The sequence below is a fragment of the Sphingomonas sp. BK069 genome (assembly GCF_014193405.1).
Classification (GTDB): Bacteria; Pseudomonadota; Alphaproteobacteria; order Sphingomonadales; family Sphingomonadaceae; genus Sphingomonas.
In genome coordinates this window covers 226974-336580 of record NZ_JACHZH010000001.1, presented here as the reverse complement: position 1 = coordinate 336580, position 109607 = coordinate 226974, and the positions used below count along the sequence as shown (strand labels likewise).

118 protein-coding genes, 3 tRNA genes, 1 pseudogene and 1 riboswitch (2 of these 123 cut by a window edge) are annotated in these 109607 nt (G+C 69.2%); of the genes and pseudogenes, 64 read left to right on the top strand and 58 right to left on the bottom strand.

Features of this window, described 5'->3' with window-relative positions; genetic code table 11:
- Positions 1 to 555 carry the 5' portion of a 4-hydroxy-tetrahydrodipicolinate synthase gene (dapA, locus tag FHY02_RS01660; protein ID WP_183919877.1) on the bottom strand. 327 nt of this gene lie to the left of the window's left edge, so only the first 555 of its 882 coding nucleotides appear in the window; its start codon is at positions 553 to 555; its stop codon lies off the left edge, out of view.
- A gap of 236 nt (positions 556 to 791) precedes the next feature.
- On the opposite strand from dapA, the gene FHY02_RS01655 reads away from it, so the two are divergent.
- Positions 792 to 2636, top strand: a complete 1845-nt coding sequence (locus tag FHY02_RS01655; protein WP_183921375.1) for a lytic transglycosylase domain-containing protein — start codon at positions 792 to 794, stop codon at positions 2634 to 2636.
- 46 nt (positions 2637 to 2682) lie between these two features.
- Here FHY02_RS01655 and FHY02_RS01650 read toward each other — a convergent pair whose 3' ends face one another.
- From FHY02_RS01650 to ettA, 5 genes are all read right to left on the bottom strand, one after another.
- On the bottom strand, positions 2683 to 4308 hold the full coding sequence (locus tag FHY02_RS01650; protein WP_183921374.1) for a M28 family peptidase: 1626 nt from the start codon (positions 4306 to 4308) through the stop codon (positions 2683 to 2685).
- 19 nt (positions 4309 to 4327) lie between these two features.
- On the bottom strand, positions 4328 to 5107 hold the full coding sequence (locus FHY02_RS01645) for an NYN domain-containing protein (RefSeq protein WP_183919875.1): 780 nt from the start codon (positions 5105 to 5107) through the stop codon (positions 4328 to 4330).
- A 165-nt stretch (positions 5108 to 5272) separates the two neighbouring features.
- Positions 5273 to 5506 carry a hypothetical protein gene (locus FHY02_RS01640; RefSeq protein ID WP_183919873.1) on the bottom strand — a complete coding sequence of 78 codons (234 nt, stop codon included), beginning with the start codon at positions 5504 to 5506 and terminating at the stop codon, positions 5273 to 5275.
- Between the two features lie 50 nt (positions 5507 to 5556).
- A complete protein-coding gene (greB, locus tag FHY02_RS01635; protein ID WP_183919871.1) occupies positions 5557 to 6039 on the bottom strand; it encodes a transcription elongation factor GreB in 483 nt (160 codons plus the stop codon).
- A gap of 106 nt (positions 6040 to 6145) precedes the next feature.
- Positions 6146 to 7825, bottom strand: a complete 1680-nt coding sequence (ettA, locus tag FHY02_RS01630; RefSeq protein WP_183919869.1) for an energy-dependent translational throttle protein EttA — start codon at positions 7823 to 7825, stop codon at positions 6146 to 6148.
- A gap of 106 nt (positions 7826 to 7931) precedes the next feature.
- On the opposite strand from ettA, the gene FHY02_RS01625 reads away from it, so the two are divergent.
- From FHY02_RS01625 to FHY02_RS01610, 4 genes are all read left to right on the top strand, one after another.
- A complete protein-coding gene (locus tag FHY02_RS01625; protein WP_183919867.1) occupies positions 7932 to 9356 on the top strand; it encodes a M20/M25/M40 family metallo-hydrolase in 1425 nt (474 codons plus the stop codon).
- Positions 9357 to 9509: 153 nt separating this feature from the next.
- Complete coding sequence (locus FHY02_RS01620; protein ID WP_183919865.1) at positions 9510 to 9773, top strand: hypothetical protein; 264 nt, start codon at positions 9510 to 9512, stop codon at positions 9771 to 9773.
- 23 nt (positions 9774 to 9796) lie between these two features.
- Complete coding sequence (locus FHY02_RS01615) at positions 9797 to 10060, top strand: hypothetical protein (RefSeq protein WP_183919863.1); 264 nt, start codon at positions 9797 to 9799, stop codon at positions 10058 to 10060.
- A gap of 112 nt (positions 10061 to 10172) precedes the next feature.
- Positions 10173 to 10249 (top strand) — tRNA-Pro (locus FHY02_RS01610).
- Positions 10250 to 10436: 187 nt separating this feature from the next.
- On the opposite strand, the gene FHY02_RS01605 is transcribed toward FHY02_RS01610, so the two are convergent.
- The 3 genes from FHY02_RS01605 to FHY02_RS01595 are packed head-to-tail and all read right to left on the bottom strand — an operon-like array spanning position 10437 to position 11769.
- Positions 10437 to 10760, bottom strand: a complete 324-nt coding sequence (locus tag FHY02_RS01605) for a hypothetical protein (protein WP_311731720.1) — start codon at positions 10758 to 10760, stop codon at positions 10437 to 10439.
- A 29-nt stretch (positions 10761 to 10789) separates the two neighbouring features.
- Positions 10790 to 10996, bottom strand: coding sequence for a helix-hairpin-helix domain-containing protein (locus FHY02_RS01600; protein ID WP_183919861.1), 207 nt, complete (start codon positions 10994 to 10996; stop codon positions 10790 to 10792).
- A gap of 56 nt (positions 10997 to 11052) precedes the next feature.
- Entirely contained in the window at positions 11053 to 11769 is a 717-nt protein-coding gene (locus tag FHY02_RS01595) for a Crp/Fnr family transcriptional regulator (protein ID WP_183919859.1), read from the bottom strand.
- Positions 11770 to 11951: 182 nt separating this feature from the next.
- Here FHY02_RS01595 and FHY02_RS01590 point away from each other — a divergent pair, with 182 nt between their 5' ends.
- Complete coding sequence (locus tag FHY02_RS01590) at positions 11952 to 12614, top strand: SOS response-associated peptidase (protein ID WP_260172552.1); 663 nt, start codon at positions 11952 to 11954, stop codon at positions 12612 to 12614.
- Positions 12615 to 12645: 31 nt separating this feature from the next.
- Here the strand turns inward: FHY02_RS01590 and FHY02_RS01585 are convergent, their stop codons facing one another.
- The 3 genes from FHY02_RS01585 to FHY02_RS01575 form a co-directional block, all read right to left on the bottom strand.
- Positions 12646 to 14025 (bottom strand): L-serine ammonia-lyase, encoded by a 1380-nt coding sequence (locus FHY02_RS01585; protein WP_183921370.1) that lies wholly within the window; start codon positions 14023 to 14025, stop codon positions 12646 to 12648.
- Positions 14026 to 14146: 121 nt separating this feature from the next.
- Positions 14147 to 14233, bottom strand: a riboswitch (glycine riboswitch).
- 65 nt (positions 14234 to 14298) lie between these two features.
- Positions 14299 to 15315, bottom strand: a complete 1017-nt coding sequence (locus FHY02_RS01580) for an LLM class flavin-dependent oxidoreductase (protein ID WP_183919857.1) — start codon at positions 15313 to 15315, stop codon at positions 14299 to 14301.
- Between the two features lie 90 nt (positions 15316 to 15405).
- A complete protein-coding gene (locus FHY02_RS01575; RefSeq protein ID WP_183919855.1) occupies positions 15406 to 16008 on the bottom strand; it encodes a biliverdin-producing heme oxygenase in 603 nt (200 codons plus the stop codon).
- A gap of 84 nt (positions 16009 to 16092) precedes the next feature.
- On the opposite strand from FHY02_RS01575, the gene FHY02_RS01570 reads away from it, so the two are divergent.
- On the top strand, positions 16093 to 17346 hold the full coding sequence (locus FHY02_RS01570) for an NAD(P)/FAD-dependent oxidoreductase (RefSeq protein WP_183919852.1): 1254 nt from the start codon (positions 16093 to 16095) through the stop codon (positions 17344 to 17346).
- A 166-nt stretch (positions 17347 to 17512) separates the two neighbouring features.
- Here FHY02_RS01570 and FHY02_RS01565 read toward each other — a convergent pair whose 3' ends face one another.
- Positions 17513 to 17863 (bottom strand): tetratricopeptide repeat protein, encoded by a 351-nt coding sequence (locus tag FHY02_RS01565; RefSeq protein WP_183919850.1) that lies wholly within the window; start codon positions 17861 to 17863, stop codon positions 17513 to 17515.
- A gap of 406 nt (positions 17864 to 18269) precedes the next feature.
- Between FHY02_RS01565 and FHY02_RS01560 the strand changes: the two genes are divergently transcribed.
- The 4 genes and pseudogenes from FHY02_RS01560 to FHY02_RS01545 all read left to right on the top strand — a co-directional run bounded on the left by FHY02_RS01560 (position 18270) and on the right by FHY02_RS01545 (position 20047).
- Positions 18270 to 18962, top strand: coding sequence for a hypothetical protein (locus FHY02_RS01560; protein ID WP_183919848.1), 693 nt, complete (start codon positions 18270 to 18272; stop codon positions 18960 to 18962).
- Positions 18955 to 19014, top strand: a pseudogene (locus tag FHY02_RS23405) (hypothetical protein); the annotation flags it as partial. The gene FHY02_RS01560 and the pseudogene FHY02_RS23405, both read left to right, overlap by 8 nt.
- A 350-nt stretch (positions 19015 to 19364) precedes the next feature.
- Complete coding sequence (locus tag FHY02_RS01550; protein WP_260172551.1) at positions 19365 to 19766, top strand: methyl-accepting chemotaxis protein; 402 nt, start codon at positions 19365 to 19367, stop codon at positions 19764 to 19766.
- Between the two features lie 17 nt (positions 19767 to 19783).
- Complete coding sequence (locus tag FHY02_RS01545) at positions 19784 to 20047, top strand: hypothetical protein (RefSeq protein ID WP_183919842.1); 264 nt, start codon at positions 19784 to 19786, stop codon at positions 20045 to 20047.
- Positions 20048 to 20153: 106 nt separating this feature from the next.
- Here the strand turns inward: FHY02_RS01545 and FHY02_RS01540 are convergent, their stop codons facing one another.
- The 4 genes from FHY02_RS01540 to FHY02_RS01525 form a co-directional block, all read right to left on the bottom strand.
- Entirely contained in the window at positions 20154 to 20582 is a 429-nt protein-coding gene (locus FHY02_RS01540) for a biopolymer transporter ExbD (RefSeq protein ID WP_183919840.1), read from the bottom strand.
- A gap of 24 nt (positions 20583 to 20606) precedes the next feature.
- Entirely contained in the window at positions 20607 to 21083 is a 477-nt protein-coding gene (locus FHY02_RS01535; RefSeq protein WP_183919838.1) for a biopolymer transporter ExbD, read from the bottom strand.
- A gap of 116 nt (positions 21084 to 21199) precedes the next feature.
- Complete coding sequence (locus FHY02_RS01530; RefSeq protein ID WP_183919836.1) at positions 21200 to 21991, bottom strand: MotA/TolQ/ExbB proton channel family protein; 792 nt, start codon at positions 21989 to 21991, stop codon at positions 21200 to 21202.
- A 64-nt stretch (positions 21992 to 22055) separates the two neighbouring features.
- Positions 22056 to 22724, bottom strand: a complete 669-nt coding sequence (locus tag FHY02_RS01525; RefSeq protein ID WP_183919834.1) for an energy transducer TonB — start codon at positions 22722 to 22724, stop codon at positions 22056 to 22058.
- A 224-nt stretch (positions 22725 to 22948) separates the two neighbouring features.
- Between FHY02_RS01525 and FHY02_RS01520 the strand changes: the two genes are divergently transcribed.
- Positions 22949 to 23854 carry a hypothetical protein gene (locus tag FHY02_RS01520; protein ID WP_183919832.1) on the top strand — a complete coding sequence of 302 codons (906 nt, stop codon included), beginning with the start codon at positions 22949 to 22951 and terminating at the stop codon, positions 23852 to 23854.
- On the opposite strand, the gene FHY02_RS01515 is transcribed toward FHY02_RS01520, so the two are convergent.
- Positions 23829 to 24203, bottom strand: a complete 375-nt coding sequence (locus FHY02_RS01515; RefSeq protein WP_183919830.1) for a dihydroneopterin aldolase — start codon at positions 24201 to 24203, stop codon at positions 23829 to 23831. The two genes, FHY02_RS01520 and FHY02_RS01515, sit on opposite strands and share 26 nt — an antisense overlap.
- Before the next feature lie 197 nt (positions 24204 to 24400).
- Between FHY02_RS01515 and FHY02_RS01510 the strand changes: the two genes are divergently transcribed.
- Genes FHY02_RS01510 through FHY02_RS01495 form a run of 4 tightly spaced genes read left to right on the top strand, consistent with a single transcriptional unit; the run spans position 24401 to position 27277 of the window.
- On the top strand, positions 24401 to 24907 hold the full coding sequence (locus FHY02_RS01510) for a GNAT family N-acetyltransferase (RefSeq protein ID WP_183919828.1): 507 nt from the start codon (positions 24401 to 24403) through the stop codon (positions 24905 to 24907).
- A gap of 38 nt (positions 24908 to 24945) precedes the next feature.
- Complete coding sequence (locus FHY02_RS01505; RefSeq protein WP_183919826.1) at positions 24946 to 25509, top strand: DUF1285 domain-containing protein; 564 nt, start codon at positions 24946 to 24948, stop codon at positions 25507 to 25509.
- Positions 25506 to 26093 (top strand): CoA pyrophosphatase, encoded by a 588-nt coding sequence (locus FHY02_RS01500; protein ID WP_183919824.1) that lies wholly within the window; start codon positions 25506 to 25508, stop codon positions 26091 to 26093. Before FHY02_RS01505 ends, FHY02_RS01500 begins: the two co-directional genes overlap by 4 nt.
- A complete protein-coding gene (locus tag FHY02_RS01495; protein WP_183919822.1) occupies positions 26081 to 27277 on the top strand; it encodes a CCA tRNA nucleotidyltransferase in 1197 nt (398 codons plus the stop codon). The genes FHY02_RS01500 and FHY02_RS01495 overlap by 13 nt, the downstream gene beginning before the upstream one ends.
- On the opposite strand, the gene FHY02_RS01490 is transcribed toward FHY02_RS01495, so the two are convergent.
- The 3 genes from FHY02_RS01490 to gcvA all read right to left on the bottom strand — a co-directional run bounded on the left by FHY02_RS01490 (position 27247) and on the right by gcvA (position 32301).
- The gene (locus tag FHY02_RS01490) at positions 27247 to 28944 is read right to left on the bottom strand and encodes a bifunctional diguanylate cyclase/phosphodiesterase (RefSeq protein WP_183919820.1); all 1698 of its coding nucleotides are present in this window, start codon (positions 28942 to 28944) and stop codon (positions 27247 to 27249) included. The two genes, FHY02_RS01495 and FHY02_RS01490, sit on opposite strands and share 31 nt — an antisense overlap.
- Positions 28945 to 29075: 131 nt before the next feature.
- Positions 29076 to 31337, bottom strand: coding sequence for a DNA topoisomerase IV subunit A (gene parC / locus FHY02_RS01485; protein WP_183919818.1), 2262 nt, complete (start codon positions 31335 to 31337; stop codon positions 29076 to 29078).
- Between the two features lie 64 nt (positions 31338 to 31401).
- Positions 31402 to 32301: a transcriptional regulator GcvA gene (gene gcvA / locus FHY02_RS01480; RefSeq protein WP_183919817.1), complete on the bottom strand. Its 900-nt coding sequence runs from the start codon at positions 32299 to 32301 to the stop codon at positions 31402 to 31404.
- Positions 32302 to 32401: 100 nt separating this feature from the next.
- Between gcvA and FHY02_RS01475 the strand changes: the two genes are divergently transcribed.
- From FHY02_RS01475 to purQ, 6 genes are all read left to right on the top strand, one after another.
- On the top strand, positions 32402 to 32560 hold the full coding sequence (locus FHY02_RS01475) for a hypothetical protein (protein WP_183919815.1): 159 nt from the start codon (positions 32402 to 32404) through the stop codon (positions 32558 to 32560).
- A gap of 132 nt (positions 32561 to 32692) precedes the next feature.
- Positions 32693 to 33895, top strand: a complete 1203-nt coding sequence (locus tag FHY02_RS01470) for an OpgC family protein (protein ID WP_183919813.1) — start codon at positions 32693 to 32695, stop codon at positions 33893 to 33895.
- Positions 33892 to 34794, top strand: coding sequence for an alpha/beta hydrolase (locus FHY02_RS01465; protein WP_311731710.1), 903 nt, complete (start codon positions 33892 to 33894; stop codon positions 34792 to 34794). The genes FHY02_RS01470 and FHY02_RS01465 overlap by 4 nt, the downstream gene beginning before the upstream one ends.
- Before the next feature lie 101 nt (positions 34795 to 34895).
- Positions 34896 to 35675 carry a phosphoribosylaminoimidazolesuccinocarboxamide synthase gene (purC, locus tag FHY02_RS01460; RefSeq protein WP_132907417.1) on the top strand — a complete coding sequence of 260 codons (780 nt, stop codon included), beginning with the start codon at positions 34896 to 34898 and terminating at the stop codon, positions 35673 to 35675.
- 61 nt (positions 35676 to 35736) lie between these two features.
- Complete coding sequence (purS, locus tag FHY02_RS01455) at positions 35737 to 35967, top strand: phosphoribosylformylglycinamidine synthase subunit PurS (protein WP_183919811.1); 231 nt, start codon at positions 35737 to 35739, stop codon at positions 35965 to 35967.
- Positions 35964 to 36632, top strand: coding sequence for a phosphoribosylformylglycinamidine synthase subunit PurQ (gene purQ, locus FHY02_RS01450; protein WP_183919809.1), 669 nt, complete (start codon positions 35964 to 35966; stop codon positions 36630 to 36632). Before purS ends, purQ begins: the two co-directional genes overlap by 4 nt.
- 30 nt (positions 36633 to 36662) lie before the next feature.
- Here the strand turns inward: purQ and FHY02_RS01445 are convergent, their stop codons facing one another.
- Positions 36663 to 37409, bottom strand: coding sequence for a queuosine precursor transporter (locus tag FHY02_RS01445; RefSeq protein ID WP_183921368.1), 747 nt, complete (start codon positions 37407 to 37409; stop codon positions 36663 to 36665).
- Between the two features lie 58 nt (positions 37410 to 37467).
- Here FHY02_RS01445 and FHY02_RS01440 point away from each other — a divergent pair.
- From FHY02_RS01440 to FHY02_RS01425, 4 genes are all read left to right on the top strand, one after another.
- Positions 37468 to 37544 (top strand) — tRNA-Arg (locus FHY02_RS01440).
- Positions 37545 to 37872: 328 nt separating this feature from the next.
- Positions 37873 to 39303, top strand: a complete 1431-nt coding sequence (locus tag FHY02_RS01435) for a methyl-accepting chemotaxis protein (RefSeq protein WP_183919807.1) — start codon at positions 37873 to 37875, stop codon at positions 39301 to 39303.
- Positions 39304 to 39386: 83 nt separating this feature from the next.
- The gene (locus FHY02_RS01430; RefSeq protein WP_183919804.1) at positions 39387 to 40835 is read left to right on the top strand and encodes a globin-coupled sensor protein; all 1449 of its coding nucleotides are present in this window, start codon (positions 39387 to 39389) and stop codon (positions 40833 to 40835) included.
- A 176-nt stretch (positions 40836 to 41011) separates the two neighbouring features.
- Positions 41012 to 41170 carry a hypothetical protein gene (locus FHY02_RS01425; protein WP_183919803.1) on the top strand — a complete coding sequence of 53 codons (159 nt, stop codon included), beginning with the start codon at positions 41012 to 41014 and terminating at the stop codon, positions 41168 to 41170.
- A 371-nt stretch (positions 41171 to 41541) separates the two neighbouring features.
- Here the strand turns inward: FHY02_RS01425 and FHY02_RS01420 are convergent, their stop codons facing one another.
- From FHY02_RS01420 to FHY02_RS01410, 3 genes are all read right to left on the bottom strand, one after another.
- Positions 41542 to 43380, bottom strand: coding sequence for a methyl-accepting chemotaxis protein (locus FHY02_RS01420; RefSeq protein ID WP_183919801.1), 1839 nt, complete (start codon positions 43378 to 43380; stop codon positions 41542 to 41544).
- Positions 43381 to 43499: 119 nt separating this feature from the next.
- A complete protein-coding gene (locus FHY02_RS01415) occupies positions 43500 to 45947 on the bottom strand; it encodes a TonB-dependent receptor (protein ID WP_183919799.1) in 2448 nt (815 codons plus the stop codon).
- A gap of 233 nt (positions 45948 to 46180) precedes the next feature.
- Positions 46181 to 47188 carry a DUF2332 domain-containing protein gene (locus FHY02_RS01410; protein WP_221198455.1) on the bottom strand — a complete coding sequence of 336 codons (1008 nt, stop codon included), beginning with the start codon at positions 47186 to 47188 and terminating at the stop codon, positions 46181 to 46183.
- 374 nt (positions 47189 to 47562) lie between these two features.
- Between FHY02_RS01410 and FHY02_RS01405 the strand changes: the two genes are divergently transcribed.
- Genes FHY02_RS01405 through FHY02_RS01365 form a run of 9 tightly spaced genes read left to right on the top strand, consistent with a single transcriptional unit; the run spans position 47563 to position 54718 of the window.
- A complete protein-coding gene (locus FHY02_RS01405; RefSeq protein ID WP_183919795.1) occupies positions 47563 to 47823 on the top strand; it encodes an STAS domain-containing protein in 261 nt (86 codons plus the stop codon).
- A gap of 33 nt (positions 47824 to 47856) precedes the next feature.
- Positions 47857 to 50064, top strand: coding sequence for a chemotaxis protein CheA (locus FHY02_RS01400; RefSeq protein ID WP_183919793.1), 2208 nt, complete (start codon positions 47857 to 47859; stop codon positions 50062 to 50064).
- Entirely contained in the window at positions 50061 to 50930 is an 870-nt protein-coding gene (locus FHY02_RS01395) for a protein-glutamate O-methyltransferase CheR (protein WP_183919791.1), read from the top strand. Before FHY02_RS01400 ends, FHY02_RS01395 begins: the two co-directional genes overlap by 4 nt.
- Positions 50927 to 51946 (top strand): chemotaxis response regulator protein-glutamate methylesterase, encoded by a 1020-nt coding sequence (locus tag FHY02_RS01390; RefSeq protein ID WP_183919789.1) that lies wholly within the window; start codon positions 50927 to 50929, stop codon positions 51944 to 51946. The genes FHY02_RS01395 and FHY02_RS01390 overlap by 4 nt, the downstream gene beginning before the upstream one ends.
- Positions 51943 to 52497: a chemotaxis protein CheD gene (locus FHY02_RS01385; protein ID WP_183919787.1), complete on the top strand. Its 555-nt coding sequence runs from the start codon at positions 51943 to 51945 to the stop codon at positions 52495 to 52497. Before FHY02_RS01390 ends, FHY02_RS01385 begins: the two co-directional genes overlap by 4 nt.
- A 29-nt stretch (positions 52498 to 52526) precedes the next feature.
- Positions 52527 to 52901 (top strand): response regulator, encoded by a 375-nt coding sequence (locus FHY02_RS01380; protein WP_183919785.1) that lies wholly within the window; start codon positions 52527 to 52529, stop codon positions 52899 to 52901.
- Positions 52902 to 52932: 31 nt separating this feature from the next.
- Positions 52933 to 53373 (top strand): chemotaxis protein CheW, encoded by a 441-nt coding sequence (locus tag FHY02_RS01375; RefSeq protein WP_132907593.1) that lies wholly within the window; start codon positions 52933 to 52935, stop codon positions 53371 to 53373.
- A 47-nt stretch (positions 53374 to 53420) separates the two neighbouring features.
- Positions 53421 to 54422 (top strand): chemotaxis protein CheB, encoded by a 1002-nt coding sequence (locus tag FHY02_RS01370; protein ID WP_183919783.1) that lies wholly within the window; start codon positions 53421 to 53423, stop codon positions 54420 to 54422.
- Positions 54419 to 54718 carry a hypothetical protein gene (locus FHY02_RS01365; protein ID WP_183919781.1) on the top strand — a complete coding sequence of 100 codons (300 nt, stop codon included), beginning with the start codon at positions 54419 to 54421 and terminating at the stop codon, positions 54716 to 54718. Before FHY02_RS01370 ends, FHY02_RS01365 begins: the two co-directional genes overlap by 4 nt.
- A 21-nt stretch (positions 54719 to 54739) precedes the next feature.
- Here the strand turns inward: FHY02_RS01365 and FHY02_RS01360 are convergent, their stop codons facing one another.
- From FHY02_RS01360 to modA, 3 genes are read right to left on the bottom strand one after another with little or no spacing between them, the layout of a single operon-like run.
- Complete coding sequence (locus FHY02_RS01360; RefSeq protein ID WP_183919778.1) at positions 54740 to 55345, bottom strand: ATP-binding cassette domain-containing protein; 606 nt, start codon at positions 55343 to 55345, stop codon at positions 54740 to 54742.
- On the bottom strand, positions 55335 to 56018 hold the full coding sequence (modB, locus tag FHY02_RS01355; protein WP_183919776.1) for a molybdate ABC transporter permease subunit: 684 nt from the start codon (positions 56016 to 56018) through the stop codon (positions 55335 to 55337). Before modB ends, FHY02_RS01360 begins: the two co-directional genes overlap by 11 nt.
- Complete coding sequence (gene modA / locus FHY02_RS01350; protein ID WP_183919775.1) at positions 56015 to 56770, bottom strand: molybdate ABC transporter substrate-binding protein; 756 nt, start codon at positions 56768 to 56770, stop codon at positions 56015 to 56017. The genes modB and modA overlap by 4 nt, the downstream gene beginning before the upstream one ends.
- 117 nt (positions 56771 to 56887) lie before the next feature.
- On the opposite strand from modA, the gene FHY02_RS01345 reads away from it, so the two are divergent.
- Entirely contained in the window at positions 56888 to 57136 is a 249-nt protein-coding gene (locus tag FHY02_RS01345) for a KTSC domain-containing protein (RefSeq protein ID WP_183919774.1), read from the top strand.
- A 3-nt stretch (positions 57137 to 57139) separates the two neighbouring features.
- Here FHY02_RS01345 and lepA read toward each other — a convergent pair whose 3' ends face one another.
- The 3 genes from lepA to pnuC form a co-directional block, all read right to left on the bottom strand.
- Positions 57140 to 58951, bottom strand: a complete 1812-nt coding sequence (gene lepA / locus FHY02_RS01340) for a translation elongation factor 4 (protein ID WP_183919773.1) — start codon at positions 58949 to 58951, stop codon at positions 57140 to 57142.
- Between the two features lie 63 nt (positions 58952 to 59014).
- Positions 59015 to 59533 (bottom strand): AAA family ATPase, encoded by a 519-nt coding sequence (locus FHY02_RS01335; RefSeq protein WP_183919772.1) that lies wholly within the window; start codon positions 59531 to 59533, stop codon positions 59015 to 59017.
- Positions 59530 to 60165 (bottom strand): nicotinamide riboside transporter PnuC, encoded by a 636-nt coding sequence (gene pnuC / locus FHY02_RS01330; protein ID WP_183919771.1) that lies wholly within the window; start codon positions 60163 to 60165, stop codon positions 59530 to 59532. Before pnuC ends, FHY02_RS01335 begins: the two co-directional genes overlap by 4 nt.
- Before the next feature lie 102 nt (positions 60166 to 60267).
- Between pnuC and FHY02_RS01325 the strand changes: the two genes are divergently transcribed.
- The 4 genes from FHY02_RS01325 (at position 60268) to FHY02_RS01310 (ending at position 62274) form a co-directional block, all read left to right on the top strand.
- Positions 60268 to 60344, top strand: a tRNA-Pro gene (locus tag FHY02_RS01325).
- 118 nt (positions 60345 to 60462) lie between these two features.
- Positions 60463 to 60600: a hypothetical protein gene (locus FHY02_RS01320; protein ID WP_183919769.1), complete on the top strand. Its 138-nt coding sequence runs from the start codon at positions 60463 to 60465 to the stop codon at positions 60598 to 60600.
- Between the two features lie 114 nt (positions 60601 to 60714).
- A complete protein-coding gene (locus tag FHY02_RS01315; RefSeq protein WP_183919767.1) occupies positions 60715 to 60852 on the top strand; it encodes a hypothetical protein in 138 nt (45 codons plus the stop codon).
- 300 nt (positions 60853 to 61152) lie between these two features.
- Positions 61153 to 62274: an NADH:flavin oxidoreductase/NADH oxidase gene (locus tag FHY02_RS01310; protein WP_183919765.1), complete on the top strand. Its 1122-nt coding sequence runs from the start codon at positions 61153 to 61155 to the stop codon at positions 62272 to 62274.
- Between the two features lie 30 nt (positions 62275 to 62304).
- On the opposite strand, the gene FHY02_RS01305 is transcribed toward FHY02_RS01310, so the two are convergent.
- Both FHY02_RS01305 and FHY02_RS01300 read right to left on the bottom strand, forming a co-directional pair.
- A complete protein-coding gene (locus FHY02_RS01305; protein ID WP_260172548.1) occupies positions 62305 to 63306 on the bottom strand; it encodes a Gfo/Idh/MocA family protein in 1002 nt (333 codons plus the stop codon).
- Positions 63299 to 64258: a zinc-binding dehydrogenase gene (locus tag FHY02_RS01300; protein ID WP_221198453.1), complete on the bottom strand. Its 960-nt coding sequence runs from the start codon at positions 64256 to 64258 to the stop codon at positions 63299 to 63301. Before FHY02_RS01300 ends, FHY02_RS01305 begins: the two co-directional genes overlap by 8 nt.
- Before the next feature lie 35 nt (positions 64259 to 64293).
- On the opposite strand from FHY02_RS01300, the gene FHY02_RS01295 reads away from it, so the two are divergent.
- A complete protein-coding gene (locus tag FHY02_RS01295) occupies positions 64294 to 64803 on the top strand; it encodes a DUF1003 domain-containing protein (protein ID WP_183919763.1) in 510 nt (169 codons plus the stop codon).
- Here FHY02_RS01295 and FHY02_RS01290 read toward each other — a convergent pair.
- The 6 genes from FHY02_RS01290 to FHY02_RS01265 all read right to left on the bottom strand — a co-directional run bounded on the left by FHY02_RS01290 (position 64778) and on the right by FHY02_RS01265 (position 69635).
- A complete protein-coding gene (locus FHY02_RS01290) occupies positions 64778 to 65695 on the bottom strand; it encodes a glycosyl hydrolase (protein WP_183919761.1) in 918 nt (305 codons plus the stop codon). The genes FHY02_RS01295 and FHY02_RS01290 overlap by 26 nt on opposite strands.
- 30 nt (positions 65696 to 65725) lie before the next feature.
- Complete coding sequence (locus tag FHY02_RS01285; protein ID WP_183919759.1) at positions 65726 to 66517, bottom strand: TIGR04290 family methyltransferase; 792 nt, start codon at positions 66515 to 66517, stop codon at positions 65726 to 65728.
- A gap of 55 nt (positions 66518 to 66572) precedes the next feature.
- Complete coding sequence (locus FHY02_RS01280) at positions 66573 to 67763, bottom strand: tetratricopeptide repeat protein (protein WP_183919757.1); 1191 nt, start codon at positions 67761 to 67763, stop codon at positions 66573 to 66575.
- Entirely contained in the window at positions 67760 to 68140 is a 381-nt protein-coding gene (locus tag FHY02_RS01275) for a hypothetical protein (RefSeq protein ID WP_183919756.1), read from the bottom strand. The genes FHY02_RS01280 and FHY02_RS01275 overlap by 4 nt, the downstream gene beginning before the upstream one ends.
- Positions 68140 to 68850, bottom strand: coding sequence for an AAA family ATPase (locus tag FHY02_RS01270; protein ID WP_183919754.1), 711 nt, complete (start codon positions 68848 to 68850; stop codon positions 68140 to 68142). Before FHY02_RS01270 ends, FHY02_RS01275 begins: the two co-directional genes overlap by 1 nt.
- A gap of 122 nt (positions 68851 to 68972) precedes the next feature.
- Positions 68973 to 69635 carry an epoxyqueuosine reductase QueH gene (locus tag FHY02_RS01265; protein ID WP_183919752.1) on the bottom strand — a complete coding sequence of 221 codons (663 nt, stop codon included), beginning with the start codon at positions 69633 to 69635 and terminating at the stop codon, positions 68973 to 68975.
- 62 nt (positions 69636 to 69697) lie between these two features.
- Here FHY02_RS01265 and dinB point away from each other — a divergent pair, with 62 nt between their 5' ends.
- Entirely contained in the window at positions 69698 to 70783 is a 1086-nt protein-coding gene (dinB, locus tag FHY02_RS01260) for a DNA polymerase IV (protein WP_409322331.1), read from the top strand.
- Between the two features lie 264 nt (positions 70784 to 71047).
- Complete coding sequence (locus FHY02_RS01255; RefSeq protein ID WP_183919750.1) at positions 71048 to 71857, top strand: shikimate 5-dehydrogenase; 810 nt, start codon at positions 71048 to 71050, stop codon at positions 71855 to 71857.
- 259 nt (positions 71858 to 72116) lie between these two features.
- Here FHY02_RS01255 and FHY02_RS01250 read toward each other — a convergent pair whose 3' ends face one another.
- Genes FHY02_RS01250 through motA form a run of 5 tightly spaced genes read right to left on the bottom strand, consistent with a single transcriptional unit; the run spans position 72117 to position 74974 of the window.
- Positions 72117 to 72545, bottom strand: a complete 429-nt coding sequence (locus tag FHY02_RS01250) for a hypothetical protein (protein WP_183919748.1) — start codon at positions 72543 to 72545, stop codon at positions 72117 to 72119.
- Between the two features lie 18 nt (positions 72546 to 72563).
- Positions 72564 to 73436, bottom strand: coding sequence for a flagellar motor protein MotB (locus tag FHY02_RS01245; protein ID WP_183919746.1), 873 nt, complete (start codon positions 73434 to 73436; stop codon positions 72564 to 72566).
- Entirely contained in the window at positions 73433 to 73654 is a 222-nt protein-coding gene (locus FHY02_RS01240; protein ID WP_183919744.1) for a hypothetical protein, read from the bottom strand. Before FHY02_RS01240 ends, FHY02_RS01245 begins: the two co-directional genes overlap by 4 nt.
- A complete protein-coding gene (locus FHY02_RS01235; protein WP_183919742.1) occupies positions 73651 to 74040 on the bottom strand; it encodes a response regulator in 390 nt (129 codons plus the stop codon). The genes FHY02_RS01240 and FHY02_RS01235 overlap by 4 nt, the downstream gene beginning before the upstream one ends.
- A 46-nt stretch (positions 74041 to 74086) precedes the next feature.
- The gene (motA, locus tag FHY02_RS01230) at positions 74087 to 74974 is read right to left on the bottom strand and encodes a flagellar motor stator protein MotA (RefSeq protein ID WP_183919740.1); all 888 of its coding nucleotides are present in this window, start codon (positions 74972 to 74974) and stop codon (positions 74087 to 74089) included.
- Positions 74975 to 75150: 176 nt separating this feature from the next.
- Here motA and flaF point away from each other — a divergent pair, with 176 nt between their 5' ends.
- Positions 75151 to 75522 carry a flagellar biosynthesis regulator FlaF gene (gene flaF / locus FHY02_RS01225; RefSeq protein ID WP_183919738.1) on the top strand — a complete coding sequence of 124 codons (372 nt, stop codon included), beginning with the start codon at positions 75151 to 75153 and terminating at the stop codon, positions 75520 to 75522.
- Between the two features lie 52 nt (positions 75523 to 75574).
- Here the strand turns inward: flaF and fliP are convergent, their stop codons facing one another.
- Genes fliP through FHY02_RS01210 form a run of 3 tightly spaced genes read right to left on the bottom strand, consistent with a single transcriptional unit; the run spans position 75575 to position 76883 of the window.
- Positions 75575 to 76324, bottom strand: coding sequence for a flagellar type III secretion system pore protein FliP (gene fliP, locus FHY02_RS01220; RefSeq protein WP_183919736.1), 750 nt, complete (start codon positions 76322 to 76324; stop codon positions 75575 to 75577).
- On the bottom strand, positions 76317 to 76646 hold the full coding sequence (locus tag FHY02_RS01215) for a hypothetical protein (RefSeq protein WP_183919734.1): 330 nt from the start codon (positions 76644 to 76646) through the stop codon (positions 76317 to 76319). Before FHY02_RS01215 ends, fliP begins: the two co-directional genes overlap by 8 nt.
- 3 nt (positions 76647 to 76649) lie before the next feature.
- A complete protein-coding gene (locus FHY02_RS01210; protein ID WP_183919731.1) occupies positions 76650 to 76883 on the bottom strand; it encodes a FliM/FliN family flagellar motor switch protein in 234 nt (77 codons plus the stop codon).
- Positions 76884 to 76990: 107 nt separating this feature from the next.
- Between FHY02_RS01210 and flgC the strand changes: the two genes are divergently transcribed.
- The 8 genes from flgC to FHY02_RS01170 all read left to right on the top strand — a co-directional run bounded on the left by flgC (position 76991) and on the right by FHY02_RS01170 (position 81785).
- Positions 76991 to 77398, top strand: coding sequence for a flagellar basal body rod protein FlgC (flgC, locus tag FHY02_RS01205; protein ID WP_183919729.1), 408 nt, complete (start codon positions 76991 to 76993; stop codon positions 77396 to 77398).
- 23 nt (positions 77399 to 77421) lie between these two features.
- Positions 77422 to 77751, top strand: a complete 330-nt coding sequence (locus tag FHY02_RS01200; RefSeq protein WP_183919727.1) for a flagellar hook-basal body complex protein FliE — start codon at positions 77422 to 77424, stop codon at positions 77749 to 77751.
- 10 nt (positions 77752 to 77761) lie between these two features.
- On the top strand, positions 77762 to 78028 hold the full coding sequence (locus tag FHY02_RS01195) for a flagellar biosynthetic protein FliQ (RefSeq protein WP_183919725.1): 267 nt from the start codon (positions 77762 to 77764) through the stop codon (positions 78026 to 78028).
- Entirely contained in the window at positions 78028 to 78783 is a 756-nt protein-coding gene (locus tag FHY02_RS01190; RefSeq protein WP_183919723.1) for a flagellar biosynthetic protein FliR, read from the top strand. Before FHY02_RS01195 ends, FHY02_RS01190 begins: the two co-directional genes overlap by 1 nt.
- A gap of 3 nt (positions 78784 to 78786) precedes the next feature.
- Positions 78787 to 79905, top strand: a complete 1119-nt coding sequence (locus tag FHY02_RS01185; protein WP_183919721.1) for a flagellar biosynthesis protein FlhB — start codon at positions 78787 to 78789, stop codon at positions 79903 to 79905.
- A gap of 83 nt (positions 79906 to 79988) precedes the next feature.
- Positions 79989 to 81071 (top strand): flagellar basal body P-ring protein FlgI, encoded by a 1083-nt coding sequence (locus FHY02_RS01180; protein WP_221198494.1) that lies wholly within the window; start codon positions 79989 to 79991, stop codon positions 81069 to 81071.
- Between the two features lie 13 nt (positions 81072 to 81084).
- On the top strand, positions 81085 to 81366 hold the full coding sequence (locus FHY02_RS01175) for a rod-binding protein (protein WP_183919717.1): 282 nt from the start codon (positions 81085 to 81087) through the stop codon (positions 81364 to 81366).
- A complete protein-coding gene (locus FHY02_RS01170) occupies positions 81363 to 81785 on the top strand; it encodes a flagellar biosynthesis protein FlgN (RefSeq protein ID WP_183919715.1) in 423 nt (140 codons plus the stop codon). The genes FHY02_RS01175 and FHY02_RS01170 overlap by 4 nt, the downstream gene beginning before the upstream one ends.
- An 860-nt stretch (positions 81786 to 82645) precedes the next feature.
- Here FHY02_RS01170 and FHY02_RS01165 read toward each other — a convergent pair.
- The 5 genes from FHY02_RS01165 to FHY02_RS01145 form a co-directional block, all read right to left on the bottom strand.
- Positions 82646 to 83626, bottom strand: coding sequence for a sigma factor (locus FHY02_RS01165; protein WP_183919713.1), 981 nt, complete (start codon positions 83624 to 83626; stop codon positions 82646 to 82648).
- Between the two features lie 153 nt (positions 83627 to 83779).
- Positions 83780 to 84796 (bottom strand): peptidoglycan-binding protein, encoded by a 1017-nt coding sequence (locus FHY02_RS01160; RefSeq protein ID WP_260172547.1) that lies wholly within the window; start codon positions 84794 to 84796, stop codon positions 83780 to 83782.
- Positions 84793 to 85200 carry a hypothetical protein gene (locus FHY02_RS01155; protein ID WP_183919711.1) on the bottom strand — a complete coding sequence of 136 codons (408 nt, stop codon included), beginning with the start codon at positions 85198 to 85200 and terminating at the stop codon, positions 84793 to 84795. The genes FHY02_RS01160 and FHY02_RS01155 overlap by 4 nt, the downstream gene beginning before the upstream one ends.
- Positions 85184 to 86536 carry a flagellar protein export ATPase FliI gene (gene fliI, locus FHY02_RS01150; RefSeq protein ID WP_183919709.1) on the bottom strand — a complete coding sequence of 451 codons (1353 nt, stop codon included), beginning with the start codon at positions 86534 to 86536 and terminating at the stop codon, positions 85184 to 85186. The genes FHY02_RS01155 and fliI overlap by 17 nt, the downstream gene beginning before the upstream one ends.
- A gap of 3 nt (positions 86537 to 86539) precedes the next feature.
- Positions 86540 to 86941 carry a flagellar biosynthesis repressor FlbT gene (locus tag FHY02_RS01145; RefSeq protein WP_183919707.1) on the bottom strand — a complete coding sequence of 134 codons (402 nt, stop codon included), beginning with the start codon at positions 86939 to 86941 and terminating at the stop codon, positions 86540 to 86542.
- 156 nt (positions 86942 to 87097) lie between these two features.
- Between FHY02_RS01145 and FHY02_RS01140 the strand changes: the two genes are divergently transcribed.
- From FHY02_RS01140 to FHY02_RS01125, 4 genes are all read left to right on the top strand, one after another.
- Positions 87098 to 88381: a flagellar hook protein FlgE gene (locus FHY02_RS01140; RefSeq protein WP_183919706.1), complete on the top strand. Its 1284-nt coding sequence runs from the start codon at positions 87098 to 87100 to the stop codon at positions 88379 to 88381.
- A 53-nt stretch (positions 88382 to 88434) separates the two neighbouring features.
- Positions 88435 to 90537, top strand: a complete 2103-nt coding sequence (gene flgK / locus FHY02_RS01135; protein ID WP_183919703.1) for a flagellar hook-associated protein FlgK — start codon at positions 88435 to 88437, stop codon at positions 90535 to 90537.
- An 11-nt stretch (positions 90538 to 90548) separates the two neighbouring features.
- Positions 90549 to 91466, top strand: a complete 918-nt coding sequence (locus FHY02_RS23260) for a flagellin (RefSeq protein ID WP_183919701.1) — start codon at positions 90549 to 90551, stop codon at positions 91464 to 91466.
- A gap of 219 nt (positions 91467 to 91685) precedes the next feature.
- Positions 91686 to 92771 (top strand): flagellin, encoded by a 1086-nt coding sequence (locus FHY02_RS01125; RefSeq protein WP_183919700.1) that lies wholly within the window; start codon positions 91686 to 91688, stop codon positions 92769 to 92771.
- A gap of 804 nt (positions 92772 to 93575) precedes the next feature.
- Here FHY02_RS01125 and FHY02_RS01120 read toward each other — a convergent pair.
- The gene (locus FHY02_RS01120; RefSeq protein ID WP_183919698.1) at positions 93576 to 93998 is read right to left on the bottom strand and encodes a flagellar biosynthesis protein FlgB; all 423 of its coding nucleotides are present in this window, start codon (positions 93996 to 93998) and stop codon (positions 93576 to 93578) included.
- Positions 93995 to 96799, bottom strand: coding sequence for a hypothetical protein (locus tag FHY02_RS01115; protein WP_183919697.1), 2805 nt, complete (start codon positions 96797 to 96799; stop codon positions 93995 to 93997). The genes FHY02_RS01120 and FHY02_RS01115 overlap by 4 nt, the downstream gene beginning before the upstream one ends.
- 112 nt (positions 96800 to 96911) lie before the next feature.
- Between FHY02_RS01115 and FHY02_RS01110 the strand changes: the two genes are divergently transcribed.
- From FHY02_RS01110 to FHY02_RS01075, 8 genes are all read left to right on the top strand, one after another.
- Positions 96912 to 97946 carry a flagellar motor switch protein FliG gene (locus FHY02_RS01110; RefSeq protein WP_183919695.1) on the top strand — a complete coding sequence of 345 codons (1035 nt, stop codon included), beginning with the start codon at positions 96912 to 96914 and terminating at the stop codon, positions 97944 to 97946.
- Positions 97947 to 97968: 22 nt separating this feature from the next.
- Positions 97969 to 98682, top strand: coding sequence for a flagellar assembly protein H (locus tag FHY02_RS01105; protein WP_183919692.1), 714 nt, complete (start codon positions 97969 to 97971; stop codon positions 98680 to 98682).
- A gap of 129 nt (positions 98683 to 98811) precedes the next feature.
- A complete protein-coding gene (gene fliF / locus FHY02_RS01100) occupies positions 98812 to 100365 on the top strand; it encodes a flagellar basal-body MS-ring/collar protein FliF (protein ID WP_260172546.1) in 1554 nt (517 codons plus the stop codon).
- 10 nt (positions 100366 to 100375) lie between these two features.
- Positions 100376 to 100714, top strand: a complete 339-nt coding sequence (gene fliN / locus FHY02_RS01095; RefSeq protein WP_183919688.1) for a flagellar motor switch protein FliN — start codon at positions 100376 to 100378, stop codon at positions 100712 to 100714.
- Positions 100714 to 101172 (top strand): helix-turn-helix domain-containing protein, encoded by a 459-nt coding sequence (locus tag FHY02_RS01090; RefSeq protein WP_183919686.1) that lies wholly within the window; start codon positions 100714 to 100716, stop codon positions 101170 to 101172. The genes fliN and FHY02_RS01090 overlap by 1 nt, the downstream gene beginning before the upstream one ends.
- On the top strand, positions 101163 to 103277 hold the full coding sequence (gene flhA, locus FHY02_RS01085) for a flagellar biosynthesis protein FlhA (RefSeq protein WP_409322124.1): 2115 nt from the start codon (positions 101163 to 101165) through the stop codon (positions 103275 to 103277). Before FHY02_RS01090 ends, flhA begins: the two co-directional genes overlap by 10 nt.
- Before the next feature lie 52 nt (positions 103278 to 103329).
- Entirely contained in the window at positions 103330 to 104856 is a 1527-nt protein-coding gene (locus tag FHY02_RS23255; RefSeq protein ID WP_183919682.1) for a flagellar hook-length control protein FliK, read from the top strand.
- A gap of 12 nt (positions 104857 to 104868) precedes the next feature.
- On the top strand, positions 104869 to 105630 hold the full coding sequence (locus tag FHY02_RS01075) for a flagellar hook assembly protein FlgD (protein WP_183919681.1): 762 nt from the start codon (positions 104869 to 104871) through the stop codon (positions 105628 to 105630).
- Positions 105631 to 106261: 631 nt separating this feature from the next.
- On the opposite strand, the gene FHY02_RS01070 is transcribed toward FHY02_RS01075, so the two are convergent.
- The 4 genes from FHY02_RS01070 to FHY02_RS01055 all read right to left on the bottom strand — a co-directional run.
- Positions 106262 to 106438 (bottom strand): hypothetical protein, encoded by a 177-nt coding sequence (locus FHY02_RS01070; protein WP_183919679.1) that lies wholly within the window; start codon positions 106436 to 106438, stop codon positions 106262 to 106264.
- Positions 106439 to 106678: 240 nt separating this feature from the next.
- Positions 106679 to 107359: a hypothetical protein gene (locus tag FHY02_RS01065; protein WP_183919677.1), complete on the bottom strand. Its 681-nt coding sequence runs from the start codon at positions 107357 to 107359 to the stop codon at positions 106679 to 106681.
- A gap of 5 nt (positions 107360 to 107364) precedes the next feature.
- A complete protein-coding gene (locus FHY02_RS01060; protein WP_183919675.1) occupies positions 107365 to 108768 on the bottom strand; it encodes a nitronate monooxygenase in 1404 nt (467 codons plus the stop codon).
- Positions 108769 to 108844: 76 nt separating this feature from the next.
- A protein-coding gene (locus FHY02_RS01055; RefSeq protein ID WP_183919673.1) for a glycosyltransferase crosses the window boundary here: on the bottom strand, positions 108845 to 109607 show its 3' portion. It continues 374 nt past the right edge of the window; only the last 763 of its 1137 coding nucleotides appear in the window; the start codon falls outside the window, past its right edge; it ends in the stop codon at positions 108845 to 108847.

Sequence of the window (109607 nt, the reverse complement as noted above, 5' to 3'; positions counted from 1 at the left end):
CTGGCAGAAGTCCGCTCCCAGCGCCGCACGGTGCTGCGACACGCGCTGGAGCACGCCCGAGGCGTCCTTTACCGCGACGAAGGCCTGCGGGAAGGCGGTGACGATCCGCACCAGCGTGTCGGGCAGGATGTCGGTGACGGTGCGCGCGGGCACGTTGTACAGCACGATCGGCAGCGGCGCCTCCTGCGCCAGTGCCTCGAAATGGCGGAAGATCCCCTCCTGCGACGGCCGGTTGTAGTAAGGCGGGACCATCAGCGCCGCGTCGGCGCCGGCCTCCTTGGCGGCGCGCAGGTTGGCGGCGGCGACGCGGGTGTCGTTCGAGCCAGCGCCCGCGATCACCGGGACGCGCCCGCGCGCCTGGTCGACGCAGACGCGCACGATCGCGAACTGCTCCTGCTGAGTCAGCGTCGCCGCCTCGCCGGTGGTGCCGCAGGGGACGAGCGCGGACGAGCCCTCGGCGACCTGCCACTCGATCAGCTCGCGATAGGCGCGCTCGTCGAAGCCACCGGCCGGGTCGAACGGGGTCACCAGGGCGGGAATGGAACCGGAGAACATGAGGTGAATTTGCTCCTGCGACCGATTGGGGGGCGCCGTTCAGCGCAGATACGGCTAGGGTCGCTAGTCTGTCCACCGGTCGCGTCGTACAGAGAGTGAAGGCAGGTTCGTTGATCTTCGTCGTAGCAGCAGCAGGCGTCGCGGTTCTCGCGGCAAGTCAATATGGTAGCGTGTCGGTGCCGCAAGGTGCCCCGGCCCCCGCCGCGATCTCCAGCCCGGCCGCGCCGCTGCCCGGCATGGCGCAGCCGCTGGCGCAGTGGAAGGTGCTCCAGCAGACCGACGCGCTGCCGTTCGACAGCTATGTCAGCTTCCTCACCGCGCACCCCGGCTGGCCCGGCGAGGCGGCGATGCGCCGCACGGTGGAGCGCAAGGCGTCCGACCCGAACGTCGCGCCCGCCAGCGTCGCGGCCTATTGCCGTCGGTGGGCGCCGCTGACCGCCGCGGGATGGGTCGCGTGCGCGCGCGCGTACATGGCGACGGGCGCCAGCGCGCAGGCGCAGGAGGCGGCGCGCACCGCCTGGCGGCTCGGCTCGCTCTCGGCGCAGGACGAGGCGGCGGTGCTGGGCCAGTTCGGCTCGGCGCTCACCCCGGCCGACCACGATCGCCGCTTCGACGCGCTGCTATGGCAGGGCAACACTTCGGCGGCGGCGCGCGTGCTGCCCTACACCAGCGCGTCGGCGCGGCCGCTGTTCACGGCGCGGCTCGCCTTCCGCAGCGACTCGCCCGAGGCCTCGTCGTTGGCGGCGAGCGGCGACTCGATCGGAGCGCGCGACCCGGGCTATATCGCCGACAAGGCGACGTGGCTGCGCAACGCGGGCGCCTCGCCCAGCGCGCGTTCCTGGCTGGCACGAAGCCGCAGCGGCATGGCGCTGCCGGGCAATGTCGAGAAATTCTACGAGGTGCTGCTGGTCAACGCGCGCGCGGCGGCGGCGGATGGCCAGTGGCAGACCGCCTATGACATTGCGCGCCAGGTCGACGACGCCTATCCGCCCGGCACCGACGTCTCGACCAAGGGCTATGGCGAGCGCGACGATTACACGTCGCTGGCGTGGCTCGCCGGCCAGGCCGCGACCAGGCTCAACCGCCCGGCCGACGCGCGCGCCATGTTCGAGCGCTACGGTCGCGCCAGCCAGGCGCCGCAGACGCGGGCGAAAGGCTTCTACTGGGCGGCGCGTGCCGCCGAGAAGGCGCAGCAGCCCGACACCGCGGCGCTGTTCGAGCGCGCCGCCGGCTACCGCGACCAATATTACGGCCAGCTCGCGATCGAGCATCTCGGGCGCCGCCTCACCGCCCCGCCCGCGCCGCCGACGCCCGCGATCGACCCCGCCGCGCGCCAGGCCTTCTACGCGCGCGAAATCGTCCGCGCCGCGCAGTTCCTCGGGCAGACCGGCCAGTATCAGGACCAGACCGCGTTCGTGAAGCAGATCGCGGTCGTGGCGAAGGGCGACACCGACCATTATCTCGCCGACGAGCTGTCGCGCCAGCTGCGCCGCCCCGACCTGGGCGTGCTGGTCGGGCGGAGCGCGATGCAGAACGGGCTGACCGAATATAGCGCCAACGGCTTCCCCACCGTCGCCGTACCAAGCGGCTACGAGGACCAGTGGACGATGATCCACGCGGTGGCGCGGCAGGAGAGCCAGTTCGACCGCACCGCGCGCAGCCCCGTGGGCGCCTCCGGGCTGATGCAGCTGATGCCTGCCACGGCGCGCGAGCAGGCGGGCAAGCTGGGCCTGTCCTACGACGCCGGGCGGCTGGTCGACGACACGGGCTACAACATCCAGCTCGGATCGAGCTACTTCCAGCGCATCTTCGGGCTGTACGGCAGCTATCCGCTGGCGATCGCGGCCTATAACGCCGGGCCGGGCAACGTGAATAAATGGCTCCGCGCCAACGGCGACCCGCGCACCGGGGCGGTCGACATGGTCGACTGGGTCGAGGCCATCCCTTACTCCGAGACGCGCAACTACGTGCAGCGCGTGCTCGAGAACGCCGTGGTGTACGACCTGATGAACCCGCCGCGGGCGCGCAGCCGCGGGCCAAACAACCTGAGCTGGTACCTCGGGCGCAGCCGCGGCGGCTGATCTCGCGGCCGGACCCGCGGACGGCGGGGCCGATCGCGCGAGACGATCACTTCCGCTCGGCGGCGCTCCGATCGCGCGTGGCGGCGAACTCGCTGCCCGCGCTCCAACTCGGCCAGACGCCGGGGGTTGCCAGCCGGGTGCCGACGTCGCGGAACAGGTCGACGTCCATCGCCGCGCCGCGCAGGTCCCAGCCCGCGTCCCAGCTGTCGCAGGTCTTGTGGTAGCAGGCCATGTACGCGTCGAGCCACGTCTGCCCGGCGGTGCGGCCGCCCTGCGCCAGGTCCGACGCGCCGCCGAGCGCCATCAGCAGCAGCGCGGGCACGCCGCGCCGCACCGTCGAGAAATGGTCGGCGCGGTAGAACAGGCCGCGCTCGCTGAACGTCTCCGGCGTGATCGTGCGTCCCTGCGCGCGCGCCGCCACGGCGAGCAGCGGGTCGAGCGTCGACTGGCCGGGGCCGACCAACACCACGTCCTTGGCCGGACCCGCGGTCTGGAGGATGTCGAGCGTCAGGTTCGCCGCGGTGGTGGCGAGCGGCATCGTCGGGTGGGTCGCGTAATATTCGGACCCGAGCAGCCCGCGCTCCTCGCCGGTCCACAAGGCGAAGACGAGCGAGCGCTCGGGGGCCGGCCCCGCCTTGAACAGCCGCGCCAGCTCGACCACGCCCGCGGTGCCGAGCGCGTCGTCATTGGCGCCCGGGCGGAGCGTGCGCCCGCTCGAGTCGGGCGGCCCCTCGCCATAGGCATCCCAGTGCGCCGCGAACATCACCGACTCGTTCGGGCGGGTGCGACCCGGGATCTTGGCGAGCACGTTGGCGCTGGTGATCCGCTCCACCTTCACCGCCGCGGCGGCGGAGAAGCTCTTGCCCATCGCCACCGGGCGGAACGACGCCGAGCGCGCCTTCACCCGCAACGCCGCGAGGTCGAGCCCGGCGGCGACGAAGAGGCGCTCGGCGGCGTCGTGCTCGATCCAGCCCTGGAGCGGCACGCGCGGGTCGTCCGCGCCGCGGACGATGTCGTAATTCTCGCCGTTGGAGGCGTTGACGGTCGACCAGGGATAGCCCGCGCCCGCGGTGTCATGGATGATCAGCGCGGCGGCAGCGCCCTGCCGCGCTGCCTCCTCGAACTTGTAGGTCCAGCGGCCGTAATAGGTCATCCGGCGGTCGCCGAAGCGGCCCTTGGCGTCGTCGCCCGGCTGCGCCTCGAAGTCGGGATCGTTGACGAGGAAGACCAAGGTCTTGCCGCGCAGGTCCATGCCCTTGAAGTCGTCCCACTGCGCCTCGGGCGCGCGCACGCCATAGCCGACGAAGACCAACGGCGAGTCGGTGATCGCGATCGTCCCCGCGGGCCGCACGCTGGTCACCGCGATCTCCTTGCCCTGTGCCAGCGCCGCGTCGCCGACGCGCATCACGGCGTCGGGCGCGACGCGCGTATGGATCAGCGGCACCTGCTGGAGGTACTGGCCGTCCGGCCCCGCGGGCGCGAGCCCCAGCGCCTTGAACCGCGCCACCAGCCAGTCGAGCGTCCTCTTCTCCCCCGGCGTTCCCGGCGCGCGACCGCCGAAGTCGGGCGCGGCGAGCGTGCGGACGTCGTCCGAGAGCCGCTTCGGCTCGGCGTGCGACGCGCCCTGCGCGAGAGCGGGCGCCGCGATCAGCGCGAGCGCGGCGAGAGGCATGAGGCGTCGGGTCAAAAAGTCAGTCCTTCCAGCGTACGTAGACGTGGTTCTCGCGCCGATCGACGTCGATCGAGGGGATCGCATCGACCAGGTCGGAGAGCCGCTTGTAACCGTAGTTGCGCACGTCGAAGCTCGAGCGGTTGGCGGCCCGCTGGCCAAGGGCGGACAGGCCGACGAACCCGTCCCTGTCGGGCTTGAGCGAGTCGTACGCGTCGTGAAGCAGGTGGAGCAGCTCGGGATCGTCGACCGTTCCCGTGGCGCGCGCGGGCGCGGCGCTGGCAGTGCCGATCGCGGGCGGCACCGACTGGTCGAACGGCACCTCGACGCGACGCGCGCGCTTGGGCTTGGTCGTCTCGAGCAGCGCGTTGACGTCGATGAAGCGCGTGCAGGCGTTGCGAAAGCCCTCCGGCGTATTGCTGTTGCCGAAGCCGTAGACGTCGAGCCCGTCCTGCCGGATCCGCGTCGCGAGCGGCATGAAGTCGCTGTCGGACGACATGATCCCGAAGGCGTCGACGCGACCGCGGTGGAGCAGGTCCATCGCGTCGATCGTCATCTTCATGTCGGTCGCGTTCTTGCCGCGGGTGAGGTCGAACTGCTGCTGCGGCTCGATGCCGTGCTTGACGGTCATGTCGCGCCAGCCCTTGAGCGCCTCCTTCACCCAATTGCCGTAAACGCGGCGGACGTTCACGCTGCCGAATTCGGCCAGCGCGGTCAGCACTGGGTCGAGCGCGTGCCAGGAGGCATTGTCGGCGTCGATCAGCAACGCGATGTTGCGGGTGGGAAGTTCGTCGGCGGGCATGCCGCTGCATCGGCGGTGGAACGACGCAGGTCAATGTTTATGAGGACATCCCGATTGGTCGGCCAGAATCGCGCATCGACTGTGCCCAGCCACGTCGTTCGCGACGCCTATTCGGGAGCGGGAACGGTCGGGGCCGTCGTCGACGCCGTCCGCCCCCTCATTCCCCTACCCCCTGTCGCTGCGATAGGCCACGCCCGCGTCGATATCGTCCTGCTTGGTCGGTCGCACGCTGCCGTCGGGATCGTCGACCTGGCCGAGATCGGCCGCGCTGCCGACCTCGCGTGCCAGCGCATCACCGCCGCTGCTCGGCACCGCCTCACCGCCGGGGATCATGCCCTCGATCACATCCTTGTCGTCATGGTCGCGCGCGCTCTCGGTGCGCGGGTTCTCGTTCGCCATCGTCTCTCTCCTAATTGAAAGATCAACGGCTTAGCCGGCCTCACCGTTCCTCAAGCGAGTGGATAGGAAACTGCCGCGACCTCATAGTCGCGCTCGCCGGCGGGCAGGTGGACGCGGCGCAGGTCGCCTACCGCGGCGCCGCGCAGCGCGCGGGCGAGCGGCGCGTTCCAGCCGACCCGCCCCGCCCCGGCGTCGGCCTCGTCATCGCCGACGAGCGTGAGCACACGCTCTCTGTCGTCCTCGTCGACGAGGGTGACGGTGGCACCGAACCACACGCGCGTGCGGTCGGGCTGCTGGGCCGGATCAACCACCTTGGCGGCCTTCATCCGCTTCGACAGCCAGCCGAGCCGCCGGTCGATCTCGCGCAGCCGCTTGCGGCCGTAGATGTAATCGCCGTTCTCGGAGCGGTCGCCGTTGCCCGCGGCCCAGGCGATCGTCTCGACCAGCGCGGGGCGCTCGTCGGCGAAGAGCTGGTCGTACTCGGCGCGCAGCGCGGCATAGCCCGCGGGGGTGATGTAATTGGGTCGGTCCATTCGCGCAGCTACGCCAGCCGGGGCCGCGAGGGGAAGCGGTTAGCGTGGCGAAGGCGTACCGGCGCCGGGATGGGCACGATGACTCGTACCCGCCCCGACGCTCCCGTCAGCGCGTCAGCTTCTTGTACGCAAGCCGCGTCGGGCGGTCGGCGGCGTCGCCCATTCGGCGGCGCTTGTCCTCCTCGTAGCTCTCGTAATTGCCCTCGAACCACTCGACGTGGCTGTCGCCCTCGAACGCGAGGATGTGCGTGCAGAGACGATCGAGGAAGAAGCGATCGTGGCTGATCACCACCGCGCAGCCAGCGAAGGTCTCCAGCGCCTCTTCCAGCGCGCGCAGCGTCTCGACATCGAGGTCGTTGGTCGGCTCGTCGAGCAGCAGGACGTTGCCGCCCTCCTTGAGCATCTTGGCCATGTGGACTCGGTTGCGCTCACCGCCCGAGAGCTGGCCGACCTTCTTCTGCTGGTCGGGACCGCGGAAGTTGAACGCGCCGACATAGGCGCGCGTGCCCAGCTCCTGCTTGCCGAAGCGGAACACCTCGAGCTCGTCCGAGATCTCCTGCCACACGTTCTTGTTGGGATCGAGGTCGTCGCGGCTCTGGTCGACATAGCCGAGCTTGACGGTCGAGCCGACCTCGATCGTGCCCGCGTCGGGCTGCTCCTGGCCGGTGATCAGCTTGAACAGCGTCGACTTGCCGGCGCCGTTCGGCCCGATCACACCGACGATCCCGCCCGGCGGGAGCATGAAGTCGAGGTTCTCGAACAGCAATTTGTCGCCGTACGACTTGGTCAGCCCCTTGGCCTCGATCACCTTGCCGCCGAGCCGCTCGGGCAGCTGGATCAGGATCTGCGCCTTGCCGGCGACACGATTCTCCTGCTTCGCCATCAGCTCGTCGAAGGCGCGGATGCGTGCCTTGCTCTTGGTCTGGCGCGCCTTGGGGGTCTGGCGCATCCACGCCAGCTCGTCGGCGATCGCCTTCTGCTTGCCCGCCTCCTCGCGCTCCTCCTGCTCGAGACGCTTGGCCTTCTTCTCGAGATAGCCCGAGTAGTTGCTCTCATAGGTGTAGTAGCGGCCGCGATCGAGCTCGAGCACCCAGTTGACGACATTGTCGAGAAAGTAGCGGTCGTGGGTGACGAGGATGACGTTGCCGGCATATTCCTTGAGGAAGTTCTCGAGCCACGACACGCTCTCCGCGTCGAGGTGGTTGGTCGGCTCGTCGAGCAGCAGGATGTCGGGCTTCTCCAGCAGCAGCCGGCAGAGCGCGACGCGACGGCGCTCGCCGCCCGACAGCTTGGTGACGTCGGCGTCGCCCGGCGGGCAGCGCAGCGCCTCCATCGCGACCTCGAGCTGGTTGTCGAGCGTCCAGCCGTCGACCGCGTCGATCTTGCCCTGGAGCTCGCCCATTTCTTCCATCAGCGCGTCGAAGTCGGTGTCGTCCTTGGGATCGCCCATCTCGGCGGAGATCGCGTTGAAGCGATCGACCAGGTCCGCGATCGGGCGCACGCCGTCCTTGACGTTGCCGATCACGTCCTTGGTGGGATCGAGCTGCGGCTCCTGCGCGAGATAGCCCACGCGCACGCCCTCGGCGGCCCATGCCTCGCCGGTGAAGTCCGGGTCCATTCCCGCCATGATCTTCATCAGCGTCGACTTGCCGGCGCCGTTGGGGCCGATGATCGCGATCTTCGCCGAGGGGATGAACTGCAGGTGGATGTTGTTGAGCACGGGCTTGTTCGCGCCCGGGAAGGTCTTGGTCAGACCCTTCATGACATAGGTGTACTGGACGGCCATCTGGCGCGCTGCTCCATGGGCTGGGTACGACGGAAATGCGGTGGCGCGCATGTAAGCGCGCCGGCGTGCGTTGGCAAATTGGCAACGCTTGATTACGCCGCTGCGGATGAACCGCTCCCCGCTCCGGATCGCCGCGCTCGCCACCAGCGCCCTCGCCACCCTGGTCGCGCTCGCCGCGCCCGCCGCCGCGCAGCACGCGGTACCGCGCGCGCCCGCCGCGGTGGCGCCCGAGGTGGCAGCGCTGCGCGACGCCGCGCTGAAGGACGAGCTCGCCTATGAGCTGGTCGAGGGGCTGACGACCGAGATCGGCCAGCGCCTCGCCGCCACCGACGCCGAGGCGCGCGCGCGCGACTGGGCGGTGAAGAAGCTGACCGCGCTGGGTTTCAGCAACGTCCGCGCCGAGCCCTTCACCATGCCGCTGTGGCTGCGCGGCGAGGAAGAGGCCGAGATCGTCACGCCGTTCCCGCAGAAGCTGAAGCTGGTCGCGCTCGGCCACTCCGCCGCGACCCCGCCCAAGGGGATCACCGCCGAGCTGGTCGTGTTCTCGACCTATGGTGACCTTGTGGCCGCGCCGGCGGGCTTGCTCACGGGTAAGATCGCCTATGTCGGCAACAGCATGCAGCCGACGCAGGACGGCTCGGGCTACGGCGCCAACGGCGTCACGCGCTTCAACGGCCCCGGCGTCGCGGCGAGCAAGGGCGCGGCGGCGATCGTGATCCGCTCGATCGGCACCGACACCCACCGCTTGCCGCATACCGGCACGACCGACTTTCCCGACGGCGTGAAGCCGATCCCCGCCGCCGCGCTGTCGGTGCCCGACGCCACGCTGATCGAGCGCATGGCCAAGCGCGGCCAGCCGATCCGGATGCACCTGCTGCTCACCCCGCGCTCGCCCGGCCCGAGCCAGTCGGGCAACGTCATCGCCGAGGTGCCCGGCACCGACCCCAATGCGGGCGTGGTGCTGGTCGGCGGCCATCTCGACAGCTGGGACCTCGCCACCGGCGCGATCGACGACGCCAGTGGCGTGGCGATCACCGCCGCCGCGGCCAAGCGGATCCTCGACAGCGGCCATCGCCCGCGGCGCACGATCCGAGTCGTCTGGTTCGGCGCGGAGGAAGTCGGCGGCCTCGGCGGCGCGGCTTATGCCGAGCGCCATGGCAAGGAGCGCCACGCGATCGCGGCGGAGAGCGACTTCGGCGCCGACCGCGTGTGGCGCTTCGAGACCTCGTTGCCGGAGAGCGCCGCGGCGGTCGGCGACCGGCTCGCCAGCGCGCTCTCGCCGCTCGGCATCGTGCGTGGCGCGGGCAAGGCGGGCGACGGCACCGACATCGCCGCGACGATCGCCACGGGCGTCGCCGGAGTCGACCTCAACCAATCGGGCCTGCGCTATTTCGACACGCACCACACGCCCGACGACACGCTCGAGCGGGTCGATCCCGAGCAGCTGCGGCAGAATGTCGCGGCCTGGACGACGATGCTCGCCGTCGTCGCCGACGCGCCGGAGGAGATCGGGCCGGTGCCGCGGCCGTGAGCGCGAGGAGCTGCGGCAGGCGTCACCGTTCGTCGCAACCTTTCGGAGAGATGAATTTTGCTTATTGACCCCCCGCGGCGGTAGGGTATGGCGAGCGTTCGCGACGGCGTTGGGGTCGGCCGCGAATGGTTTATGATGCTTGGGAGCATTCAGATGAAGAAGATCCTGCTCGTCGCCGCCGCCGCGTCGCTGATGTCGGTCGCCGCCTGCTCGAAGTCGCCGGAGGCCGCCGCGGTCGAGAACAACGCCGACATGATGGCGGACAACATGGACGCGCTCGCGAGCAACGTCGCCGACATGTCGAACACCACCGCGAACCCGTTCGCCGAGGACAATGCCGAGGCGGTTGCCGAGAACATCCACTCGGCCGCTGACAATGTCCGCGACTCCGGCGAGGACGCCGCGCACAACATGTGATCGACCGGGTCGGGTTCGGGAGGATGAGGCGCTCGCTGCTTCCGCTGCTCGCCGCTGTCGCGCCGCTCGGCGTCACCGCGTGCGACCGCAACCCCGAACCCGCCTCGATCGGGAACAACACCGAGATGATGGCCGACGCGCTCGAGCGTCGCGCCGACAATCTCGAGGCGATGGCCGAGGCCGCCGCCAACGACAGTGCCGCGGCGATGCTCGCCGGTGCTGAGACGAACTTCGGCGACGATGCGGGCAACACCGGCAACGTCGCGGCCGAACCGGCGACGCGCTGAGCGCTGGAGCCGGTGAAGCGTCGGGATCGGCTAGGGGCACCCGCGGGTGCCCCTTCGCTTGTCCGCCCGAGCTTGCGTCGCCGCGCCGCGGCGACTAGGCCGGCAACCGCGTCGGGGAGTGGCGCAGTCTGGTAGCGCGCCTGCTTTGGGAGCAGGATGTCGCAGGTTCGAATCCTGTCTCCCCGACCACAGCCTTATCTCACCGCATCCCTCTCACCGCCGTTCGGCCGATCCGGCAGCGTACCCCCGTCCACCTTGCTGGCACAGCTATGGTGTGAGGACGTGAACCGCGCACGCCGAGCGACGACGACGACCTGTGCCACCCCGTGTGACGTCGTGCCGCGCCGCGCCAGAGGGAGAGTCAGCCGCGCGCATATCACGCCAATACACTCTCGTACCAGCTCGCATAGGGCGTGTTTCGCGCCATGCGTCTGGTGTAATTGGGGGCACCATCGTCCCACCAGAGCGGTCCGCGCTCGCCCAGCGCCACCTTCGCTGCCTGGACGCCTGCGCGTGCCGATCGCAGCGCCTCGCCGTGGCCGGCGCGCAGCGCGACGGCGACCGCGCGGCGTGCCGTCATCAACTCACCCACCAGGCGCTCCCGCTCCTGCTCGGAGAGGCGCGGATCGGAGCGCCGCCACAGCCGCCCTCGCACCACGAGGTAACGATTGTCCGGCGTGACCAGCGTCGAAGTGGGCACGCCGGGACCGCTGGATGTAGGCCCGCGCGTCAGCCGTTACCGACCGTCAACGACGCGCGGCTATCGTCGCACTTGCCGCTCAGCCCGGGAACCTCGTCGAGCTGGCGAAGGTCAGTGAAGCGGCCTCGTTCCTCGCGATAGCGGACGATCTCGAAGCCGTGCCCCCGCAGACCTGGGACCGCGTCCAACTGGTCTGCCGTCGCGGTGTTCACGTCGAGCGTATCTTGCCTGGTCATCAGCCTTCAACGCGGCAGCGCGTTCTTCGATGCGCGCTGCCGCTCGGCCGCAGCGGCTACGCGCGCCGGCGCAGGTGAAGGTAGGTCGGATCATAGCCGCACATCGCGCGCAGCCGCTCGATGTCGTGCACGCGGATCATCTTCCTGGTCACGGAAATGAGGCCCTCGGTACGCATCCGCTGGATGACCCGGTTGGTGTGCACCGTGGTGAGCGCCATGGTGTCGCCGAGCTGCTCCTGCGTGAGCGGGACCTCGAGCGCGTCGCCCGCGTCGAGGCACACTTGCCGCATCCGGTCCCACAACTCGCAGAACAGATGGGCCACGCGGTCGAAGGCGTCGCGTTGGCCGAGGTTGACCAGCCAATGTCGCAGTACCGCCTCGTCCACCAGGGTCGACCACCACAGAGCGCGCGCGATCTTGGGGCAGCAGTCGGTCAGGCGGATGATCGCCTCGCGCGAGATGAAGGCGAGGGTCGCGTCGGTCAACAGCCCGATGCTGTGGTCCATCACGTCTAGGATAAAAACGTGCGGGTCGCACAGATCACCGGGCACGAGGTAGGCGACGATCTGTCGTGACCCGTTCTCGAGCACCTTGTAGCGACACGCCCAGCCGCGCAGCAGCAGGATCACCTGCTCGGGACGATCGCCCTCGCGGATCACGTCGCTGTGGGCGTGGCCGGTCACCGGGGCGCCGAACAGCGCGTCGAGCGCCGCCACGTCGCCGTCGGCCAGATCGGTGAAGCTGCTCAGCTTCGCCGCGAGCGGATTGAACATGGCGTCTCCCGTCACCTGACGGGATACACCTGGATCAAGGTCGCGCCACAACATGCATCACGGTGTGCGGGCGTGACGCGCGCGCTGCGCCACTCATCGCTTAATCTCGTGCGCCGGCGATGGTGTCCGAAGGCGGCTCAGAGGCGCGAACGTCGAGCTGCCGGGTGGCGAGCGCCCGCGATATGTTGCTGAGATCGTTGCGATCGGGCAGCCTGCCGGCGATGTGCAACCGCTACCGTATGACCGAGGCGCAGATCGCACTGGCAACGCGCTACGGCGTCGCGGTGCCCTTCCCGCCCGACCTCGAAGTGCCGCCGCCCGAGCTCTTCCCTGACCGCCCCGCCTATGTCGTGCGCGAAACCGACGCCGGCCGCGCGCTCGACGCGATGGCCTGGGGCTTCCCGCACCAGGTGCCGGGCAAGCGCATCGACAAGGCAACCGGCAGGCCCGTGCTGCTCACCAAGAAGATCACCAACGTCCGCAACTACACCTCGCCCTTCTGGCGCTCGGCGCTGGCCAACCCGCGGCGGCGCTGCCTGGTGCCCTTCACCGCCTTCAGCGAGTATGGCCAGCACCGCGCAGCGGACGGCAAGCTCCCGCTCCACTGGTTCGACGTGCCGAGCCGCGCGATCGTCAGCTTCGCCGGCGTGTGGCGCCCGACGGAGCAGGGCGCGGTGTTCGCCTTCCTGACGTGCGCACCCAACCCGCTGGTCGCACCGATCCATCCCAAGGCGATGCCGGTGCTGCTCCACGAGGAGGACGAGGAACGCTGGCTCAGCTGTCCGTTCGAGGACGCGGTCGCGCTGGCGCAGCCGTACCCGTCGCAGCTGATGGCGGTGAACTGATCGCGGAGGTCAGCGCGGACTCCGCCCCTTGTCAGCACTCGACCACATTCACGGCCAGACCGCCGAGGCTGGTCTCCTTATACTGGCTGCGCATGTCCTCGCCGGTCTGTCGCATCGTTTCGATCACCGCGTCGAGGCTGACGACGTGACTGCCGTCGCCGCGCAGCGCGAGATAGGCGGCGTTGATCGCCTTGACCGCACCCATCGTGTTGCGCTCGATGCACGGGATCTGGACCAGCCCGGCGATCGGGTCGCAGGTGAGCCCGAGATTGTGCTCCATGCCGATCTCGGCGGCATTCTCCACCTGCCGGTCGGTGCCGCCCAGCACCGCGGCGAGCGCGCCTGCCGCCATCGAGCAGGCGACGCCGACCTCGCCCTGGCACCCCATCTCGGCGGCCGAGATCGAGGCGCGCTTCTTATACAGCATGCCGATCGCCGCGGCGGTGTAGAGGAAGTGACGCGCGCCGGCCCGCGTCGCACCCGGCACGAGTTCTTCGTAGTAGCGCAGCACCGCGGGCAGCACGCCCGCCGCGCCGTTGGTCGGCGCGGTGACGACACGGCCGCCCGCGGCATTCTCCTCGTTCACCGCGATCGCCCACAGGCTGACCCACTCGAACACCGCGGCGGGGCGATCCTCCGGGCCGCACCGCGACAGGGACTCGTGCAGCGCCCGCGCGCGGCGGCGCACCCGCAGCCCGCCCGGCAGCGTGCCTTCCTGCGCGATGCCGCGGTCGATACAGGCGCTCATCGCGTCGCGCACTGAGTCGAGGAAGGCGTCGCTCTCCGCGGGCGAGCGCCATGCCTCCTCGTTGGCGCGGACGAGCGCGCCGATGCTGAGCCGGGTCTCCTCGCAGCGCACCAGCAGCTCGGCGCTCGACGAGAAAGGATGCGCCACCGCGATATTGTGCGCGAGCGGCGGCGCGCCGAGCCGCAGGATCGCGCCCCCGCCGATCGAGAAATAGGTCTCCTCCAGCGTCGCGCCATCGTCATAGGTCGCGGTGAAGCACATGCCGTTGGGGTGCTGCGGCAGGAACGTGCGCGGGTGGAAGACGAGGTCGTCCTCCGCGTCGAACGCGATCGTCCGCGCACCGCCGAGCGAGAGCCGCTTGGTCTCCCGGACCGCGGCGACGATCGCGGGCGCGGTGTCGGGGTCGAGCCGCTCGGGCAACCAGCCCGCCAGCCCGAGCAGCGTCGCCGTGTCGGTGGCGTGGCCGCGCCCGGTCAGCGCGAGCGAGCCGTACAGCGCGCAGCTGACATGACGCGGCGCGCGCTCGCCCGCGATGGCGCGCTCGGCGAAGTCGTGCGCGGCGCGCATCGGCCCGACCGTGTGCGAGCTCGATGGGCCAACGCCGATCGTGAACAGCTCGGCCACGCTGATCGGGCGTGTCGCGCCGCGATCGAGCGGCAGCATCTGGGACTCGGTCGGCACGCGCTCTCCCCGACCGCTCGCCGCGGCCCATGCCCCTCTGTCCCTTGTGCCTGAGATCGCTATCCCGTCGGCGGACGCGTCGCCGCGCCTCTCTCCAGATGTTGGCGCCGGCGGGTCCTTTTACCTGAGAGTTTCCGGGGCGGTTGCTCCTTCGGTGCCGGATCTGCCCGGTCTCTCCCACGTCGACGCGCACGCTATCCCGCACCCTGCCGTAACGGTCAAGCCACCGCGGCACGCGCGTCTCGTCGGAGTGGGTCAGCGCCAGCCGAGCGCCGGCGCGACATGAGTCATGATCGCCTCGAGCACGTGCGCGTTATAGTCCACGCCGAGCTGGTTGGGCACGGTGAGCAGCAGCGTGTCCGCCTCGGCGATCGCCTCGTCGGCGCGCAGCTGCTCGACGAGGCGGTCCGGCTCGGCGGCGTAGGAGCGGCCGAACACCGCGCGCATGGCGTCGATCACGCCGACCTGATCGTCGCCGCCGGCCTGGCCGAAATAGGCGCGGTCCCAATCGTCGACGAGCGCGAAGATCGAGCGCGACACCGAGACGCGCGGCGCCCAGTCGTGTCCCGCCTCGGCCCAGGCCGCGCGATAGGCGCGAATCTGGCGCGCCTGCTGGACATGGAACGGCTCGCCGCTCTCGTCCTTCTTCAGCGTCGAACTCTGCAGGTTCATCCCCTGCCGCGCCGCCCAGACCGCGGTCGAGTCCGACGCCGAGCCCCACCAGATGCGTCGCCGCAGCCCCGCCGGGTGCGGCTCGAGCCGCAGCAGCCCCGGCGGGTTGGGGAACATCGGCCGCGGGTTGGGCTGGGCGAACCCCTCGCCCTTCAGCAGCTCGAGATAGACCTCGGCGTGACGGCGCCCCATGTCGGCGTCACTCTCGCCCTCGCCCGGCGCATAACCGAAGTAGCGCCACCCCTCGATCACCTGCTCGGGCGAGCCGCGGCTGATGCCGAGCTGGAGCCGCCCGCCCGCGATCAGGTCGGCCGCACCCGAATCCTCCGCCATGTAGAATGGGTTCTCGTAGCGCATGTCGATCACGCCGGTGCCGATCTCGATCCGCTTGGTGCGGGCCCCCACGGCAGCGAGCAGCGGGAACGGCGAGGCGAGCTGCCGTGCGAAATGGTGGACGCGATAGTAAGCGCCGTCGACGCCGAGCTGCTCGGCCGCCTCAGCCAGTTCGATCGACTGCAACAGCACGTCGCTGGCCGAGCGCGTCGCCGACTGCGCCGTCGGCGACCAATGGCCGAACGACAGGAAACCGATCTTCTTCATGTGCTACTCCCGCGCCGTCGGCGCCTCGCTACCGGGAGGAGGTGGCGGCGCGGGCGGACGCTGGCAAGCGCGGCGAAACGAAACGGTGCGTTACGGCGCGGCGCGTCGCACCAGCGCGGCGACCGCGTCGAACGCCTCGCGCGCGCCCTCTTCCGCGCGCTCCTCCTCCCCGGCCGACAGGGCGACCGCGTCCACCGCCGCGGTGAAGCTGCGCCAGTGGCGCGCGCGGCCGTCGGCATGGCCGGCGAGGTGGCGCGCGCCGAAGGTTGGCCCGAGGCCCAGCGTCATCGCCGCCTTGAGCAGGATCGCCGCGCCCAGGCTCGACCCCTCGGCGACATAGAGCCAGCCGATCGCGGTGCCGCGGTCCGGCGCGACTTCGGCGGCAAAGCGCGGCGGCGGCGGCGGCGCGAGCGGGACGTGGAGGTCGGCGGCATCCTGCTCCACCGCCGAGAGGCGCGCGCGGGCGGCCAGGTCGGGGATTAGCGCGGCGAGGCTCGGTGCGGCGTAGAGCGGCGCGATCAGCGCGTGGAAGTCGCGGTGGATCGCGAGCAGGCGCGCGTACCGCGAGCGATCGCCGAAAGGGTCGAGCGCCATGATCGTATCATCGAGTCGACGGTGCGCCACGTCGGTGGCGGAGCGGAGGCGCTGCGTGCGCGTCGGGAACGGCTCAGGCGATGCGGGCGATGTCGTCACCCACCGCGGCTAGCACCCGCGTGGTGACGAACGCAACGCGCGCTTGCCACCCGCGCGCTGCATCCCGCATGCGGGACGCCGGCCATGGACGAGGAGGCAGGCGTGGGCGACGGCGAACGGAACGACAGGCAGCGCTATGACGTGGTGATCGTCGGCGCCGGCCACGGCGGCGCGGCGGCCGCCGCGGCGCTGCGCCAGCGCGGCTTCGATGGCACCATCTTGCTGATCGGCGCCGAGCCCGAGCTCCCTTACGAGCGCCCGCCGCTCTCGAAGGAGTATCTGGCCGGTGAGCGCGCGTTCGAACGCATGCTCATCCGTCCTGCCACCTTCTGGCACGAGCGCGACATCACGCTGCTGCTGGGACGGGCGGTGGTCGCGGTCGACGCCTCGGCGCGGCATGTGACCCTCGGGGACGGTCGTGTGATCGACTACCATCGATTGATCTGGGCGGCGGGGGGCAGCGCGCGACGGCTCGCCTGCGAGGGCCACGACCTGGCGGGTGTCCACACCGTCCGCTGCCGCGCCGACGTCGATCGCATGATCGCCGAACTGTCGCGCGTGGAACGAGTCGCGGTGGTCGGCGGCGGCTATGTCGGGCTGGAAGCGGCGGCAGTACTGACCGCGCTGGGCCGCCAGGTCACCGTGATCGAGGCGCGCGAGCGCCTGCTCGCCCGCGTCGCCGGCGCCGCGCTCGCTGACGTCTACGCGGCCGAGCATCGCGCGCACGGAGTCGACGTGCGACTCGGCGCGGAGGTGGAGTCGGTCGTCGCGAGCGACGGTGCGTCAGCGGGCGTGCGCCTCGGCGACGGCGAACGGATCCCGGCGGAGATGGTGATCGTCGGCATCGGCCTGATCCCCGCCGTGGCACCGCTGCTCGCCGCCGGCGCCGAGGGCGGTGACGGCGTGATCGTCGACCCGCTCTGCCGTACCAGCCTCCCCGACGTCTACGCGATCGGCGATGCCGCCGCGCACCGCAACGCCTACGCTGGCGGTGCCCTGGTGCGGCTCGAGTCGGTCCAGAACGCGACCGACCAGGCCGGCACCGTGGCCAAACACCTGACCGGAACCGACGAGCCGTACGCGGCGGTGCCGTGGTTCTGGTCGAACCAATATGACCTGCGGCTTCAGACGGTCGGACTCTCCGCCGGGCACGACGAGGCGATCGTTCGTGGCGCACCGGCGAACCGCCGCTTCAGCGTGATCTATCGCCGCGCCGGCCGGGTGATCGCGCTGGATTGCGTCAATGCGGTGCGCGATTTCGCCCGCGGGAAAGCCCTGGTCAGCGCGGGCGCCCGCATCGATCCAGCGGTATTGGCAGATACCGCGATCCCACTGTGACCGCCTTCGGTACGATCAACCGACCACGATAGGCGAGCGCGCGCTTGCGCCCCTGCTCCGCTGATAGATGCCGTTGTCGTCGCAGAACGCTCGACACACCCGCCGTGACTGTTGCGCACCGGTAACTACTGTAATTTTGCCGCCACGGGCACACGTGAGCAGCGGGTCAGCGCGAGGCGATCGTCGACCCCAGACGTGACAGGCCGCGCTGTGCGAGCGCGTGCGAGGATTGCACGCTGCCATCCGCCAGGTCCATCGCGACAGGCTCCTGATCCAGCACCTGGCCATAGAGCGAGCGCGCCTGCGTGACCCGTCCGGTCCGCGCGTACACGGCGGCGAGATTGAGCATCAGCTCGGGGCGGGTCGGGAAGATCGCGCGCTCCGCGTCGATCGTCTGCTCCGCCTCAGCGAGGCTGCCGGCCGAGATCGCTTGGTAGCCGACCCGGTCCTTGGCGGCCGCGGGTCCGGCCACGAGCGCGACGAGCGTGGCGACGGCGACCCATCCCGAGGTGCGCATGATCCTATCTCCTATGTCCCCGGACAGTTGTCCCGGTTACGTTTTTGTGACAGCATCATGTCACTTTTCTGACAGCCATGCAACGGGATCTGCGCGGGGCGCCCGCCTCTTGTAATCACTGAAATGGGTAAGTGAGCGCGGTGCAAGCTGATCGACCCTCCGTGTCGCGAGTCCAGCTTAACCAAGTAACTAGAGAATGCCCGCCCTTCTTAATTATGTCACAGCCCGGACGCGATACTGAAAGGCAGGTCGCATTTTGATGGAAAATCGAAGTCATCGTTCCATAACGTCATTATCAACATGAGCTTCACAGCCATTTGCCCCAGATCGACCGGAAAGCTAGCGCGCGGAGAAAGAGACCAACCGAACGGACCCGCTCGTGACATTCTCATCCTCATCCACCGGCATGTCCCTTCCCGCAACATCACCGCACGACCGGCATCGAGACAATCTGCTGAAACGCAGCGTCACCGCCCGCCTGCTCACGCCACTCCTCGGCGCGTTGGCGCTGCTGTGGCTCTTGGCCGGCTTCACCTGGTGCGCCGCGCGACAGGTACACGACGTCAACGCTGTCGCCGCGACGACTCAGGACCGTGTGGTCCTTCTCAGTGAAATCCGGTCGCTCAGCCGCTCGCTCCAGCGCGACGCGCTCAACCTCGTCACCGAGGACGAACCGGCCGAGCTGCCGATCATCCTGCGAAAGTTCGCCTCACGATCGCGCACGATGCGGGCCGGCCTCCGGACTCTCCGACACGGCGCCGGCAACACGCTGCCGCCAGGCTATTTCGCCCTCTCCTACCGCGTGCTCGACGCACTTCAGGCGGTGGCGCGGCAGGCGCAGCGCGGCGATCGCCACGGCGCCCTCCGGCGCTTGCATCGCGAGGTTCGGCCCGCCGAGCGCGCTGCGTCCAGGGTCGCCGACGCCGAGATCGAGTCGCTCACCGCCCGCACCGGCACGCTGCGCACCGACGCGGAGGCGGTCGAGCTACGGGCCGGCCGCAGGCTGATCGCGGCAGTCTTGCTGCTCACCGGCTGTGGTTTGGTCGCCGGCCTGATCATCACGCGGCGCAGTGTTATCCTGGCGCTTGAGCATGTATGAGCTCGCTGCGGGGCACGCGCCGGTAACCGTGACAATGCTAGGCCGCTCCGACGAGATCGGCCAGATGGCGCAGTCGTTGGCCGACCTGCAGCGTCAGCTCGCGCTGGCGGAAGCGGCGAAGCGCGAACAGGCGCGCCAGATCGTCGAGCAGATCGGTCGTACACTCGCGTCACTCGCGCACGGCGATCTCAGCGCACGGGTGGATCAGGCCATGGCGGGCGAATTCGCCACGCTTGGCGGCGACCTCAACGTGGCGATGGGGGCGATTGGGGCCGCGCTGGCGACGGTACGCAGCAGCACCGCCGAGCTCGCCACCAGCGCGGACACGCTCCGCGCGGCGTCGGACGATTCTCGCGACGCACGGAGGGACAGGCCGCCTCGCTCGCCACCACCGCCGCAGCCATGCACGAGATCACCCAGACGGTGCAGGAGACCGCCGACATCGCGGGTGTGGCTAACACCATGGTCGCCGATGCACGCGTCGACGCCGAGCAGATGGGCAACACGGTGCGGCGCGCGACCGAAGCGATGATCGCGCTGGAGCAATCATCCGCCGAGATCGGCGAGATCATCAGCGTGATCGACGGCTTCGCGTTTCAGACCAGCCTGCTCGCGCTCAACGCCGGGATCGAGGCCGCACGCGCCGGCGACGCCGGGCTCGGCTTCGCAGTGGTGGCGAGCAAAGTGCGCGCCTTGGCGCAGCGATCCGCCGACGCGGCACATGACGTCAAGGCGCGGATCACCGCGTCGGTCCGCCAGGTCGATACCGGGGTCGGACTCGTCACCAAGCCGGCGACGCGCTAGCGCGGATCAAAGCGCGCGTGATCGAGGCCGCCGAGCTCGTCGCCGCTATCTCGCACGCCGCGCGCGAGCAGTCGATCGGTCTCCAGCAGGTCAATGATGCGGTCGCGCAGATGGATGGCACGACGCAGGACAATGTCGCGGTGGTTGAGGAGGCGACCGCGGCGGTGCGCCGGCTCGACGCGCTGGTACGGACGATGACCGAACAGATCGACCGCTTCTGCCTCGACGAGCCGACGCCGGCGCCGTCGCACGCGCTCACCGCGCTACGCCGCTCGGCGTGACCGTTGGTCCACTCCGCCCGCAGCGCAGGCGCTGACCGCGCCGCGATCAAACAGAAAGGGCGGCCCCGCGGGACCGCCCTGTCGCTTCACCGAACCGGAAACCGACTCAGAATTCCTTGTAGAATTGCTCGTTGCCGACGAAGCCCAGCTTCGTGATGTTCGAGCGCTTGATGTCGGCCAGCGTCTGGTCGACCACCGAATAGCGCGTCGCCGGATCGGGCTGGAACTGCAGCTCGGGCTCCGGGGTCATCGCCGCCGACTGGTCAAGATACTGGCGCAACACCGTCGAGTTCACCGGCGTGCCGTTCCAGGTGACGCTGCCCGCCGCGTCGATCGCGATCTTGTTCTTGACCGGGTCCACCGGGGGCTTGCGCTGGTTGGGATCATTGACCGGGAGGTCGACCTTCACCGCGTGCGTCGGAACCGGGAGGGTGATGATGAACATGATGAGGAGCACGAGCATGACGTCGATCAACGGCGTCGTGTTCATCTCCATCATCGGCTCGCCATCGTCGCGGCCTGCACTCATTGCCATGTCAGCTACTCCTGTCCCTCGGCCTCAGCCGGCCTCGCCGGTCTTCGGCTGCGAGATGAATCCGACCTTCGCGAAGCCGGCCATCTGCATGTTGTAGATCGTTCCGGCCACGCAGCGCCAGTCCGTGTTGACGTCGGCACGCACGTGCGCTTCCGGCAGCTCGAGGTCGGGATTGCCCGGCCCGCCCTGCCGATCGATCTCGGCCTTCAGCTTCGCGACGGCGCGATCGAGCAGCTCCTGGTGGGTCACCGGGGTAACGCCCCAATAGACCTTGCAGGCGCCGTCCGCCGCGGTGACCGACAGCGAGACGTTCTCTGGCTTGGTCGTGGTCGGATCGAACCGGACGTTGGGGAGCGTGATGCCCTTCACCGTCTGGATGGCAACCGGGACCGCGATCAGGAAGATGATGAGGAGCACCAGCATGACGTCCACGAGGGGCGTCGTGTTGATGTCCGACATCGGTTTTTCAGTAGCGGAGTCACCGCCAACGCTCATCGCCATGGATCAGGCTTTCCTATTCCTTCGTTCCGCCTCGCCCCGCTCCGTCGCGGAGCGGCAGAGCGGCGGCCGGTGATCGGCGGGGTCGCACCGAGGGGACCCCGCCTTATACCCTTGCCTTACGGGCGGGTCTGCACGCCACCGGCCTGGCCGGCGGTCGCGGTCGCCGTGGCCGGCTTCACCGGGGCCTTCGCCGGGGTGGTGCCGAGCGACGGGCGCACCGCGCCGTTCGATGCCAGGAAGCCGAGCACGTCGTTCGAGAAGGCCGACAGGTCCTCCGAGATCGACTTGTTGCGGCGCTGCAGCCAGTTGTACGCCAGCACCGCCGGCACGGCGACGACCAGGCCGAGCGCCGTCATGATGAGCGCCTCACCGACCGGACCCGCGACCTTGTCGATCGAGGGATCGCCCGACGCGCCGATCTTGATGAGCGCGCGATAGATGCCGACGACGGTCCCGAACAGACCGATGAACGGCGACGTCGCGCCCACGGTCGCCAGGAACGCCAGACCGCCGCCGAGCTTCGAGTTGATCGCGGCTTCCGAGCGCGCCAGCGAACCGTGCAGCCAGTCATGCGCCTCGATCGGATCGGTCAGCTTCGAGTGCTGCTCCTGCGCCGCCAGGCCATCATCGACCAGCTGCTTGTACGCCGAGTTCTTGTCGAGCTTGGCCGAACCCTCGCGCAGCGAGTTGCTGGTCCAGAAGTTGGAGCGCACGCGCTTCGCCTGGTTGATGATCTTCTGCTGCTCGAACAGCTTCGAGAACAGGATGTAGAACGACACCACCGACATGATCACCAGGATGGTGAACACCGACTGCGAGATGATGCCGCCTTCCTTGAGCGCCTGCTGCAGGCCGAACTGGTTCTCGGCTGCCGCGGCCCCACCCGCGGCGAGGATGTTGATGATCATTCTTCGTCTTCCTTAAGCCAAAATGTTGTCGGCAGACGCATCCGCGTCGCCACGTTCACGCGGATCAATTCTCCGGAAGCACCCAGCGCACCGGAAGGGTGTAGCTGGACGCGATCGGATTGCCGGCAGCATCTTGCGCGGGCGAGAAACGCACGCGCGACTTGGCAATGCGGCAGGTCGCCTGGTCGAGCGCCGAGGAGTTGCTCGACGTCGTCACCGAACAGTCGGTCACGCGGCCGTCCGTTCCCACGGTCAGCTTGGCGACGACACGCCCCTGCTCGCCGGCGCGGATGGCCGAGGGCGGGTAATTGTCGGCACCGAAGAACTGGCCCGGGTTACCTTTCAGACCGGCCGCCTTGCTGATCGGGTTCGGCGGCGCCGGTGGCGCGGGTGGCGCCGGCGGTGCGACGACCGGCGACGGCACATAGACCGGCGGCGGAGTCGGAACCGTCGCGACCGTCACGGGCGGCGGGTTCGGATTCTGCACGATCGGCGGCGGCGACACCACCGGCGGCGGCGTCATCGGCACGTCGGGCGGCGGGGGCGGCGGCTCGTCCGGCGGCGGGGGCGGTGGCTCCTCGACGTCGAACGTGTTCAGCTTCTCAACCTGCTTCTTGACGAAATTTGTCGCGAGGCCGGTAACGAAGGCATAGCCGAGAGCGATGTGAATCAGCGCGACGATCACCAGCGCGCCGATCTTCCCTCCGCTCATCTTCTGGTCAGAATAGGCCATTCAGCAACGAAACTCCCTCATCCTGCGGCCCTTGGGTGGCCGGAGCGGATCCGGCCTGGGTTGTTAACCGTTCCGTAGCATCCCTTGGGGCAGGCCACAGACCGTCGAGTCCTATCGCGCCCGTTTTGGGGACGCAAACGCTTTGTCGGGCGCAACAAACGTACAAACGAACGGCGACAGATTTATTTCTGTATCGTTCAGGCAGGTTCACGTACCCAGCAGCCATGATCCTACGCCAGATTCGATCCCCGAGGCGAGCCCCCTTCGCGCTGCTCGCGATCATGCTCGCTTTTTCCTCGATGGCACCGGCGTCGCTCGCCGCACAGGGAGCGCCGGCGCCCGCCACTGCACCCGCGGTGGACTATGCCTCGCTCGCCGATCTGGTGGTGCAGAGCCCGCTGATCATCGACGCGACGATTCGCTCCGCCGCCAAGATCAAGGGCGACGAGGCGGCCGGTCTCGCGCCGGGGCATACGCGCTTCTACGTCGAGGCCGACGTCGGCACGCTGGTACGCGGGACGAGTGCGATCCCGCAGCGGGTCGGCTGGGTGGTCGACGCTGCCCCGGATTGGCGGGGCCGCGCACCCAACCTGAAGAAGCGCCGCGTGCTCGCCTTCGCACGCCCGGTCGCGGGGCGGCCCGACCAGGTGCAGCTCGTCACGCCGGGAGCCCAGCGCGACTGGAGCCCGGCGACCGATTCGCTAGCGCGACAGATTGCCAAGGAGGCCAGCGCGCCCGACGCGCCGCCGATCATCACCGACATCCGCAGCGCCTTCCACGTGCCCGGCGCGCTGCCCGGCGAGGGCGAGACGCAGATCTTCCTCGTTACCGAGGACAATCGCCCCGCCGCGCTGTCGATCCTGCGGCGGCCCGGCGAGCAACCGCGCTGGTCGGTCGCGCTCACCGAGATCATCGACGATGCCGCGGCGGCGCCGGGCCGCGACACCTTGCTGTGGTATCGGCTCGCCTGCGCGTTGCCTCCGACGCTGCCCGAGCGCGCCACCGCCTCGCTCGAGCCGGACGATTCGGCCCAGGCGCAAGCCGATTATCGCTACGTGATCGAGCAGCTCGGGCCGTGCCGAAATGGGACGAACACGACCTCGATCAGCGGCGATGCCGCACGAGGGTGATGCCGATCGACTCGCCCGCCTCGGCGATGGCGAGTTTGACGATCTTGACCGTGACTCGGCGGACGCGTCGATCCTGTAGAAACAGCGTCTCGGCGATATGGTCCGCCACCGCCTCGATCAGGGTGAAGTGACCCGCCGTGGCGAGTGCGTCGGTCGCGGCGTGGCGCAGATCGAGGTAGTTCTTGGAGGCGCTCAGCGGCGTGTCGGGAGCATAGCGCGCCGGGGCATCGAGCAGCACGTTGAGCGAGATCCGCAGCGGCTGCGGCAGGTGAGTCTCTTCCGAGTAGATGCCGGTGAGCACCTGCACCACCAGGTCATGGACCTCCAGCTCCAGCGTGTCGTCGTCCATCTTCGGGCTCCCGCGCTCGGCCGCGCCGCGGCCGCTCATGCCAGCGGGCGCAGGTGGACGCGGTCGCTCTCCGAGTCCAGCGCGGCGCGGCGATGGCACGATCGTGGCGATTCGGGGGCGATCGCGGTTGCGTTCGGGCACGGTCCCGCTAAAGCGCGCGCGCCCCGCGTCCCCCGCCGGGTGCGAGGGAACATGCTGTGGCCGAGCTGGTGGCGATCGAGACGGTGACAGCGGCGGCGGTCGAGTCGCTGCTCGACCGCGCCTTCGGCCCCGATCGGCACGCCCGCACCGCCTATCGGCTGCGTGCCGGCACCGCACCGCTCTCGGAGCTGAGTTTCGCGGTCATCGAGGACAGGGCGCTGCTCGGCACGATCCAGTGCTGGCCGGTGCGCTTCCTCGGCGACGACGGCAGCGAGATACCGCTGGTGCTGGTCGGTCCCGTCGCCGTCGCTCCCGAGCGGCAGCAGGGCGGCCTCGGGCGGCGGCTGACCGCCGCCGCGCTCGCCGCCGCCGACTCGCGCGGGCTCGACCTCATGCTGATCGGGGACCCGGAATATTACGGCCGCTTCTTCGGCTTCAGCGCGGCGGCCACCGCCGACTGGCGGCTGCCGGGGCCGGTCGAGCGCCATCGGCTGCTCGCCCGCGGTGCCGGGGTGCCGCACGGCGCGGGCGAGATCGCGCCACGCGTCACCGCCGCCGCCTGAACCTTTACCGCCGGCTCCGCGCGCCCTAACTGGCGCGCATGCCGATGGCACCCCCGCCCGATTTCAGCTCCTTGTCCGTCGCCGATATCGCGCGTCTGGCCGAGAGCGACCAGCTGCCCCCGGTCGAGCGCTGGAACCCGACCCATTGCGGCGACAGCGAGATGCGCATCGCGCGCGACGGCACCTGGTACCATCAGGGCAGCCCGATCACGCGCGCCGCGATGGTGCGCGCCTTCAGCCGCATCCTGCGCCGCGAGCCCGACGGCGCTCACGTGCTGGTCACCCCCGTCGAGAAGCTCGACATCGCGGTGGAGGACGCGGCGTTCGTCGCGGTCGAGCTCAAGGCTGAGGGCGAGGGCCGCGGCTCGACCCTCGCCTTCCGGCTCAACACCGGCGACGTGGTCACCGCCTCGGCCGATCACCCGCTGCGCTTCGTCGAGCGCGACGACGGCCCTCGCCCCTATCTGCTGGTGCGCGGTGGGCTGGAGGCGCTGGTGGCGCGGCCGCTCTACTATGAGCTCGCCGAGCGCGCGCTCGCGGCGGACGACACGCCGCCGGGTGTGTGGAGCGCGGGCGCCTTCTTCGCGCTCCAGCCCCGATGACGCTGGCCGAGAAGCTCGCCGCTGCCCTGGTGTCGAACGAGGCGACCGCGCTGATCGCGGGCGACGACGGTGACCTCTCGGGCGTCGCCGCGCTGACCGAGGCGGCGGTGCTGGTCGCGGTGACCGACCGTGCGCGCCCTGGCGTGATCCTGACACAGCGGACCGAGACGTTGCGCCGTCACGCCGGCCAGGTCGCCTTCCCGGGCGGCCGGCTGGATCCCGGCGAGGATGCGGTCACCGCCGCGCTGCGCGAGGCCGAGGAGGAGATCGCGCTGCCGCGGGAAGCGGTAGAAGTGATCGGCGCGTCCGACCGCTATCGCACCGGCACCGGCTTCTGCGTCACGCCGGTGGTCGGGGTGGTACCACCCGATCTGCCGCTGGTGGCGAGCGAGGCCGAGGTAGCGGCGGTGTTCGAGGTGCCTCTCGACTTCCTGCTCGATGCCGCGAATCACAACGCGCGCACCGCCACCTTCCAGGGACGCGAGCGCGCCTACGTCGAGCTGTTATGGGGCGAGCGCCGCATCTGGGGCGCCACCGCGGGGATGATCGTCAACCTGTCGCGGCGGCTGCGATGGGCGGCGTGACGCTGCCGGACGCGCCGTGGCGCACCCGCCCGGGTCTCGCGGCGCTGGAGCGCGCGCTCGACGCCGCCGGCGGTCACGCGCGCTACGTCGGCGGGGCGGTGCGCGATACCTTGCTGGGGCTCGACGTCGCCGACATCGACCTCGCCACTCCCTTCGTACCGGGAGAGGTGGTGCGCCGGCTCGAGGGCGCCGGGATCCGCTCGGTGCCGACCGGGATCGCGCACGGCACGATCACCGCGGTCAGCGAGGGCTCGGTCGTCGAGGTGACGACGCTGCGGCGCGACGTCGCCACCGACGGGCGCCACGCGGTCGTCGCCTTCGCCAACGACTGGCGTGAGGACGCGGCGCGGCGCGACTTCACGATCAACGCGCTCTACGCCGACCCGGTCAGCGGCGCGGTCCACGACTATTTCGGTGGGCTCGACGACCTTGCCGCGCGGCGGGTCCGCTTCATCGGTGACCCGCATCGCCGGATCGCCGAGGATCATCTGCGCATCCTGCGCTTCTTCCGTTTCCACGCGCGCTTCGGCGATACGATCGACGCCGACGGACTCGCCGCCTGCGTCGCGCGCGCCAACGACCTGATGGCACTGAGCCGCGAGCGCGTCGCCGCCGAGCTGCTCAAGCTGCTCGTCGCTCCCGGCGCGGTCGCGGCGGTGCGGCTGATGCACGACAGCGGCATCTTCCGGCCGGTCCTGCCCGAGATCGACCGCGACGGCGTGGCGCGGCTCGGCGCCGTGGCCGAGCGCGAGCATGCCGCCGGGGTCGCGCCCGATCCGATCCGCCGCCTCGCCGCGCTGCTCCCGTCCGACGCCGCCGAGGGAGTGGGTGCGCGGCTGAAGCTCTCGAACGCCGACCGCAAGCGGCTGGTGCAGGCGAGCGCGGGTGCCGGTGACGAGGGTGCGCGCGCGCTCGGCTACCGCGTCGGCACCGCGAGCGCGCTCGACCGGCTGCTGCTCGCCGGGGCCGACCCCGCCCCGCTCCGCGACTGGACGCCCCCCACCCTGCCGATCGGCGGCGGCGCGTTGGTAGCACGCGGGCTGACGCGCGGGCCCGAGGTGGCGCACGTGCTCAGACGGGTCGAGGATCGTTGGGTCGCCGAGGGCTTCCCCGACGCCGCCCGCGCCGAGGCGATCGCCGACGGGGAAGTCGCTCAGGTGTTGCGCGCGACCAGGAAGGCATAGGCCGCCTCGGCGTCGAGCGGACGGGCATAGGCATAGCCCTGGCCGAAGGTGCAGCCGAGCGCGCCGAGCGTCTGCCCCAGCTCCACCGTCTCGATCCCCTCCGCCACCGTGTCCATCCCCAGCGCCTTGGACAGACCGAGGATCGCGCGCACGATGGCGAGCTGGTCCCGGTCGGTCAGCATGCCGGTGACGAAGCTGCGATCGATCTTCAGCAGGTCGATCGGCAGCGTGTGGAGCGACGCGAGGTTGGAGAAGCCGGTACCGAAATCGTCCATCGCGATCACGGTGCCGAGCTCCTTGAGCGCCATCAGCACGCCCGCGATCCGATCGGGATCGGCGATGATCGCGCTCTCGGTCAGCTCGAGCTTCAGCCGCCCACCGCCGAGCCCCGCCCCGCCGAGCGCGCGCTCGACCATGCCGGGGATCGAATCGCGCTGCAGCTGGATCGGCGAGACGTTGACCGCCACTGCCGCGCCGCACTCGCCGCCCCAGCGCCGGTCCCAGCCGGCGAGCGTCTGCATCGCGGTGTCGACGGCCCAGCGGCCCAGCGGGATGATCAGCCCCGATTCCTCGGCCACGGGGATGAAGCGCACCGGCGGCACGTTGGTGCCCTGTTCGTCGGTCCAGCGCGCCAACGCCTCGAATCCGCTGACCTTGCCCGAGGTGAGATCGAGGATGGGCTGATAGACGAGATGGAGCTGCTCGTTCTCGATCGCGCGACGCAGCGCGGTCTCCATCGCGAACTCCTCGCGCGCGCTGTCGAGCGCGCGGGTCTGGTAGGCCTCGGCGCTCTTCGTCGCCTTGGATCGTTTCATCGCCACCTGCGCGTGGCGGATCACGTCCTCGGCGTCGTCGGTGGCCGAGTCGCCGAAGGCAATGCCGATGGCGCAGGAGACGCGCAGCTCGAAGTCGCTCAGCCGGAACGGCGTGGCCAGTGCCTCGCGGATGCGGCGCGCGACATGGTCGGCCTCGTAATCGTCCTGGTCGATCGTGAGCAGCACGCCGAACTCGTCGCCACCGGTGCGCGCCAGCACGTCGCGGCTGCGCAGCGCGCCCTTGATCCGCCGCGCCACCGTGATCAGCAGCTCGTCGCCGGTGAGCGAGCCGAGGCAGGCGTTGAAGCGGCTGAATCGCGCCAGGTCGATCATCAGCACCGCCCAGCGCGCCGCGCCTTCCTCGATCATCGCCTCAAGCGAGTCGGTGAAGCCGCCGCGGTTAGGCAGACCAGTGAGACTGTCGGTCGCCATCTCGCGACGCAGCGTCTCCTCGGTGCGCACCTCGGCGGTCTGGTCGACGAAGGAGACCACCGCGGTGGGCTCGGGCCGATCAGGGATCAGCGCGAAGCTGAGGCGATAATGGCGCCGTTCCACCGTCTCGCCGGTCGACCAGTTGATCTCGGCCTGGTCATGGCCCGTCCGCAGGAACGAGGCGATCAGCGGGTCGATCGCGCGTTCCTGTTGCAGACCCGCGCGCACGAAGGCGGGGTTGCTGTTCTCATAATCGACTCGCCCGGCGCGCAGGCGCGCGATCACCAGCGGGATCGGCACGAGCTCGAGCGAGCCGTTCGCCGCGGACAGGCCCAAGCCGGGTGCAACCGCGGCGCGGTCGTGCACGGCGGGATTCGAGTCGGCCGATGCCGTCACCAGCAGGGGAGAGCGCGTTGCCATCACGATCTGTCCTAGATCGCAACGGTTAAGGCCGGCTTACGGAAAGCAAGTTGGGCCGTATCGGTTGTATTTAGCTGTCATCCGTCAACGTGCCGGGATGGGACGCTTCGCCGACCCGCCGAGGGCGGAGGTCAGAAGCGATTGTCGCGCGGAAAGCCGTTGGGCGGCATCCGGCCGGCCGCGCCGCGCGCGGTCCGCCACGCCGACAGGTCGGGCTCGGTGCGCACGCGCCCGCTGCCCCCGCCCATCGCCCAGCTCAGGCCCTCGGCGAACACCAGGGTGCGCGCGTCGGCGAGCCCACCCTCGCGGTAGCGCTGCAGCTGAACCCCCTGCCCGCGCGTCATCTCGGGCAGGTCGACCATCGGGAACAGCGCGAGCTTGCGATTGTCGCCGATCACCGCGACGAAGTCGTCCCCCGGCGCCACGGGACGGACCACGATGAGCCGGGCCCCAGGCTTGGGAGTCATCACCGTCTTGCCCTTGCGGGTCTCGGCGATCACCTCGGCGCTCGGCACGAGGAAGCCGCGCCCGTCGCTCGCCGCCACCAGCAGCCGCTCGGCCGCGCCGGCACGCAGCAGCGCCACGATCGGCACGCTGCCGTCGAGGTCGATCGAGGCGCGCACCGGCTCGCCGAAGCCGCGGCCGCCGGGCAATTTATCCGCCGCCAGCGTGAAGAAGCGCCCGTTGCCCGCGGCCAGCAGCAGCTTGTCGGTGGTGTGCGCGTGGAAGGCGAAGGCGGGGCCGTCGCCTTCCTTGAACTTCATCGTCTCGGGTGCGGAGAGGTCGACATGTCCCTTCATCGCGCGGATCCAGCCGCGCTCTGACAGGATGACCGAGATCGGTTCGCGCTCGATCATCGCCTCCAGCGGGATCTCGCGCGCGGCGGCCTGTTCCTCGATCGTGGTGCGGCGCGCGCCGAGCTTGGTCTCGCTGCCGTAGCGGTCGCGTACCTTGGCGAAGTCGCGCTTGAGCCGGGTCCGCTGGCGCGCCTCCGAGCCGAGCAGCTGGGTGAGCGTGTCCTGCTCCTTGGTCAGCGCGTCGCGCTCGCGGCGCAGCTCCATCTCCTCCAGCCGGCGCAGCGAGCGCAGCCGCATGTTGAGGATCGCCTCGGCCTGGCGATCGGTGAGCGCGAACTCGGCCATCATCACCGCCTTGGGCTCGTCCTCGGTGCGAATGATCTCGATGACGCGGTCGAGGTTGAGGAAGGCGATGATATAGCCGCCGAGCAGCTCGAGCCGGTCGGCGATCTTGCCGAGCCGGTGCTCCGTACGCCGGCGCAGCACCACGAATTGATGCTCGACCCAGGCTGCCAGCGCCTCGCGCAGCGACATCACGCGCGGCGTGCGGTCCTTGTCGAGCACGTTGAGGTTGAGCGGGATGCGCGTCTCCAGGTCGGAGAGGCGGAACAGCCCGTCCATCAGCACCTGCGGATCGACGGTGCGGCTGCGCGGCTCGAGCACCAGCCGGATCTCGGCGTCGCTCTCGTCGCGCACGTCGGCGAGGATCGGCAGCTTGCGGTCGTTGATCAGCGCGGCGATCTGCTCGATCAGCTTGCCCTTCTGCACGCCGTACGGGATCTCGCTGACGACGATCGTCCAGCCGCCGCCCTTCTCGCGCTCGACCGCCCAGCGTGCGCGCACGCGGAACGCACCGCGTCCGGTGGCATAGGCCTCGGCGATGATCGCGGGCGCGTCGACGAGCAGGCCGCCGGTGGGAAAGTCGGGGCCACTGACATGCTGCAGGATCGCGGCATCGTCGGCATCCGGCTTGTCGACCAGCAGGATGGCGGCCTCGAGCAGCTCGGCGGCGTTGTGCGGCGGCACGCTGGTCGCCATGCCGACCGCGATCCCGGCCGCGCCGTTGGCGAGCAGATTGGGGAAGGCGCCGGGGAAGAGCTCGGGCTCCTGCTCCTCGCCGTTGTAGGTCGGGCGGAACTCGGCGGCGTCCTCGTCGAGCCCGTCCATCAGGTCGATCGCGACCTGGGTCAGCCGCGCCTCGGTGTAGCGATAGGCCGCGGCGTTATCGCCGTCGATGTTGCCGAAATTGCCCTGGCCGTCGACCAGCGGATAGCGCAGCGCGAAATCCTGCGCGAGCCGCACCATCGCGTCATAGACCGACTGGTCGCCGTGCGGATGGTACTTGCCGATCACGTCGCCGACGACGCGCGCGCACTTCTTGTAGCCGGCCGCGGGATCGAGCCGCAGCAGCCGCATCGCCCACAGCAACCGGCGGTGGACCGGCTTGAGCCCGTCGCGCACGTCGGGCAGCGAGCGCGCGGTGATCGTCGAGAGCGCGTAGACGAGGTATCGTTCGGACAGCGCGCTGTCGAAAGGCGCGTCGAGCACGCCGACGGGCGGGTTGTCGGGGGGAAGAGCGGTCGCGTCGGTCGCCATGGCTCAGGCTGCTAGCAGCGCACGCCCCTGTTCCACAACCGTTCCGCGGCCGTGGCGGGTCGGCTCAGCCGCCAGCGGCGGCACGGTCGCGGTCCAGCGCCTCGATCAGCCACTCGCGGAACCGCCGGATCTTGAGCACTTTCGCGCGCGCCTCCGGGTAGACCAGCCAATAGGCCTCCCCCATCGACGAGAGCTGCGCGAAGGGTCGCACCAACCGCCCGGCGACGAGGTCGTTGTGCCAGAAGAAGGGCGTCAGCATCGCCACCCCCTGCCCAGCGATCGCGGCGTGCCCCTCATGCGCCTGCGAGTCGAGTCGCATGCCGGTCCGCCGCGCCTGGACCACGTCGAGCCCGGCCTCGCGCAGCCACTGCGCCCACCACGGATCCTGCGCGCTGATCAGCGGCAGCTGGAGCAGGTCGACGGGATCGAGCCGCCCGCCCTGCTCGGCGAGGAAGCCGGGCGAGCACATCGGCGTGAAGTCGAGCGGCAGCAGTTCGTGCTGCGCCAGCCCCGGCCAGCCGCCCGGCCCGGAGCGGATCGCGACGTCCACCTCATCGGCCGCGAAGTCGGCGAGCGCGTTGCTGGTCCACAGCCGCACCGCGGTCGACGGATGCGCGAGGTGGAAGCCGCCGAGCCGCCACGCCAGCCAGGTGTTGGCGAAGGTGTTGGTGACCGAGACGGTCAGCACCGCCTCGTCCTCGGCGCGCAGCCCGGCGAAGGCGGCGTCGATCGAATCGAACGCCGCGGCGAGCTGCGCGCCGGCACGACGCCCCGCCTCGGTGAGCGTGACGCGGCGGCGCTCGCGGCGGAACAGGGGCACCCCGAGTCGCTGCTCGAGCAGCCGGATCTGATAGCTCACGGCTGCCTGGGTCATCCCCAGCTCGCCCGCGGCGGCGGTGAAATTCTCGTGACGCGCCGCGGCCTCGAACACGCGGACGGCGGCGAGCGGCGGGAGCTCGCGCATGTTTGTAGCATAAGCGTCACTTATCAACGCGGGCCAGCTCTTTGTTGGCATGCTGCACCTGCGAAGTGTATACGAGAGGCTCCAGCGATGGAGGACGGTCATGAACATGGATTTCGAGAGCGAAGCCTTTGCCCGCCATCACGAGACGCTGTCCGGCGGTGTCCATACGTTCGTCGAATCACTGATCGCGGGGATCGCTGCCTTGCAGCGCCGACGCTTCGCCGCGCCCTGGCGAGCGGCCCCGAAGCGCGCGCGCTGAGCGATCACCGCCGCGCTTTCCGGGACGAGCGGAGGCGCGGCGGGATCGATCGGCGCGGATCGTGCGCTACACGCGGGTGCGCCGGTGCGCCTCGGGCCGCCGCGCACCCACGCCGCGCACGGGAGCCGCTGTTTGCCACGTTACGGATTGATCGACGGCCTGCGCGGTTTCTTCCTCGTCTTCATGCTGATCAACCATCTCGTCTTCCAGGGCGAGCTGTGGTTGCAGCGGATCAATCACAATCAATTCGCCTATGTCGAGGACGCACAGGGCTTCGTCTTCCTGTCCGGGCTGATGATCGGGCTGGTGTATGGCCGCAAGATGCTCAAGCTCGGCGCGCCCGCGGCGAGCCGGCTGGTCTGGGCGCGTGCCTTCGAGCTGTATCGCTACGCCATGGGGATCGTTATCGCGGTGCTGCTCGCGCGGCTGGTGCTGCCCGACGCGGCGCGGCTGTGGGGCAATTGGCTTGGCCATACCAGCCTCACCGGCGAGCCGTTGCGGCTGTTCGCGATCGCCACTTTCGTGTTCCAACCGACGGTGATGGACATCCTACCGCAATATGTCCTCTACATGCTGGTGGCACCGCCGATCCTGAAATTGTGCCTCGATGGGCGGGTCGCGCTGGTGGCGACCGTCTCGGGATTGCTGTGGCTGGCCGGGCAGCTCGGCTTCCAGCACGCGCTGACGGATCCGCTCGGCCGGTGGTTCACCGCCTCGGACGGTCAGGGGCTGCGCGCCGGCTTCAACCTGCTTGGCTGGCAGATCGTGTTCTTCTCCGGGATGATCGCGGGCGCACTGACCGCCTCGGGCCGGATCGAGTGGCACCGGCTGTTCCGCCCGGACGCCAGCGGCGTCGCCAAGATCGCGCTGGCGGTGTGCCTGTTCTTCCTGCCGATTCGGCTGCTCACCGCCCGCGGCATCCTGTCCGACACGGTGATCAAGCGGATTGAGCTGCTCGAGGTGCGCGCCGACTTCAGCCTGGTCTATCTCATCAATTTCGCCGCGGTAGCGATCGGGCTGGCGTGGCTGACGATCGCCGGCCCGCAGCACGCGCGTGCCTGGGTGCGGCAAGTCGCCGGAGTCGTGCGCGGGCTGTTCTCGATGCCCTTCCTGCGGCTGCTCGGCCGGCACTCGCTCTACGTCTATGTGTGGCACGTCGCGATCGTCTACGGCGTGTACTACGTCGACCAGCGCTACGGCCCCTTCCCGGTCTGGGCGCGGACGCTCTGCGCGGTGGCGGGCGTGGCGCTGCTGACCTTGCCCGCGCTGTGGCGCGAGCGTGGCAAGCGCCCCGCCCCCGCGCCGACCCGCACCCCGAGCGAGGCCTCGTCGTGACGCGCGTGGGGCTTGCCGCCGCGCTGCTGCTCGCGTCATGCTCCGCGCCGATGACCGCCCCGATCGCGCCGCACCGACCGCTCACCTGGGCCGACCTGACCGGGCGCTCGCGCCCGTCGCCCGACCGGACGCTCTCCTATGGCGAAGACGCGATGCAGAAGGTGGACGTGTGGCTGCCCAGCGGCGGCGCGCGGCCGTATCGCACCGTGCTGATGGTCCACGGCGGCTGCTGGCAGACCGGGATCGCCGACCGGCGCCTGATGGACTGGGTCGCCGACGACCTGCGCCGCGCCGGCTATGCGGTGTGGAACATCGACTATCGCGGCGTCGATCGCGCCGGCGGCGGCTATCCCGGCACGTTCGCCGACGCCGCCTCGGCGGCCGACCTGCTGCGTGCCGAAGAACCGGCGCTCGGGCTCGACCTGCGCCGCATCGTCGCGGTCGGTCATTCCGCCGGCGGCCATCTCGCGCTGTGGCTGGCGGGACGAACCCGCCTTCCCGCGAACAGCCCGCTGCGCCGCGCGGCCCCGCTGCCGATCGCGCATGTCATCAGCCTCGGCGGCCTGCCCGACCTGGAGGCGACCGCCGCCAGCCCCGACAATGGCTGCGGCACCGAGGTGATCGCGCGGTTGGTCGGCAGTGGCCGCGGCGATCCTTTTGCCGACACGTCGGTGCCGCGGCTGCTGCCGCTCGGTGTAGCGCAGGACCTCGTCAATGGCCGCGAGGATCGTATCATCCCCTATCGCCTCGCCACCGACTATGTCGCCCGCGCCGAGGCAGCGGGAGACGACGTCACGCTCCACACCGTACCCGCGACGGGTCATGTCGAACTGGTCGCGCCTGACACCCCCGCCTGGGCCGAGACCAAGCGACTGCTCGCGCGCGCCTTCGCCCGCTAAGGCGATTTGCAGCCACCCCGCCCTTCCCCTATAGGCCGCATGATTCCCGCCCCGGCCGCGCGACCTGCTCCGCCGGGGCGCTCCTTTTCCGAGGGTGAGCGATGGCACGGCGGCGGCAGATCTACGAGGGCAAGGCGAAGATCCTCTACGAGGGTCCCGAGCCCGGCACGCTGATCCAATATTTCAAGGACGACGCCACCGCCTTCAACGCCCAGAAAAAGGGCACGATCAACGGCAAGGGCGTGCTCAACAACCGCATCAGCGAGCATATCTTCACGCTGCTCGACCATATCGGCGTGCCGACCCACTTCATCCGCCGCCTCAACATGCGCGAGCAGCTGATCCGCCAGGTCGAGATCGTCCCGATCGAGGTCGTGGTGCGCAACGTCGCCGCGGGTTCGCTGTCGAAGCGGCTCGGGATCGAGGAAGGCGTCAAGCTGCCCCGCACGATCCTCGAATATTATTACAAGGACGACGCGCTCGGCGACCCGATGATCTCGGACGAGCATATCGCGGCGTTCGGCTGGGCCAGCCAGGACGAGATGCACGACATCGCCGACTTGGCGATCCGGGTGAACGACTTCCTCAGCGGCCTGTTCGCCGGGGTCGGCATCCGGCTGGTCGACTTCAAGCTCGAGTTCGGCCGCATCTGGGACAATGACTATAGCCGCATCATCCTCGCGGACGAGATCAGCCCCGACGGCTGCCGGCTGTGGGACATGGAGTCGAACGAGAAGCTCGACAAGGATCGCTTCCGTCGCGATCTGGGCGGCGAGGTCGAGGCGTATCAGGAGGTCGCGCGCCGGCTCGGCCTATTTCCCGAGGGCGGCGAGACCGCGGTGCTCGACATGGAGAGCCATCGCAAGCGCCGCGGCAAGTGATCGTGGCCGCGCCGCGGTGGGAGGTTGCCCCGCACGGCGCGGCGCGGCATAGCGCGCAGCCATGAAACTGCGCATCTATGTCACGCTCAAGCCCGGCGTGCTCGACCCTCAGGGCAAAGCGATCGAGCACGCGCTCGCGGGTCTCGGCTTCCAGGGCGTCGCCGGCGCGCGCGTCGGCAAGCTGATCGAGCTCGACGTCGCCGAGGGCACGTCCGACGCCGACGTCGATTCGATGTGCCGCCAGCTGCTCGCCAACACGGTTATCGAGAACTACCGGATCGAGCGCGCGTGAAGACCGCGGTCATCGTCTTCCCGGGATCGAACTGCGATCGCGACATCGCGGTCGCGCTCGAGCGGGTGACCGGGCGCGTGCCGGTGATGGTGTGGCATCGCGACACCGAGCTGCCCGAGGGCGTCGGGCTGGTCGCGGTGCCCGGCGGCTTCTCCTACGGCGATTATCTGCGCTCGGGCGCGATGGCGGCGCGGTCGCCGATCATGCGGGCGGTGGCGAGCGGCGCCCAGCGCGGCCTGCCCGTGCTGGGCGTGTGCAACGGCTTCCAGGTGCTGACCGAGGCGGGGCTGCTGCCGGGCGCGCTGATGCGCAACGCCGGGCTCAACTTCGTCTGCCGCGACGTCGGCCTGACGGTCGACAACGCGCAGAGCGCCTTCACCAGCCGCTATGCCGCGGGCGAGCGGGTCGTCTTCCCAGTGGCGCATCATGACGGCAACTACGTCGCCGACGCGGACACGCTCGACCGGCTCGAGGGCGAGGGCCGGGTCGCCTTTCGCTACGCCGAGCCGGTCAACGGCAGCGCGCGCGACATCGCGGGCGTGCTGAGCGCGCAGGGCAACGTGCTCGGCCTGATGCCGCACCCGGAGCGTCGGGTCGAGCCGGCGCATGGCGGTGATGACGGGCGCCGGTTGTTCGAGGGACTGCTGGAGACGGTGGGCGCCTGAGCGGCCTCGCTCGGTGAAGCGTCCCCCGGCTCACAGCCGCGCGCGGAATGGCGTGAAGTTCGTGTCGCGATCATACACGTCGACGCCCTCGACCCGCTTGAGCCAGCCGACCACTAGATAGGTCAGCGGCGTCAGGGCCGCCTCCCAGCCGGTCTTGAGCGCCCATTGCGTGAACAGCACGACCACCGCCAGGTGCGGCGTCCAGCCCGGCGCGCCGAGGAAAGCGAGCGGGTAGAAGATCAGGCTGTCCACCCCCTGCCCCGCGATGGTCGAGCCGATCGTGCGCATCCAGAGGTGGCGCCCCTCGGTCATCACCTTCATCCGCGCGAGCACGTAGGAATTGACGAACTCGCCCGCCCAGAAGGCGCACATGCTCGCGAAGACGATCCGCGGCACCTGGCCGAACACCGCCTCATAGGCGGCCTGGTTGCCCCAGTCGGGCGCGGGCGGCAGCGCCACCACCACCCAGGCCATCGCCGCCATGAAGACGGTGGCCGCGAAGCCGACCCAGATCACGCGTCGCGCGTGCGCATAGCCGTACACCTCGGTGAGCACGTCGCCGATGATATAGCTGACCGGGAAGAACAGGATCCCCGCGCCGAACGGCCAGTCGCCGATCCCGGGCAGCGCCACCCGCGCGACCTTGCCCGCGCCGAGCACGTTCGACAGCAGCAGGATCGCGACGAACGCCGCCATCACCAGGTCATAGTAGCGGAAATGCGCCGCGACGACGCGCGCGGCGTCGGTCGGCGGCGGGGTATGCGGGGGCTCGGCCATGCGCGCGATCATGCCGGCCATTCCTTTCGGCTTCAATCCGCGCTAGGCGCATCGGCGGGCGCCCGTAGCTCAGCTGGATAGAGCAAGGAGCTTCTACCTCCTTGGTCGGGGGTTCAAGTCCCTCCGGGCGCGCCACCTCTCGGTTTCTTGATCAACCTTAGTGAGTTGTCGTCGTTACCTGCAGATTCACTAATCTGGACACTTGCCAGCTTCAGCCTGGATCAAGACTTACCTGAGTTCCTACGCATTTCCTGAAAAACCGCCGAGAACCCGGTCGACGCGGTCACTTTGGGTCAGCTCGGACCATCTATCCTTATTCTGGCACATCGCCTTCTTCTTGCTCGTCGCGCCTGCGTTCTATGCAGCAGAACATTTACCTAAGTTTAGTTGATTCGGTATACCGGCAGCTTGGAGAAGGTGGTCCGCCACGCGGTCCGACCCGGGAAGGTGGGAAGGAAGCCCTATGATTCATTGGTTCAAGGCGCAGGCGCCGATCCGGACGAAATTCACCGCGCTGCTGCTCGCCTTCGGCGCGCTGGCCGCCGTCCCCGTGGCAACCACGGCGTGGGCGACGGCGGACGCGCGCCTGCTCGGTGTCGCGGGCGGCGCCTGGGCCGCGATCGTGTTCGTGACGCTGGTCGCGCGCAAACTGATCTGTGATCCGTACGTCGACACGGTCGTGCGCATGGAGGGACTCGCCAAGGGCGACTTCACGACGCCGATCCGCTACACCGATCACGGCGACTGTGTCGGCCGCATGACCAAGGCGATGGACGTGTTCCGCCGCAATGGCGTCGCGCTGGAGGAATCCTCGGCGGCGCAACGGGTCGTCGTCACTTCGCTCGGCACGGGGCTCGAGCGGCTCGCCGCGAACGATCTGACCTATCGTATCGAGACCGCCTTCTACGCCGACTACGATCGTCTGCGCCTCGACTACAATCGCGCGATGGAGGCGATGTCGGACGTTCTCGGCGCGGTGACCGCGGCCAGCCAGGGCATCGACAATGGCGCGGCGGACATTCGCAGCGCGTCGGACGAGCTCTCGCAGCGGACCGAGCAGCAGGCCGCCAGCCTGGAAGAGACCGCCGCGGCGATGGAGCAGATCACCTCCACCGTGCGCGAGACCGCCGATGGCGCCGATCGCGCGCACCGTGCCGTCACCGGCGCCCGCGAGGAGGCCGAGCATTCCGGCGGCGTCGTCCGTCGCGCGGTCGAGGCGATGGGGGGGATCGAGCGCGCCTCCAACGAAATCAGCGAGATCATCAGCGTCATCGACGGCATCGCCTTCCAGACCAATCTGCTGGCGCTCAACGCGGGCGTCGAGGCGGCGCGCGCGGGCGACGCGGGCAAGGGCTTCGCGGTGGTGGCAAGCGAGGTGCGCGCGCTGGCACAGCGCTCGGCCGACGCCGCCCGCGACGTCAAGGCCAAGATCACCGCCTCGACCGAGCAGGTCGACGCGGGAGTCGGCCTCGTCAGCGAGACCGGCAGCGCGCTGGAGCGGATCATCGCCCGGATCGCCGAGATCAGCACGCTGGTGGCGACGATCGCCAATTCGGCCAAGCACCAGGCCACCGGGCTGCAGCAGATCAACACGGCGGTCAGCGAGATGGATGGGGTGACACAGCAGAATGCCGCCATGGTCGAGGAGGCTACTGCGGCGGCGCGTAGCCTGGCCGACGAAGCCACCCAGCTGGCGGCGCAGGTGGCACGCTTTCGCCTGACCAAGAGCCGACCCGCGACCGCGATCGTTCCCGCGGCCTCGCCGGTCCACGAGCTGCAGTCGCGCGCGGCCAGCGCCGGCCGCGAGATCGCGCGCGGCGCGCGCCAGCGCAGCGTGACCGGCACCAACGGTACCGCGCTCGCGGTGGCGCAGGACGATTGGTCGGAATTCTGATCCGACGTCAGTCGAACACTGTACTCAAACGATCGTTAACCTGAAATCGATAGGAATGGACAGCAGACTTCCACGGGGGCCCGATGTCCGTTCCTATCTTCTCCGACAAGCTCGCGCGTTTCGGCTTCACGCGCGCCCACTATCGCCTCTTCCCCGCGATCCGGCGCGCGATCGACGCGCACGCCCCCGCCGCCTTGGATCAGCTGTACGACAGGATCCGCGCCGAGCCGGCCGCCGCCGCGATGTTCGGCTCGCAGGCCATGATGGACCACGCCCGCGCCAAGCAGCTGGAGCATTGGCAGGCGCTGTTCGGCGGCGAGCCCGATACGCATTATGAGGCGCGCGCCACGCAGATCGGCCATGTCCACGCGCGGATCGGCCTCTCGCCGACCTGGTACATCAGCAGCTACGCCCGCGTGCTCGATCACCTGCTGCCACGGTTGCTGCGCTGGTCACCGCTGCGCCCGTTGGCACGGCGCCGCGCCGCCGCGGCGCTGCTGGTGCGCACCGCCTTGCTCGACATGGACGTCGCACTCGCCGCCTATTTCCAGGCCGAGCAGGCCGCGCGCAAGGACGTGACCGACAAGCTCGGCCGCGCGCTCGACTCGCTGGCGCGCGGCGATTTCGCCACCCCGCTGGCCGCGCTCCCCGGCGACTATCAGGCACTCGCGAGCGACTTCGAGGCGATGCGGCGGCGCGTCTGCGCCACGCTGGCGGAGGTGACCGGCGCGGCGGGTCGCATCGCCATCGGTTCGGGTGAGATCAATCTCGCGTCGGACGACCTGTCGCGCCGCACCGAGCAGCAGGCGGCCAGCCTTGAGGAGACCGCCGCGGCGATGGAGCAGATCACTGCCACCGTGCGCGAGACCGCGAGCGGCGCGACCCGCGCCAACACGGTGGTACGCGACACGCGCGCCGAGGCCGAGCAGTCGGGCGACGTGGTGCGCCGCGCGGTCGAGGCGATGGGCGGGATCGAGCGCGCCTCGCACGAGATCAGCGACATCATCAGCGTGATCGACGGAATCGCCTTCCAGACCAACCTGCTCGCCCTCAACGCGGGCGTCGAGGCGGCGCGCGCGGGCGACGCGGGCAAGGGCTTCGCCGTGGTCGCTTCCGAGGTCCGCGCGCTCGCACAGCGCTCGGCGGACGCGGCGCGCGACGTCAAGACCAAGATCACCGCCTCCACCGATCAGGTCGACGCCGGTGTCGGGCTCGTCAGCGAGACCGGTCAGGCGCTCGAGCGAATCATCGCGCGGATCGCCGAGATCAGCGCGTTGGTCGGCGCGATCGCGACCTCGGCCGACCATCAGGCGACCGGGTTGCAACAGGTCAACACGGCCGTCGCCGAGATGGACGGTGTGACCCAGCAGAACGCCGCGATGGTCGAGCAGGCGACCGCCGCCGCGCGCGGGCTGGCGGAGGAGGCCGAAGCACTGACCCGTCGCGTCTCCACCTTCCGGCTGGACGAGGGCGCCCCTGCCGCCGTCGAACGGCAGCCGCAGCCCGCGACGACCCAGCGCCGCGCGGCCTGACCGCGGGTCGGCGTCGCGCCGGCAGGCGCGGTCGCGGTGCCGCTCGGCCACCCCGGCGTGTCGGTCACGGGACGATGATCGCGTTGAGGTGACGTGCGAGCGTCGGGTGGCGCAGCGGCGGTCGATAGCGATGGTCGAAGCCGACTCTCACCATCCACCTGGTTCGACCACCGGCGGTGCGCTTCGCCACGGCGATCCATCACCTCGCCGGCACGGTTGGCCGGCAGCATCGCGCATGCGAGCGCGAGCCGCAGGGTGACGCCGCCAACGCCGACGCGATCGTGGTCGCCGCGAGTGCGCCAATCGTCACGTTTCACAGATGTTGGCGCCGCTGACCGACAAGACGTCGGCACGCGGAAATCACCGCACCGTCCGCCCCGCGTTCGATCCTGACGGAGTGACAATCCGGCGAGCGCGACCAGTGACGATCTGCCTCAGCCCGCTCGTCACCATCATCGAGCGAGCGGCGTCCCGTCTCCGAGCATTCGTGCGTGCGCCCGACCAGGGACGGTCCCGCGCTTCGAAAGAACCATTCAGCGAAGGGTTATCGGCAGCTTGGCTTGCCGGACGGGGACGCACTGACGCGCGAGCCGCGTGCGGCTCCTCACATGCCGCGGCGCACAGCTTCGCATCGCGCTCGCGTGCGGCGGACACCGCGGCGCACCAACCGAGACGGCGCTCGCGCGTCGGGCTGAGGCGATCGCGCTCAGAAGGACGACCAATCGTCCTCCTTGGACACCGGCCCACCCTTGGCCACCAGGCGGATCGGACCGCGTGCCGGCCGCGCCACCGCGACCGGACGCGACCCGCGCACCGGTGCGGTCGCCGTCCGCGCGACTCGCGTCGCCTCCGGCGCGGTCGCCTGCTCGATCGTGAAGATCGCGACCGCGCCTGCCAACTGCTCGGCCTCGTGCGCGAGCATCTGCGACGCCGCGGTCGATTCCTCTACCATGGCGGCATTCTGCTGGGTCACCGAGTCCATCTCGCCGATCGCGATATTGACGTGGCCGAGGCTCTGCGCCTGGTCGTCCGCCGAGCGCGCGATCGTTCCCATGATCGTGCTGACGCTGACCACACGCTCAATGATCCGATCGAGCGCCTTGCCGGTGGCGTCGACCAGTTCGACACCCGACTGGACGTGCTCGATTGCCGAGAGGATGCGCGACTTCACGTCCGAGGCGGCGTCGGCGGATCGCTGTGCCAGCGCGCGAACCTCGGACGCGACGACCGCGAAACCCCGGCCCGCGTCGCCCGCGCGCGCCGCCTCGACTCCCGCGTTGAGCGCCAGCAGATTGGTCTGGAAGGCGATGCCGTCAATCACGCTGATGATGTCGGCGATCTCGCGGCTGGCCTGATCGATCCCGTTCATCGCCTGCACCGACCGGCGCACCACCGCCCCACCCTGCTCCGCCTCGCTGCGCGCCTCGGCCATCGCGCTGTTCGCGTTGGCGGCGTTGGTCGCACCCGTGCGCACGGTCGCGGTGATCTCGTCCATCGCCGCGGCAGTCTCGCGCAGGCTGGCGGCCTGCTGCTCGCTCCGCCCGGAGAGCGCACGCGCCGCCTGGCTGATCTCGTCGGCGTTGCGCTTGATCGTGTGGACGCTGCCGCGCACGTTCTTGGTAAGGTCGGACAGCTTGCCGACCGCGTCGTTGAAGTCGTGCGCGATCTGCTCGAACGAGCGCGGCACGTCCGTGAGCCGCGCGGTCAGGTCGGCGTCGGCGAGCCGGCGCAGACCGTCCCCGATCGCGGTCATCGCCTGCTCCCGCTCGGTGTCAGCGGTCAGCTTGGCACGCGCCGCGTCGCGGAAGACGATCACGGCACGCGCCATGTCACCCAGCTCATCGCGCCGATCGGCCGGCACGCTGATGTCGAGTTTGCCGTTCGCCAGATCGGCCATCCGTCTGGTCAGCGAACTGATCGGGCGCGCGATGCTGCGGCTGAGCATCACTGCCAGCACCACCGCCACCGCGATCAACACCAGTCCGCCGATCACCAGCGCGACCGTCGCGCGGGCGAGCGCGTTCGCCTGCCGCGCGGCGTTGCGCTGCATCGCCTCGGTTTCGCGATCTCGCACGTCGCGCAGCGGCAGGATCGCGGCGCTGGTGAGTACCGCCTTGCCGGCGTCGCGCACCACCTGTTCGGCCGCCTCGCGCTGCCCGGCCTTGACCATCGCGACCAGCCGGTCGCTCCAGTCACGCCGCCATTTCATCGCCTCGCCGCGCCCGGTCTCGAACAGGCGGTGCTCGGTCGGATCGGTCAGGAGCGTGTCGAGCTCCGCCGCGGCGCGGTCATATTCCGTGCGCGCCTCGTCGTAGGATTTCAGATAGCTCTTGTCGCCGGTGACGAGATAGCCGCGCAGCTGGCTGTTCTCGCGCAACAGCGAGGTCTCGAGCGTCAGCGCCTTGGCGTAGATCGTCTGCGCGCGATTATTGTCCTCGGTCGCGTCGCGGATCATCCAGACGTTGGCGAAGAACACCGCGAGCATCACCGCCGCGGTGCCGATGATGACGAAGAACGACATCGCCAGCTTGCGGGGGATGCTCATTCCCCTGATCATCATAGGATCCCTTCGTCCGCTCGGCCGTGCTGCCTCACTCGGTCGTCCCCTTTTATGATGCGAGGCGGGGGCCATCCCGCGCGTGACGGCGGGATGACCCAAATTGGTTAAAAATCGAGACGCACAGTCGCCGAAATCGTCCGTCCGGTCAGCGGACGCGCCCCGACCAAGGGGGTACCCTCCACGCCCTGGCTGTCCGCGGATGGTGACGACGGCGCGTCGAGACCGCCCAGCGCGACGGTATCGAAGAGGTTGCTGGCATTGACGATCACGCGCAGTCGATCGGCCGGCCGCACCTCCAGGAACGCGCTGGTGGTGATGAAGGCCGGTATGATCAGCCGGTTCTCCTCCTGCGCGAAGCTCCTCGTCGCACCGATGAACGTGGCGCCGAACGCGACTCGCGAGAGGTCGATCTCGGGCGAGGCCTGGAAGAGCAACTTGGGCTGTGCGCGCGGCGCGTGGCCGTCCAAACTGGAGTTAAGATAGTCCTTGTCGATCTTGGCATCGGTATAGGTCGCTCCACCGCGAAGACCGAAGAGGCCCACGCGCAATGAACCCTCCAGTTCGAGCCCCTTCGCCACATAGTCGCGCTGGATCGGACGGTCCCGTACCTGGTCGTAATTGTCGTCGAAGGTGGTCGCCCAAAAGCCGGTGAGATTGAGCACGAAGGTCTCGCTACGATATTTCGCGCCCGCCTCGGCTTGACGGACACTGTTCACCGCGGCCGATCGGTCGCGAAGTGAGCCGTGGGCGTCGAGTTCGCCGTGGAACAGAAGGCGCGTAGCGGGTGTGCGCGCGCCAAGGCTGTAGCGCGCGAACACGGCCAAAGGCTCGATCACGCGATAGGTGATACCGCTCGAATAGGAGAGGTAATGGTAGCGATAGTTGACCGGCGCCGGCGCCAGGAAATCGGTCGCTTGCACTCTGGTTTCCGGCGTCGACAAGCTGCCGTCACGGTTTATGTCGAGTGGGATCTCAGGCAAGCGTCCGGCGCCATTCGGACCCCACGTTCGCCCGACTGCACTTCCTTGATCGTAACGGACGCTGCCGCCGATTGAGATTTTGCCGACGTGATAGTTGAGCGAGGCGAACGGGGCACTGATCGCATTGTCCGTCTGCACGGAGCGGCGCAGCGGCGGATCGAAGGCGTTCAGGTACAGGAGCACGCCACGATCGGTGAGAAGCCTCCCGCTGTTCGCTACGACGTCGGTCAGCGCCGAGTTGCCGTGGCCGCTCAGATCAGTGAGCATCGTGACCCACGACGAATCACGATCGATCGTCTGACGTGCGGTGTAGAGGCCCGCCGTCACCGTCAGTTCGCCGGCACCGACGTCCAAGAGCCGGCTGATACGCACTTCGTTCGTCACGTCGTCGTAGCTGTGGATCGGCAGGTGCAGCATGACGACGGCGGCGCTAAGCCCGTTGCCGTTCAGGGGATTAGCGCGACTGGAGACGATCGTCCGGCCGCTGAGCGGACCCGAGGCATAGACCGCCCTGCCTCCGAGCGATCGATCGAAGGTGTCGGTGATCTCGTCGACCCCATCGTTGACCTCGCTATAGGCGCTGGTGAACGGCACCGTGACGACGCCGTCCACGCCCGAGTAGCGCAGCCGCTCCTGCACCAGCCAGCCGCCGAGATCGAACTGCGCCTCCACACCGACCACGCGCTCGCGCAGGTGCTGCCCGTCGCGCAGGTCGGCGGATATCACGTTATTGCGTCGGTCCAGCAGCAGGAAATCCCGCAGGTAGCGCGACGCGAGCGCGTCGTGCAGCGCGTCGAAGCCTTTGATCCGGGTCAGCTTCGGCCGGTCCTCCGTGCCGCCGTAGAAGAAGGGCACGACGTCGTAGAAGGGCGTACGATCGTTCAGATATTTGCCATAGAGGCGCACGTAACCGCTGCCCAGATCGTGGGTGACGTTGAACTTGAGCTGCCCCCCTCTCTGCGCATCATAGCCGGTGCGGCGCGGTCCTTGGCCCTGGCGGAAGAAGCCGCCTGCCTGGAAGCGCCAGCCGTCACCGAGCGGACCGCCATAGGTGACGTCCGCACGCGACGAGCGATAGTCGAGCCCGCTGCCGAGCGCGACCGCGCCGCCCTGCACCTCGCCCGTCTTCGAGATGAAATTGATCACGCCGCCGGGCGAGTTCGACGCGAAGGTGGACGCCGAGCCGCCACGGATCACCTCGACCTGCGACAGGGTCAGATCGGTTCGCACGAGATCGACACCCGCGGCGCCGAAGATGTCACCGAACTCCAGGACGGGAAGGCCGTCCTCCTGTACCTGGATGAACTTGGCGCCGCTCGAGGCGGCGGGCAGGCCGCGTACCGTCAGCGTCCCATTGCCCTCGCCGCCGGACGCGTCGGAGCGCAGGCCAGGCACGTCGCGGAGCAGGTCGCCCACGCCACGCGCGCCGAGCCGCTCGACGTCCTCCTCGTGGAGCACGCTGGTCGAGGTGGCGCTGTCCAGCGGGTCCCGCGCGCGCGCCACGCCGGTGCTCACCGTATCGTTGCTGGGCGCGCTCGGCGGCGCCTCGGCGGTCACCACCGTCGGCACCATCAGCGCCGAAGCCGCTGTTGTGAGAAATAAAAACCGAATGATCCTCACTATCTCTTCTCCCTGAACCGCAGCACCGCGGCGCTTCGCGCATCGGCAGCGACAAAGGAGAGATAGACGGAAGTCCGATTCGCATCTTGTATTGACCGGGAGCAACTTACCCGTTTCGCCTAGGTTACGCGACTTTACTATGCGATTTCATCGTGATGCGTCGCAGCACGTGCTTAACGAGCAACTTAACGACCGAGCCACGTGATCGCGGCGCCATAGGGGTGACACTCCGCCAGCACCTGCGCCTCACCGCCCGGGAAGCTGGTGAGCGTCAGCAACACCGCGGCACGGTCCGCGGTCCACTCGAAGCCGATGCGCACCAGCGGTCGCTCGCGCGTCGCCGCCGCACCGGCGGCGGCGATCACCGCGTCGAGCTCGGCGCGCGCGGGCGCGCCCAGATATTGCGTCACCATCGAGTGGACGATCGCGCGACAGCGGCCCGGCGGCGCCGGCTCGACGAGCCGGTCGCCCAGCCATGCCACGGCGTCGCCGCGCTCCACCCGCGGCGGCCACCGTCGTGCCAGCGCCAACGCGCTCTCGAGGCGCCGCGACCGTGCCGACTGATCGACGAAGACGAAGGCCATCAGCCGCTCGCACGTGGCGGCATCCGCCGCATCGAGCGGCGCCAGGTCAACGCCGCGCGCCGCGACCAGCTCGACCGCGGCATCGGGCGGCGGCGGACCCCGCCAGTCGGGCGCGATCCGGACGGGCGAGGCGGGGTCGCCCGCCGCGACTCCGCCGAGGTCGTAGGCGTAGCGATGCAAGTTGAGGTTGAGGCCGGCGCTGGCGCCGATCTCGAGCAGCTCGACCGGCAGGTCGAAGCGCGCGCGCACGACCTTGAGCGCGGCGAGGATCGCCGCCGCGCGCCCGACCTCGTTGGTCTGCGGCGTATGCTGCATCCACTCGGCGATGAAGGCATCATGCGCGGCGAGCGCCTCGCCGATCGCGCCGTCGACGTCGCGGTGCTCGCCGCGGTACAGCGCGCCGAGCCGTGCCGGCGTGTCGCGCCGCGCCAGCGCGTGCAGCGCGGCGTTGAAGCGCATCGCCAGCGCCGCGGCGGCACGGTCGCCCGGCCAGCGCGCGAACACCGCCGCGGTGAGCGGCGCCCGCGCCAGCTGGCGCGCGCCCGATTCGAGTACCGCCGCGACGACGGGCGAACCGATCGTCCGCGCCACCTGGGCCTGACGCCGCAATTCTCCAGCGTCGGGCTCGAAATCAAGAAGTTGCTCAAACACCCGTCAGTCTATCCACTGGAGCGACAGCGCCGCGCGCGGAGCCAAACAGTGCTGGAAAGTGCTTTCCATCCACTTAACCGCACCGATCTCTTGCTCGACCGCTCCCGGCCGTGCCAGCTCGGCCCCGTCCGTGCAATCATTCTCGCCGAAACCGTGTTTAACGTCATTTTAGGACGGCACGTCCATGAGGAAGTCGGCGCAGCGGCACCGCCCGGGACCAACCCGGTCGCCCAACGCGCTATATTGGGGGATGGGACAGGTGTCGGCTGGTCCTCGCCGCGGCGAGCGATGCTTCCGACGCGACCTCCCGCCCGACTGACCAGGATTTCGCCATGGCGTACGTGCTGCCTCCCCGTCTCGACACCGCGGCCGCGCCGCCGCTCCGCGTCGCGCTGAAGAAGCTGGTCGAGCAGGCGCAGCCGCTCACGATCGACGGCAGCGCGGTGGAGCAGATCGGACAGGCCTGCCTGCAGGTCCTGATCGCCGCGCGCGCTGCCGCGGTCGCGCAGGGGCAAAGCTTCGCGCTGACCGCGGTCAGCATCCCCTTCGCCGACGCCGCCGCGCTCGCCGCGGTCGACCTCTCCGCCGCCTAAGCGCGCGCCGCCCGGTTCACAGGAGCAGACGTCTTGGATCTCGACGCAATCCAGCAGATCTTCTTCCAGGAGTGCGAGGAAGGCCTGGCCGGCATGGAAAGCGCGTTCGCCGCGCTGCGTGCCGAAAATTATGACGCCGAGACGATCAACGGCATCTTCCGAGCGGTCCACTCGATCAAGGGCGGCGCGGGCGCGTTCGGGCACGAACGGCTCCAGGCCTATACGCATCAATATGAGACGCTGCTCGACCTGCTCCGCAGCGGCGCGCTGACGCTCACTCCGGCGCTCACCAACCTGATCGTCGCCGCCTTCGACATGCTCGCGGACCATGTCGCCGCGGCGCGCGACTCGGGCGAGGCGCCCGATGACGCGGTGATGCTGGCGCGGCTGATCGCGGCCGCGAGCGGCGACGAGGCCGCCGAGATCGCCGCACCCGCGGCCGCCGTGGCGCCGACAGCGGCCGAGGACGAGATCGCCTTCACCCCCGCTCCCATCAGCCTGGGCGACGACTTCGACGACCTCATGGCGATGCTGGGCGATGTCGCTCCCGCCGAGGAGCCGTATGCTGCCGACGCTCCGGCGGCGGCCGGGCCGCAGGACTGGCTGGTCACCTTCAAGCCCACCCCCAACGCGCTCGACAACGGCGGCGAGCCGCTGCTGCTGCTGCGCGAGCTCGTCCGCATGGGCGGGCGCGTGCTGTCGTGCGACGTGTCGGCGCTGCCGCCGCTCGCCTCGATCGATCCCGAGGTCTCCTATCTCGCCTGGTCGATCGCGGTTCCGGCGAACGTGGACGAGGACGACATCCGCTCGGTGTTCGAGTTCACCGACGGCTGCGCGGTGACGCTGTCGCGCGGCACCGCCGCGCCCGTGGTAGCGGACGAGCCTGAGACGCCCGCTGCCGCCCCCGCCGCAGCCGCCGCCCCCGCGCCGACCGCGACGGCCGCGCCGGCGCCCTCGCCTGCCCCTACGGCGGCGCCGGTGACCGCGGCACCCGCGCCCAAGCCGGCGCCGCCCGCGCCTGTGGTCGCCTCGGTCGTGGCGCCCGCGCCGACCGCGGTGGCACAGACGATCCGGGTCGACCTCGACAAGCTGGACCGGCTCGTCAACCTGGTCGGCGAGCTGGTGATCACTCAGGCGATGCTGGCGCAGCGTTTGTCCGAGAACAACATGGCGGGCATCTCCGAGCTCACCGACCTCGATCACCTGACGCGCGAGCTGCAGGAATCCACCATGGCGATCCGCGCGCAGCCGATGAAGACCGTGTTCAGCCGCGTGCCGCGCATCATCCGCGAGCTCGAGGGCGAGACCGGTAAGCGCGTCCGCCTCGATATCGAGGGTGAGATGACCGAGGTCGACAAGACCGTGGTCGAGCGGATCGGCGAGCCGCTGACGCACCTTATCCGCAATGCGGTCGACCACGGGCTGGAGACGCCGGAGGAGCGGATCGCGGCGGGCAAGCCGGCCGAGGGCGTGGTCACGCTGTCCGCGGCGCACCACTCGGGTCGGATCGTCATCACCGTCAGCGACGACGGCCGCGGCATCGACCGCGCGCGCGTCCGGGCCAAGGCGATCGAGCGCGGCATCATCCTGCCCGACGCGGTGCTGAGCGACGAGGAGGTCGACAACCTGATCTTCGCGCCGGGCTTCTCCACCGCGGCGACCGTCTCGAATATCTCGGGGCGCGGCGTAGGCATGGACGTGGTGCGCAAGAACGTCCAGGCGCTCGGCGGACGTATCGGGATCCAGTCGAAGTTCGGCGCGGGGTCGAGCTTCTCGCTCAGCCTGCCGCTGACGCTCGCGGTGGTGGACGGCATGATCGTCACCGTCGGCGACCAGACCTTCGTGATTCCGCTAAGCCATATCGTCGAGAGCCTGCGCCCGACAGACGGCGCCGTGACGGCGATCGGCGTGGACGGCGCGGTGCTCGACGTGCGCGGCTCCTACGTGCCGATCTACCCGGTGGCCGAGCAGCTCGGCCTCGGCGGCGGCGAGCGCGACCCCGCCAACGCGGTGCTGATCGTGGTCGAGGCCGACCACGGCCAGGCCGCGCTGCTGGTCGACTCGATCCAGGACCAGCGCCAGGTGGTGGTGAAGAGCCTCGAGGCCAATTACCAGGCGATCGACGGCCTAGCCGGCGCGACGATCCTCGGCGACGGCCGGGTCGCGCTGATCATCGACGTCGACGCGCTGACGGCGCACCGCGTCCGCACGCCGCGACCGGTGCTGGCGCACGCGGCATGATCCCCGCGATCGCCCTGCCCAGCGAGTCGTCGCTCAAGCGCGAGTTCCACTTCGTGCCGGCGGACCATCAGGCGATCTCGCGGATGGTCTATGACGAGCTCGGCATCCTGCTGCCCGATGGCAAGGCGCAGCTGGTGTACGGGCGTGTCGCGCCGCGCGTGCGGGCGTGCGGGCTCGACAGCGTCGGCGCCTACATCAAGCTGATCGAGCAGGACGCCGACGAGCGGCTGCGCATGTTCGACGCGATCACCACGAACCACACCGCCTTCTTCCGGGAGGCGCATCACTTCGAGGACTTCGTCGAGCGGCTGTGGCCCAAGCTGTCGCAGCGCGTTCTCGGCGGGGGGCGCGTGCGGCTGTGGTCGGCGGCCTGCTCCAGCGGCGAGGAACCGTACAGCTGGCTGATGGCGAGCTTCGGCACCGACCGCGGGCTGGCGCAGCGCGTGCTGCGCGCCGACTTCAAGCTGCTCGCCACCGATGTGTCACCGAGCGTGCTCGCCACCGCGCGCGCCGGCACCTACCCGGCGGCGACGCTGCGCACCGTGCCACCGGCGCTGCGCAGCACTTGGCTGAGCGGTCCGAGCGAGCGCCAGACGGTCGATCCGATGCTGCGCGACGCGATCGCGTTCCGCCCGCTCAACCTGCTCGGCAAATGGCCGATGCGCGGCCGCTTCGACGCGATCTGCTGCCGCAACGTGATGATCTACTTCGACGAACCAACGAAAGCGCGGCTGCAAGCACGGCTCGCTGACCATCTGGAGACGGGCGGCATGCTCTACATCGGCCATTCCGAGCGGCTCGCCGACGAGGTCGCGCACCGCTTCGAGAGCGTCGGGCGCACCGCTTATCTGAAGGTGGCGGCATGAGCGTCCGTACCCTCGTCGTCGACGACTCGCTCACGATGCAGGCGCTGATCCGGCGCACGCTGTCGGTGGATCCGGCGATCGAGGTCGTCGGCACTGCCGCGAGCGCGGAGGAGGCGCGCGCCAAGATCAAGGAGCTCGATCCCGACGTCGTCACGCTCGACATCGAGATGCCGGGCATGAACGGGCTCGACTTTCTCGAGCGGTTGATGCGGCTGCGCCCGACCCCGGTGGTGATGCTGTCGACCCTCACCTCGGACGGAGCGGAGGCTAGCATCGCCGCGCTCGAGCTCGGCGCCTTCGAGTGTTTCGACAAGCTGGCGCTGCGCCGTGAGAATGAGGCGATCCGCCTGCCCGCACTGGTCCGCGCCGCCTCGGGCACGCGCCGCCGGCTCGCGCCGCTGCCGCCCAAGAGCGAACCGATCGACGGCGACTATCGGCCGCGCGACAATGCGCTGATCGCGGTGGGCGCATCGACCGGCGGGGTCGAGGCGCTGATCGAGCTGCTCACCGGCTTTCCCGCCAACTGCCCGCCGACGGTGATCGTCCAGCACATGCCGGCGAGCTTCACCGCCAGCTTCGCCGCGCGGCTCGACCGGCTGTGCCGCCCGAGCGTGGAGGAGGCGCGCGCGGGCGCGCCGCTTCAGGTCGGCAAGGTGTATCTCGCGCCGGGAGGTGACCGTCATCTCGAAGTGGCGGGCAGCGGCGGCAAGCGCCACTGCCGCCTGCTTCAGGGCCCCAAGGTGAGCGGGCATCAGCCCTCGGTCGACACCTTGTTCCACTCGGTCGCGCGCTGCGCTGGGGCGGACGCGGTAGGTGCGCTGCTCACCGGCATGGGGGCCGACGGGGCCGAGGGCATGCTGGCGATGCGCACGACCGGCTCGGTCACGATCGGGCAGGACGAGGCCACCAGCGTCGTCTACGGCATGCCGGCGGTGGCGCATCGGATCGGCGCGGTGGTACAGCAGCTGCCGCTGCGCCGCATCGCGCCGCGGCTGTTGCAAGAGTGCCGCGCATGAACAGCATCACGCTCCGCGACGGCTTCCGTCGCCTCACCGTGGCGCAGGGCGAGACCAAGGTCAGCGACCGCGAGGACGTGGTGCTGACCACCGTTCTGGGTAGCTGCGTCGCCGCCTGCTTCTACGATCCGGTCGCGAAGGTGGGAGGCCTTAACCATTACCTGTTAGCCGAGGGGAATGTGTCCGATCCCGCCTCGATGCAGCGCTACGGTGTCTACGCCATGGAAGTGCTGATCAACGCCATGCTCTCGATGGGCGCGGTACGGTCGCGCATGAAGGCGCGCATCTTCGGCGGCGCGACGATGCGCTCCGGCTTCCGCGACATCGGCGGCGACAATATCGCCTTCGCTCGGCGTTTCCTGCGTGACGAGAAGATCCCGCTGGTCGGCGAGGACGTCGGCGGCAATGGCGCGCGACGGGTCGAGTTCCGCGCCGCACTGGGTCTCGCGCGCTGTCGCGTCGTCACCGAGGGCGCGCCGCCGCCGCTGCTGCGCGTCGCCCCTGCCCCCGTTTCCGCGATCGCCCATGTCGGCGACGTCGAGTTCTTCTGATTTTCCGAATTGCCCAGGAGCCCTTTCCCGTGACCAAGACGATCATGACCGTGGACGACTCGCCCAGCATGCGGATGCTGCTGCGAGCGGCGCTGACCGATCTCGGCTACAATGTCGTCGAGGCCGAGGACGGGGTGCACGCGCTCGAGACGCTGCAGAATTTCGAGCCCGAGGAGGAGCCCGATCTGCTCATCACCGACATCAACATGCCGCGCATGGACGGTTTCGGGCTGATCGAGCAGGTCCGCGCCGACGGTCGCCGCTCGCTGCCGATCCTGGTGCTCACCACCGAGAGCTCGGAGGAGAAGAAGCAGCGCGCGCGCGACGCCGGCGCCACCGGCTGGATCGTCAAGCCCTTCCACCCCGAGAAGCTCGCCGCCGCGATCCGGCGCGTGCTGCACTGATCTGATCTCCAGCGTATCCGAGGAGCCACCCATGTCCCGTCAGCTCATCACCTTCCAGCTCGGCGACCAGCATCTGGGCGTCGACATCATGGCGATCCGCGAGATCCGCGCCTGGTCGCCCGCCACGCCGCTGCCCAACGTGCCCAGCCACGTGCGCGGCGTCGTCAACCTGCGCGGCGTGGTGCTGCCGGTGCTCGACCTGCGTCACCGGCTCGGCTGGGGCGTCACCGACCCGACCGCGCGCCACGTCATCATCGTCGTGCGGATCGGCGAGCAGCTCCAGGGCATCATCGTTGACGCGGTGAACGACATCGTCACGGTGCAGACCGAGGACATGCAGCCGCTGCCCGACATGGGCGACGCCGCGGCGGCGCAGTTCCTCGACGGCCTGGCGACGATCGACCAGCGGCTGATCCTGGTGCTCGCGCTGGAGCGGCTGGTGGAGCGCAGCGTGATGGCGGACGCTGCCTGATCTACGTGATAAAAGTTACGTTTACGCTTTTCGCCTAGGACGAGGTCATGGCTGGAACGAAAGTATTGGTGGTCGACGATTCGTTGACCATGCGCGCGCTGATCTCGGGCGCGCTGGAGCGGATCCCGGGCGTGGAGGTGGTCGGCATGGCCGACGGCGCGGCCGAGGCGCGCGCGCTGGTCGCCTCGACCTGGCCCGACGTGATGACGCTCGACGTCGAGATGCCGGGCATGAGTGGGCTCGAGTATCTCGCCGAGATCATGGACACCAAGCCGATGCCGGTGATCATGTTCTCGACCCGCACCCAGGACGGCGCCGCCGAGTCGATCGAGGCGCTGCGGCTCGGCGCGATCGACTGTTTCCCCAAGCCGCGCGTCGCCGCCCCGGCCGAGCTGGACGCGATCATCGCGAAGCTCGCCAAGCGACTCAAGGCCGCGAAGAAGGCCGACATCAAGCCCAAGGCGCCGCCCAGGACCGCCAAGGCGCCTCCGATCGACTGGAACGGCCGCCTGCTGCTGGTCGGCGGCGACGCGTCGAGCACGAAGTCGATCTTCGATCTCTTCTCGACCTTCCCGGCTAACTGCCCACCGACCGTGGTGGTGCAGCATCTTGGCCCTGGGCTGGTCGAGAGCATGGCGGAGAAGCTCGCCGAGCAGGTCGCGCCCAAGGTCGTGGTCGCGGCGGACGGGATGAAGCCAGAGCAGGGCACGATCTATCTCGCCCCGCACGGCGACGCGCATCTGGTGATCGACAGCTGGCCCAACGGCACGCTGCGGCTGCTGCCGCGCGACCCGGTCGCCGGCGAGCGCCCCTCGATCTCGCTCTTGTTCGCCTCGGCCGCCAAGGCCGCGGCGAGCAACGCGGTGGGCGTGCTGCTGCTCGACTCCAACGAGGACGGTGCGGGCGGGCTCAAGGCGCTGAGCGCGGCGGGCGGCTATGCCTTCTCGCCGTCGGACGAGGGCGGCTACACGCTGGCGCGCGGGATGGTGTCGCAGCCGGTCGCGACGGACGCGCTGGTCACGAGCGTGCTCAAGATGTGCTCGAAATGAGCGCGGGGGCGATCTCGCGACCGCTCGCGCTGGCGCTGGCCGAAGAGCTGGTGTTCGCCTCGAACGAACTCAACGAGCTCGCTTACGATCTCGGCAGCAACGGCGAGACGCTGCGCCGCCACATGGCGAGCATCCAGCGGATCGACTATGTCACGCAGATCCAGCTCGCGGTCGCCACACTGCTCCGCGTCGAGGGCGCGTCGGACGCCGACCTCGGCGCGGTGACCCTGCAGGACATGGTCGACCGCCTCCGCTCGACCCTGGCGACGCTCGAGCAGCAAGCGGCCGCGGCCTGACGCGAGCGGCGGAATCGGGTCCTAACCGATCGCGATCACGCGATCGCCGAGCCGCTCGGCCTCACTTCGGTCGTGCGTGACCATCAGGATCGGCACCGCGCGCGTGTCGCGCACCCGCTCGATCGCGCGCGCCGCTTCCTCCCGCCTCACCGGATCGAGCGACGACAGAGGCTCGTCGAGCAGCAGGAAGGCGGCATCGCTCAGCAGCGCGCGTCCGATCGCCACCCGGCGTGCCTCCCCGCCCGATAGCGTGCGCGGCCAGCGGTCGAGCAGATGGCTCACGTCGAGCATCGCCGCCACCTCGGCCAGCCGCGCTCCGTCGCGGCCGCCGTACAGCAGGTTGGCGCGCACCCGCCGGTGCGGGAACAGCCGCATGTCCTGAAAGACATAGCCGACGCGACGCCGCTCCGGCGGGAGGTCGATCCCGGCCACGGAGTCATGCAGCGTCCGCCCGTTTACCCGAACATGCCCACGGACCGGCCGCAGCAGCCCGGCGATCATGTCCAGCACGCTGGTCTTGCCCACGCCCGACGGACCGACAAGCATGGTGAGCCCCTCGCCCACCGCGAAGCGCGCGCCGACAAGGGTTTCACCCCTTGTCGCGACAACGTCGACGTCAAAGGACACGGACGCCCCGCCCCGCGCGCCGCACCAGCCACTCCGCCGCCACCAACGCGGCGAGCGACAGCGCGACCGAGGCGGCGGCGAGCCGCCATACCGCCGCCTCGCCGCCCGGCGTCTGCAGCGCCGCGTAGATCGCGAGCGGTAAGGTTTGCGTCTCGCCCGGCACGTTGGAGACGAAGGTGATGGTGGCGCCGAACTCGCCGATCGAGCGCGCGAAGCCCAGCACCGCCCCCGCCGCGATCCCCGGCGCGGCGAGCGGCAGGGTCACCGTCACATAGCTGCGCCACCGCCCCGCGCCGAGCGTGCGGGCGGCCTGTTCGAGCCGCCGGTCGACCGCCTCGAGCGACAGCCGGATCGCACGCACCATCAGCGGCAACGCCATCACCCCCGCCGCGATTGCCGCGCCGCTCCAACGGAACAGCACCGAGACCCCGAACCAGCGGTCGAGCGCACCGCCGATCGCGCCGGTGGGCGCGAACGCGAGCAGCAGCAGCCAGCCGGTCACCACCGGCGGCACCACCAGCGGCAGATGGATCAGCCCGTCCAGCAGCACCTTACCCGGGAAGTGCCAGCGCGCCAGTACCCAGGCGAGCGCGAAGGCGAGCGGCAGCGTCGCCAGCGTCGCAGTCCCACCGACCAGCAAGGTCAGCCGCACGATCGCGGCGAGTTCGCTCACCGCGGCGCGAAGCCGCGGCGCGCCAGGATCGCCTGACCCGCGCCCGACAGCAGGAAGCGGCGGAACGCCTCAGCCTCGCGCGGCGCCGGGCCCTCGGTGAGGCGCGCCACGGGGTAGACGATCGCCGGGTGGCTCGCCGCCGGGAAGACGCCCGCGATGCGCACCGCGGTCGCCGCACGGGCGTCGGTCGCGTAGACGATGCCGTAAGGTGCCGCCCCGCGCTCCACCAGCGCCAGCGCGGCGCGGACGTTCTCGGCACGAACGATGCGCCCGCTCACCGCGTCCCAGGCGCCGAGCGTGCGCAGCGCGGCCTCGCCGTACTTGCCCGCTGGCACCGCGGTCGGATCGGCCATCGCCAGCGGCGCCGCACCGAGCCGACGCGCTAGCGCGGCACCACGGGTCGCGCTCACGTCGGGCGTGCCGGGACGTGCCACCACCACGAGCCGGTTGCGCGCGAGCACCGCGCGCGTGCCGGGCACGACCCGGCCGCGGCGCTCGACCTCGTCCATCCAGTCGGTGTCGGCCGAGGCGAACAGGTCGGCGCGGCCGCCAGCGGTGATCTGCCGCGCCAGTGCGGAGGAAGCAGCGAAGGAGAGCACCGGCCGCGGGTGCCCCTGCGCGCTCCAGGCGTCGGCGGCGTCGTTCAGCGCCTCCTGCAGGCTGGCGGCGGCGAGAACGAGCGGCGCAGCACGCTCCTGCGCCCATGCGGGGCCGGCGAGCAGCAGCAGGACGAGCGAGAGCAGGACACGCATGGAGACGCCATCGCACCGTATCCGTGCGGATACAATAAGCGGACGAGCCTCGTCGCGTTGTCGACTCAGCTCGCCGCGATCGACGGAACGACCCCGCGCGCCTGACGCTCTCGCTCGATGCACGCGCACCGCCCCGTCTCGTCACTGATCGAGCACCTCGTCTACGATGAGGCGGCGCGGACGCTCCTCGTCACCTTTCGCGCGGGCCGCCGCTATCTGTACCGCGACGTCCCGCACGCGACCTATGACGCGCTGGTCGCCGCACCGTCGGTGGGCAGCTATTTCAACGCGGCAGTTCGCGACCGGTTCGAGTGCGCGCCCGCGGACGGGCGCCGGCGCTACCCGCTCGACGAGCGCGCCGCCTGAGCCTCAGCCCTCGTCGCCCATGCGCAGTGCCGCGATGAAGGCTTCCTGCGGGATGCTGACGCTGCCGTACTCGCGCATCTTCAGCTTGCCCTTCTTCTGCTTCTCCAGCAGCTTGCGCTTACGCGTCGCGTCGCCGCCATAGCATTTGGCGGTGACGTCCTTGCGCATGGCGCTGATCGTCTCGCGCGCGATCACCTTGCCGCCGATCGCCGCCTGGATCGGGATCTTGAACAGGTGGCGCGGGATGAGTTCCTTGAGCCGCTCGCACATGCCGCGTCCGCGCACCTCGGCGGTGCCGCGGTGGACGATCATGCTGAGCGCGTCGACCGGCTCCTCGTTGACCAAAATCGACATCTTGACGAGGTCGCCCTCGCGGTAGCCGATCTGGTGATAGTCGAAGCTGGCATAGCCCTTCGACAGCGACTTCAGCCGGTCGTAGAAGTCGAATACCACCTCGTTGAGCGGCAGCTCGTACGTCGCCTGCGCGCGCCCGCCGACATAGGTGAGGTTCTTCTGGATACCGCGGCGGTCCTGGCACAGTTTCAGGATCGAGCCGAGATATTCGTCGGGGACGTAGATCACCGCCTCGATCCACGGCTCGCTGATGCTCTCGATCTTGTTGGGGTCGGGCATGTCCGCCGGGTTGTGCAGCTCGATGTGCCCGCCGCCGTGGGTCAGCTCGATCTGATAGACCACCGAGGGCGCGGTGGTGATCAGGTCGAGGTCGTACTCGCGCGTCAGCCGCTCCTGGATGATCTCGAGGTGCAGCAGCCCGAGGAACCCGCAGCGGAAGCCGAAGCCGAGCGCGGCGCTGGTCTCCATCTCGAAGCTGAACGAGGCGTCGTTGAGCCGCAGCTTGGAGATGCTCTCGCGCAGTTTCTCGAAGTCGTTGGCGTCGACCGGGAACAGCCCGCAGAAGACGACCGGCTGAACTTCCTTGAAGCCCGGCAGCGCCTCCGCCGCGGGCCGCTTGGCGTCGGTCAGCGTGTCGCCGACGCGCGCCATCGCGACGTCCTTGATCTGCGCGGTGATGAAGCCGATCTCGCCCGGACCGAGGTCGGTCAGCTGCTCGATCTTGGGGCGGAAGCAGCCGACGCGGTCGACCAGATGCTGCGTCCCCGCCTGCATGAAAGTGACCTGCTGACCCTTGCGCAGCGTGCCGTCGATCACGCGCACGAGGATGACGACGCCGAGATAGGGGTCGTACCAGCTGTCGACCAGCATCGCCTTGAGCGGTGCGTCGGCGTCCCCCTTGGGCGGCGGGATCTTGCGGACGATGGCCTCGAGGATGTCGGCAATGCCGATCCCCGACTTGGCGCTGGCGAGCACCGCCTCGGAGGCGTCGAGGCCGATCACGTCCTCGATCTCGGCCCGCACCTTCTCGGGCTCGGCGGCGGGCAGGTCGATCTTGTTGATCACGGGCACGATCTCATGGTCGTGCTCGATCGACTGGTAGACGTTGGCGAGCGTCTGCGCCTCGACCCCCTGCGCCGCGTCGACCACCAGCAGCGCGCCCTCGCAGGCGGCGAGGCTGCGGCTGACCTCATACGCGAAGTCGACGTGGCCCGGCGTGTCCATCAGGTTGAGCGTGTAGGTCGCGCCGTCCTGCGCCTTGTACGACAGGCGCACGGTCTGCGCCTTGATCGTGATCCCGCGCTCCTTCTCGATCTCCATGTTGTCGAGCACCTGCTCGCTCATCTCCCGGTCGGAGAGGCCGCCGGTGGCCTGGATCAGCCGGTCGGCGAGCGTCGACTTGCCGTGGTCGATATGGGCGATGATCGAGAAATTGCGGATCGTGTCGAGCGGGGTGGCCATGATCCGCGGGTGCCTAGCGCAGCGTGACCGGCCGCGCCAGCCATTCGGCGGACATGGCCCGTCTCACCCCGCGGCATGATGGATCGCGTCGAGCGCGTTGAGGTAGCGGCGGCTCCCCTCGCCGCTCACCAGCGCCCAGCGCACGCCGCGGCGCTCCAGCTCGCGTTTCGACAGGTCGAAGAAGCGCTGCCGCGCCGCGCGATTGCCGAACAGCCGCGTGCCGTCGGGCTGCCACGGCAGGTCGATGTCGAACAGCAGGTACAAGTCCGCCACATTGTCCCAGCGCGCGAACCAGGGATCGCGGCGGCCGAACATCATGTCGGCCCAGACCGCGCTCATCAGCGGATCGGTGTCGAGGATCACCGGGTGCGCGCCCGAGTCGACCGCCTTGCGCGCCTTCATGTCCTGCGTGTGCGCGATCACCACCAGGTCGGCCATGGTGAGGTCCGTGCCGTAGCGCTCGCAATAGGTCCGGCCGAACTCGGCGACGCAGACCGAGTCGAACTGCTTGGCGAGCCGGGGCGCCATCGTCGACTTGCCCGTGCTCTCGGGCCCGTGGAGGCAGACCGTCCGCAGCGTCACGCCGGAACCGCCAGCGCGCGCGCGGGGTGGCGTGCGCGGCGCCACTCGGCCAGCCCGATCACCGCGAGCGCGAGATATACCAGGTAGAGCGCGGCGAAGAGGTACAGCTGCTTGGCGAGGTAGAGCGGAACCGAGGCGAGATCGACCGCGATCCACAGCCACCAATTCTCGATCTTGCGCCGCGCCATCAGCAGCTGTGCCGCGACGCTGGCGGCGGCGATCGCCGCGTCCCACCAGGGATAGCTCGCATCGGTGAGCCGGTGCATCGCCGCGCCCCACAACAGCGCCGCGGCGACGCTCGCGCCCGCCCAGCCGAGCCGCGCCGGTGCGCCGAGCCGCTCCACCGTCACCTCGCCCGTGCGCCGTCGCTCGCGCCGCCACGTCGCCCAGCCGTACAGGTTGGCGAGGACGAAGAAGCCCTGGAGCAGCGCGTCGGAGTAGAGCCGCTGTTCGAACACCACCGCGCCCAGCAGCGTCACCGAGCCGATCGCGGTCGGGAAGGTCCACACGCTGCGCCGTGCCGCGAGCGCGACACAGGCGATTCCCAGCAGCGTGGCGATCCACTCGATCAGCGACATGGCGCGGTCTTTCCACGCCAGCGCGGCGCCGCCAAGAGGCTTGCACACCTTCACGCGCCGCAATCGTCGCTGGCGTGCGAATAGCCGCTTGCGCGCCGACGAACCGCTGATATAAGCCGCGCCCTGTCGCCGGCTCTGGCCGGACGGCACCCTGGTCGGGGAATAGCTCAGCCTGGTAGAGCACTGTGTTCGGGACGCAGGGGCCGGAGGTTCGAATCCTCTTTCCCCGACCAATTATCTCCTTGTGAGATCAGCTAAAATCCAGCTCTACGGTTGGATCGCGCAATCTTGGCGCGGCTCGCGACGTTTTCCGGTGCCGAGCGTTCTCCCCGCATACGCAGGAGGACAGCGATGGACGACCGCCGCCAGGCAGAGCCGCAGCCGACCGACATGAACCCACCCGGCGCCCGCTCCGACGACGCGTCGGACGACATGGTACCGGTAGAGCGCTCGGCCGACGCACAGGAAGCGGAGGCGCATCCGAGCTGAGCGATGGCGCCACGCCACGCTCAGGGACTGGCGGCGATGGGAACAAAGCGGGGCCGACCCGGTTGTGCTCCCCACGACGAGCGACAGATGCCCTGTCCCGTTATGAGGTTAGCCATGAAGAGCACGACGCTGAGCCTGTTCCGCACCAAGCCCGCTGCCAACACCACCAAGCGCATCAACGACGATCCGCGTGCCGGTCTGACACCAGTCGAGGCGGCGATGCTGGAGCGTGCGGTCAGCGCGCGCGCCTGAGCGTCCCTTCGCCATATCGTCGCGTCCGCGTCATCCCAGGGGGTGGCGCGGCCGTGTCGGATCAGGCGAAGGCGCGCGCGGGACGGCGTCGCATCCGCCAGCAGGTGCGCGCCACCGCCGTGAGCGTGAAGCCGAAACCGATCGCATAGCCGGCGGCAATGATCATCTCGAGTCCCTCCGTCGCACCCGAGTGCGTCGACACAGTTAATCCCACGTCAGGGTAAATATTCTCTCACCGCGTCACGCGGCACCGACGCCCCGCTGGTGCGTATCCTTCCCTCACCCATGGAGGAGCCTCGCGTGAGCGGACCCAAGTTATTCGAACCATTCGAGGTCGGCGGCCTGTCACTGGCCAATCGGATCGTCATCGCGCCGATGTGTCAATATTCGGCCGAGGACGGTTGCATGACCGACTGGCACCTGATCCACCTCGGCCAGCTCGCACTGTCCGGTGCGGCGCTGCTGACGATCGAGGCCACGGCGGTCGAGCCCGAAGGTCGCATCACCTACGCCGACGTCGGTCTGTGGGACGACGCCACCGAGGCGGCGATGGCGCGCGTGCTCGAGTCGGTGCGGCGCCACTCGGACATGCCGATCGCCCTCCAGCTGGCGCATGCCGGTCGCAAGGCGTCCACCGACCTGCCGTGGCACGGCGGCAAGCAGCTCGCGCCCGACCATGCCAACGGCTGGCAGACGGTCGCCCCCTCCCCGTTGGCCTTCGCCGAGGGCGAGAACCCGCCCGCCGCGCTCGACCGAGACGGACTGACGCGGGTGCGCGACGCCTTCGTCGCGGCGGCGCATCGCGCGGCCCGGCTCGGTATCGACGCGGTGCAGCTGCACGGCGCTCATGGCTATCTGCTCCACCAGTTCCTCTCGCCGCTGTCGAACCGTCGTGACGACGAATATGGCGGCAGCCTGGAGAACCGGCTGCGCTTCCCGCTCGAGGTGTTCGACGCGGTGCGCGCCGCTTTTCCGGCCGATCGCGCGGTGACGATGCGGGTCTCGGGCAGCGACTGGGTCGAGGGCGGTTGGGACGCCGAGCAGACGATCGCCTTCGCCCAGGCGCTGGAGACGCGCGGCTGCGCGGCGATCCACGTCTCCGGCGGCGGGCTCGACCCGCGCCAGGAGATCCCGGTCGGGCCGAGCTACCAGGTGCCGCTGGCGCGCGCGGTGAAGCAGGCGGTATCGCTGCCGGTCGTCGCGGTCGGGCTGATCACCGATTATGAGCAGGCCGAGGCGATCGTCGGCACCGGCGACGCCGACCTGATCGCGCTGGCCCGGACGATCCTCTACGACCCGCGCTGGCCGTGGCACGCCGCGGCGCACCTCGGCGGGCGCGTCAAAGCGCCCGACCAGTATCTGCGCTCGCAGCCGCGCCAGTATCGCTCGCTGTTCGATGTCGAGGGTAGCGCGGAGAGCTGAACGGCGTGCGGGGCGGTCGCGTCCGCCCCGCTACGCGCCCCGCGCCCGCGCGTAGATCGAGTCGAGCAGCGCGGCGGTACGCACGAACCGCTCCGCGCCCTCGTCGAAGCGTGCGCCCGCCGCGAGCCGCTCGGCCCAGTCGACCGCGGCGCGCCCGCCCCAGTCGTCGGGCGGAAGCGCGAGCGTCTCGCGCGCGGTGCCGCGGAAATGCTCCGCGGTGAAGTCGTAGAAGGAGCCGCCGATGTTGCGCAGCGCCGCGCCGCCGGCCGCGCCGTAGAAGGCCGCCTCGATCACCGCGTCCTGCCCGGCGTGGAGCCGCCAGGAACAGGCCAGCCGAAGCGTCACACCGTCGCCGAGCCGCACCGTAGCGACCGCATAATCCTCTACGGCGCCCTGACCCAACGGTGCGCCGCCGGCATAGAGCGCGGCGTCGGTCACCTCGGCCTCCGGGAAGCCGGTGAGCCACAATGCCAAATCGGCGAGATGAATGCCGAGGTCCATCACGCAGCCGCCGCCCGCCTGGGCCTTGTCATAGAACCACGGCTTGTCCGGGCCGTAAGCGTTGTGGAAGGTGAGATCGATCGCGAAAAGCCGGCCGAGCGCGTCGCGCGACAGCAACTCGCCGATCTGGCGCACGCCTTCGGTGTAGCGGTACGACAGGTCGAGCCCGAGCAGCCGGTCGGCCGCGCGCGCCGCCGCGACCACCGCCGCCGCCTCGTCCGCGTCGCGCCCGAGCGGCTTCTGGCAGAACACGGCCGCGCCCGCCTCCAGCGCCCGGATCGACTGGTCGGCGTGGAGCGCGCTCGGCGTCGCGATCACCACGCCGTCGAGATCGAGCGCGAGCAGCTCGTCCAGCGTCGCCACCGCGCGCAGTCCCGGCGCGAGCGCCAGCGCCTCGCGCAGATTGTCCGCGCCGGGCTCGCACACCGCGACCGGCTCGATGCAGTCGCTCGCGATCATCGCCGCCATGCGATGGCGGCCGATCCAGCCGGTCCCGAGGAAGCCGACGCGGGGCTTGGCCGCCCTACCCAAGGTCGATCACCGCCTTGACGAAGCCGTGCGGCTTGTCGCGCGTCGCCGCGATCGCGGCATCGAGCTCGCTCAGCGGGAAATGATGCGTCAGCAGCGGCGCGAGGTCGATCCGCCCGCTCGCGACCGCCTCGACCGCTTCCTCCAGGCCGCGCCGGTTGACGCGCGGGTCGCGCTCGTGCGCGTTGATCACGTCGATCCCCTTCCAGTTCCAGTCCTGCATGTTGACCTGGCGCGGCCCGTCCTGATGATAGCCCGCCACGATCAGGCGCCCGCCGAAGCCGGTGATCGCCGAGGCGAGGTCGAGCGGCCATTGCTTGCCGACCGCCTCGATCACGCGCGCGCACAGCGCGTCGCCGGTGAGCTGCCTGACGCGCTCGATGATCGCCCAGTGATCGTCCATCGCGATCGTCTCGGCAGCGCCGTAGCGGGTCGCCAGCGCGAGCGACTCAGGCCGGCGCGAGATCGCGATCACCCGCGCGCCCGCGTCGCTCGCCAGCTTCGTCAGCACCGCGCCGAGGAAGCCGATCCCCACGATCGCCACGGTCTGGCCGGGCTCGATCGCGCTGCGACGGAAGATGTTCATCGCGCATGCCAGCGGCTCGCCCGGGAAGGCGCGCCCGTCGAGCCCGGCGGGGAGCCGCACCAGCTGGTCGACCGCCGCCACGTCATAAGAGGCGAAGCTATGCCCCGACAGCATCGTCACCCGCTCGCCGAGCGCGACATCGCTGACGCCCTCGCCCACCGCATCGACGACGCCCCAGCCCTCATGCCCCATCCCGCCGGCTTCGCTGGGATAGGTCGACCACGGCTGCCCCTCCCATGGCTCGACGTTCGACGCGCACACGCCGCAGCCCTCAAGCCGCACGCGCACCTCGCCCACGCCCGGCTCCGGCAGCGGTGCCTCGCGCAGCTCGAACCGTCGCGGCGCCACCAGCACCGCAGCGGGCATCATGCTTCCATTATCGTGCGACAATCGTTCGACTTTCCATGAATGAACCGCGTGATCTCAACGGCGCGCTCGCCGACAACATCCACCGCCTCGCCGAGCGGCAACGCCGTGTCGAGGCCGCGGCGCCGTGGTCGGATCGGCTGGCGGGACGGATCACCGCCTTCACCGGATCGATGATCTTCGTCGCGCTGCACCTGACCTTCTTCGGAGGCTGGATCGCGTGGAACCTGTGCTTGTCGCCCAAGTTCGACCCGACCTTCGTCGTGTTGGCGATGATCGCGTCGGTGGAGGCGATCTTCCTGTCCACCTTCGTCCTCATCAGCCAGAACCGCATGGCCGCACAGGCGCAGGCGCGCGCCGACCTCGACCTCCACATCAACCTCCTCGCCGAGCACGAACTGTCGCGGCTCACCGGCTTGGTCCGCCAGATCGCCGAGCGGGTCGGGGTCAAGCCGCCGGACGATACCGCCGAGATCGAGCGCGACGTGCGCGCCGAGGACGTGCTCGACACGCTCGACCAGGCTACGCCAGCGCCGCCTGGCGCGTGACATCGGCGGGCGCGTAGCGGTCGATCATCCACGCGCAGAAATCGGCGAAGGCCTGCGGGTCGCGCGCCGCACTGGTGTGGTGCGGCTGAATGCCGAGATGTTCGGGCGTGAAGCAGAAGGTGACCGTCGTGTCGAAGTCGGCGAGCGCCTCCATCTGACGGTCGAACCAGTCGACCGCGTTGGGGCGGAAACTGTCGGCCCAGCTCAGCCCGGTGCGCAGCTTCTTCGTCCCCAGCCGCTTCATCCACTCGACGGCATCATCGATCCGCGGGTCCTCGAAATGAAACCACTGCATCAGCCCCATCTCGCTCGCCACCTTGGCGTAGCTGTCGAGCGAGGGCTTGGGCGTGCCGTCGGCGCGGATCAGCCCCATGTAGAAGTGGCGATAGTAGCTCGACCCCTCGGCCTCGCGGTGGCGCGTGGTGGCGCCCCATTCCTGCGGCAGGTCGAACAGCGAGTACCAATAGATCCGCGGCACGCGCCCGATCAGCAGCTCGGCGGTCTTCTCGACGCCGAACACCTGCACCTCTTCCGCGCCGAACGAACCAACGCCCACCTCGGTGACCCACACCGGCTTGTCGGTGACCGCCTCGATCTCGGCCACCTTGGCGGGCCAGTCGTGAATCGACCACAGATTCCAATCGAGCGGGAAGCCGTGCACGGCGAGCACGTCGACCGCGTCGAGGCAACCGTGCGCCTCCAGCCGTTTGACCCACAGGGGATCGATCGGCGACATGCCGCCGAGCACGCGGGTCACGTCGGGGTTGACCGACGCGATCGCCGCGCCGGCGCGCGACACGGTGTCGGCGAAGAGGCTCCAGTCGGGATCGACCTCCGGGTCCCAGTGCGACTTGTTGTTGGGCTCGTTCCAGATCATCGCGGCTTCGATCACGCGCTCATTCCCCTCACGCTCGTGGCTGCCTTATGCACGTGGCTGGGCCGGATAGACGGCGGCGGGCCCATGCTGCGCATAGGGCACGTCGGCGACGCGGCAGAGATAGACGTCGTCCTGCGGGTGCGCCACCACGGTGAAGCCCGAGGCGCGCAGCATCGCCTCCGAGCAGGCACGGTTGGGCGCCCACCAGTTGGTCCAGTCGCCCGCGAACTTCCGCTCGATGAAGTGCATCTTCGGATAGGCCGGATCGTCGAAATAGAGTGGCGGCGTGAAAGTGCCGGGCAGGAAGAAAGGATGGTCTTCCGGCACGTCGCTGAGGCCGGTAGACCCCTGCTGCATCGTCTGAAACAGCATCAGATCGCGCGCGACATGCTCGCGGATCAGGTCCAGCGCGAGCAGCGGGTGGCGCAGGTGGTAAAGCACGCCCATGAAGATCACCAGGTCGAAGCGCTCGCCCAGCGTTGCCACGTCATAGACCGACAACTGACGGAACTCGACGCTGTCGCCGAATCCCAGCGACTCGGTGGCGAGCCGCGCCTGGGCGAGATAACGCTCGTCCCAGTCGATCCCGACGACGCGCGTCGCACCGCGCCGCTTCATTTCGACCGAGTAGAAGCCGGCGTTGCAGCCGATGTCGAGCACCGACTTGCCGGTGAGATCATCGGGCACGCAGCTGGCGAACGCGGCGAACTTCTCGCGCGGATAGTCGCCGAGGAAATGATCGGGCGCGGTGGTCAGCCCGCCGCCGAGATCGATGTTGTGAAACCATGGCGCGAGCGCGTCGACCCGCTCGCGCAGCCCCTCCCCGGCAGATGGCATTCGTTCCCCTTCACCCGTTCGTTACGCCAACGAACGATTATAGAAGGTGTTCCATCTACTTAGCCGCGAGGCGCGATCCCGCTCGCCACGGTGCCGGCCGATCGCCCGCGGCGAGCCGCACGAAGCAATGACCGCCGCGCGCGCGATAGCCGCGGCACAGCTGGATCGCGTCGCCGCGCGCGACGCCGCCGACCGACAGCCGGTACAGCGAGCTGCTCCGGTCCGCGGCGATGCCGGTAGGGCGCAGCCGGCCGAGCACCGGCCAGCGCCGCAGCGCGCCGCGCCAGCCGTCGCGCGCCACCGCGGCATTCTCGTAGGCGCCGAGCTGGAGATAATAGCCGCCGGGCGTGAGCGTCCGCGGGCGCGGCGCGACAGCTGGCCGTGCGGACGGAACGAGCGCGGCGGGCGGTACCGGACGCGACACCAGCGGGGGCGCCGCCGGCGGGACGATCTGCGACACGAAGGCGGGCGGCGGAGGGGCGGCGACCGCGATCGGCGTCGCCACCGGGGCAGGCGCGACGAGCGCGAGCGCCACGGGGAGCCCAGGGTCGCTCGCCGGCGTGATGCTGAGCAAGGCGGCGACCTGATCCGACGCCGCGCGCGGCTGGGCCAGCGCCGCCCAGGTGGCGAGCCGGCGGTCGACCGCGTCGGCGGGCAGGTCAAAAGCGGCGAGCGCGCGGGCCTGCGGCCACTGGCCCGACAGCGCGAGCGTGAAGGCTAGGTTCTGCCGTGTCTTGGCATCCGCCTCGGGCAGCCGCGCGGCGGGCATCAGCACCTGGAGCGCCCCCGGCAGGTCCCCCGCGAGCGCGAGCGCCAGCCCGCGATCTGGCGCCGCGATCCCGCCGGCATGCGCGGCGAGCGTGGCGCGCGCGCGGTCCCACTGGCCGAGCGCGACCTGGGTGAGCGCGAGGTCGAGTGCGGCGGCGTGATCGTCGTGACGGAGCGTCAGCGCGTCCTCGAACGCGCGCGCCGCCGAGGCGAAGCGGCCCGCGCGCAGATAGACGACGCCGAGCAGCCGACGATGCTCGCCGTCCGCGGGGGCGTCGGCCACCGCGATCTCGCCCTCGCGCACCGCGCGGTCCCAGCGGCGCTTGACGAGCGCCTTGCGCGCGCGCTCGGCGTGACGCGCCGCGTCAGCGACGCGCGCGCGGCCGTCGCTCGTCGCCGCCGCGGGCACCACCACCTCCGCCAAGCCGGCGCAGAGCAGCGCCGAGCTGAGTACGCCGATCACCGTGACGCGCCTCATGCCGCGTCCGCCGCGAGCCGGTCGAGCGCCGTGGTGAGCAGCGCCTGCGCCGAGACGCCGCGCGCCGCCGCTGCCTGGCGCAACCACTGGTGGCGCTCGCCGTCGAGCCGGAGCGTGAAGGCCACTCGTTTGCCCGGCGACGGCGCCGTCGCACGCGCGTGCGGTGGGGTCCCGAGCTCCGCCGCCAGCCGCTCGCGCGCGGCGAGCACCGGCGGCAGTGCGGCAGGCGCCCCCTCCCCCATGTCGTTCCAGCCGAGGTCGTCGCCCGCGCGCGCCAGCGCGGTGAATGTGTCGGCGCGACGCATCGCCGGGCGCGCCTGGCCCTTGCGCGCGAGCAGCCCGACGCTGAGCGCGGCCATCGGCTTGGTCCCGATCATCAGGCCACCACGCGGCGGCCGAAGCCCGCCCCTTGCGGCCGCGCCGGCGTCGTGCCCGGCTTGGGTGCGGCGAAGACGGTGCGTCTGAAATTCTTCTCGAGCCGGTCGGAGACATAGCTCCACAATTCGGCGATCTCGGCGGCGGAGCGCCCCTTCGGATCGACCTCCATCACGGTACGCCCGTCGATCATCGAGGCGGCAAAGTCGGTGCGCTGGTGCACCGTGATCGGCGCCACCGTGCCGTGCTGCGACAGCGCGATCGTGGCGTCGGAGGTGATCCGCGCCTTAGGGGTGGCGGCATTGACGACGAAGAGCAGCGGCTTGCCCGAGCGCTCGCAGAGATCGACGGTGGCGCCGACCGCGCGCAGGTCGTGCGGGCTCGGCCGAGTCGGGATCACGATCAGCTCGGCGATCTGGACGACGCTCTGGATCGCCATGGTGATCGCGGGCGGCGTGTCGATCACCGCCAGCTTGAATCCCTGTGCGCGCAGCGCGTCGAGGTCGGCGGCAAGGCGCGAGACGCTGGTCTGCGCGAAGGCGGGAAACTCGTTCTCCCGCTCGTTCCACCAGTCCGCCAGCGAGCCCTGCGGATCGATGTCGATCAGCACGACCGGTCCGGCGCCGACGAGCTGCGCCTGCACCGCCAGATGCCCCGAGAGCGTGGTCTTGCCCGATCCGCCCTTCTGCGATGCCATCGCGAGTACGCGCATGTCGCCGCCGTGTCCCCCGTTGTTCCGTCGCAGGGCATGCCAGCGCGGGGTGGACGAAGCGTTAATGATGACCCCGAACTATTGGCGCGGCATGATCCTTCCCGCTCGCGGGGAGGATCCACTTACCCCTTCGGCTCGTCGCCGTAGTAGAGCTCACCGATGCGGATCTCCTCGCGACCCTGCGAGACGCGGTGCGCGTTCGTGTCGCGCAGCGAGTAGACGCAGCCGCAATATTCCTGCTGGTAGAAATGCTCGCGCTTGGAAATCTCGATCATTCGCGCCGCACCGCCGCCCTTGCGCCAGTTGAACGTCCAATAGCTGATGCCCGGGTAATGCGCCGCCGCGCGCTCGCCGCAATCGTTGATCTGCGCCATGTTCTTCCAGCGCGAGATGCCGAGCGAGGAGGTGATCACCGGGAAGCCGTGCTCGTGCGCGTACAGCGCGGTGCGTTCGAAGCGCATGTCGAAGCACATCGTGCAGCGGATGCCGCGCTCGGGCTCCTGCTCCATCCCGCGCGCGCGCTTGAACCAATTGGCGGTGTCATAATCGGCGTCGACGAAGGGCACGTCATGCGCCTCGGCGAAGCGGATATTCTCCTCCTTGCGGAGCAAATATTCCTCCTTAGGGTGGATGTTGGGATTGTAGAAGAAGATCGTATAGTCGATCCCGCTCGCGTTCATCGCCTCCATCACCTCGCCCGAGCAGGGCGCGCAGCACGAGTGGAGCAACACCTTCTGGGCACCGTCGGGAGGCGTGAGGATGGGTCGTTGGAGGTCGCTGGTCATGCCGCGCGCTCTAGCCGATCGCCGCGCGAAAGTCATCGCATCGCGGCCACCTGCGACCCTATATCGCGCGCGTGAGCGCACCCGCGACCCGCAAGATCATCCATATCGACATGGACGCCTTCTACGCGTCGGTCGAGCAGCGCGACGCGCCCGAGCTGCGCGGGCGCCCGGTCGCGGTCGGCGGCGCACGTGCGCGCGGCGTCGTGGCGGCGGCGAGCTACGAGGCGCGCGCCTTCGGGGTGCGCTCGGCGATGCCCTCGGTTACCGCGCTGCGGCGCTGCCCCGAGCTGGTGTTCGTACCGCCACGCTTCGACGTCTATCGCGCAGTGAGCCAGCAGATCCACGCGATCTTCGCCGATTACACCGAGCTGATCGAGCCGCTCTCGCTCGACGAAGCCTATCTCGACGTCACCGAGGACGTGCGCGGGCTCGGCTCGGCCAGCGCGATCGCGGAGCAGATCCGCGCGCGGATCGCCGCCGAGACCCGGCTCACCGCCTCCGCCGGGGTGAGCTACAACAAGTTCATCGCCAAGCTCGCCTCCGACCACAACAAGCCGAACGGCCTCTGTGTCATCCCCCCGGGGCGGGGCGCGGCCTTCGTCGCCTCGCTGCCGGTCAAGCGCTTTCACGGCGTCGGCCCGGTGACCGCGGCCAAGATGGCGCGGCTGGGGATCGAGACCGGCGCGGACCTGCGCGACCGCGACATTGCCTTTCTGCGCGCGCATTTCGGCAGCCATGCCGATTACCTCCACGGCGCCGCGCGCGGGATCGACGAGCGACCGGTGCGCGCCCATCGTGAGGCCAAGTCGGTCGGTGCCGAGCGCACCTTCGAGACGAACCTGGCGGAGAGGACCGCGATCGAGGAGGCGCTCGAGCGCGTCGCCGACGCCGCCTGGGCCCGGATCGAGCGCGCCGCGGCGCGCGGCCGTACCGTGACGCTCAAGCTTCGCCGCGCCGACTTCGCCACGATCACGCGCGCGCGCTCGCTGACGACGCCGATCGAAGATCGCGCGCAGATGGTGGCGATCGGCCGCGCGCTGCTGGCGCCGCTGCTGCCGGTCGAGGGCGGGATCAGGCTGCTGGGGCTGACGCTCTCGGGGTTGCAGCGCGACGAAGCGCCCGCGCAGGCGGCGCTGCCGCTGCTGTGACCGATCATGCGGTGGCGCCACTCGGACGAGGGCTTGGAGCTTCGCCGTGCGGCTGAGGAAGCAGAAGTCGAAGTTCCCGCGCGTCGCCCCCCGCGGCGCTGGGCTCCTGCGTTCGCAGGAGCACGTTTCGCGCCTCCGCGTGCCCCACCGCCTCGCGTCATCGCGTCATCGCGTCATCGCGTGAGGGTGGCCCGCGCAGCACGCCACGATTGGGCCACCCGCCAAGCATCGGCTATCGCGCCCGGCAGACGAGGAGAATCATCGATGAAGCCACCGATCGGCCCGACCACCCGCCTGTGCATGTCGCTCGCCGCCCGCCCGGGCACCTTCGGCTCGCGCTTCCATAACCATCTCTACGAGGCGCTCGGCCTCGACTACGTCTACAAGGCGTTCACCACAACGGACCTAGCAGGCGCGGTGCGCGGCATTCGCGCGCTCGGCATCCGCGGCTGTGCGGTGTCGATGCCTTTCAAGGAGGACGTGATCCAACTGCTCGACGGATTGCGCGACTCCGCCGCGGCGATCGACAGCGTCAACACCATCCTCAACGAGGACGGCACGCTGCTCGGCTATAACACCGATTACAGCGCGGTACGCACCCTGGTGGAGCCGCTCGCGCGCGCGCCGTTCCTGCTGCGCGGCAGCGGCGGCATGGCCAAGGCGACCGCCACCGCGCTGGTCGACGCCGGCTTCGTCGAGGGCGTGATCGTCGCGCGCAACGTGGCGAAAGGGCGCACCTTGGCGACGGCGCTGGGCTGCGACTGGCAGGCCGAGGCCGAGGAGCTAATGGCACCGGTGCTGGTCAACGTCACCCCGCTTGGCATGACCGGCGCCGACGCCGAGACGCTCGCCTTCACGCACGCGCAGGTCGAGGCCGCCGAGGTGGTGATCGACGTCGTGGCCAAGCCGGTCGAGACGCCGCTGCTGCGGCTGGCGCGCGCGCTCGGCACGCCCGTGGTGACCGGCGCCGAGATCGCCAAGCTTCAGGCGCTCGAGCAATTCATACTCTACACCGGGGTGCGCCCGACCGAGGCGCAGGTCGCGGCGGCGGAGGCCTTTGCGCTGGGAACGTGACGCTGTCCGTATCGGAGGCATAGCCGCGCGGCCGAAGAGGCGCGCAGAAGCCCTTACACGGAACGGAGCAGCGGCGAGGACCCGGTGGGGCCGACGATCATATCAGCCTCCAACCGCGCTGACCGGCTTACCAACCGCGTAGGTACGCGACCGCCCGCCCTGACATCGAACATCCGGCGACGCGCGCTCCTCCACCGAACGTCCGCGATGCTGCCGGACCGTTCCCGCCCATGCGCGTTCGCCCGACGCACCGCTCAGGTCAGGTCAGGTTGGCGCGCGTGATCACGGTTCGCGAGACCACCTCCGCTCCATAGGTCTTCAGCGCTGCGGCATGGACGAGTTCACGCAGCACCTGCAGCTGCGGCACATAGCCCTCGGCCGGGCCGGCGATCGGCGCGGCGAAGCTGGTGCGATTGACCGCGTCGGCGAGCACCGGCAGGCCCGAGCGTATCTCGCGCTCGCGCCGCACCGGCACCTCGATCTGCGCGTCAAAGCTGAGATAGCCGAGCAGATGACCGTCCGACCCGACGAGGGGGGCGGTCAGCGTGCCGATCGGCACGAACTCGCGTCGCGGCGCGGCGGCGAAGATATTGTCACCCCCGACGAGGTGGCTGACCTCGAGGGCGCTCAGGCTGCCGACGGCGACGCCGCAGAGCAGGACGAGCAGACGACGCGCGAAGGGTGGCACCGCGATGATCCTTGAAGCTCAGAAACGAAGGCTGCCGTCGCGCGGCAGCACGGAAGGTTCGGACAGTACGATGATCGCTATCCGGCGGTTCTCGGCGCGGCTCGGCTGGTCCGGATAGACCGGCTGCGTGCCAGCGCGCGCGACGATCTGCGCGAAGCGATCGGGCGAGAGCCCGTCCGCCACCAGGGTGTCCCGCGCGGCCTCGGCGCGGGCGCCCGAGAGCCGCCAGTTCGCCGCGCTCTGCGCACCACCCTCGGCGCTGGTATGCCCCTCGATCGCCAGCTGCGCCTCGACATGCTGGAGCCGGCGCGCGACCTGCGCGAGGAGCGCGCGGCCGTAAGCGTTCAACTCGGCCGTAGGGCCGGCGAAGATGCTCTGCTGCGCGGTGTCCATCAGCGTGATCCGAACGCCGTCATGCTCCCGCTCGACCTGCACCGAGCGCGGGCCCTGCGTCGCATTGGGCGCGAGTTCGAGCGCGACACGCAGCTCGTCGGCGAGCGCGCGGCGGCTGGCCGCCGGGATGTTCGCGGTCCCGCCGCGCGACGCGCCGGCGGTACCGGCCTCGGCGCTGAGGATGCCGAAGGCTTGCATCTGGTCGCCCTGCGCGCGTCGTAGCCGACCGCCGGTGCCCGGCTCCAGCTCAGGCTGGTCGGTCTGCGCCGCCGGTGCCATCGTCGTCACCGAGGTGGAGAAATATTGAGCGAGACCTTTGAGCCTTCCCTTGTCGGGCGTCGCGATCAACCACATCAGCATGAAGAACGCCATCATCGCGGTCACGAAGTCCGCGTAAGCTACTTTCCAGGCACCGGTATGTCGGGCCGACGCGCCTCGCCGCGAGCGCCGACGTCGGATCACGATCGTCGGAGCCGCATCCTCGCCGGCCGCGCTCATGCTCGCTTCTCCTGCTCGCCGTCGCGCGGCTGAGTGACGCCGCCGGTCACCTCGTCGGGGTGCGTCGCTGGCTCGCCGAGACGCGCCAACGCGTCCGCCGCGCTGCCCCGCGTCTTCTGCCGTGGCGGCTCACCGCGGGCCGTGCCGAGCAGCGCCGCGCGCGCGGCGTCGTACATGGCGCCTGGACCGTCCGATCGATCGTCCTCACCCGTGCTCATGCGAGCGCTCCGAAGACATGCTCGATCTTCTCGCGCAACGTCGCCGGAGTGAAGGGCTTGACCACGTAATTGTTGACCCCCAGCGCGGCCGCGCGCTCGACCACCGCGCGGTCCGATGAACCCGTCAGCATGATGAAGCCAGTCTTGCCGATATCCGGATCGTTCCGCACCGCCTCCAGGAAGGCGAGCCCGTCCATCTCGGGCATGTTATAGTCCGAGATGACCAGATGCACCCGATCGGCGCGGATCGCGTCGAGCGCCTGCGCGGCGCCGGGGCAATCGCGCACGTCGCGGAAGCCGAAATCCTGCAGCGCGCGGCAGATCATCGCCCGCATGCTGGTCTGGTCGTCGACGACCATCACCTTGATCGCTGAAGCTTGTACCATAAGCGCTTTCCAGCTCCTCCTGGGATTATACCGAGCTGCGCGCGGGTCAGGCCGCCTGGGCGAGGTTGAAGCGCTGCTGCGCATCGTCGAGCGATGCTTCCAGCTCGGCGAAGCTGGGCGCGGCCTCCGAGGGCGTCATACGACGGGCCAATTCGATCGAGAGCTGCGTCGGCATGCCCTGCGCGTGCGCGACGATCGCCGCCTTGACGATCGAATAGGCCTTGCAGTCCTCGTCCACCACCTGCGCGAGCTTGGCGCCCAGCGGCCCGACGAAACAATAGGACAACAGCACGCCGAGGAAGGTGCCGACCAGCGCGCCGCCGATCATCGCACCCAGGATGTCGGTCGGCTGATCGATCGAGCTCATCGTCTTGATCACGCCGAGCACCGCCGCGACGATGCCGAGCGCGGGAAGGCCGTCCGCCATCGTCTGCAGCGCGTGCACCGGCTGCGCCTCCTCGGCGTGATGGCGATCGATATCGCTCTCCATCGCCTCCGCCAGTTGGTGGGGGTCATCGAGGTTGACCGTCATCGCGCGCAGATAGTCGCAGATGAACTCGATCAGCCCGGCATCCGCCAGCAGCCTGGGGTAGGCCGCGAAGATGCTGCTGTTCTCCGGATCGTCGATATGGTTCTCGATCTTCGCGGCGCCTCCCTTGCGGAACAGCAGCAGCAGCGAGAAGAGCAGCGCCAGCAGGTCGCGATAATCGGCGGTGCGCCAGTGCGGCCCGCGGAAGGCGCGCGCCACACCGTTCAACGTGCGCCTCGCGATCGACACCGAATTTCCCAGCATGAACGCACCGACCGCCGCGCCCGACACCGCCAGCAGCTCATAGGGCATCGCATGAAGCACCACCGCCAACTTGCCGCCCGACAGCACGAAGCTGCCGAAGACGCAGACCAGCACCACCACGATTCCGATACTGTTGAACATCGCCATCCTGCCCAGAGCGCGGCTGAGGCCGCTGCCTGTTTATAGGAGGATCGATCCGTGCGGCGGCCTCCAGCGCAGAATTTCAATGCGCTCGCCGTGTCGTTCCGGGCCCTTCGCGCCGCCTCCACGCGACCGGCGACTATAATGAAGCGTCAATCCGTTATGAGGAGATCACCGTGTCCGTCCAAGCCTATGTCAAGGCGCGTGCCTATGCCGAGACGCCGCGCATGAGCGAGCTGCGCCTGATCGCGGAGGTGACGCACGAGCTGGTCTCCGCCGCGGAGCAGCGGCTCACCGGCGGGGCGCTGATGGCGCCGCTTCACCGCAATCGCGAGATGTGGGCGCTGTTCGCGACGATGTGTGCCGACGATGCCAATCAGCTGCCGCCCGAGCTGCGCGCGCGGATCGTCTCGCTCGGTCTCTGGGTTGATCGCCATACCAGCGCGGTGATGCGGGGTGAGGAGAACATCGACTCACTGATCGACGTGAACCGCACGATCATGGAAGGACTCACCGATCAGCCGGGCGGACCCGCTCAGCCCGGCTGACGGCGCCCACGCTTCTCGAGAGCGCGGCCGCACAACCCCCGCTCGGCGCGGCTCAGCCGAAGCTCTTCACCAGCGAACCGGCGACGAGCGCCCAGCCGTCCACCAGCACGAAGAAGATGATCTTGAGCGGCAGCGAGATCGATGCCGGTGGCAGCATCATCATGCCCATCGCCATCAGCACCGCAGACACCGCCAGATCGATCACGAAGAAAGGCAGCAGCAGCAGGAAACCGATCTCGAAGGCTCGGCGCAGCTCGGAGATCATGAAGGCGGGCATCAATGTCGTGAGCGGCACCGCCGCGCGCGACGGCGGCCGATGGCCGGACAGCTGGACGAACAGCGCCAGATCCTCCCGCCGCACGTGCGCCAGCATGAACTGCTTGAACGGTGCGCTGGTCTGCTCGAACGCCTGGGTCTCGCTGATCTTGCCCGCGCTGTAGGGCGCCACGCCCTTCTGCCAGGCGGTGTCGAAGGTCGGCGCCATGACGAAGAAGGAGAGGAACAGCGCCAGGCTGATGATCACCGGGTTGGGCGGCACGCCCGGCGCGCCGATGCCGCTGCGCAGCAGCGACAGCGCCACCACGATGCGGGTGAAGGCGGTCACCGTCATCAGCAGCCCGGGCGCGAGGCTCAGCACCGTCATCGCCAGGACGAGCTGCATGGCATGGCCCGACAGCGAGTTCGCCACGCCCTGCGGCAGCACCGCCTCGGCATGGGCGGCGACGGGACAGGCGAGCGCGGCGGCCGCGCCGAGCGCGATCACGACGGGGCGCGCGCGCCGCCGCAGCGATTGATCACGCATGCGCCGCCTCCTCGACCCGCACGACGGAAGCGACGCGCCGCTCACCTGACGGGTCGGTGTCGAGCCGTAGCGCCTGGTCACCCGACAAGAAGATCAGGTGCTCGCGCGAGTCATGCCGTACGAGCAGCAGCGCGCGGCGCTGGTCGAGCGCGAGCCGCTCCACGACATGCAGCCGTCGCTCGTCCGCTCCGGCGGCACCGCGTGGCAGCGCCAGCCGCAACGCGCCTGCCCCGTAGCGCCGCACACCCCAGGCGCCGGCGGCGAGCAGGCCGAGGACGAGCGCGAGCGCGCCGAGCGACCTCAGCAAGGCGATCGGGTCCATCGCTCAGGCGGCCGGTCGCACGATGCGGGTCACCTCGAACGAGAGCGCCTCGCCGCTGAGTACGACACGCCCCTCGGCGATCACGGAGTCGCCGACCTGGATCTGGCTCGGATCAGCGTGGCCGCAGTCGAGCGTGACCATCGTGCCGCGGCTCAGTTTCAATACCTGGCGGATCGGCAGGTCGACCGATCCGAGTACGACCGATAGTTCCACGACGATCCCGTCGAGCGCGCTCATGCATGTCCTCCTGTGTTCGCCGAATTGTAGGAAGAATTCCGCGTCGGACGGCGGTTGCGGCGAAATTTGCCTATAACAGGAGCGACAACGGACAGCGGGAGCAGCCGATGAGCTTCAGGAATGCGGTCGAGATCTCGGCCACTGGTCTACACGCGCAGTCGCTGCGCATGCGCGTGATCGCGGAGAACCTCGCCAATAGTGACTCGCTCGCCACCACGCCCGGCGGCAAGCCCTATCAGCGCCGCGTCGCCACCTTCCAGACCGCACTGGATCGCGCCACCGGCGCCCAGGGCGTGCGCATCCGCTCGATCACCGCCGACAAGGCGCCCTTCTCGCGCGTCTACGCACCCGGCACCCCGGCGGCGGACTCGGCCGGCTACGTGCTGCGCCCCAACGTCGACGGCCTGATCGAGGCGGCCGACATGAAGGCGGCGCAGCGCGCCTACGAGGCCAATCTCAACGCGATCGAGGCGGCGCGCGGCATGGCGGCGCGCACGCTCGACGTGCTGCGCTGAACCTTTTTCTCAGGAGATAAACGATGTCGATCCAGGCGCTCGACGCGCTCAACGCTTACGGGCGCACCGCACGCTCGATCATCGCGGGTCTCGGCGCGGCGGCGCCCGTGGCGACGCCGACCGAGAGCGAGAGCGGCGGCGGTTTCGCCGCCTATGTCACCCCGCTGATCGAGCAGACCGGCGCCGCCCTGCGCACCGCCGAGACCGCCAGCGCGCGCCACGTCGTCGGCCAGGGCGATATCATCGACGTGGTGACCGCGATCGGCGCGGCCGAGACCGCGCTCAACACGATGGTCGCGGTGCGCGATCGCGTGGTGAACGCCTACAATGAAATCATGCGGATGCAGATCTGAGGTCGGCGCGATGACCGGGACCGAGGCGATCGAGATCACGCGTGCCGCGATGATGCTGCTGCTGACGCTCGCGGGGCCGCTGCTGATCGCCTCGCTGATCGTCGGCGCGGCGATCGGCCTGCTCCAGGCGCTCACTCAGATCCAGGAGATGACGCTCACCTTCGTGCCGAAGATGATCGTGCTCGCGCTGGTGCTGCTGGTGACGCTGCCGCTGATGGGCCAGTCTATGGCGCGCTTCATGGATCGGATCGTCGACCTGATCGTCGCCGGTCACTGATGCTCGACGCGCCGCTCGAGTTCACCGCCTGGCTCATCGTGTTCGCGCGCGTCGGCGCGATGGCGATGGTGCTGCCGGGCTTCTCGGAGGACGCGCTGCCCGGCCGCGTGCGGCTGCTGCTCGGCATCGGGCTCAGCATCGGGGTCGCCGGCATGGTGCACGCGCGCGCGGTAGCGACGGCACGCGGCGACGCCGGGCTGATCGCGGTGCTGCTGGCCGAGCTGCTCACCGGGCTCGCACTCGGGCTGATCGTCCGGCTGCTCTACCAGGCTATCAATTTATTCGGCGGCATCGCCAGCATGCAGGTCGGGCTCGGCTCGACGCTCGTCGTCGATCCCGCGCAGGGCGGGCAGGTGCCGCTGCTCGGCCGCATCGCCGCGCTGGCGGCACTGATCACCTGTTTCGCGGCACAGCTGCACCATCTCTGGATCGGCGCGCTGCTCCACTCCTACGTGACTTTCCCGATCGGGGGGACGCCGCCGCCGGCCGATCTCGCGCGACTGGCGGTGAGCTGCGCGGGCGCGACGATGCGGATCGCGCTGAGCCTCAGCGCACCGCTGCTGCTGTACGGCATCGCCTTCAACGTCGCGCTCGGACTCGCCGGGCGGATGGCGCCGATGCTGCAGCTCTTCTTCATCACGCAACCGCTCAACCTGCTGCTCGGGCTCGCTCTGTTCGCGACGACCAGCGGTGTGGTGATCACCGGCTTCACCGCAGCGATGGGTGGCGCACTGCGTGGCAGCGGTCTGATCTGAGCCATGGCCGACGCCGAGCAGAGCCAGAAGACCGAGGAGCCGACCGATCGCCGGCTCGACGAGGCGCGCCGTCGCGGCGAGCGCGCGGTCGCGGGCGAGGTGCGCCACGCCGCGATCGTCGCGGCCGCGCTCGCGCTGACCGGCACGCTCGGCGCCATGGTGGCGATGCACCTGGCGCGGCTCTTCGTCCGCCTGTGGGGCGCCGCGCAGGATTACGCGCTGGAGCCACGCGACGCGCCCGCCTTCGCGCGCGGCTTCCTCGCCGAGATAGGCTGGGCGCTGGCGCCGATCGCGGCGGTGCTGGTGGTGGCGGCGCTGCTCGCGGCGGTGATCCAGGCGCGTCCCAGTCTCTCTTGGACGCGCGTCGCGCCGCGTTGGTCCAAGGTCTCGCCCGGCGCCGGGCTCAAGCGCATGCTCGGCCCGCGCGGGCTCATCGAGTTCCTCAAGACGCTGGCGAAGAGCTGCTTCGTCGCGGTGATCGCCTTCGCCGGACTGTGGCCGCACGTGGTCGCGTTCGACCAGCTGGTCGGCGCCGCGCCTGACGCGCTGATGCACGCCGCGGTCGGCCTGGTGGCGGCGCTGCTGCGCTGGACCACCATCGCGCTGGTGGTGCTGGCGCTCGCCGACGCGGTCTATCAGCGCCGCGCCTTCCTGCGCGGCCTGCGCATGACGCGGCAGGAGGTGATGGACGAGCACAAGGACAGCGAGGGCGACCCTCGGCTCAAGGCGCGCCGACGCGCGATCGCGCTGCAGCGCGCGCGCCGCCGCATGCTCGCCGCGGTCAAACAATCGACCGTGGTGGTCACCAACCCGACGCATTATGCGATCGCGCTCAAATATGAGGTCGGCGACCAGCACGCGCCGCTCGTGGTCGCCAAGGGCGTCGACTCGCTCGCGCAGCGCATCCGCGAGGCGGCGCAGGAAGCGGGCGTGCCGATCGTCGAGAGCCCGCCGCTGGCGCGCGCGCTCTTCGCCAGCACCGAACTCGACCGGCCTATCCCCGTCGACCATTATGCCGCCGTCGCCGAGATCATCGCTTACGTCGTTCGCTTGAGCCGCAGCCGCCGCAGCGTCGAGAAAAGCGCCTATCAGCACCCGGCGGGCGGCGGCCGCATCCTATAAACCGTGTGATGCGACTGACCCTGCTTCTCCGCCCGCGCGACCGCCGATCGATCGGCCGCCGCGCGCCGTCGGCCCTGGCGGCCATGACGCTGCTGCTCGCGCTCAGCCCCTGTCCGGCGGCCGCGCGCACCGTCGCGCGGATCAAGGACGTGGTCGACGTCGAAGACGTCCGCCCCAACCAGCTGGTCGGTTACGGCCTGGTGGTCGGTCTGGCGGGCACGGGCGATCGTACGCGCAACGCGCCCTTCACCGAAGAGTCAATGCTGTCGATGCTGGAGCGGCTCGGGGTCAACATCCGCGGCACGCAGATGCGCACGCAGAACGTCGCCGCGGTCTCAGTCACCGCGACGATGCCGCCGTTCGCGCGCGCGGGCAGCCGGATCGACGTGCAGGTCTCCTCTCTCGGCGACGCCACGAGCCTGCAGGGCGGCACGTTGGTAGTGACCTCGCTGCGCGGCCTCGACGGGCAGATCTACGCGGTCGCGCAGGGGCCCCTCGCGGTATCGGGGTTTCGCGCGCAGGGCGTCGCGGCGAGTGTGACGCGCGGCGTCGCCACCTCGGGCCGGATCGCGGGCGGCGCGATCATCGAGCGCGAGGTGCCGTTCGATCTGCGCAGCGCACGCCAGCTCAAGTTGGCGCTCAAGAACGCCGATTTCACCACCGCCTATCGCATCGCCAACGCGATCAACGCGGCGCTGCCCGGCACCGCCGCGGTGCTCGACTCGGCGACGGTGCAGGTGGCCTCGCAGTCGGCGCCGGAGGCGGCGATGGCACTCGTCGCGCGGATCGAGAACCTGCCGGTGGAGATCGACCAGCCCGCGCGCGTGGTGATCAACGAGGCGTCGGGTACGGTGGTGATGGGGGCGGATGTACGGATCAGCCCGGTCGCGATCGCACAGGGCGGCCTGACGATCAGTGTCGCCGAGACGCCGCTGGTCTCGCAGCCCGGGCCCTTCTCCAACGGCGACACCGCGGTGGTTCCGCGCACCAGCATCACGGTCAACGACGGCGCCGGCAAGGGGTTGGCGATCGTCGACGGCAGCAGCTCGCTGCGCGCGCTCGTGGCCGGTCTCAACCGCCTCGGGGTGAGCCCGCGCGACCTGATCTCGATCCTCCAGGCGCTTCGCCAGGCGGGTGCACTGCAGGCCGACATCGAGGTACAATGACGGAGTATCGGTGATGGACCCTATCACTCCCCTGCCCGCTCGACCGCTGCCCGACGCGGCAGCGGTCGAGCGCCGTGGCGCGGCACAGGAGTTCGAGGCAGTGTTCCTCGGCGAGATGACCAGGTTCATGCTCGAACAGGTGCAGCAGGGCGATCTCGACGGCGGCCACGGCGAGGAGATTTTCCGCGGCGTTCTGGCGGAGAAGATCGGCAGCGCCATGGCGGACCGCGGCGGGATCGGTCTGGCCGCCGATGTCGAGGCGCAGCTGCGCCGACTGGACGGAGAGCGACCGTGATCACCGAGGATCTGCTCGATCAGGTCATCTCGCTGACCTTGATCGCCGAGGAAGAGACGCAGCGCTTGCGTGAGATGCGCGGGGGCAAAGGCCTGTCGGAGCTGGTCGCGGCGAAGACGCGGCTCGTCGGTCAATTAGAGGCTGAGATCGCGCGGCTCGATCGCGCCGATCCGCACTGGACCGAGCATTTGCCCGACGACGAGCATGAGACGCTCGATCGCGCGCTCGACACGCTGCGCACGGCGATGCTGACCAACGCCGATGTCGTGGCGCGGAATCTCGAGGTCACCTCGGAGCTGCTCGACGTGATCGGCGATGAAGCGCGGCGGCTCGCGTCGCGCCGTGCCTCGACCTACACCGCAGGGGGCGAACTACCCGAGCGCGACGCGGTGCCGATCACGATCGACACCCGGCTATGATCGTCGCGGCCGCCGCTGACGTGCGGCGGCCTGTTCGGCGTGATCGCTTTGCCACGCGTGATGTTCGAGGAAAGCCGGAACGAGGTCGAGTGCTACGGCATCTGCTGGCCGAGGCTTATCGTAGCGAGTTAACAAGCAAGCGCCCGCGCCAGTACGCGCTGCCTGCCTGAACAGTCGTGCACCACCGAAAATCGCTCGACGGGCGCAGTAGAGAGTAGCGACGCGTGCTGATCAGGTCGTCCGCCCGATCCCGAAAATAGGAAGGTGCAGACCAGGTCTTCGCTGCATCTCTGCGCCAGCACTGCCTCGCCCAGCACCGCGCGGCCGCATGCGCGGCGGTCGCACGCCAGTGGAGCGCTGCGCCGGCGCGCGCGGCGTTACCCTACGATGCGCGCTGACGCGCCGCCTCGGCGAGGCTCCCGCCACGCCAGATGGTTGTCGGCGGACAGGCGTCGCCGACGCGCTGGTCGGCTTCGTCGCCGAGCGCAGGTCGATCGAGCTTACCTAAATGACGCGATCAACGCGACGATCTGCAACGCTGCTCGATCGGACAGCTCGAGCCCGTGCTGCGGCTAGGCTGGCATCGGGCAAGTGCCTTCCAGGCCCTCCGCTTCAGCAGCGATCCTGATCGGCATCATGAACCACATCCAAGGTCGCGCTGATATGACGTTGACGACGAGCTGCATGGACGAGACCCTGAGCCATCATGCCGCTCGAAGGGACGCGAATGGATCACACCGCGGTCGTAAGGTGTCACCGCTCTACTCCGCGACAGCGGAACGATCGCGCCGCCCGCACGCACCGACGCGGGGCCTACGGCTATAGCGCCGGCGACGAAGCGCCGCGACCGCCGGTCTGCCTCAATGAACCACGCGGGTGGGATCATGCTGATCGGCCGGGATCGGCTGGCGCTCGCCGCGATCGGGCATAATCGGCTGGACGCGCGGCGGACGTGCCGGGGTCGGCGCGATCGGAGCGCCGGCGCTACCATCGAGCCGTTTGCCACCAGCGACCTCGCGCATCACCGCGAAGCGGGGATCCTTGGCGACCAGTTCCGCCATGGTCTGCACCGCACGCTTGGTGATCTGGCGCACGCGCTCCTTGGTGATGCTCGGATCGTCGAGCAGATGACCCGCAGCGGGCAGGTCGAAGAGACGATGCTCCACCAGCGCGCGGTTGCGCGCGATCCGCTGCTCCAGATCGCTGACCTCGGCCGGATCCAGCGCGTTGATCTTGAGCCGGGGTCGATCGTCGGGCGCGAAGACGCGATCGCGCCGCACCCGGGTGCGTCGGCTCAGCTGCTGGAGACCGACCGCGCGCAGATGCGCTACGTAACCGTCGAGCAGCGCATCGATCGCCGAGCCGGCGAGATAGTTGCTCGCCGAGGCCTCGGTGAGCGGCAGTGCGCTCTCCTCCTCGATCGCCACCTCCATTTCAGTCTCGTCCTCGCCGTTGCCCACTAGTGCGTGGAGCGACACGGTGGTTGCCGAGACCTTGCGCGCCGACGGCCGCTGGTCGGTCATCAGACGGAAGCGCAGCCCCTGCAACTCGCCGCGGATCATCCAATTGATGAAGGTCGTGAATTGCGCCTTGGCCGGATCATAGGTCTGTAGCGCTCGATGCACCGCGATGGCGCACACTTGCTCCGCATCTTCCCAGTGAGCGGTGAGTCCATACTGGCGGATGAAGTGGCGGATCCGCGGTGCGATCAGCGTGAGGATCCGAGCGTATCCGCGATCCAGTTCGCGGCGCTGACGCGCGGTCGGTTCCTCACCCTCTGCCGGCCTCTGCACAAGAACAGCTTGTACTGCTTTCTCGATAGCTTCGGTTGTCTTTGACATTGATTACCCCGTCCCCGGCGAACCGCTACGTCGTACGCAGCATCGCGTTCTACTCGGAAAGAGTTGCCGCCGAGATGTTAACGGGGTGTTACTTCGAGTAGATGCTTACTTTATTCTCCTTTTTGGCGATTTCAGATGCTAACCATTGGTTCTCTAAGAAATTTGCCGGGGCTTGACAGCGCGCGCGATGAAGCCCGTCAGCCATGATCGATGCGCGACCGCGGCATCAACGCTGCGCCCGATGCGATCAGCCGCCGCGTTAACGCCAATCTGGGCCACCAGCAGCCGGGCGGCGCGCGCGGGATCGAGCGCGCCGCGAAGAAAACGGATCGCGTCGCCGATCCCGAGATGATGAGCGACGTAAGCGGTGCGCGTTAGCGCCTCGAGGCTCTCGCTCGCGCTCGCACCGGCGGTGCGTAGCTGCTCGAGATTATGGCGCGCATGATCGGCCACGGTCTCGATCGCCGCGCGCGCGTCGTATCGCAGCGCCAGCAGGGCCGACTGCGCCTCGCGCCGCACCCGTCCCTGCGGATTAAGCCACCCGTTTGCCGACGCGAGCTGATGTAGCCAGGTCCCGGCGCGCTCTGCCTCGCCGATCCACGTGCGAGCGAGAAATTGCCCCAGCCCCGCGGCGCTCGACCGCGGATTGCGCGAGAGCGGCAGCCAACGCCCGTCATGCGCTTTCGCCGCCTCGGCGCCGACGATCGCGGCGATCGCCGGCCCGGGCACGCCGGTCCGATCCGCAGCGGCGCGGAGCCAGGGCGCATAGGCCTGATTGGGTCCTAACGGGGCGGCGGTCGGGGGCACCGCGGCGTTCTGGATCGAGCGCGAGGGCGCGCGGCGCCCGGAGGCGTCGGGATGGGCCGCGGCCGCGTCCAGCGAGACGGTCGTGCCGCCAGGCGTAGGGTCTGCGCGGAAGATGGTCGCCATCGCGCCATCGAACGCGATCGATGCGGTGGCATTACCCTCGGCGACGCTCGCGCGACGCTGGACCGGAGCGACATCGACTCGATCCCCCAGCATCGCTTCCCACAGCCGCGTCGCCGCCCCGGCGTGCGCCTCGCCGTAGATCAGCCGCGCGCGTGCCGCTGGGGACAAGCGCTGCGGTGCCGCGGGCGCGGTTCGCGCGAGTGCCGGGATCGCGCCCGGCGGCGCGGGAGCGTGGCTCATCGCAGCGTCCGCAGCGCTGCGAAGCGATCGTCGATCCCGCGCTGCTCGGCCGTGCTCCGCCGCCGCGCCTCCTTCAGCCGATGCGTCGCGGCGAGCTGACCGATCGCCTGCAGTTCGGCGGCGACGCTTCCGGCGCTGTCCTGCAACTGCTCCATCTCAGCCGCGACCTCGATACGCCGTCGCTCGATCGAGCGTCGACGCATCGCGGCTTGCGCGAGATAGCGCGACGTGTCGAGCAGCGGGTCGCGGATCTGATCCGCGCGCGCGCGCTGCGCGTCTTCACCGAGCGCGCGCGAGCGGCGCACCAAAGCTTCGTCCTCGCTCGCCGCTTGCGCGATCTCGAGCCGTAGCGAGTTGAGCGCGCGCGCATTCTGGCGCATCGCTGCATCATAAGGTGTGGTCATGTACCTCCCTCGTACCGTCCTCGGCGGCGAACAGCCCGCGCAGCGCGGCGAAAAGTGCGTCGGGTCGCGCGGCGTGGCGCTTGTGTTGCGTGATCAGCTGCTCGATCGCGGGCGCCAGTCGGATCGCACGATCGACCACCGGGTTCGCGCCCGATTTGTACGCGCCCAGCCGGATCAGCTCCTCCATCTCGGCGTAAGCGGCGAGCTCGCGCCGCGCGGCGAGCCGCAGCGTTTCCTGCTCGGGCGTGTGCGCCTCGGGCAAGGTGCGCGACAGCGATCGCAGCACGTCGATAGCGGGATAGCGCCCGCGCTCGGCGATGCGGCGGCTGATCACCACATGTCCGTCGAGGATGCCGCGTACCGCGTCGGCGACCGGCTCGTCGTGATCGTCGCCGTCGACCAGAACGGTGAACACCGCGGTGATCGTCCCCGCCCCCGCCAGGCCCGGCCCGGCGCGCTCGAGCAGCCGCGGCAGCTCCGCGAAGACGGTCGGCGTGTAGCCTTTGGTCGCGGGCGGTTCGCCGCTCGCCAGTCCGATCTCGCGCTGCGCCATGGCGAAGCGGGTCACCGAGTCGAGGAGGCAGAGTACGCGCAGCCCCTGGTCGCGGAAATGCTCCGCCACGGCGAGCGTGGTCCAGGCTGCCTGACGACGCATCAGCGCCGGCGCGTCGGACGTTGCCGCGACGATCACGCTGTGCGCCAGCGCGTCGCCAAGGTCGTCCTCGATGAACTCCTTCACCTCGCGCCCGCGCTCGCCGACCAGACCGATCACGACGACGTCGCAGGCGGTCCAACGCGCGAACATCGCGAGCAGCGTCGACTTGCCCACACCCGAGCCGGAGAAGAGTCCTAGTCGCTGCCCCTCGCACAAGGGCGCGAACAGATCGATGGCGGCGATACCCGTGTCGAGCTTGGCGCCGACCCGCGCGCGCTCGGCCGCCGGCGGCGGCGCGGCGCGGACCAGCCGCGCGGTCGCGCCAGCCTCAAGCGGCCCCTTGCCATCGATCGGGCGACCGAGTCCGTCGAGCGTCCGCCCCAGCCAGGCTCTGCCGGGCTTGATCGTCAAGGCCGCGGCGGCGAGATCCGCACGCGCACCCGCCGCGATCCCCTGCGGATCGGCGAAGGTGAGGCAATGCGCGATCTCGCCGTCCAGCCCGGTGACCTCGGCCTCGATCGCGCCGTGGTCACCGTCAATCGTCAGCCGCGCGCCGATCCGCGCCGCGCCGCGCAGCCCCCCCACCTCGACCAGCGCGCCCCGCACGGCGGTGACACGGCCATAGCGGCGATCGGGCGCCACCTCGCGCAGCGCCTGCGCGATCACCTGGAGGCGACGCATCGCTCAGTCCTGGGCGACGGCGACGAGCGGGATCGCGTCGTCCTCAAGCCGGATCAGGGCGCGACAGAGCCCCAGCGCCTGGTAGAGCCGCTGTTCGGCGACGCGATCGATCAGCTCGGCACAGAGCGCCTGCGCCTCCTCGCTGCCGATCGCGGCGAACGCGTCGGCGGCGTGCGCCACCGCCGCGTTGCCGTGCGCGTCGGCGGCGTCCGGATCGATATAGGCCAGCATGCAGGCGAGATAGGCGCGGCGCGCCGGCGTGGTCGCCTCGTCCGGATGCATGATGTCGCGCCCGCGCAGCACCGCGCTCTCATTCTCGACACATAGGGCGACGCGGCCGCTCGCGCGCAGCACCGCCCCGTTGATCACGACCTGCTCGCCGTCGCGCAAATTGATGTGCAGCACGTTCCCTCCGCCTCTCGTCGAGCAACATTATAGGAACGTCACGGCGCCATGCGGCAGCTAGGCAAAATTTGCCGACGTTTGGGGGACGCGAGGCCGCATCTATAAATTGACTGGAGTCCGCGTCGCGGGCTGCGCGAACACCTCTGGGGAACGAACATGAGCCTTTATTCTGCGATGAGTGCAGGAGTCTCGGCGCTCGGCGCGCAGGGCGCCGCGATGGCGACTGTGGCCGACAACATCGGCAACGTGAACACGGTCGGCTACAAGGGCACCCGCGCCGATTTCAACAGCATGGTCGCCACGGTCGGGCGCGGCGCGAGCTATGTCGCGGGCGGCGTCTCGGTGGTGCCGCGCGCGATGGTGTCGGTGGCGGGGGCCATCAACTCGGGCGCGCGCAGCACCGATCTCGCGATCAGCGGCAGCGGCTTCTTCGTGGTGAAGACCAGTGCGACGGGCAACCAGGTCGCGTACACGCGCGCCGGCGGGTTCGCGGTCGATCGCGAAGGCTATCTGCAAAATAGCGCGGGGCTCTATCTGCAGGGCTGGCAGCTTGACAAGAAGGGTAACCTCAAGGGCGGCGGCAGCCTCGACTCGCTCGAGACGGTGCGGCCGAACCTGCTCTCCGGCGAAGCCGAGGCGAGCACCAAGCTCGACCTGCAGATGAACCTGGATTCACGGACCACGGCCTATACCGGCACCTATGCCGACGGCGATCTTGCCGCCGGGACCATCCCGTCGAGCTACACGCGCCCGGTCACCGTGTATGACGCGCAGGGCAACGGCCATATCGTCAACTTCAGCTACCTCAAGACCGACGCCAACACCTGGAAGGTCGAGGTCTATGTGAATCCGAAGAGCGACGTCGACGGCGGCGTAGCCAAGCTCGCCTCGGGTGAGATCAAATTCGATGGCACCGGCGCGTTCGACAGCACGACATTGCCCGCCAGCGTGACGCCGAAGTGGGCCAACAAGGCGGGCAGCAACCCGATCCAGCTGTCGCTCGGCACCAAGGGCAATCGCGACGGCATCATGCAGCTGGCGCAGGATTTCACCGCCTACACCAATCAGGCCGACGGCGGACTGCTCGGTGACTATCAGAGCGTCGAGGTGTCGAAGACCGGCGTCGTCACGGCGATCTTCGCCAATGGCGCTCGCCGCGACATCTATCAGCTGCCGCTCGCCAGCTTCCGCAATCCCGACGGGCTGGCGCGGATCAGCGGCACCGCCTTCCAGGCCTCGCAGGAGTCGGGGTCGCCGTCGATCAACGTCGCCAGTGCCAATGGCAACCAAGTGTGGGGCGGCCGTCTGGAGGGGTCCACCACCGATCTTGCGCAGGAGTTCAGCGACATGATCCGCTTCCAGCGTGCCTATAGCGCCTCGTCCAAGATCATCACCACGGTCGACGAGATGCTCCAGGAAGTGAGCAACCTGAAGCGCTGAGCCAGCGACGGCAGCGCAGCGCTGCCGCCGCGCCGATGGGAAGAGAGTGAACCATGTCGATCAACAGCATCCTCGACGCGGCGGTCAGCGGCCTCAACGCGTCGCAGACGGCGCTGCGCACCACGTCGCAGAATATCGCCAACGCCAACACGCCAGGCTACGCGCGGCAACGGCACAATCAGCAGGCGACCCCGTGGGACGTCGAGGTTCAGGAGCCGACACGCATCGCCGATCGCTTCCTCGAGCGCGCCGTCTTCGCGCGCTCGGGTGAGTCGGAGCGCGCGTCGATCACCGCATCCTATCTCGATCGCGTACAGAATCTGTTCGGCACGCCGGAAGGAAGCAGCGACACCGCTTCCGCTAATGAAGCGAACCTGTCCGCTCGGGTGAGCGCGGTGCTCGCGGCAGCGACGAAATTGACCGGCGGAGCGGACCCGACGCTCGCCGTCGCCGGCTTCGTCGCGCAGGCGCAGGACACCCTCCACGGTCTGCAAGACATCAACAAGCAGGTGCGCTCGATCCGGGGCGAAGTCGACGTCGACATCAAGAACACGGTCGATCGCATCAACCCGCTGCTCCAGCGGATCGACTCGCTCAACAAGGAGATCGTTCGTCTCACCGCGCTTAAGCAGAACGTCTCCGGCCCCGCCGATCAGCGCGCGGTAGCGCTGCAGGAATTGAGCGGGCTGATCAACGTGAATGCGCGCGAGCAGAAGGACAGTCGGATCGCGATCGAGACGTCCAAGGGCATCCCCCTGCTCGATCAGCAGCTGCGCCAGCTCGACTACCGCGGAGGTGTCGGCGACGAACAGGGAAGCGCGGCCGATATCACGGTGCGCTTCACCAATCGTGATGGCTCGATGGGCGCACTCACCGGCGATACGCTAGGCGGCGGTTGGGTCGGCGGTAAGCTGGGCGGCCTGCTCCAGCTGCGCGACGAGCAGCTGATCCGAGTCGAGCGCAATATCAACAATATCTTCAACGCTTACGCCGAGTCGTTGAACGGCGCTGCCAATTCCGCGACCAGCTACCCTCCGCCCGCCGAGCTCGACGGGCGTCAGACCGGGTTGGTGAAGACCGACAAGCTCAACTTCACCGGCGCCGCGACGGTCGCGGTGATGAAAGCTCCCGGCATCCTCGTCGCCAAGGCAAAGCTCGATTTCAGCGCGCTGGGAGCCGGCGCGACGATCGCCGACGCGGTGTCGTCGATCAATAGTCAGCTCGGCGGCAAGGCGACCGCGACCTTCGCGAACGGAAAGCTGACAATCACGGCGGCGGATAGCAGCCAGGGCATCGCGATCGCGCAGGACGCGACCGCGCCGGCGCAACGCGCAGGACTGGGTTTCTCCCAATTCTTCGGCTTGAACGACCTGATCCGAAGCGACGCGCCGATCGCGCCGATCGGCCTGAGCGCCGGCGACTCGCACGGCATCGCGACGGGGCAGAGCGTCGGCCTCGTCGTTCGCGACGGCAGCGGCCAGATCGTCGCGCACTATACGGCGACCGGCAGCCATGCCGCGACCGTCGGCGATCTGATCACCGAACTCAACGCGAGCCCGCTCGGCGCCCAGGGCACCTTCGCGCTCGACTCGCGCGGGCGAGTCCGCTTCACTGCGGCGGCGACGAGCGAGGGCGCCACGGTCGACGTCGTGAGCGACACCAGCGACCGCCTGGGCACCGGGGTAAGCTTCTCGCAATGGTCCGGCCTGGGTCGCGGCGTCAACGGTCTGCGTAGCGCCGACGTGGCGCCCGAGATGATCGCCAGCGCGAAGCGGCTGCCGCTCTCGCGCTTCGACCCGACCGCGTCGATCGGCGACAAGGCGCTGACGCCGGCCGATCCCACCACGGCGTCGACCTATATCGATCACCTCACCGCCAAGATCGACCTCGGCGGCATCAATCCCATGGCGCTAAGCCGTACCACCAACGAGGCGATTAACGAGATCGGCAATCGCGCTGCGGTCGCCGACGATGCGCGCAGCGCGACCAGCGACCGGCTCACTGACGCGGTCACGCGCCGCGACAATTTTTCCGCCGTCAACGTCGACGAGGAGATGGCGCAGTTGGTCGTATTGCAGAATAGCTATGCCGCGTCGGCGCGCGTGATCAGCGCGGTCAACAATCTCTACGACTCGCTTCTCAGCATCGTTCGATAGGAGGATCTCCCGTGACTCGCATCAGCACTTACGCTTCCTATCAGCTCGCGCAGCACGAGATGCTGCATACGCGGGAGGAAGCGGACAAGATCTTTCACCAGACGCAGAACTTCAAGCGCGCCTCAACCTTCAGCGACCTCGGCGTCGACACCGGTCGGGCGCTCAATGCGCATACGCTGATCGACCAGATCACGTCGCAGCGGTGGGTCAACAACACCGTCAAGACGGGAGTTGATCTCTACGCCAATCGGCTCGCTGACCTCGACATGACGATGGAGAGCTTCCGTATCGAACTGCTCAAGGCGGCGAGCACCGGCGATGCGCCGACGGTGAACCAGGAGATCAGCGACGCCTTCAACTCGCTCCGAACGGCACTTAATTCCGAGGATGACGGCAAGAAGATGTTCGCTGGCGCGAACACCGACGAAGATGCGTTCATCCCCAAGAGCCTCGACGGATTAGCGAGCTTGGGCGATGCCGATCTGGGAAAGGCGTTCGGTAACGATCAGGTACGACGCTCGGGCCGCGTCAATGATGACTCCAACTTCACCTATGGAATACTGGCGTCCGATATCGGAACGGATTTCCTCAAGGCGCTGAAGGATCTTCACGGCTTGGGCGATCTGCCGGCGAGATTGTCCAACGCGCAAGTCGAGCAGCTCAAGGACATCGCAGGCCGCGTTCGCAAGGGACTCGATCAGTTGCGGCTGGTTGAGGCCGCCAACGGCGTGCGGCAGAATCACGTCGACGCGATCGAGACGCGTGCCGCCGATCGTGCTCGCATCATCACAGGAGTAGTCAGCAATCTCGAGGATGCTGACGTCGCGCAGGCGAGCACCGCGTTGGTGGCGCACCAGACCATGATGCAGATCAGCATGGCGGCATATAAGGATTGGAGCCAGCTGTCGCTGGCCACCTTTCTCCGGTAATATTGTGAGCCACGGCAGCCGCGGAGCTGTCGTGGCCATCGCCATCTTGGCGATGCTTATCGTCACGGCCCTGCTGATGTTCGTAAAATAAAATGTTCGGGGACCAAGGTCGTGGGACAGAACGCTTCTAGAAAAGAAACACGAGAGGTATCTCTCGTTGGTGGTCGGCACACCGGCCCGGATCGGTTGAACCGGTCTGAACGTCTAGAAGGATCTATCATGACGTATTCAGTGAACACGAACATCGGCGCGCTGGTCGCGCTGCAGAACCTCACTGCTTCGCAGAAGGAGCTGCAGCAGACGCAGAACCGCGTCAACACCGGCCTGAAGGTGGCTTCGGCGAAGGACGACAGCTCGACCTATGTCGTCGCTCAGAAGCTCCGCGGCGACGTGGACGGCTACGGCGTCGTGACCCGTTCGATCACCAACGCCAAGAGCGTGGTCGACACCGCGCTGGCGGCGGCCGAGGTCATCAGCCAGAACCTCTCGGACCTCAAGCTGAAGGCGCTCGAGGCCAAGGATCTGAGCCGTTCGACGCAGGACCGTGAGAACATCCAGAAGGACGTTCAGCAGTATTGGGATCAGATCAAGACCGCGATCCAGTCGGCCGAGTTCAACGGCGTCAACCTATTCAAGGGCGACTCCGTGACGGCGATGACCTCGATCAAGACCGTCTTCGACGCCTATACCGCCGGTGATCGCAGCCCCACGAACGCGCTGGCCGACGGCTCGATCCAGATCGACGCGAATTACAATTACACGGTCCTGCCGGTCACCATCCCGGCTTCGACGACCTCCGGAACGACCGTCACGCCGGGCGTTCCGACGCACTCGGGCACTGGCACCACCGCGGCGGCGACGCCCGCCCCGGTCATCAAGATGCTGGATGCGTTCCTGACCACGGGCACCACTGCCTGGTCGCCCACCGCGGTCTTCGTCTCGACGACGAACGTGCGTTCGGTTCGCGACGACAACCTCGCAGCGGAAGCGGCGCCGGTTGCCTTCACCACGCCGAAGGGTCAGAACGCCGCGATCGCGTTCGACTATTTCGACCAGGCGACCAAGGCCTTCTCGAACGTCGTCAGCCGCCTCGGCGCCGCCGCGCGTCGCATGGACCTGCAGCTGACCTTCACCAGCAAGCTGACCGACTCGCTCAAGGCCGGCGTGGGCAACCTCGTCGACGCCGATCTGGCGACCGAGTCGACCAACCTCCAGGCGCTGCAGGTCAAGCAGCAGCTCGGTATCCAGGCGCTCAGCATCGCCAACCAGCAGCCGCAGGTTCTGCAGCAGCTGTTCCGCTCGTAAGCGGATTGCCCTCCCCTGCTCAATCGGGGATCGGCGAAGTGGGGGGGCGGAGCGAGACATCGCTCCGGCCCTTCACTTTTTCCGGTTGACCTTAGGCCGTCGACTGCACTGACGAACGGCGCGACACGATGAGCCGCTCTCGTGCCAACCGGGGTCGCGGCCATCCCTCATCGGAACTCAGCGCGCGCCGCAAGGGAACGGTCAGGAACTGTACCTCGCGCCTCGGCGGATGGGTGGCGATTCTACACTGAGGTGAGCGAATGAAGCTGCTTGAGAAACGGGCGCGCAGACCGTGTCAAAGATGCGCCACGCTCTCCGGCTCTGTTGATCTTTACGCGCCACTCAAGCCCTCCGAATAAGCGTAGGGCGCGTGCTCATCCAATCGAGCGGGCGGTGACGTGAGATGGCACGACCGGGGCCACGTCGAAGATCGCGTCATCCTTCAGCTGGAATCTGCTGATCCGGGGTAATCAGCTCGCGCGAAGCCGCTGACTTGGCCTAATGACGATCTTACGCCCATACCGATGGTCTGACATGGCAGTAGCGCGAAGAGAGATGCTGCTCGCGCGCGGAAAACGGGGCGGTAGCGAGGCCAAGTCCGACCTCGTGAGAGCACGCGGAATGATGTCATGGGGCGACGAATAAGCCGAGCGAGCCGATCTGCAGATGAGGTCGGCGCTCGATGAAAAACGCGGGAGCTGGCCGGCTGCTCGTAATCGTGCGGGCGGCTCCTCCGGAACCATGCCAACGGTGGCGTTCGCAGTGACACTATCCCTTCAAGGACGACGCCACCGGAACCGGACATCACTGACGACCCAGCGCCATGTTCAATAGCGCCATTTGCTTACGATAGATGTTCGTCAAGGCAGTATAATCCGCCTGAACCTGACCGAGCTTTAGCAACTGATCTTCTAACGAGACGTTGTTACCATCGGGCTTCGTCTCGCTGACGCTCTCGTCCCGTATGAGACGCGTATCCTGCGGTGGAGTGGCCCCCATCGCTAGCATGCGCGACGATGCGGTGATCGCCGGATGGACGATACGGAGCGCGCGCACTCCCTCGAGCTGCTGTGCCAGCAATCCGGAGAAATCGGGCGCGACGATCTCCTGCGCCTGGTAATGGGGCGTATCGTTGTTGGCAACGTTGCCGGCGATGACCCGCTGCCGCGCAGCAAGGTGGTGAAGCGATCGCGTAATTGCTTCAATAAGCGGCGGGGTCGTGGTCATAGCAGGCTGGCCATCGAGGACGTGCCGCTTCCCGCCGTCAGGCGGGCGAGCGCAGACTTATAACTCGCCAGTTTGGCGAGATCGTATGCGCTGCTCCCCCCTGTACCGGTTCGCTTGCCATCATTGTCCGCCATCTTGGCTTTCGCCTCGGTCCAGAACAACGACGCATAAGCGTTCTTGAGCGCGCTACTCGCGCTGGCCAGTTGCTCCGCCGCGCGGGTGGCGCTGTCCTTCGTGTCGATCGACAGCGTGTCGTCGAGCTTCAGGCCGAACGTGCCGCCCGGCTTGAGCCTTTGCTCGACCGAGTTCGCGGGAGACGCGTAGACGCCGGCGGTGAAACCGAGCTTGGCGAGCGCGTCACCTCCGTCGCGATTCTTCTTCCCCTCGATCAAGGTGATCTTCTCACCTGCCATCACGCTGATCCTGAGCGTGGCGGCGTCACCGCCCGCGGACGATACCGAGACGATCGCCGACTTGCCGACGATCTTCTTCAGCTTGTCACGCAGCGTCGCGAGCGTGTCGTTAGCATCGATCGGGACGGTCTCGATCTTGCCCTTGCCGACCTGGATCCGGAACGTGTCGCCGACGGAGTTCCTCAGCGCGGAGACGATATCGCCCGATGGCCTCGCCACGATCCCCGTCTGGCCTACGATCTTCGCGCTCTCGCGCTGACCCAATTCGCCCGCGGCCAGGCCCAGCACGCTGAGATGACCGCCGCCGCCCCGCGCGAGGTCCACTTGGACCGATCCCACATCATCATCTTCGCGTCCGAACTGTGAGATTGCGCCGATCTGACCGTCGGAGAGCGCCACGCGCGCCACAAAACCATCCCTGCGGCCGCGGCGAGCCCCGTCGAGCGCGCCGTACGTCCGACCGCCGACATAGATCGAACCGTCGGCGATGGTGAGACTATCGGCCGTGTCGTCGTCGGCGCTGGCGATATAGGTCGTTCGAGCCGAGGAAAGATCCGTCGACAGGATCGTGACGAAGGCGTCGCGATTCTCGGCGCGTGTATTGACCTGATCTCCCGGAATTTGCGCATCCGCACCACCGACCACCGCTAGTCGGCCATCGCTGGCGACCGCGACCGCGTTGGCCAGCACGTCGGCGCCCAGGTCAAAGTGAGCCCCGGCGTCCAGCGCCGCGCTGTATCGCCGCACCACCGAGTGACCATCCTCGCGCGTGAGCGCGACGATGTCTCCGTTGCGGTCGGTCGCGAGCGAGTGCACCTCGGTCGCGGCGTCGACCTTCACCCGCTGCAACACGTCGCCGCTCGCGTCGAGCTTGACGAGCAGGCCGCCCTCGCTCCCGGAGCCGCCGATGATGATGTTGCCGGCGCTGTCGGCAGTGATGGCTTTGGCGGCGTCGTTGCCCCAATTGTCGACCTTGGTGTTGAGCAGCTGGTCGCCGGAACTGCTGAAACGCGCCACGACCATATCGGCGTCATGCCCGCTGACGAGGCCCGCGCTTGACGTCGCGGCCACCGAGCCAGCAACGCTCACGTTGCCATTCGCATCGACCGCGACTGCCGCGCCTTCGACATCGCTTGCCGCACCGATGGCACGCCGCCACAGGATGCGCCCACCACTGTCGAGCTTGGTCAGGAACAGCGACTTCGTCCCGTTCCCCCGCACCGCACCATAATCCCCCGACGCCGTACCTACCACATAACTGTTACCGTCCGCGTCGCTCGTGCTCGCATTGACATGGAGACCCGCGTTGACGGTAGGATCGGGCTTCACATAGTCCTTACCCTTCTTCTCGGCTTCCGCATCGATCTTCGCCGCGGCGCGCGCCGTCGCCACACGGTCGATTGAGACATCCTTGCCGGCGTCCGCGACGGCCGTGAGATCCGACCCCGACGCGGTGTAGCGCCGGAGCTCTAGCGCATCGGCTTCAGATTTGCCGTGACGCGCCTCCGCCACCATCAGCGCGTCACCCGCACCGACCTCCTTGATCGACGCCAGCTCACCGTAACCGAGATCATAGCCGATGGCGTATTTGTGCTCACCGAGTTCCCGCACGGCGAAGCGCGTTTCCCAGCGCGGCCGTGGCGCACCGCTCTCGTCAGTGATGATATCGCCCGATGCGTCGCGATCCGGGATCGAGGCAATGGCGGCGTTGATCGCATCCACTACATTCTTCAACGTCGGATGACTCGGACCGGTCGATAGATCAACCGTCACTTTGTCACGCGTGCCCCCCGGAATACCGATCGCCACCTCGAATTTCTCGGTGCCCGTCAGCCCCTCGACGACGGTGTCGGGACTCGCCACCACCACATTGCCGGTGAAGGTCGCGCTTCCACGCGGCATGCTCAGCACCGACGATTCCGCACGCGAGCTGTTCGCCCCGAAGGTCAGAGACAATTTGTCGGTCGCGGTCGAGCCGATATACTGCCGCAACTGCGTCATCCCGCGCTGGAACGCGCGCTCGAGCTGGGCGCGATCCGCCGCCGAGATGTCCGTCTTCGCGGCCGCCTGCGCCAGCACCTGCAGCCGATCCACCGCGCGAAAGGCGGTGAACACGGCGGCGAAGTCCGAATCCGTCTGCGTGCGATCACCCGGCGCCGGTTGCGTGAACGAGCTGAGGACGCGCACCGCCGCCAGAGCACTCGCGTCAGCGGGCGTGAACCCCTTCTGCTCCCACGGGGCAGGTACTTTGAGCGCGGTATACTGCTTGTGCGCCTTCCGCGCCTTCGGACCCTCGATCAGAGGCGCGTCGGAGCCACCATTCCCCGCACCGCTCGGATCGGAAGCGCCGCCGGCCGCTCCCCCACTCAATATGCTTAGCGCGATCATGCTGCTCGACAAATTCATGACGTCCTCGCGTTCGGTCCGTTTGCTACTCCTATAAGTAGACGAGACATGCGCCCCGCGGGTGCCAGCCACCGTCTTTTTGGAGACCTGCCCGATGACCGCCACTGCCCAGCTCGCCGAGCCAGCGAGCGTGAGCCGCTATACCGGCCCGCAGCGTGCCGCGGCGCTGATGCTGGCCCTCGGGCAGGAACATGGCGGCCCGATCTGGGAGCAGCTGAGCACCGACGAGATCAAGGAGCTGTCGAGCGAGATCGCGCAACTCGGCCGCGTTCCGGCGAGCGTGATCGAGCACCTGCTGCGGGTCTTCCTCGCCGAGGTCTCTGGCATGGCCACGATGCACGGCTCGTTCGAGAGCGTGGAGCGGCTGCTGCGCGGCGTGCTGCCGGCGGATCAGCTCAACGAGATCATGGAGGACATTCGCGGCCCGGCGGGGCGGACGATGTGGGACAAGCTGTCCAACGTCAGCGAGACGGTGCTCGCCTCCTATCTCAAGAACGAATATCCGCAGACGGTCGCGGTGATCCTGCACAAGCTGCGGCCGGACCATGCCGCGCGCGTGCTCGGCACGCTGCCGCCCGACTTCGCCACCGACGTCGTCATGCGCATGCTGCGGATGGAGAATGTTCAGAAGGACGTGATCCAGCAGGTCGAACAGACGCTGCGCGGCGAGTTCATGTCCAACCTGGCGCGCGCGCAGCGGCGCGATCCGCACGAGGCGATGGCCGAGGTGTTCAACGCGCTCGATCGCAGCACCGAGGAGCGGCTCCTCGCCGAGCTCGACGAACGTGCACCGGAATCGGCCGAGCGGATCCGCGAACTCATGTTCACCTTCGAGGATCTCGCGCGGCTGCTGCCAGAGGCGGTGCAGGTGCTGGTACGCGAGAGCAACAAGCGCGACCTCGCGCTGGCGCTCAAGGCCGCACCCGAGACGATGCGCTATATCTTCTACGCCGCGCTCAGCCTGCGCGCCGCCAAGATGCTGCAGGAGGACATACTAGCGATGGGGCCAGTGCGCGCGCGCGACTGCGAGAAGGCCCAAGCCAATCTCGTCCGCCTCGCCAAGTCCCTCGCCGATCGCGGGGAGATCGTGCTGTTCGACGCCAAGAGCGACGACACGGTGATCTACTGACCTGACCGCAGGAAACAGAGCGATGAACATCCAGCCGTTCGATTTCGGCCCGCGATTCGACGCGATCGTCGCGCCGCCCTCGATCGACGCGCTGCTGGAGCGGGTGGCCGCGCTGGAGGCGGAACTTGCCGCCCAAGCCACCGCGCATGACGCTGAACTCGCGGAAGCGCGCGAGGCCGCGCTCGACCGCGGGCGAGACGAGGGCCGCGGCGAAGCCTCGGCGGCGCTGCAAGCCGCGCTGGACGTGCTCCACTATCAGCTCGAGACGATCGAGCACCGGCTCGACGAGCGCGTCGCCGAACTGACGCACGATGCGGCCGAGCTCGCACTCGAAGCGGCGGACGTGCTCGCCGGACGGATCGCGGTGAGCTGGCCTCAGGCAGCGGTGACGACCGCAGTCGAACGCGTGCTCCGCGACACCGAGCGCGCCGCCGAGTTGGCGATTTGCGTGCATCCCTCGCTCGCGCCGGCGCTCGATCTCTGGCTGGCGGAGCGTCCCCGCGCGCTGACGCGGCAGCTCGCCATCGAGATCGTCCCCGACGACGAGCTGCTGCCGGGTGACGGGAACGTCGACTGGCGCCGCGGCGGGTTGGCGATCGACGCAGCCGCGCGCCGCGCTGCGGTCCGCGCCGCGCTGGCGCCGGCGCTCGACGCGATCGCGCTGCCCAGGCCCGATGCTGCGGCGGCGGCGTATCCGGTCAAAGAAGACGACGCCCACGGCCAGGCGCTCAGCTGACCGCCTATAATGCGGACGACCTCTCCCGCGGGCGAGGTGACACTGACCTTCCGTTCCCAGCCATGAGGCTCGCCTGCCCCGATGAAAGAGCTACGTTCTCTGGTCGCGCAACTCGGTTCGCGACGCATGATGCTGATGGGCGCAGTCGCCGCCGCGCTGCTCCTCACGCTGGCGGTGCTGGCCGTACGCGGGTCGCACGGCCCGATGGGGTTCCTCTATACCGACCTGGATCCCAGTGCCGCGGCTGCCATCTCGGACAAGCTCAAGGCGCAGAACGTGCCGTTCGAACTCTCGTCGGACGGGCGCGCGATCCTCGCGCCCGTCGACCGCCTGCCCGACCTGCGCATGTCGCTCGCGTCCGAGCGGCTCGGCGGCAAGATCGGCTATGAGGTGCTCGATACGGAGGAGCCATTCGGCGTCTCGTCGTCGCGCGCTAAGATCAACGAGACTCGTGCGATCGAGGGTGAACTCGCCAAGTCGATCCAGAGCCTCGATCATATCAGCGCGGCGCGCGTGCATTTGGTGATGCCCGAGCGTGAACTCTTCTCGACCCAGGAGCGCAAGGCGAGCGCGGCGGTGACGCTGCATACGGCCGGGCGCCTGCCGAGCGAGGCGGTCCAGTCGATCCGTTATCTGGTGGCGTCGTCGGTGCCGGAGCTGGCCCCAGCCTCCGTATCGGTGATCGACCAGACCGGCGCGCTGCTCGCGCGCGCCGGCGAGGAAGGCAGCGGCGCAGCGGGTGACCTCGATGGGCAGCAGCAGGCACTGGAAACGCGCCTGCGCGGCCAGATCGAGGCGCTGCTCGAGCCGATCGTCGGACACGGCAAGGTCCGCGCCGAGGTGGCGGCGACGCTCGACCGCGACCAGAAGCGCGAGGAGGCCGAGCGCTACGACCCCGACACGCAGGTGGTGCAGCGTCAGGTCACGGTCGAGACCAACGACCAGAGCAACGCGGTGACCGCGGGCGCCGAGGGCGCGACGGTGTCGGCGCAGCTGCCCGACAGCCAGGCGCCGATCAACGGCAGCGGCAGCGAGACGCAGCGCGCCGCCAAGGCGGAGAATTCGGAAGACACCACCTACCAGAACAGCCGGACGCAGACCGTGAGCGTCACCACGCCGGGCAAGGTCGAGCGCCTGTCGGTGGCGGTGATGGTCGACGGCGGCGCCAAGGGGATGAACGCCGGCCAGGTGCAGCGATTGACGCGACTGGTCGAGAATGCGGTGGGCTATGACGCCGGCCGCGGCGACAGCGTGGTGGTCGAGAACATGGCCTTCGCCGCCGATGGGCAGGACGACGGCACGGGTGACGGCCGCACCCTTGGCCTCACCAATGGTCAGTGGCTGGATCTCGGCAAGTGGCTGATCATCGGCGCGGCGCTGCTCGGCGCAGCGTGGCTGCTGCGGCGGCAGCTGCGCGCAACGCCGGAGCGCGAGGTGGCGATCCTGCCGCCGCAGCCGGTCACCGCCACCCAGCCGGCGCTCGCCGGCGAGACCGCGGCAACGCCGCAGCTCGAGGGGCCCGAAGGCGAGGAGCCGAGCGAGCTCGCGCTACTCGACCAGGAGATCGCGCTCGCCCAGGTCGACGGCAAGATCCGGCTCTCGGCGCTGCAGCGGATCGGCGCGGCGATCGCGGCCAGTCCGGCGGAATCGGCCGCGGTGGTGCGGCAGTGGATGAACGCGTGAGGAAGTGACGATGGACAGTACGATGGAACAGCCAGCCGCCGGCGCCGAGACCAGCGCCGCACCGCTTCCCGCCCCCGCTCATGCCGAGGTCGACACGCCGGTCAACGCGGAGAGCCTGCAGGCCGTAATGAACGTGCCGGTCAAGCTCCGCGCGGTGCTCGGGCGCTCGCGCATGGAGCTGCACCGGTTGCTGCGGCTGCGTCCCGGCGACGTGATCCCCCTCGATCGCCGCGCCGGCGAGCCGGTCGACCTGTTCGTCAACAATCGGCTCGTCGCGCGCGGCGAGGTGGTTCTGGTGGACAACGCGCTGGGCGTGACGCTGACCGAGATCGTCCGACAGGACAGCTGATGGACGTGGGGCGAGACAATGGCGACGAGCTGTTCCTGCTCGGCGGGCGGCGAGCGGTGCTGCGGCTGGCGCGCTCGCTGACGCGCACGCAGCGTGCCCATTACTCGCTGCGGCGGGTCGACGGCGCGCTGCTCGCGCAGATCGCGCACCATTCTCCGATGCTGATCGCGCTCCGTCCGACCGCCGACGCCGAGGCCGCCAACACCATCGATGGTGCCGACGCGTCCAGTGCGGCTGCGGCGGGCGAGATCCTGCCGCTGGTCGGGCGTCGTCTCGCCGAGGTGGAGCGTGAGCTGCTGCTCGGCACGCTCGGCTTTTGTCGAGGCAATCGCACCTATGCCGCACAGATGCTCGGCATCTCCGTGCGCACCATGCGCAACAAATTACGCGCGCTGATCGACGAGGGTGTTGCCGTGACTCCTCCTGCCCCGGCTCCCGCGCAGCGGGCGTGCCTGTGAACCGGCTGCGTCAGCTGCTCGGCGGCATCGCCGAGACCCGCGACCTGGGCCTCGCGCTCGGCGTCGCCGCGATCATCGCGATGCTGGTGCTGCCGATGCCGGCGTGGCTGCTCGATTTCGGGCTCGCCACCTCGATCACGGTCTCGGTGCTGATCCTGATGACGGCGCTGTTCATCGACAACCCGCTCCAGCTGTCGAGTTTCCCGACGATCCTCTTGATCGTGACGATGCTGCGGCTCGGCCTCAATCTCGCCTCGACGCGCCTGATCCTGGGCCACGGTCACGAGGGGCATCGTGCCGCGGGCGGCGTGATCGGCGCCTTCGGCGAGTTCCTGATGGGCGGCGAGACGATCATCGGCCTCACCATCTTCCTCATCCTCATCGTCATCAACTTCGTCGTCATCACCAAGGGCGCGGGTCGCATCGCCGAGGTCGGCGCACGCTTCAGCCTGGACGCGATGCCCGGCAAGCAGATGGCGATCGACGCCGATCTGTCCGCCGGCATGATCACCGAGGATCAGGCGCGCGCCAAACGTGCCGAGCTCGAGGCCGAGAGCGGCTTCTACGGTGCGATGGACGGCGCCTCCAAGTTCGTGAAGGGCGACGCGATCGCAAGCGTCGTGATCACCGGGATCAACATCCTGGTCGGGCTGACGATCGGCGTGGTGCTGCACGGGCTACCCTTCGGCGAGGCGTTCCGCACCTATACCATCCTCACCGCGGGCGAGGGTCTGGTCAGCCAGATCCCCGCTTTGATCGTCTCCACCGCGGCGGGTCTGCTCGTCTCCAAGGGCGGCGCGCGCGGCAAGACCGGGATGGCGCTGAGCGAGCAGCTCGGGCGCTATCCCCAGGCCTTCGCGATCGTCGGCGCGCTGCTCGCCGCGCTCGCGCTCGCGCCGGGCCTGCCGTTCCTGCCGTTCGCGCTGCTAGCGGCGGGCTGCGGATGGCTCAGCTGGTCGCTCGGCCAGACCGCCGCCCGTCGACGCGCCGACGAACTCGCGGTCTCGATCATCGAGGCGGAGAAGAGCGCGGCCGAGGCCGCCGAGCCGATCGCCGAGACGCTCGCGATCGACGCGGTGCGAATCGAGCTCGGCTATGCGCTGCTGCCGCTGATCAATGATTCTAATAGCGAGCCGCGGCTGGATGATCAGGTCCGCGCGCTGCGCCGCCAGCTCGCCGCGGATTACGGCTTCGTGCTGCCCGCGGTTCGCATCCTCGACAATATGACGCTGCCGCCGCACCAGTATCTCGTCTTCGTGCGCGGCACCGAGGCGGCGCGTGGCGAGATCCGCATCGACAAGCTGCTGGTGATCAACCCGGGCGGTGCACCGCTGGGTCTCGCGGGCGAGACGGCGCGCGAGCCGGTGTTCGGGCTGCCCGCGCTGTGGATCGATCGCAGCCTGCGCGACGAGGCGGCGCTGCGCGGCCTCACCACGGTGACCTGCGGCACGGTGGTGACGACCCATCTCACCGAGGTGGTCAAGGCCAACCTGCCCGACCTGCTCACCTATACCGAGACGCAGAAGCTGCTCACCGAGGTACACCGCGACGTCGAGAAGCTGGTGGCGGAGATCATCCCGTCCAAGATCACAGTGTCGGCGGTGCAGCGCGTGCTGCAGACGCTGCTGGCAGAGGAGATCTCGATCCGCGACATACCGACGATCCTCGAGGGGATCGCGGAGGCGGTGAGCTTCACCCAGTCGATCCGCTTCATCGCCGAGCACGTGCGCGCGCGCCTGGCTCGCCAGATTTCGGCTCAGCACACGCGCGACGGCGTGATCCCCGTCCTGCTGCTCGGAGCGCGCTGGGACGAGGCCTTCTCCGAAGCGATCGTCGGCCAAGGCGACGAGCGGCAGCTCGCGATGGCGCCCGACCTGGTACAGCGCTTCATCGACACCGTCGCGCGCACGCTCGATCGCTGGGCCGAGCGCGGCGAGATACCCTGCCTGCTCACCAACCCGGCGCTGCGCCCCTTCGTTCGCTCGGTCATCGAGCGCGCGCGTCCTGCCACGGTGGTGCTGTCGCAGAGCGAGATTCACCCGCGCGTGCGGGTGCGCGCCCTGGGCACGCTCGACGATGATTCCGCGACGGCCGCCGCTGCCTGAGCGAGCGGCATCCTATGAAGATACGACGTGAACCTTGGATAGTGGAGCGAGCGTGCCGGTGATCGACGTCCATTCCGCCGCGACCAGCGGCCAGCGCGCGCCTTCCTTCAAGGCATCCAGGGAGGATGACGGCTCGACCACGAGTTGCTTCGATCATCTGCTAGCGAGTGAGATCTCCGGCGAGGGCGAAGCACCGGCTGCCCGCGACAAGGCGACCGCGGAGATGGCGTCCGCCCGTGCCCAGGCCACCCCGGGCGCGAGCGGTGTTCAGTCCGGCAGCGACGCTCCCCGGCTCGGTTCACCCTTCGCAACGCTTCTTGTCACCGAGCGAGCGGTGGCGACCGTTCCAGCGACCGTGAGTGCGGCCGATGACGCGATTGCTACGCTCAGCGCGAACGGTGACACGGCCGTCGCGACCTCTACCGAGCATGCGCAGCCGGCTGCCGTCCACGCCACCGCCTCGAACACGACGATATCTCCGCACACGACGACCTCGGCTGCCACGATCAGCCTCGGCGGCGGTCCGGTCCTCGGCGCGCCGGTAACCGACGGGCTGACGCTTGTCGCCGACGAGGACGCGCCTGCACCAGCGAGCGGCGGCGGCACGAGTGTGTCCAGACGCAACTTAGCGGCTGAGGGTGAGGACACGGTTGCCGCCGATCTCGACGGGTCGATCGCAGACGAAGCGGGCGTCGTGGATCCGGCTGGAACCGCAACAGCAGCGCTGGTCTCCGCGACACATGCGGGCAAGGTGGTCGGCTCGATGCAGCCGGAGACGAGCGTCACGGCCGGCAAGCTGGTCTCCGCATCGCCGGTGGCAAGCGCGCCCGCCCGAGCCTGCGATCTGATCGAAGCGGCAGATGCGCTCCACGAGGAAGCAGGACAAGCGAGAGGCGAACTGGGTAACAGGACGCCATCGTTCGACGTATCGGCCACCATGCCGGCGAGTGTGGGCGCGCACCGCTCCGCTTCTTCGTTTCCCTTCGACGCTCCTCCACCTGACATCACCCCAGCAGCGGTCGGCGCCACGCCTCTGTCCGCCGCCGTCGCCCGATCCGGCGTGGCGGCGGAGACGGATGCCGCCGCTCTACGCCACGTCGAGCGGCTGTACGCACCGCATGACGGCCGGTCACCGAGCGGAAGCGCCGCTGCGTTCGCTCGCCTCGGCACGATCGGGCAGGACACCGGCGTGGCGCTCGCGCGCGGAGTCGCGGACGGGCGTGACCATGTCGCGATCCGCCTAGACCCGCCCGACCTCGGCCGGATCGACGTGCAGTTGAGCTTCGGCCAGGACGGCGGGCTTCGCGCCGTCGTCGCGAGCGACAATCGCGCCGCTCTCGACCTGCTGCGTGGTGACCTCGACCAATTGCAGCGCGCGCTCGCCGACGCGGGCGTGCGCGCCGACGCGCAGTCGTTCCATTTTTCCGAGCGGCAATCGGGGGGCAGTCAGCGGTGGGACGCGCCGGTCGCGCGCGACCAACGTTATGCCGCGCTCACCGATACCGCCGCCGAGCGACCCAGCACCGCTCCCCCCCCTCGCCGGCTGCGTTCGAGCGGCCTGATCGACGTCTTCGCCTGAGGAGTTGCCACCATGACCGCCCCGATCAGCACGTCCGACGCGAGCAGCGTCGCCGAGAAAGTCGCCGCTCAGAAAGCCGCCGCACAGAAGGCAGCGGCCGACCGCGCCGCGCTCGACAAGAACGACGACGCGACGGCCGCACCTGAGAGCAAGCCGGTGATCAGCGCCGACTTCAACATGTTTCTGAAGCTGCTGACGTCACAGATCCAGAACCAGAATCCGCTCAGCCCGATGGACACGGCGCAATTCACCAACCAGCTGGTTCAGTTCGCGCAGACCGAGCAGTCGATCCAGCAGAACAGCACGCTGAAGACGATCCTCGCCAAGCTGACCTCGCAGGAGCTGGCGCAGGCGTCTTCCTACATCGGGCGCGAGGCGCGGTTCGACACGCAGGTCGCGGGACTGACAGCGGACAAGCCGGCGAACTGGTCGTACCAATATAGCCAGATGCCGGCGACGCTGCTGGCGGAGATCAAGGACAGCAAAGGCTCGGTCATGAAGACGATCGCGCTGAGCCCCGCCACCAAGGGCAAGATCGTATGGGACGGCACGAGCGCGCTCGGCGGCAAGGCGCCCGAGGGCAATTACACGCTCTCGCTCGTCGCCAAGGACGTCAACGGCGCGACGATCAACGGCGCGGTCACCGCGGCCGGTACGATCACGTCGGCGATGATGCTCGACGGCCGGGCCATCGTCACGGTCAACGGCGCCAATTACCCGCTCGATGCGCTGCTCTCGATCGACACTGCCGGCGCCGCCACCATCACTGCATGAAGAGGATTTTTCGGCGAGACTTTCTCGTCATCCCGGACCGTTCGATACGCTCAGGAGAGCGATGTCAGCGGTCTACTGTGCCGCCGCACCTTCAAGGCGTAGGTTTCGCGGAAAGGTGTGTCCGGACCCAAAAGGCGGCTTGCACCTCCGGCCGTCTGATCTCCCGCCGCTTTTCACGGGTGATACGATGCGATAAGGGAGATTGCTTCTCGTCCCTCGCCGTCATCCCGGCCCCGGCGGCGTCGCTCGGGACAGGCTTGAGCCGAGATCCATCCCGTCGCGACAGCAAGGCCGGGGGTTCTCGGGGCACCATGGATCCGGGGTCGAGCCCGGGCTGACCGAGGTAGGCCGCTCCCGCGACGATGAGCATCTTGAGCGCGGACTCGTGGATCGCGGAATAGATCCAGGATGGCGAAAGGTGGGAAATGTTCCGTGGGTGTCGCGGGAAGGTCCTGAACGACGAGCACCGTCTCGTTCACGGACGATCGACCATGGTCCGTACACGATCGTGTATCTGCGCCGCGCGCTTGAGAACGGCACAGCCCGGTTCGGCAGCGTAGCGTCCTGCCGCGCCGCCGATCTGGATGGGTCAGCCTCGCTCGCTTACGTCCGCCCGCAGGACTCAATGCGCTCATCCGCGACCGCGACCCGCGTTGCCGAGCACGAGGGCGGCAAGCAGCCGGCCGGTATAGCGCAGGCACAATTCCTGGTGGATCGCCGCGGCGGCGTCGCTGCTGGCGACGATGGCGCGAACCGCTTCAGCGCGGGCGCGCGCGGCGTGATAATCGGCGTCGTGGTCATGGTACATGCGCGATCTCCTCGCGCTCTCCTTGGCCCCCCCGCCTCTCGCCGGCATGTCGACGATGTTGCGCCGGCGTCATCATTGTCGCGCGGCTGAGCATTTGTCGCGGCACGCGCGTGACGAAAGGTTGCGCGACGGAACCCATCGCCTCGCGCGTCATTGGAGCGGGCATCCCACAGCACAGGAAGTTGATCCATGCGTAAGATCCTCCTCTCCACCCTGCTCGTCGCCGGCGCGGTGAGCATGTCAGCCTGTTCGACGCTGCGCGGCGCGGCGATCGGCGGCGCGGGCGGCGCCGGTGTCGCGGCGGCGACGGGCAAGAGCGTCGAGAAGGGCGCGGCGGTTGGTGGCGTCGGCGGCGCGGTCGTCGGCACCGTGGTCGACTGAGACCGATCCATACGGTGAGAACGGGGAGATGTCAGCCGCGGGCATCGTGTTGATGTTCGAGCTGAACGTCTCCCCATCTCGCGATGATGAGGCGGACGATCGCGCGGCCAGGTCGCGAAGCAGGTCGGCCCGAACACGATCCTTCGGTCGACCGAACAGGTCGAACATCGCTTCCAACTCCGATAGCTGGGGCACGTGAACGCTGCCGACCGACTGCCGCGTGACCGGTCGCACGGCTATCCATTCCCCCGCCGAGCAGACGCGGAGCCCCGCCTTCAGCTCGATCGGCAGCGTGGCACCTTCCAGTCGAGCGAACGGGCACGAGCGGAAGCGTTCGCCGGGCGCACCGATCACCACGTTACCGCGCCACGCCGCGATCACGTCATGTGCGTCCCGCGGGCTGAGCAGCACGTCGATGTCGGCCACCGACGTCGCGGCCCTGTGCAACCATGCCGCCGCGCTGCCGATCACCCACCAGGGATCGCGCGCGCCGCGTAGCGTCGTCGCCACCTCGTCCAGCGCGGCGGCGAGCGGCGACATGCGCCTCAGTCGCCGGTCAAGATGCGATCGACCAGCTGCTGCACCGTCGGCACGAAGCCGTTCGAGTAGAAGGGATCACGCTTGAAATTATAAGCGGCGTGGCCGGCGAACATCAGGTTCTGGTCAGTGTCGCCGCCATGCGCGATGTCCTGCAGCGTCTTCTGGATGCAGAAGCTGCGCGGGTCGGCGAGGCGGCCGGTCGAGTTGGTCTCGGTGTCGGCCCAGCTCGAGAACAGGCACTGGCTGAGACAGCCCATGCAATCGGCCTGATCCTTGCGGATATCGGCCTTCTCCCCGGGCGAGACGAAGACGAGCGTGTTATCGGGGGTCTTGAGCGCGTCGGTGTAGCCTTCGCCGAACCACTGCCGCGCACGCAGCAGATCGTTCCGCGTCACCCAGAAGTTCTTGCCCTTCACGCCGACGTCGAGCTGGAAGACGTGGTCGCCCGCCTCCTGCGTCGAGAAGGCGATCTGGCGCTCCGACCGCGCCTCGAGCGAGCGCAGGAAGGGGTTGCGTACGGCCGACGAGTAGAAGCCGGTCGGTGAGAAGCGGTGTAGCAGCACCTCGCCCTCCTCGATCTCCAGCAGCTTGGCCTTCCAAGCCTCGGGGATCGGGCTCTCGCGCGTCAGCAGCGGGCGCGTGCCGTATTGAAAAGCGATCGCGCCGAGCTCGGGATTGTCGATCCAGTCGTTCCAGTCGCGCAGGTACCAGACGCCACCCGCCATGACGATCGGCGTGCTGTCGGGGATGCCGCCCTCGCGCATCGTCTCACGCAACGCCTTCACGCGCGGATACGGATCTTCCGGCTTGAGCGGGTCCTCGGCGTTGGACAGGCCATTGTGGCCACCGGCGAGCCAGGGATCCTCGTAGACCACCGCGGCGAGCCACTCGCTGGCCTTGGAATAGGCGCGCTTCCACAAAGCGCGGAAGGCACGGCCCGAGCTGACGATCGGCAGGTAGCTGACGTTGTAGGACGCGGCGATCTCGCTGAGCTTGTACGGCATGCCCGCGCCGCAGGTGACGCCGGCGACCAGCCCGCGGGTGCGCTCCAGCACCCCGTGGAGCACGCGCGGCGCGCCGCCCATCTCCCACAGCACGTTGATGTTGATCGCGCCCTTACCGCCCGCGATCTCCCAGGCGCGCTGCACCTGCTGCACCGCGCCCTCGATCGCATAGGCGATCAGTTCCTCGTGGCGTTCGCGCCGGGTGAGTGCGCGATAGACCTGCGGGATGATCTTGCCGTCCGGATCGTAGCTGTCAGCGTTGACCGCGGAGACGGTACCGATCCCGCCCGCCGCGGCCCAAGCCCCGGCCGAGGCGTGGTTGGTCGCGGCGACGCCCTTGCCACCTTCCACCAGCGGCCACACCTCGCGGCCTCCATAGACGATCGGCTTCAGCCCCTTGAACACGCTCTTCCCACTTCCATCACTGACGTAGCGCGCGTCCGTATAAAGCAATCGGGCGGGAGCGCGACAAAATTGCGACTCAACCGAGACAAGTGGGTCGCCCCGCGACCTCGGCGTAGAGCGCGGCGTAGCGGGCGATCATGTCGATTTCGTCGAACTCGGCGCGAGCCTTGGCACGGTTCGCGGCGCCGATGCGCTCGCGCAGCGCGGGATCGCCGGCGAGCGTCTGGATCGCGTCGCGCAGGCGCACCTCGCCGGGGTGCTCGGTGACGAAGGGCAGGTTCTCGGGCGCGACCATCTCGGCGACGTCGCCGACTGGCGGGCTCACCACCGGCAGCCCCGCCGCCATCGCCTCGACCACGCTGGTCGGCGACTGCTCGCTCGTCGACGACAAGGCGAGCAGGTCGAACAGCCCCATGTACCGGTACGGTCGCTCGACCGCGCCGGTGAGCACGACCCGATCGTCGATGCCCATCGCCAGCGCCGCGCGCTCGACCGCGGCGCGTTCGGGCCCGTCGCCGACGATGACGAGGCGAAAGCGGGCCGACAGACCGCCCACCGCGCGCACCAGCGCGGGCAGGTCCTTGTGCGGCAGCAGCGCGCCGACCGCGCCGATCGCGAGCTCGCGCTCGTGGCGGACGAAGCCGGGAAGCGCGCGCGGGTCGGGTCGCTCGGCATAGAGCGCGGTGGCGACGCCGTTGCCGATGCGATGGATCCGCGCGCGCGGCTGCTTCCACGTCTCGAGCGCGATGCGCTCCAGCGCGCGGCTCGGCACCACCAGCGCGTGCGCGGCGGACAGCGCGAGGCGGCGGTAGATCGTGCGGTCGCGGCGCAGCCCGCCG

What these genes read in the sequence shown, in the direction of transcription:
- FHY02_RS01655 (WP_183921375.1), top strand. Translation starts at nt 792, where the DNA reads ATGGCGCAGCCGCTGGCGCAGTGGAAGGTGCTCCAGCAGACCGACGCG.
- FHY02_RS01650 (WP_183921374.1), bottom strand. Translation starts at nt 4,308, where the DNA reads ATGCCTCTCGCCGCGCTCGCGCTGATCGCGGCGCCCGCTCTCGCGCAG.
- FHY02_RS01645 (WP_183919875.1), bottom strand. Translation starts at nt 5,107, where the DNA reads ATGCCCGCCGACGAACTTCCCACCCGCAACATCGCGTTGCTGATCGAC.
- FHY02_RS01640 (WP_183919873.1), bottom strand. Translation starts at nt 5,506, where the DNA reads ATGGCGAACGAGAACCCGCGCACCGAGAGCGCGCGCGACCATGACGAC.
- greB (WP_183919871.1), bottom strand. Translation starts at nt 6,039, where the DNA reads ATGGACCGACCCAATTACATCACCCCCGCGGGCTATGCCGCGCTGCGC.
- ettA (WP_183919869.1), bottom strand. Translation starts at nt 7,825, where the DNA reads ATGGCCGTCCAGTACACCTATGTCATGAAGGGTCTGACCAAGACCTTC.
- FHY02_RS01625 (WP_183919867.1), top strand. Translation starts at nt 7,932, where the DNA reads ATGAACCGCTCCCCGCTCCGGATCGCCGCGCTCGCCACCAGCGCCCTC.
- FHY02_RS01620 (WP_183919865.1), top strand. Translation starts at nt 9,510, where the DNA reads ATGAAGAAGATCCTGCTCGTCGCCGCCGCCGCGTCGCTGATGTCGGTC.
- FHY02_RS01615 (WP_183919863.1), top strand. Translation starts at nt 9,797, where the DNA reads ATGAGGCGCTCGCTGCTTCCGCTGCTCGCCGCTGTCGCGCCGCTCGGC.
- FHY02_RS01600 (WP_183919861.1), bottom strand. Translation starts at nt 10,996, where the DNA reads ATGACCAGGCAAGATACGCTCGACGTGAACACCGCGACGGCAGACCAG.
- FHY02_RS01595 (WP_183919859.1), bottom strand. Translation starts at nt 11,769, where the DNA reads ATGTTCAATCCGCTCGCGGCGAAGCTGAGCAGCTTCACCGATCTGGCC.
- FHY02_RS01590 (WP_260172552.1), top strand. Translation starts at nt 11,952, where the DNA reads ATGTTGCTGAGATCGTTGCGATCGGGCAGCCTGCCGGCGATGTGCAAC.
- FHY02_RS01585 (WP_183921370.1), bottom strand. Translation starts at nt 14,025, where the DNA reads ATGCTGCCGCTCGATCGCGGCGCGACACGCCCGATCAGCGTGGCCGAG.
- FHY02_RS01580 (WP_183919857.1), bottom strand. Translation starts at nt 15,315, where the DNA reads ATGAAGAAGATCGGTTTCCTGTCGTTCGGCCATTGGTCGCCGACGGCG.
- FHY02_RS01570 (WP_183919852.1), top strand. Translation starts at nt 16,093, where the DNA reads ATGGACGAGGAGGCAGGCGTGGGCGACGGCGAACGGAACGACAGGCAG.
- FHY02_RS01565 (WP_183919850.1), bottom strand. Translation starts at nt 17,863, where the DNA reads ATGCGCACCTCGGGATGGGTCGCCGTCGCCACGCTCGTCGCGCTCGTG.
- FHY02_RS01560 (WP_183919848.1), top strand. Translation starts at nt 18,270, where the DNA reads ATGTCCCTTCCCGCAACATCACCGCACGACCGGCATCGAGACAATCTG.
- FHY02_RS01550 (WP_260172551.1), top strand. Translation starts at nt 19,365, where the DNA reads ATGCACGAGATCACCCAGACGGTGCAGGAGACCGCCGACATCGCGGGT.
- FHY02_RS01540 (WP_183919840.1), bottom strand. Translation starts at nt 20,582, where the DNA reads ATGGCAATGAGTGCAGGCCGCGACGATGGCGAGCCGATGATGGAGATG.
- FHY02_RS01535 (WP_183919838.1), bottom strand. Translation starts at nt 21,083, where the DNA reads ATGGCGATGAGCGTTGGCGGTGACTCCGCTACTGAAAAACCGATGTCG.
- FHY02_RS01530 (WP_183919836.1), bottom strand. Translation starts at nt 21,991, where the DNA reads ATGATCATCAACATCCTCGCCGCGGGTGGGGCCGCGGCAGCCGAGAAC.
- FHY02_RS01525 (WP_183919834.1), bottom strand. Translation starts at nt 22,724, where the DNA reads ATGGCCTATTCTGACCAGAAGATGAGCGGAGGGAAGATCGGCGCGCTG.
- FHY02_RS01520 (WP_183919832.1), top strand. Translation starts at nt 22,949, where the DNA reads ATGATCCTACGCCAGATTCGATCCCCGAGGCGAGCCCCCTTCGCGCTG.
- FHY02_RS01515 (WP_183919830.1), bottom strand. Translation starts at nt 24,203, where the DNA reads ATGGACGACGACACGCTGGAGCTGGAGGTCCATGACCTGGTGGTGCAG.
- FHY02_RS01505 (WP_183919826.1), top strand. Translation starts at nt 24,946, where the DNA reads ATGCCGATGGCACCCCCGCCCGATTTCAGCTCCTTGTCCGTCGCCGAT.
- FHY02_RS01500 (WP_183919824.1), top strand. Translation starts at nt 25,506, where the DNA reads ATGACGCTGGCCGAGAAGCTCGCCGCTGCCCTGGTGTCGAACGAGGCG.
- FHY02_RS01495 (WP_183919822.1), top strand. Translation starts at nt 26,081, where the DNA reads ATGGGCGGCGTGACGCTGCCGGACGCGCCGTGGCGCACCCGCCCGGGT.
- FHY02_RS01490 (WP_183919820.1), bottom strand. Translation starts at nt 28,944, where the DNA reads ATGGCAACGCGCTCTCCCCTGCTGGTGACGGCATCGGCCGACTCGAAT.
- parC (WP_183919818.1), bottom strand. Translation starts at nt 31,337, where the DNA reads ATGGCGACCGACGCGACCGCTCTTCCCCCCGACAACCCGCCCGTCGGC.
- gcvA (WP_183919817.1), bottom strand. Translation starts at nt 32,301, where the DNA reads ATGCGCGAGCTCCCGCCGCTCGCCGCCGTCCGCGTGTTCGAGGCCGCG.
- FHY02_RS01475 (WP_183919815.1), top strand. Translation starts at nt 32,402, where the DNA reads ATGAACATGGATTTCGAGAGCGAAGCCTTTGCCCGCCATCACGAGACG.
- purC (WP_132907417.1), top strand. Translation starts at nt 34,896, where the DNA reads ATGGCACGGCGGCGGCAGATCTACGAGGGCAAGGCGAAGATCCTCTAC.
- purS (WP_183919811.1), top strand. Translation starts at nt 35,737, where the DNA reads ATGAAACTGCGCATCTATGTCACGCTCAAGCCCGGCGTGCTCGACCCT.
- FHY02_RS01445 (WP_183921368.1), bottom strand. Translation starts at nt 37,409, where the DNA reads ATGGCCGAGCCCCCGCATACCCCGCCGCCGACCGACGCCGCGCGCGTC.
- FHY02_RS01435 (WP_183919807.1), top strand. Translation starts at nt 37,873, where the DNA reads ATGATTCATTGGTTCAAGGCGCAGGCGCCGATCCGGACGAAATTCACC.
- FHY02_RS01430 (WP_183919804.1), top strand. Translation starts at nt 39,387, where the DNA reads ATGTCCGTTCCTATCTTCTCCGACAAGCTCGCGCGTTTCGGCTTCACG.
- FHY02_RS01420 (WP_183919801.1), bottom strand. Translation starts at nt 43,380, where the DNA reads ATGAGCATCCCCCGCAAGCTGGCGATGTCGTTCTTCGTCATCATCGGC.
- FHY02_RS01415 (WP_183919799.1), bottom strand. Translation starts at nt 45,947, where the DNA reads ATGGTGCCGACGGTGGTGACCGCCGAGGCGCCGCCGAGCGCGCCCAGC.
- FHY02_RS01405 (WP_183919795.1), top strand. Translation starts at nt 47,563, where the DNA reads ATGGCGTACGTGCTGCCTCCCCGTCTCGACACCGCGGCCGCGCCGCCG.
- FHY02_RS01395 (WP_183919791.1), top strand. Translation starts at nt 50,061, where the DNA reads ATGATCCCCGCGATCGCCCTGCCCAGCGAGTCGTCGCTCAAGCGCGAG.
- FHY02_RS01390 (WP_183919789.1), top strand. Translation starts at nt 50,927, where the DNA reads ATGAGCGTCCGTACCCTCGTCGTCGACGACTCGCTCACGATGCAGGCG.
- FHY02_RS01385 (WP_183919787.1), top strand. Translation starts at nt 51,943, where the DNA reads ATGAACAGCATCACGCTCCGCGACGGCTTCCGTCGCCTCACCGTGGCG.
- FHY02_RS01375 (WP_132907593.1), top strand. Translation starts at nt 52,933, where the DNA reads ATGTCCCGTCAGCTCATCACCTTCCAGCTCGGCGACCAGCATCTGGGC.
- FHY02_RS01370 (WP_183919783.1), top strand. Translation starts at nt 53,421, where the DNA reads ATGGCTGGAACGAAAGTATTGGTGGTCGACGATTCGTTGACCATGCGC.
- FHY02_RS01365 (WP_183919781.1), top strand. Translation starts at nt 54,419, where the DNA reads ATGAGCGCGGGGGCGATCTCGCGACCGCTCGCGCTGGCGCTGGCCGAA.
- modA (WP_183919775.1), bottom strand. Translation starts at nt 56,770, where the DNA reads ATGCGTGTCCTGCTCTCGCTCGTCCTGCTGCTGCTCGCCGGCCCCGCA.
- FHY02_RS01345 (WP_183919774.1), top strand. Translation starts at nt 56,888, where the DNA reads ATGCACGCGCACCGCCCCGTCTCGTCACTGATCGAGCACCTCGTCTAC.
- lepA (WP_183919773.1), bottom strand. Translation starts at nt 58,951, where the DNA reads ATGGCCACCCCGCTCGACACGATCCGCAATTTCTCGATCATCGCCCAT.
- FHY02_RS01320 (WP_183919769.1), top strand. Translation starts at nt 60,463, where the DNA reads ATGGACGACCGCCGCCAGGCAGAGCCGCAGCCGACCGACATGAACCCA.
- FHY02_RS01315 (WP_183919767.1), top strand. Translation starts at nt 60,715, where the DNA reads ATGAAGAGCACGACGCTGAGCCTGTTCCGCACCAAGCCCGCTGCCAAC.
- FHY02_RS01300 (WP_221198453.1), bottom strand. Translation starts at nt 64,258, where the DNA reads ATGATGCCCGCTGCGGTGCTGGTGGCGCCGCGACGGTTCGAGCTGCGC.
- FHY02_RS01295 (WP_183919763.1), top strand. Translation starts at nt 64,294, where the DNA reads ATGAATGAACCGCGTGATCTCAACGGCGCGCTCGCCGACAACATCCAC.
- FHY02_RS01285 (WP_183919759.1), bottom strand. Translation starts at nt 66,517, where the DNA reads ATGCCATCTGCCGGGGAGGGGCTGCGCGAGCGGGTCGACGCGCTCGCG.
- FHY02_RS01280 (WP_183919757.1), bottom strand. Translation starts at nt 67,763, where the DNA reads ATGAGGCGCGTCACGGTGATCGGCGTACTCAGCTCGGCGCTGCTCTGC.
- FHY02_RS01275 (WP_183919756.1), bottom strand. Translation starts at nt 68,140, where the DNA reads ATGATCGGGACCAAGCCGATGGCCGCGCTCAGCGTCGGGCTGCTCGCG.
- FHY02_RS01270 (WP_183919754.1), bottom strand. Translation starts at nt 68,850, where the DNA reads ATGCGCGTACTCGCGATGGCATCGCAGAAGGGCGGATCGGGCAAGACC.
- FHY02_RS01265 (WP_183919752.1), bottom strand. Translation starts at nt 69,635, where the DNA reads ATGACCAGCGACCTCCAACGACCCATCCTCACGCCTCCCGACGGTGCC.
- FHY02_RS01255 (WP_183919750.1), top strand. Translation starts at nt 71,048, where the DNA reads ATGAAGCCACCGATCGGCCCGACCACCCGCCTGTGCATGTCGCTCGCC.
- FHY02_RS01245 (WP_183919746.1), bottom strand. Translation starts at nt 73,436, where the DNA reads ATGAGCGCGGCCGGCGAGGATGCGGCTCCGACGATCGTGATCCGACGT.
- FHY02_RS01240 (WP_183919744.1), bottom strand. Translation starts at nt 73,654, where the DNA reads ATGAGCACGGGTGAGGACGATCGATCGGACGGTCCAGGCGCCATGTAC.
- FHY02_RS01235 (WP_183919742.1), bottom strand. Translation starts at nt 74,040, where the DNA reads ATGGTACAAGCTTCAGCGATCAAGGTGATGGTCGTCGACGACCAGACC.
- motA (WP_183919740.1), bottom strand. Translation starts at nt 74,974, where the DNA reads ATGTTCAACAGTATCGGAATCGTGGTGGTGCTGGTCTGCGTCTTCGGC.
- fliP (WP_183919736.1), bottom strand. Translation starts at nt 76,324, where the DNA reads ATGCGTGATCAATCGCTGCGGCGGCGCGCGCGCCCCGTCGTGATCGCG.
- FHY02_RS01215 (WP_183919734.1), bottom strand. Translation starts at nt 76,646, where the DNA reads ATGGACCCGATCGCCTTGCTGAGGTCGCTCGGCGCGCTCGCGCTCGTC.
- FHY02_RS01210 (WP_183919731.1), bottom strand. Translation starts at nt 76,883, where the DNA reads ATGAGCGCGCTCGACGGGATCGTCGTGGAACTATCGGTCGTACTCGGA.
- flgC (WP_183919729.1), top strand. Translation starts at nt 76,991, where the DNA reads ATGAGCTTCAGGAATGCGGTCGAGATCTCGGCCACTGGTCTACACGCG.
- FHY02_RS01200 (WP_183919727.1), top strand. Translation starts at nt 77,422, where the DNA reads ATGTCGATCCAGGCGCTCGACGCGCTCAACGCTTACGGGCGCACCGCA.
- FHY02_RS01195 (WP_183919725.1), top strand. Translation starts at nt 77,762, where the DNA reads ATGACCGGGACCGAGGCGATCGAGATCACGCGTGCCGCGATGATGCTG.
- FHY02_RS01190 (WP_183919723.1), top strand. Translation starts at nt 78,028, where the DNA reads ATGCTCGACGCGCCGCTCGAGTTCACCGCCTGGCTCATCGTGTTCGCG.
- FHY02_RS01185 (WP_183919721.1), top strand. Translation starts at nt 78,787, where the DNA reads ATGGCCGACGCCGAGCAGAGCCAGAAGACCGAGGAGCCGACCGATCGC.
- FHY02_RS01180 (WP_221198494.1), top strand. Translation starts at nt 79,989, where the DNA reads ATGACGCTGCTGCTCGCGCTCAGCCCCTGTCCGGCGGCCGCGCGCACC.
- FHY02_RS01175 (WP_183919717.1), top strand. Translation starts at nt 81,085, where the DNA reads ATGGACCCTATCACTCCCCTGCCCGCTCGACCGCTGCCCGACGCGGCA.
- FHY02_RS01165 (WP_183919713.1), bottom strand. Translation starts at nt 83,626, where the DNA reads ATGTCAAAGACAACCGAAGCTATCGAGAAAGCAGTACAAGCTGTTCTT.
- FHY02_RS01160 (WP_260172547.1), bottom strand. Translation starts at nt 84,796, where the DNA reads ATGAGCCACGCTCCCGCGCCGCCGGGCGCGATCCCGGCACTCGCGCGA.
- FHY02_RS01155 (WP_183919711.1), bottom strand. Translation starts at nt 85,200, where the DNA reads ATGACCACACCTTATGATGCAGCGATGCGCCAGAATGCGCGCGCGCTC.
- fliI (WP_183919709.1), bottom strand. Translation starts at nt 86,536, where the DNA reads ATGCGTCGCCTCCAGGTGATCGCGCAGGCGCTGCGCGAGGTGGCGCCC.
- FHY02_RS01140 (WP_183919706.1), top strand. Translation starts at nt 87,098, where the DNA reads ATGAGCCTTTATTCTGCGATGAGTGCAGGAGTCTCGGCGCTCGGCGCG.
- flgK (WP_183919703.1), top strand. Translation starts at nt 88,435, where the DNA reads ATGTCGATCAACAGCATCCTCGACGCGGCGGTCAGCGGCCTCAACGCG.
- FHY02_RS01125 (WP_183919700.1), top strand. Translation starts at nt 91,686, where the DNA reads ATGACGTATTCAGTGAACACGAACATCGGCGCGCTGGTCGCGCTGCAG.
- FHY02_RS01120 (WP_183919698.1), bottom strand. Translation starts at nt 93,998, where the DNA reads ATGACCACGACCCCGCCGCTTATTGAAGCAATTACGCGATCGCTTCAC.
- FHY02_RS01115 (WP_183919697.1), bottom strand. Translation starts at nt 96,799, where the DNA reads ATGATCGCGCTAAGCATATTGAGTGGGGGAGCGGCCGGCGGCGCTTCC.
- FHY02_RS01110 (WP_183919695.1), top strand. Translation starts at nt 96,912, where the DNA reads ATGACCGCCACTGCCCAGCTCGCCGAGCCAGCGAGCGTGAGCCGCTAT.
- FHY02_RS01105 (WP_183919692.1), top strand. Translation starts at nt 97,969, where the DNA reads ATGAACATCCAGCCGTTCGATTTCGGCCCGCGATTCGACGCGATCGTC.
- fliF (WP_260172546.1), top strand. Translation starts at nt 98,812, where the DNA reads ATGCTGATGGGCGCAGTCGCCGCCGCGCTGCTCCTCACGCTGGCGGTG.
- fliN (WP_183919688.1), top strand. Translation starts at nt 100,376, where the DNA reads ATGGACAGTACGATGGAACAGCCAGCCGCCGGCGCCGAGACCAGCGCC.
- FHY02_RS01090 (WP_183919686.1), top strand. Translation starts at nt 100,714, where the DNA reads ATGGACGTGGGGCGAGACAATGGCGACGAGCTGTTCCTGCTCGGCGGG.
- FHY02_RS01075 (WP_183919681.1), top strand. Translation starts at nt 104,869, where the DNA reads ATGACCGCCCCGATCAGCACGTCCGACGCGAGCAGCGTCGCCGAGAAA.
- FHY02_RS01070 (WP_183919679.1), bottom strand. Translation starts at nt 106,438, where the DNA reads ATGTACCATGACCACGACGCCGATTATCACGCCGCGCGCGCCCGCGCT.
- FHY02_RS01065 (WP_183919677.1), bottom strand. Translation starts at nt 107,359, where the DNA reads ATGTCGCCGCTCGCCGCCGCGCTGGACGAGGTGGCGACGACGCTACGC.